This is a genomic window from Robiginitalea sp. (assembly GCF_982776155.1).
On record NZ_CEXZKX010000008.1, the window covers coordinates 1 to 94,818 of the forward strand.

Genomic DNA, 94,818 nt, shown 5'->3' on the forward strand with positions numbered 1-94,818 from the left:
GCCCTTTTGGACGTTCGGCCCTATTTGCAGGAGTGGGCACGGTCTGGATCACGAGGCGAATGCCGAGTAATCCAGCAGGAGTGGTTTCCCGGTCTGGATCACGAGCTTCAGCGAGTAATCCAGCCATCGAAGGCCAGCGCACCGGCTGGCTCCTCACTAAAAGCGCTCCACTGGAGCCCTTTTGGACGTTCGGCCCTATTTGCAGGAGTGGGCACGGTCTGGATCACGAGTGAAGCGAGTAATCCAGCCATCGAAGGCCAGCGCACCGGCTGGCCGGTTATGCCGAACCCGTCAGCACCTGATACGTCTGCCGCGCAATTTCGAGTTCCTCATCCGTAGGCACCACCCAGAGTTTCACCCGGGAATCCTCCGCGTGGATGGACTGTAACCCCGGCCCGGGAGCGGCATTGCAATCGGCATCCAGCCGGATGCCGAGAAATTCCATATCCCGGCAAACCAGCTCCCGCATACGGGAGGAATGCTCCCCGATCCCGGCAGTAAAGGCAACTCCGTCCAGGCCGTTCATTGCAGCTGCGTACGCGCCGATATATTTCCGGATCCGGTACGCCGCCATTTCCAGCGCCAACTGGCAATCCGGATCACCGGTTGCCGCCACCGCCTCGATATCCCGCAAGTCGCTTTTCCCGGTAAGCCCCTTCAACCCGCTTTCCCTGCTGAGGATGCGTTTCACTTCTTCGAGCGGATACCCCAGGCTTTCCACCATATAAAAAATAACGCCGTGGTCGATATCCCCGCTTCGCGAACCCATGACCAATCCATTGCTGGGGGTGAACCCCAGGCTGTGGTCCAGGCTGACGCCTCCCCGGATGGCTGTGGCGCTGCACCCGCTTCCCAGGTGCAGGCAAACGAGTTTTCCGTCTTCGGGCAGATGCGGCCTTAACTGCTCTGCAATGTACTTGTGGCTCGTGCCGTGAAATCCGTATACCTGCACCCCGTGTTCCCTGTACAGGGATTCCGGGATTGCATATCGCCGGGCCTTCATGGGGATGGTCTGGTGGAAGGCGGTATCGAATACGGCCACCTGGATGGCTTCATGAAAAAACGACTCGGCCTGCCGGATACCTTCCAGGTTGGCCGGGTTGTGCAAAGGGGCCAGTCGGGACAGGTCGGCAATGGCTTCCTTAACCGCTGCATCCACCCGGGTGGTTCCGGTAAACCGCGTCCCGCCATGGACCACACGGTGGCCGACGGCAGCAACATCCTTTGAATCCCGGAGCACCCCGGTGTCCGGGTCCAGTAATGCCGAAACAATATGCCTGAGGGCCTCCTTGTGATCGGTTACGGCCAGTTGTCGCTCGTATTTCGCTTTGCCCGAATCGAATTTTAAGCGGGCATCCCCTGCCCCGATTCGTTCTACCATCCCCTGGCAAATCCGGGTTTCCCCGGGCATCCGCAGGACCTGGAACTTCAGGGAGGAACTGCCGGAATTCAATACGAGGATCACGCGGTTCATGTCGGCTTGATTTTTCATTTTCGGATTTGCTGGGCCTGGATGGCGGTAATGACAACAGTATTGAAGATATCGTCCTCGGTACAGCCGCGGCTCAGGTCGTTTACCGGCTTGTTCAGGCCCTGCAGGACCGGGCCGATGGCCAACGCGCCCGTTTCCCGCTGCACAGCCTTGTAGGTATTGTTCCCGGTGTTCAGGTCCGGAAATATAAAAACCGTTGCCCGCCCGGCAACCTCGGAGTCGGGCAGTTTGCTGCGTCCCACTTTCAGGTCTACGGCGGCATCGTACTGGATCGGGCCCTCCACCTTCAGGTCGGGCCTGCGTTCCCGCACCAGGCGCGTGGCTTCCCGCACCCGGTCCACATCGGCGCCCTGGCCGGAACTCCCCGAGGAATAGGACAGCATGGCTACCCGGGGTTCAATCCCGAAGGAGGCTGTGGTATCCGCCGAGGAAATGGCGATTTCGGCGAGCTCCGCCGCGTCCGGGTTCGGGTTGATGGCGCAGTCGCCGAAAACAGTTACCCGGTCTGGGAGGCACATAAAAAATACGGAGGAAACCAGCTGCACCCCGGGTCGTGTCCTGATAAACTGCAGGGCGGGACGGATGGTGTGCTGGGTGGTATGGGCCGCCCCGGACACCATGCCGTCGGCGTGTCCCTTATGGACCATCATTGTACCGAAATAGGACACATCGGACATCAGGTCCTGTGCCATGGTCAGTTCCATGTTCTTGTGCTTTCGCAGCTCATACAGCGTGTTGGCATACTCCTCAAACTGCGGGGCATTCCGGGGGTCCAGAAGTTGGATCTCCCCGGGAAGTTCCAGCTGGAGCTGCCGGGCCTTCTCACGGATCTCTTCAGGCCGCCCCAGCAGGGTGAGGCGGACGGCCTGATACCTGGCCAGTTCCACGGCAGCCCGGAGGACCCGCTGGTCCGTACCCTCCGGTAACACGATGTGTTTTACGTCCGACTGGGCTTTTTTGAGCAAGTTGTACTGGAACATCCGCGGGGTGATGCCCTCAGCCCGGAAGGTGACCAACCGCTCCGCCAATGCGTCTTCTGGCACATAGGCCGAAAAGTCCTTGAGGGATTGTTCGATTTTCAGGGTATTCCCGGCGTAAATCCGGGGCTGGATGGACCCGATCCGATTGGTGACCGAAAAGGTGCCCCCCTGGACCGAAACGATGGGCACCACTTCCGACAACCCTTCGATCAGGCGGATAATCGTTTCCTCCGGTACAAGCCCGCCGGTGAGGATGATCCCCGAAATGGACGGGTAGTTCGTCGACAAGTTGGCCTGCAGGGCCCCGAGGATGATATCGGCGCGGTCCCCCGGGGTAATTACCAGGGTAGCTTCCACCAGGTGCGTCAGGTAATTCCTGAGTTGCATGGCCCCCACCCCAAAATGCGCTACCTGTTTGTCCAGGTGCCGCGCTCCGAACAGGACCTCTCCGCCCAGGGCGTCTGCTATTTCGCGCATACTCGGGTTGCCGAGTACCGGGTTCAGAGGTATGGCCGCCGTCAACACCCCCTCCGGCAGGTCGGCGTGCATCTGATCCAGGACGAGCTGCCGGTTCTCCGGCTGGATTTTATTGGCCGCAACCATGAGGACCTCAACTCCCTTATCGCGGAAGGAGTCGCAGGCCAGTGCCAGGGAATTGACAAATTCCTCCAGGGTTTTACCCACGCCCGTAGACAGGATGACCGTCGGGATCCCCAGGTTTTTGGCCAGGAGTACGTTGAAATCCCATTCGATGATGGCCCCCTCCCCCGTAAAATCCGTCCCCTCCACGAGGATAAAGTCAAAACGGCTTTCCAGGTCCTTGTATTTCTGAATGATCGTGTCGAGTACCTCGTCTTCCCGGTTCCTGCTGGTTTTTTGGACCACCTGGCTGCGCGTGCATGCATAGGCTTCCTCATAATTGAGGGGAATGTTGAAATGCGACAGGATGGTGGCTATATGGTTGTCCTGTTTGCCGTCGGGATAGTCATCGATAATCGGGCGGAAATACCCTACCCGTGCCATTTTCCCCAGCAAGAGCCGCATCAACCCCAGGGAGAGGATGGATTTTCCGCTGTTGGCCTCGATAGTGGCCACGTAAATGCCTTTGTTCATAATTTCAGGGCTGGAAGTGTCATTTGCAAATTTAGGGTTAAAGCCAGGGGCGTGAAAATGCCAGGGCCAATTCTTTTGGCCGGGAGGTTCCCCTCCGCAGGCGCCCCCCACCGGGAGGGCAAATCGGAATCACGCGGCCGGATCACTGGTGTCCGGGGCTACCAGGAAGGGAATTTTCACATGGAAACCAATCTGATCGATGTTCTAGCGGACGAGAAGTCGCTCCAAAAAGGAATGGCCCCGGTTCATCATCACCAGCAGATCGATAGGGTGCTCCGCTATGAACTGGAGGATTGCTTCGGGGAGCTTCCCGGCGGGTTCTTCGACAATTTCGTACTCGATTTCCTCCATGCAGCGTTCCAGGTGGCGCTTGTTATCTTTTTGCGTATCTGTGAGCCCGCCTTTTTCCAGGATATGCAAAATCAGCACCCGCGAGTCATGGGCCCGGATGAAGTCCAGGGCCGGTTTCAGGTCTTCCCTTTTGTAGTGGCTCAGGTAATCGCTCGGGAAGAGCGCCATCCGCGGGGGGCGGTAGGTTGTCTGGGAGGGAACGGCCAGCAGGGGCGTCCGGGTTTTGCGAATCACGTGGACCGTATTGGAACCTAAAAACACCTGCCTGGCCCCGGTGGCTCCCTGCGTCCCCATTACGATCAGGTCCATCTGCTTGCGCTGGGAAAGTTCCCGGATTTCGTCGGTAAGCGTATTGAAAGACGACACGAGTTCAAACCGGTATCTCGGGTTTTGGTACTCCTTTTTGATATCTTTCAGGGTTTGTTCCAGCCCGCGTATGGATATATCCACCCCTACATCCGGGATACCGCTCATTTCCGGTCCGCCAGTCATGTAATCCACGCGGTAGAATGCAGGCGAATAGACGTGCAAGAGGTAGAAGGTGCACGTTTCATCCTTGAAAAAAAGCAGCGCATATTCAATAGCCCGCCAGGCATTTGTCGAAAAGTCAGTGGGTATCAGGATATTTTTCATCGTACCGGATTTTACTTCCCGTAAAGATATTTCCGAGCCCGCCGGCAACCTATGATAAAGATCATTTCCCTTCCGGAATGTTATCCGGATCTTTATCTAATAACCCAATGATTATGAAACAGTTCGCAATGTTACTCGCAATCGCGGCGCTGCCCCTGTTAGCCGGCGCCCAATCCATTCAGGACATCAATCGTCCCACCCTCGGGGACCTCGACGAGGTAACCCGTTTCCACGAAGGCCTGGCAGCAGTCAGGAAGGGATCTGAGTGGGGCTTTATCGACCAAAATGGACTGCTCGTCATCCACTTTCGGGACGATTTGGCATGGCAGCGGGAACCGAATCCGGCGGCTTTGGGCGTCGGCAGCATCCCCTACCCCCGTTTCAGCAATGGTCGGTGTCCGGTAATGGTTTCCGGGGAGGACGGCATCCCGCTTTATGGTTTTATCGATACCGAGGGCCAAGTGGTGATACAGCCCGAATTCCTGAACGTCTCTGAGTTTCAGAATGGCCATGCCGTGGGAATCTACTACAAGAAAACCTTCCGCGGCAAGAATAATTTCCAGTTGAATATCTACGACCATACGTTCACCGAAGTTGTGCTGAATAAAGCCGGGCAAATGGTCTGGCCCCTTGAGGAACGCCAAAACATTCTGATGAACGCGCGCAGGTATCAAACCCCTGAAATTCAAGCTCGCATAATCGAAAACGGCCTGGTCGCCGTAAAGTCGGACCGCGCTCGTTGGGAGATTCGCAAAGTGGAGCTGGAAGACGGCTTCTGACGGCTACCAGATGGAATCCATGGGATAGACCGTCCCGTCAAAGAGTACTAGCGTGCCTCCCTCGGCCCAGATCGACAATTCGTCAAACGGGGATTCGGGAAAAAAGATATCGGTGAAATTCAGGATGCCGCGATCGGCAAAAATTTCGATGGACGCGGCATCCAGCAGGACCCGGATGTCCAGGCTCTCCTGGGAAAGGTCCACGGTCGCTTTATGGGGCCCTTTAAAAAACGCGTCGGAAAAGCCCTGGGGCCCCGAGGCCGTACGATCTACCGTAACGGTTTCTTCAGATCGGTCGAAGGTGACGGTTAGCCGGTCGCCGCCGGAGTTCTTCAGGACAACACCAAATGAACTCGCGGTGGTATTTTCCAGGTCCACCAGCAGGGAGATGTCGCATTGTGCCGGGCTGAAGTCTCCTTCGACCCGTATGCTGTCTCGCAATTCCATGGGCAACTGCACTTCGGCCCCGCGCAACCCGGTAACGGCAGGGACGGGCAATGCACTCAACACAAGCTCCCCCGAGTCCTCTGCCAGGCTCAGCATCCTGGGTACCGTCATTGCGGATCGCCACGCAACCGTCGGCACCTCCTGGGCGTACTGCCAGTTGGACATCCACCCGATCCCAAGCCGGCTGCCCCAACCAGTCGGGGCGTTGTCCCAGGTGACGAAGGCATAATTGTCGGCCCCGTGGTCCAGCCACTTCTGGCCCGCCGGGTCTGCAGTAAACACTGTCCCGTCAAAATCCCCAACGAAGTACGAGGTCCCCGTTCCGCCGGAAGGCCCCTCCTGCTGGATGCTTACGAGCAAAACCCATTTAGCCTCCCGGGTACCCGGCACCCTGAGCCGAAAGAGATCCGGGCATTCCCACAGGCGGGTATCCCCCTCTATCCCGAATTCCGACAGGTATTCCCATTCTTTCAAATTGGGGGAAGCGTACAACCTGACCCGGTCGTACACGGCCAGGACCATGATCCACTTTTCGCTTTCCCCGTGCCAGAACACCTTGGGGTCCCGGAAGTCGCGAACGCCGGTGTCATTGGCCAGTACGGGGTTCCCGGCATATTTTGTCCAGGTACGGCCCTTGTCCAGGCTATAGGCTATTCCCTGGTACTGAAAGTCGTCGCCTCCGGCCTCCTCCAGGATGGGGTTGTGGTAGGTATATACTGCAACGACCGGCGGTTCGGAGCCGTTCCCGAACCCCGAAGTATTCCCGTGGTCCACCACGGCGCTCCCGGAAAAAATATAGCCCAGGGAATCCGGAGCCAGCGCCACGGGAAGGTGCTTCCAGCGCACCAGGTCGGTAGAGACGGCATGCCCCCAGTGCATCGGCCCCCAAACCGTGCTATCCGGGTAAAACTGATAACTCAGGTGGTATTCCCCGTCCAGGTAGAACATCCCGTTCGGGTCGTTCATCCAGGCTTCCCGGGGGGTAAAATGGAATTGCGGCCGGTGAGGCTCGTTATAGGCATTGGCCAGGGAAGAGTTTCCAGGAAGTTTCCCATTTTGTTTTTCTCCGCAGGAGGCCAACAAAATGAAGGGCAATAGCAAGTAAACGAACCGTCCAATGGATGCCCTCTTGATACCATGTCCTCCTGGCAGGAGGCGTTGAATTCGACAGAAAAAATGTAGCATATCCGGTTAGATGTACCTAAAAATACACTATTTACCGAATTACTGTTTAATCACCCGGAATACCGAGGGCCCACCGGACTCCCGGTCCATTCGGACCAGTAACAGAGCGGCCTTCAGGGATGTCAGGTTAAGCTCCACACGCTGCATGCCGGCAGAAATTTTGAATTTACGCTGTAGGAGCTGGCGCCCCACTTCATCAAATACAGTTACCGTAAGCGGCCCGTCCATATCCCCAACGTATAGATTCAGAAATTCAGAAACCGGGTTGGGCGACACACGCCCAAGGGGTTCAGGAGAACCGGCAACCGGGTCCAAGTTGTCGAGATCCGCGGAAAAACCTGTGGCGCATGGGTTGGCATTGGAACCATTGGATGATTTGAAGGCACTCTTGCATCCGGGGGTTATGACCTCCCACTGAATGCTGCCGCCATCGGTGTACACCTCAAAGGTATGAATCCCGGGTTCGAACAGGGAAGGGGCCTCCCCGACAATATATGCATTGCCTTTGAAGCGATTCTCCCGGGTACCGAAAGGAATATAAATGGGTGTACTGGTTCGGTTTTCGAAAGTAACCTGCAACCGGGTAGTAACCTGTGGTTCCCCATCCAGAACCGATGGCGCCTTACACATATCGACAGCCTTGATCCTGTCGTTACACCCCACCAACGGATTAATATACAACACGCCATAGGTTTGGGTAATGCTATAATTATCATACCCTGTGAGCCCATCCAGGTTGGCACGGACTTCATACGTTCCCGCAAGGGGCAGTCCCGTAACCGGATTACCCCCGGAATCATAGAGGGAAAAACTGGTGATTGCCGGGGTGCTATCCCCACAGACCAGCCCGGTTGCCGCAATCCCGAAATCAGTGGGAATGGGATCACCCAATCCGATGAACGCGGTACCCAGGGACAGGTGCAGATCGGCTTTCTCCACCGTCAGGGCCCCGTCATTATACGTCATTAGGTAATTATCCGGCTGAAATGCCGGGTCTGCTGCAACGGTCACCCCCGCAGAGCAACCGTCGGAAGGGCTAAACGTCAGGCCGGCAAAGATTTCGGCCGGGTCCTCATCGTAGGGCAGCGCCTGGGCATCCAGTTGATAGGTAAATTCGAATGGGCCCGTATCCCCGTATGCAATCGTGGCATCGTCCATAGTCAGGGTAAGTTCGAACGGATTAACGGTAAACAACCCGGTATTCACAAAATCGATGGTATAGTTGCCGGATGCGCTTTCAGTACTTGCCAGGATCGTATAGGGGCTTCCCGGAACATCACAGGACTCGCAGGCGGTGAATTCAAGCCCATCCGGGAATATCTCCTCCAGGGTTTCCCCGTATTGCGCCCCCGTAATCTCCACGGAAAATTCGGGTTGTTCATCCCCATAGGCGGCCGCGGCATCCTGGGTAACCACCGTGAGCGGTGCGGGCAACACTTCAAAGGGAATGGGTTCTGTAAATATTTCAAAATTATTATTGACGACACCCTTGCTGGGAACAATCCAGTTTGTTCCCACGCCGAGTCCGGTGATCAGCGATTTTGGAAATATCTCCGGCGAAGGCGGGTCGGGTTCTGCCGGGTCTGCGGAAACATCATCCGTATTGAAAACCACCACCGACTGCTCCAGGGCACTGCGGATAGGTCCGGCCTCGCTATTGGCAAGGACGCTGCCATTGGCCAATACCGTGCCGTTAGCCAGCGTGGTAGTGCCATTGGCCAGGACCGTGCCATTGGCCAGGGTCACCCCGTTTACCAGGAATGTCCCATTGGCGAGCACTGTGCCGTTGGCCAGGGTAATCCCATTGGACAGCGGGGTGCCATTGGCCAGAAACGTCCCGTTGACCAGCATGGTCCCGTTTGCCAGCAGGGTGGCATTGGCCAGCATCACCCCATTGGAAACCGACGGGTCGGCATCCCCCAGGCTTCGCGTAAAAGCATCTGCCCCGATTCGAATGAGCGGCACGGTATCCGGGTCTCCGGATTCCAGGGCATACCCCGCATCCGAAACAGATCCCGCATTATTCACGGTAGACTCCGTAACATAGAAGGAACTGTTGGCCAGGGGTGTCCCGTTCAGAAAATACGGCTCTCCGTTGACCAGGGTTACCCCATTGGCCAAAAAAGTGCCATTGGCGAGGAACGTCCCATTGGGAAGCGTGATATCGTTGGCAAGGGTCACCCCATTGGCAAGCATAACGCCATTGGCCAGGAGGGTGGCATTCAGGTGGGAGTCCTCGAATGACCCGGCTACAAGCGGATCGATGTTTTCAGGCGTACCCCCGGGTTCCCCGTAGGAATAAGCATATACGATCTCCGGGATCGGGTCCCCGTAGGTGAGTGTTCCGGGGATCTCGGCGGAAACCGTAACAGGCATGGCCGTCACAAAAAGGCTGGCACCCTCCACGGTTATATTATAGAGTTCGGCAAACCCGGGGTCCGTGTTTTCCTGGTCTACCTCCAGGTTGATGGAATAGATACCTACATTGGAAGCAGCCGTTGCATTCGATGTCATCGATACCGGGAAAAGCGCCGGGTCCAGAAACAAATCCAATTCATCCTGCGGCAGGGGTTCGGACGATTCGGCATCGATTACGGTTATGGCAAATTCCGGGTTTTCCAAACCGTAATAACGAGAGACCTCAACGGGCTTGACAATGACATCCGTTTTCTCAACTTCGAAGAAAGTGAGCGGGTCGGATGTTCCCCCATCCGAACCATTGGTCCCTTCCTGGGAATTGGTGAGCACGTAAATCTCCCCGCCGGAACCGAAAAATTCCGGGATGGCCACCGTCAGGGTCCCCGGGTCTACAAAGGTGGTTTCAAGCGCTGCCCCACGCCAGTATACCTGCGAAGACCCATCCACAAAGAACTCCCCTTCTACGGAAAGTGTAAAGGGGGCATCCCCCGGCACAAATTCCGGATTCTGTGCGAGTAAATCGTCAATATTCAAGGCGATGAGATTCGGGCTGGGATTGGAAAATGCCCCAAGCGCCTTGTCGGCACGGACAAAACCGTAACCGTTGGTATAATCAAAGCCGGGCGCCCCCATATCCTCGGCAGTACTTGTAAGCAGGCTCCGGATTGTCAGGTTGGGATCCGGGCTGGTGTCCAGGCCCGTGTTCTTTTTTTCTTCCATGATCAATGCAGCTACAGCCGCTACGTGTGGTGCGGAGGCCGAAGTCCCGAAAAAATTCGGGAGGCCATTGCCCTCGATGTCCGGCGCCCCGAAATCGACCGAAGTATCTCCGCCGGTCGGGCCCAACAAGGTCGGTTGCATACGGACCTGCCCTTCGGTTTCCGTCCCCCCCCGCGATGAAGATTGCTGGGCAGTCAGCACCCCGCCAAAGTTCGGGGTATTGTCGTAGCGCACGGCCCCGACGGCCATATTACCTGCTGCATTGGCATGCCCCACCAGGGTGGATTTGTCCAGGGCTGGCACGGCATCGAATTCCCCGTCGTCCCCGGCCCGGAAAACCACATACTTGAAATTTATGGGGGTGGATGAGCTGCCGGGGGCACGTTCAATCAGGATATTGGTTGTGGTGGGCTGGAGGACGATAAAATACATGAGTTCTACGGGGTCGCCCCCCAGGTTGTTCCAGTTAGATCCGAACTGCAAAATACCCTGGTTGTTGGACAGGTAGATATCGAGGTCTGTCTGGGCCCCGCCTTCCCCGAGGGAATAATGGTTATCGTCGTACTGCAGGCTGATCACGTAGAATCCGGGGTTCAGCGTTAGCGACTGCAAGTAGTTGCCGCCAAAGTCGTGCCGGTTCTCATTGGGTGCCGGGGATGGGGTGAAAACGCCCTCATAGGAGCGACGGCCAAAATTCCCGGCTGATGAGAACACCTCGACGCCGGAAGCTGCAGCCGCGTCAACGGCCTGTGCCAAAACCCCGTCCCGGTAAAATGGCTCCTTGATATACTGCACATCATCCACAATAACCTGGCATCCGGCAGCGATCAGGTCGGCGTATTTAGACGCCATATTGTACTCGGATAAAAAGCCGGTGGTGAAAAACAAATTCGCCTCGGGTGCCACATCATGGATCAATTGCAACATGGCCCTCCCCTCGTCGCTGCCACCGCCCGGCAGATCGTCAAGTACGTTTACCGGAGTTGTGAATTGCGGATTCTGGGGTCCTGGGAGGTCCTGGTTCTGCTGATCGATGGCGTAGCGCCCCAGGTTGTTGAAACTATCCGAAATCACCCCGATTTTTATATCCTTACCAGTCACTTCCCAGCCCAGGCGTCCTGCAAAAGAGCCCTGGGCGACATCCCCCTGGGAGGTGATTTTACCCGGGATTCCCTGGGAACCCTCGTAAACGCGGTTTACATTGTCCGAAACATCCAGGGCCAGCAGGTTTGAAATGGGAACGTAGCAGACCACTGCCTTTTGTTCGTCCCCCGGATCGAAAAAATCCGGCAGGAAGTCCGAGGCCGTCACGCCGATGGACGCCAACTCCGCGAGCAGGCTGGCGTAACGCCCTTCCTGTACGACTATTTCCACCAGGACCTTATGGTTGACGATCCGGTAGACAAACTCGTTGTAGGTACCTGCGGGAGCGGTCGGGTCATAGTTGTTGGCAAGTGTTTTCAGGGCGTTGCTCAATTTCCCGAAAACCTTAAATTCAAAATCAAAGGCGTATTCTATATCGCAGTTGGTAGTGGCACATCGGCATACCTCATCGATTTCTTCAAGGGTACTGGGCATGCCGGGAAGGCCGGACCCATTGTTGGCGAAATAATATCTGATTGTCGGGTCCCAACTACCCGAATTATTCATGTTCCCACTCAACACCTTTATTCCGCCCGTTCCCGCAAGCATCCCAAAATTGTTAAAATTCCCGGATAACAGGCTAAAACAGGCGCCTGAAAGGGTAATGGAAGAATTGTTGACCACATTTCCGTCCTTGATCACGAGAGAATTGGTCAATGTCATTTCCCCATCCACATTCAGGACACCGGGGCCAATGGTAACTGTTGAAGCGGTAGCACGGAATTCTCCCCCCGCACGTATGTTGAGGTTGCTGTTATTGTTAAAAGTTGCCTGGTTTACCACCAGGACGCCTTTTCTTAAAACATTGATGGGAGGATTCCCGTAATAATTGATATCGTGGTTGAGGACTACGGTTCCCGAAATATTGGTGTCCGGGTACCCCGTAGAGCAGTTTCCATTACTGCAGGTCCAGGCTTCAGGGTCCTGCCAGTCATCCGACAGGCCCGTGGTGCTATAGTTCTGGGCAAATAGGGCCGGACCAGCCGCCAGAAACATTAAAAACAACAATTGACGGATTCCGGCAGTCGGGCAGAAGGTTTTCATAGGATCACAGAATGAAAGCACGAAACCCGTAAAAGGGTTGTAGGAATTTTCATTCGACTCGGGGAGAGTATCTTCCTAAATTAGCAGAAAACCCTGACATTAAAGAGCTTAACAGCCATTCAGCTAACCGAATATACGCGAAACAAACCAAATTGAGTTGAAAGCAACTGAATAAGTGTTGTTATTATACGCTTGGTCAGAAATAGCGGATGGATGGTCGGGATTTCCGGATAAATGACCCGTCGGCCCCGCCTAAGACAATTATTCCTAACTTTAGACAACAACCGACCACTGAATGTATGAAGACAGACCGCCTGCTACCGGAAGACAAACTCGAAGTCTACTGGGCAACCATCGGGTACATCAACGGGCTTAACCGAACATCCGAAGTGAAGGCCGGCCTGATAATTTCCTTTTACGGCCTGCTGCTGGGAGTTGTCCTGGAGGTAGCCACCTCCGTGGAAACCGGCTTTAAGGCCAGTGCCATACTCATTGCTATTCTGGCCTGCTTTACTTTTTTTGTCTGCCGTTCCATTTTTTACAGCTTTAAATGCTTCCTGCCCCAGATCGAGACAAAATTCGATAAGAATATGTTTTTCTTCCACGACATCATCACCCATTACGGGGATATTACGTCATTTTCCGACCGTTTTGCCGAATTGCTGAACGACGAAAAATCCCTCTATGGGCAATTGGGGGCGCAGATTTACGTGAATTCACTGATTGCCACCAAGAAATTCAGCGATGTCAATAAATCGGTAAGGAATTTGGTTTACAGCTTTATCCCGATGATATTGGGGGTTATAACCATCGTAGCCGAGGCGATACTGTATTGAATTATTTGGTAGGCGAAGTCGAAGGGGGGGATGCCTTTTTCCGCAACTTTTCCAGCACCTTGCGTTTGTTGGCCACGCGGTTTTGGATCGCCCAGTCCGTATGGTATTTGTGGTTTTCAAGGAAGCGTATTTGAACGTCGATCCATTCCGCTTCATTTTCAACAACCCCGAAATGCAGGAATTCCTTATAGAGCCCCGTGCTTAGGTCATCGTAATCTTCCCGGCCCAGATAATCCAGGTCCGCATCCGCCAAAATTTCTTCATACAGGTTGTTGGGGTCCTGGGGTACTTTGGTAGCGCGAATCATCCCCGCAATCACCTGGATCTCCTTTTCCGAGTATGCATCGCTCAGGAGGGGGGCCACCAGGCGGATACTTCGCTCTTCGTGCTCGGCCGGGCCCTGGATATAACCGTAATCGTGGGCTACTGCTGCCACCCGGATCAGTTCGGCAATTCGCGCATCCACCATGTAATAATCAATATAGTGATCGCATACATTGGCCACATCGATTGTATGTTCGAGGCTATGGTAGGTAAGGTAACCGGGAAGCTTTTTTCCAAGTTCGTCGAGGATCCGGTGACATATGTCGGGATAATCGCTACGATTGACCAGTTCCATATAAATAGGCTTCGGTGGGTTAAAGCTATAACTAAACCAACCTGATAATATTGCATTTTATCCGACCGGATCCGGATTCGCTGAAAAAATACACAACTTTGACCACCGACACAATTTGATCCGGCTAGTTTTTTATCGCTTCACTTACGGTCTTCTCGGCGGAATCGCGAGGGCCGGCTTCCTGGTCGGCGTAATACATGCGGAGAATCTGCCCGTTTTTGACCTCGATTTCTCCCCGGAACGTAAAGGGACACGTATCTTTAAGTATCTGATAGGTATTCTCAGAAACGTTTATCCGTCCTTCTTCGGAATTCGACTCCATGCGGGCGGCAATGTTTACCGTACTTCCCCAAATATCATATGCGAATTTTTTGGTGCCGACAACCCCGGCAACGACCGGGCCGGAATTCAAGCCGATCCGAACCTTGAAGGGATAAATGTTCTTCGGTGGATTCAATTCGGTTTCCTCCACGAAATCACGTATGGCGAATGCCGCATTCAGCGCATCCCCGGCATGGGTCGTATTCGCTGTGGGCAGCCCCCCGGCACACATGTAGGCGTCCCCGATAGTCTTAATTTTTTCCAGGTTGTACCGATCGATGATCGCATCGAAATTCTTAAAGTAGTAGTCGACGCTCCGCACCAACATCTCCGCCGAAATCCGTTCTGCAATGATGGAAAACATCTTAAAGTCCGTAAACAAAACCGTTATCTGTTTAAATTCCTTGGTTTTGATATACCCGTGCTCCTTCAATTCCTCCGCGGTCTCCTTTGGCAGAATATTCAATAAGATCATCTCGGACCGGTCCTGTTCAAATGCCAACCGGCGATTGGACTTACGCACGTAAAAGTAGAGGAAGATAAATACGGCGATAATGATCCCGAATAACCCGAGGGTGATAAAAAGCAACTGCTTGGCTTTGGCGTCCCGCTCTATCTGAACCTGGTTGAGATCGTTCTGGGCGTTCAGCATCTCAATCTGGTTTTCCTTTTCCTTCATGTCCAGGCGGAAATTCAGGTTGGTGAGCCTTTCCCGGTAATCGACATTCCTGAGCGAATCGTGAATTCCTGCATATAACTGCTGATACGTATAGGCATTGCGGTAATCCTCCAGCCTCGAATAAGTCCTTGCCAACCCGTCATAGGCGCGCTCCTGCATTTCAAGCACCCCGATGGACCTGGAGATATCCAAGGCATTTCTAAAATAACCGATCGCTTCGGCATCCTCCCGATTGGCAAGTAGTGTTTCCGCCAACCCCAGATTGGCGCTGGCCTCCTCCATTCGCGCGTCCGTAGACCGCGCGTACTCCAGCGCCTGTCCGTGAAATCTTTCGGCAGCATCATATTGGCCCAACTGCCTGTAGGCGTCGCCCAGAAAGTTCAGGGCAGCTGCCTCATTCCCATTGATTTCCCTGAGGACTTCCAGTGCCTCGGTCAAATGGGGGATGGCAGCCCGCGGATTGCCGCGCTTCAGGAACAATTCCCCGAAATTCAAATTGGCAACGGCCAGGCCTTCCGGGTAATCTATGGCCCGGAACATCAGTGCCGACCGGTGCAGGTTCTGTTGGGCCTGACCGAAAGTGGTTACGTTATCCCCGTACATCGCTCCAATATTCAGGTAAGCCGTACCCATTCGGAGGGTGTCTGAAACCGCCTCGGCATTCTGCAGGGATTTTATAAAATAGTCCAGGGCAGTTGGGGTATCTCCCAACTTGTAGTAAATGGTCCCCAGATTGCTCTGCAAGTTGCTAACCCCCCGTAAATCTCCGGCTGCCTGGTAAGTGGACAGGGCGAGCTTCCAGATATCCAGCGCTTCGTCAAAGAGGCCCTGGGCATTTTTAACCAGGCCAATGATCTTGAACCCTTCGGCTCTGCCGATTTCGAGGTCGATGGATTCGGCAAGTTGGATTGCCCGGCGGGAGGTGGCCAGGGAAGAATCCTGATCGGTAAACCGCAACTGGTTGGCAGCCCGCAACAATTCCCGTACCCGGATAGAATCGGCTTGCAGGCCGTCGGGGATGTTTTCCGAAATCCCCCCGGATGAATCCTGCCCCCGGAGAGAAATCGCCAAAAGGAAGGCGGCAACCCATAATATTCGAATCATAGAATTTGGTTTACCGGGGGAGGCAATGTCTTGAACTACTTAAATGTAAACATAAATACCAAGTACTGAGGATCATCCGGCCGGAATTTGGTCCGGACTGCCAATTTGCTGCCGGATTTACATTTAAATTGCATAATTTCTGGATCAAAAGCGCCTCAACTCACTCAAAAACAACAATTGAACCCATCGCCAACAGGTTATTCAGGCAACTGGAAGTGGGTAAAAGGGCGCCAAAACTACAATCGCAGGGTCCGGTCAAAATTAAGGCGTATCTTTTAGTCAGGAATTAACGCGAAACGAATCCCATGAAAAATCTGCGAAAAGAAGATATCAGCCAGGAGGTCTTTGACCTCTACGATGCCTATGCCCACAACCAGCTCAGCCGACGGCAGTTTATGGACAAACTCTCCACCTATGCTGTCGGGGGGATAACGGTCATGTCCCTGCTTAGTTTTATCATGCCGGATTACAAGAACAAGCTGCAGGTTGCCCAGGACGATGCCCGCCTGAAAACGGAATACATCACCTACGAGTCGCCCGAGGGAGGTGGCACCATCAGGGGGCTCCTCGCCCGGCCTGCAGATGCCACCAGCAAACTCCCGGGAATTGTTGTGGTCCATGAAAACCGGGGGCTGAACCCGCATATTGAAGACGTTTGCCGCCGGGCGGCGCTCGAGGGGTATATCGCCCTGGCTCCCGATGCCCTGACCCCTCTGGGTGGCTACCCGGGAAATGACGATGACGGCCGTGCCCTCCAACGGCAACGGGACCGGTATAAGATGCTGGAAGATTTTATCATGGGCTTCCGGTATCTGAAGTCGCACGAACAGAGCACCGGGAAGGTCGGAGTCGTGGGATTTTGTTTCGGGGGCTGGATCTCCAACATGATGGCCGTTCGCCTGCCCGATCTCGGGGCCGCCGTGCCCTTTTACGGCGGCCAGCCGGATGCGGAATTCGTCCCGGATATCCAGGCGCCCCTGATGTTGCAATACGCCGGGCTCGATGAGCGGGTCAACGCAGGATGGCCGGCCTACGAAGCGGCCTTGCAGGCCCATGATAAAGACTATGCCGTCCACTTCTATCCCGAAGTCAACCACGGTTTCCACAACGATACCACCCCGCGGTACGACGCGGAAGCCGCCAAACTGGCCTGGGAGCGGACAATCAATTTCTTTAATTCAAAATTGAAGTAACCCGGGGCCCGTACACCCAGCGGGTAACCGGGGATCCGCACCCCGGGGAACCGGGGCTTATCTCTATTTGGAACTCCGGTGGATTGCCTCTTCGGGAAAGGGGAACAGGATGGTCGAATTCTTTTCCGCCGCGATGTTCGAAAGCGTCTGGTAGAGCCGCAATTTAATGGCCGACGGGGATTGGTCGATCATCTTGCCGGCGGCCAGCAAGGTCCCGGCCGCCTGCTCCTCGGCCTGTGCCAGAATCACCCGGGCACGGCGCGAGCGTTCCGCCTCGGCCTGGTTGGCCATCATCCGCCGCATGTTTTCGGGTAACTGTATATCCTTAATCTTCACATCGAGGATATCGATCCCCCACCCGGCGGTTTCCTGCTCCACCGTAATCTTGATATTATTTCCCATTTCCTCCCGTTTTGAGAGGATCGTATCGAGTTCCACCTTCCCGCAAACATCCCGCAGGGCAGCCTGGGACAACTGGGTAATAGCAAAATTGTACTCTTCTACTTCCAGTACGGCCTTTTCAGGATCCCTGATCCGGAAGAATACCACCCCGTCGATGCTGCAGGGGACATTGTCTTCGGTCATGACTTCCTGGGAAACAATATTGATGGTAATTACCCGGATATCCACCTTCTGGATGGTTTCCACCAGGGGGATGATCCAGCGAAAGCCGGGCTGAAGCGTTTTTACATATTTCCCAAAGCGGAATTTCAGGGCCCGCTTGTACTCATAGACAATGCGAATCCCGGATAGGACGACAACCAATAACAAAACTGCAAAAAACAATAATGGGTTCATAACAATAGGTTTTAAGGGTTAACAGCAGGCTCCCGGCGCCGGCGCCAAGCTTCCATTTCGTTCACTCCCCGGGCTTTCATCCTGTTTATCTGTAATTTACGCACTTGTATCCGATTTACGGGAGTAACGGACGATTTCATTAGATTTGAGAACTACCAGAAAATGACCTGCCATGAAAAAAAACCGCAACCCCGGTTGCATACAGACAGCCATCCTCTCTTGTGTATTCCTGTTTTCAGGGTTTTCGTCCTATGCGCAGAGCGAGCCCTACACGGGTCCTATTATCGATATGCACGTCCACGCCTACCGCCAGGCGAGCCGGATGTTCGGGATTACCTATCAAAATCCGATCACCGGGAAAACCTACGCTACTACCCCGGACCTTGAGTCGCACAGGGAATGGACATTTAAAAAAATGCAGGAACACCGAATCGTCAAAGCCGTGGTCAATTACCACCCGGACTGGTACGTCCAGGACCCGGACCGTGTCCTGATCGGGTTGGGGACCGCCGAGCCGGATACCCTGCGGAGGATGTACGAGGCGGGTCGATTGCACGTGATGGGCGAAATGACTGCCTATTACGATGGGCTCCAGGCCGACGACCCGGAATTGGAACCGTATTTTGAACTGGCGGAATCCCTGGGGATCCCGGTGGGGTACCACATCTTCCCGGGAGGCCCTCCCGGGGGCATGTACATGGGCTTCCCCGGGATTCGAGCGGCGAATGCCGACCCGATGCAGATCGAACGGGTACTGGTTTCCCATCCGAAATTGAAAATCTACATCATGCATGCCGGCTGGCCGTATCTCGAGGATATGAAAGCCCTGATGTACGCCCATCCCCAGCTCTATGTCGATATCGGGGTGATCAGTTGGAACCTGCCCCGGGCCGAATTCCACGCGTATCTCAAAGCCCTGGTGGATGCGGGGTTCGGGAAGCGCATCCTGTACGGGACAGACCAGATGGCCTTCAAGGGCTCCTTTGACCAGGCCATCGAGAATGTCAATACGGCCGGGTTTCTGAGCCTGGAACAAAAAGCGGACATCTTTTACAACAATGCGGCCGAGTTCCTGGGTCTGAGCCCCGAGGAGGTCCGGGCGCATAAACAAGAAGGCGGAAATGGAAAGTAAAACCCGGGCGACCGGCAGGAGGCGGCCCCGGCAAAAACAATTCAGATCTTAAAGCTAAACCCGTCCTCGGCAACTTTCCGATCGTATTTTTCCTTGTCAAACGTGTACAGGTAAGCCCCTTTCCGGGCAACCGTCATATCCTTCTCGTCCAATTTAATCAGTATGTCCAGGGAATTGATTTTGTTGACAAAATTCCGTTTGTCGAGCTTTTTATCCAGGATGGACTCATAGAGCGTCTGCAACTGCCGCATGGTAAACTTCTCGGGCAGGAGTTCAAAGCCGATGGGCATGGTAAGCGCCCTGCGACGCAGGCGGGAAACGGCTTTTACCACCATTTGGTCGTGGTCGAAAATCAGTTTCGGCGCCTCCTCCAGGTCGAACCATTGGGCGGATTCCAGTTGCACGCCTTCAAACTGGTGCGATGCTACATCGATCAGCGCAAAGTAGGCCACCGAAATCGTCCGGTTTCCCGGGTCCCTGTCTATTTTGCTGTATGCGTATAGCTGCTCCATATAGATGTCGTGCAGGCCGGTAAGCGTTTCCAGCACCCGGGCAGCTGCCTCGTCCAGGTTTTCATCCTGCTTGAGGAAACCGCCAATCAAGGACCACTTTCCCTTTTCCGGTTCTATGTTCCGCTTAACCAGCAGAATTTTAAGGTGGTGTTTATCGAAGCCGAAAATGATGCAATCTACAGCCAAAAGCACCTTGTCCTCCGATGTATAGTAATTTAATTCCATACCCAATAGCTGGACCTGACCGGGAAATTACCCGGCAGGGTGTTGATGATTTTTAGGAAAAAGTAGCATTTTTTTCCTTATTTGTTAAAAATAGGCAATTCAAAATCTTTTTTTGATTAAATGCGCCGGATTTCTTACATTAGAAATGTAGATAGAACACTTCTGTGTGCTTCCGGGAATGAATTGTTGCCGGAACTGTTTGAATTAGTTTTTTGAGTTTTAGTTAAGGTAAAGGCCGTGTCTGTTTCACGGCCTTTATCATCACCAACCATCAAGTACCGACACCATGTTCCGATTCACGCTCGTATATCTCTTGACCCTCGGCTGCCTGAGCAGCTTCGGCCAACAGTCCGCCACCAACATCCGCGTCTTTGAACCCGATCAACCGGAGACCATCAGCCGGCATATCTACGGACATTTTGCCGAACACCTGGGACGCTGTATCTACGACGGGTTCTATGTTGGCGAAGGGAGCCCGGTTCCGAATACGGCGGGAATCCGCAATGATATCGTCGACGCCCTGCGCGCCCTGGAGATCCCCAACCTGCGCTGGCCCGGGGGGTGCTTTGCGGACACATACCACTGGAAGGACGGGATTGGCCCAAAGGCAGACCGGCCCACCATTGTAAATACCTGGTGGGGCGGGGTCACCGAGGATAACAGTTTCGGCACACACGATTTCCTGAACCTCTGCGAATTGCTGGAAACCGAGCCCTATATTTCAGGGAATGTCGGCAGCGGTACCGTTCAGGAGCTGGCCGACTGGGTGCAATACACGAATTTTGACGGGAAGAGCCCGATGTCCGACCTGAGGCGCGAGAACGGCAGGGACAAGCCGTGGAAGGTGAAATACTGGGGTATCGGGAATGAAGCCTGGGGTTGCGGCGGCCACATGCGGCCCGAGTACTACGCGGATATCTACCGGAAATACGCCACCTTCCTTTCAGACAGCGGTATAGAAGGCGGTTTGTACAAGATTGCCTCCGGGGCCAGCGACGACGACTACAACTGGACCGAGGTCCTGATGAAAAACATCCCACATGACATGCTGCAGGGCGTGGCCCTCCACCACTACTCGGTCATTGATTGGAGCGATAAGGGTTCATCTGTTGATTTTGACGAATCTGAATATTTCCAGACCATGCAGCGCTCCTGGCTCATGGAGGAACTGATCGAAAAACATACGGCCATCATGGACCGGTACGACCCACAGGGGCGCGTGGACCTGGTGGTGGACGAATGGGGCGGCTGGTACGACGTGGTTGATGGTACCAACCCGGGCTTTTTGTTCCAGCAAAACACCATGCGGGACGCGATGATTGCGGGCCTGGTGCTGAATATATTCAACAACCATGCAGACCGGGTAAAAATGGCCAACCTCGCCCAGACCGTCAACGTGCTGCAGGCGGTGATACTGACGGATGAAGAAAAAATGCTGTTGACCCCCACCTACCACGTCATGCATATGTATAAAGTGCACCAGGATGCCACATTGCTGGACACTGATTTTGAATCGCCCGTATACGCGCTGGACGGGGAGGATCTGCCGGCGATTTCCGTTTCAGCCTCCCGGGATGACCAGGGAAAAGTGCACATATCCCTCGTAAATATCGACGCTTCCAGGAGCCACCCGGTATCCCTCAACCTGAAGGGGCTCGTCTCCGGCGATATGGACGCGGCAATCCTGCGCTCCGGAAACTTACAGGACCACAATACATTTGACAATCCGGAAAAAATCAAGCCGGTTTCCTTTAGGGATTTCCGGTTTCGAAACGGGATGCTGACTGCCAGCCTGCCCCCGTTCTCCGTGTTGGTGTTCTCGGAAAACTAACACACCCGTGCAACCGGCTGGCAACCACCCGTTATGCAGCCACAAGTAAAAAAGTAGCCATGGAGCAATTTGTTATCGGATTGGACTTCGGAAGCGATTCGGTTCGCGCCCTGCTAGTGGACACGTCCGACGGGAATGAAAAGGCTGCTGCTGTATACGCATACCCGCGCTGGAAGGCCGGCAAATTCTGCGACCCGGCTGCCAACCGGTTCCGGCAGCACCCCCTGGACCATATTGAGGGGGTTGAGGCCACTATTTGCGAAGTCATTCGGAAAAGCGGTGCCCAACCGCAGACGGTAAAAGGCATCTGCATCGATACCACGGGCTCCTCCCCCGTCCCGGTGACCGAAAACGGGACCCCCCTGGCCCTGGTTCCGGGGTTTGAGGAAAACCCGAATGCCATGATGGTGCTCTGGAAGGACCATACGGCCCTGGCCGAAGCGGATGAGATCAACGAGCTTACCCGGGCCTGGGGTGGGCCGGATTACACCCGCTATGTCGGGGGGATCTATTCCTCTGAATGGTTTTGGGCCAAGATCCTGCATATTGTACGGGAAGATGCCGCCGTTCGGGAGGCCGCCTGGTCCTGGATGGAGCATTGCGACCTGATGACATTCCTCCTTGCAGGCGGTAAGGATCCGGCCGCCTTCAAAAGGAGCCGGTGCGCCGCAGGCCACAAGGCCATGTGGCACCCATCCTGGGGCGGGTTGCCCGATACGGCATTCCTCTCCCGACTGGACCCCTATCTGGGAACATTACGGGGCCGTCTGTACCGGGATACTTTCCCCTCCGACCAGCTGGCCGGGCACCTGAGTGCCGAATGGGCGAACAGACTCGGCCTGACAACCCAAACTGCACTCGCCGTTGGCACCTTTGATGCGCACGCCGGGGCGGTCGGGGCCAAAATCGAAGAAAACACGCTGGTACGCGTAATGGGTACTTCCACCTGCGATATCATGGTATCTCCGGACCCAGGGCTCCGGGAGCGGACGGTGCCGGGTATATGCGGCCAGGTAGACGGATCGGTAATCCCGGGAATGTCCGGGCTGGAGGCCGGACAATCGGCTTTCGGCGACCTTTTGGCCTGGTTCCGGGATCTCCTTTTATGGCCCATGGAAAAGGTGGTTTCCCATTCCCCGGCACTCACCGAAAAACAACGGGCAGACCTGTTGGCCGATGCAGCAGCCCGGCTGATCCCGGAACTCTCGGCCGCTGCGGAGCAAATCCCGATATCGGAAAGCCTGCCGGTTGCCCTGGACTGGATCAATGGCCGGCGTTCCCCGGACGCCGACCAACAATTGAAAAGCGCCATCGCCAACCTGACCCTGGGCAGTAGCGCCCCCCACCTGTTCAAAGCCCTGGTCCACGCCATCTGTTATGGCTCCAAAAAAATCGTCGACCGGTTTGAGGCGGAAGGGGTGTCCATCCATTCGGTTATCGGGGTTGGCGGGGTAGCCCGGAAATCGGGCTTTATCATGCAGACACTTGCCAACGTGCTCAACCGGCCCATCGCGGTAGCAGCCTCGGACCAGGCACCCGCCCTGGGGGCGGCTATCTATGCCGCTGTGGCTGCCGGCATCCATCCGGATATCCCCGCTGCGGCCCGCATCATGGGCAGCCCGGTAGAAGTGACATTCCAGCCGGAACCGGAGGCTGCAGCCGTTCTTGAGGAAGAATTTCGGGTATATGAAAAACTGGGGGCCTTTGCCGCCACCCTGGCCCGGGATGCCCAAATGCAAAAAACATAACTATGGCAGGTTCCCACGATGCACTTAAAAACGAATGCTACCAGGCAAATATGGAACTCAACGCCCTGGGGCTGGTTATCCACACCTTCGGGAACGTCAGTGCAGCCGATCGCGACCGGGGCATTTTCGCCATCAAGCCCAGCGGGGTTCCCTACGACCAGTTGCGACCGGAAGATATGGTAGTTGTGGATTACGACAGTAAGGTAGTGGAAGGGAAGCTCCGGCCCTCCTCGGATACGGCCACGCATGCCTTCCTGTACAAGAACTGGGAAGGGATCGGGGGCATTGCGCATACCCACTCCACCTATTCGGTTGCCTGGGCCCAGGCCCAGCGGGACATCCCCGTTTTCGGCACGACCCATGCGGACCACCTGACCCGGGACATCCCCTGCGCCCCGCCCATGGCCGACCACCTGATTGCAGGGGATTACGAGCACAACACGGGCATACAGATCCTGGAGTGCTTCCGGGAACGCAAACTTTCGCCGGAGGAGGTGGAAATGGTCCTGATCGGAAACCACGGGCCCTTCTGTTGGGGACGGGATGCCGCACGGGCCGTCTACAACAGCATGGTCCTTGAAACGGTGGCACAGATGGCCTACCTGACCCTGCAAATCAACCCGGGGGCCCCGAGGCTCAAAGAAGCTCTTATTAAAAAACACTACAACCGGAAGCACGGCGACGATGCCTATTACGGACAGTAACCAACCAAAAAAATGAAACCAAACGACAAAGAACTCTGGCTTGTCACCGGCAGCCAGCACCTCTATGGCCCGGAGGCCCTCCGTCAGGTAGGATCGGACGCCCGGGTTATCGCCAATGGCCTGAACCAGACGGATCGCCTCCCGATTCCCCTGGTCTTTAAACCCGTGGTGACTACTGCAGACGAAATTACGGCCCTCTGCAGGGAAGCCAATAACGATGATAATTGTATCGGGGTCATTGCCTGGATGCATACCTTTTCCCCGGCCAAAATGTGGATTCGCGGGCTCGGGGAGCTCCAGAAACCCCTCTGCCACCTGCATACCCAATTCAACGCCGGCATCCCGTGGGATGCCATCGATATGGACTATATGAACCTGCACCAGTCGGCACACGGCGACCGGGAATTCGGGTTCATGGCCGCACGCATGCGCCGGGCGCGCAAGGTGGTGGCCGGCCACTGGAAGTCCGGGAGCGTACAGGAGAAACTCGGAATCTGGGCCCGGGTGGTCCTGGGGGCCGATGCACTCCGGGGTATGCAGGTGGCCCGGATCGGCGACAATATGCGGGAGGTGGCGGTCACCGAAGGCGACAAAGTGGAGGCCCAAATGCGTTTCGGTTTCTCCGTTAACGGCTACGCTACTTCGGACATAACCCGCCGGATTGCCGACCTGAGCGAGACCCGGGTGGCCGAGCTCGTCAAGACCTACGAAGCGGATTACACCCTGTCTCCCGCCCTGCAGCAGGATGGGGGGCAACGCCAGGCCTTGCTGGAAGCCGCGCGTATTGAACTCGGGCTTCGCGACTTCCTGGAGGAAGGCGGGTTTTCCGCTTTTACCGATACATTTGAAAACCTTGGGGCCTTTCGGCAGCTGCCGGGTATTGCCGTACAGCGTTTGATGGCCGACGGCTTCGGTTTTGGCGCCGAGGGTGATTGGAAAACCGCCGCCCTGGTGGCCGCCATGAAGGTCATGTCTGCAGGTTTGGAAGGGGGGACTACTTTTATGGAGGACTACACCTATCACTTTGGCAGTGACAAAAGCCTGGTCCTGGGGTCGCATATGCTGGAGATCTGCCCGTCCATCGCTTCCGGGAAACCCTTGTGCGAAATCCACCCGCTCGGGATCGGCGGCAGGGAAGACCCCGTGCGCCTGGTTTTCAATTCCCCGGCCGGACCTGCAATCAACACCTGCCTGATCGATATGGGAAATCGCTTCCGACTCGTGGTCAATGAGGTGGAGGCCGTGGCCCCGTTGGCGGACCTGCCGAAATTACCGGTTGCCCGGGTACTTTGGGACCCGAAACCGGACCTGGAGACGGCTGCCACCGCCTGGATCCTGGCAGGGGGCGCCCACCACACCGTATATTCACAGGCCCTGACCACCGATTTTATGGAAGATTTTGCCGAAATTTTCGGTATTGAATTGCTCGTTATCGACCCGGCAACCCGGATTCGGGCATTTAAAGAGCAAATCCGGGCAAATGAAACGTATTTTCACCTGTTCCGACACGGGATGTAACAGGCGCTCCACACGGGTCAATTGCCCCGATGGAACGCCGGGAGCCGCCCGGGCCGGACGGCAAACGGATTCGACTAACCGATGAATACAAACAACAACCGATGACCTCAAAACCACGAAACTGCCTCACGGCCATTCTGATATGTGCCGCCCTGCTCCTTGCAACAGGCTGCCGGGAGGGAAAGAAAGAAGCCGCCCCGGAGGCTGCTCAGGGAAACGCCGGCAATAAAGCGAAAATTGAAATCCAGCCATTCGGCCAGCTCAAAGACGGTCGGGAGGTTACCCGCTATACCATGCGGAACCATGCCGGCATGGAGCTGCGTTTTATAAATTACGGCGGGATTATCACCTATTGGTCGGCCCCGGATGCGGAAGGGAACCTGGAGGATGTCGTCCTGGGCTTCGACAGTTTGGAACCGTACCTGGAGGGGCACCCGTTTTTCGGGGCGCTGGTGGGACGCTACGGCAACCGGATCGCCGGGGGGGAATTCACCCTGGATGGGGAAACCTTTTCGCTGGCCAAAAACAATGGGGATAATCACCTGCATGGAGGGGTTAAGGGATTCGACAAAGTCCTGTGGGAAGTTCGGTTGCCGGACGGGCCGGAAAGCAATACGGCCGTCCTCACCTACACGAGCCCGGACGGGGAAGAAGGGTACCCCGGGAACCTGGACGTTGCAATCACCTACACACTCACGGAAGCCGGGGAACTGGATATCCAATACGAGGCCAGGACGGATGCCCCGACTATTGTAAACCTCACGCAGCATGTATACTTTAACCTGTCGGCCGACTTCTCCCAATCCATCGGGGACCACGTACTTACCCTGCAGGCCGATGCCATCCTGCCTGTTGACGACGGACTCATCCCAACGGGCGAAATCCGGCCGGTTTCCGGGACGCCTTTTGATTTTACGGCGCCCAAACCTATCGGGGAGGATATCGATGCGGCAAATGAACAAATCGCTATGGGTGGAGGCTACGACCATTGCTGGGTACTCAACGACCCGGACGCCGGATTCCGTCAATTTGCCACGGTGGTACACCCGCCAACCGGCCGAAAGCTGGAGGTAGCCACCGATGAGCCCGGGGTGCAGTTCTACACGGGCAATTTCCTGGACGGGTCGCTCCCCGCCAAAGGGGGCGGGACCTACGGGAAACGCAGCGGTTTCTGCCTGGAGACCCAGCACTACCCGGACTCCCCCAACCAGGAGGCCTTCCCTTCGGTGCGGCTGGATCCCGGACAGACCTATCGCTCCCATACGCGCTTCAGACTTTCAACCAACACACCTCATACAACCAATTAAACCGATACCGCTATGCAAATGCTCGATTCCCTGGATTGGGTAACCATTTCGATATATTTTGCCATCCTGCTGGGGATTGCCGTATGGGTGATCCTCAAAAAAAAGGACAATACCGAAGACTACTTCCTGGCCGGCCGCAACGTCGGTTGGTTTGTTGTGGGCGCTTCCATCTTCGCCTCCAACATCGGTTCCGAACACGTGGTGGGCCTGGCGGGTACAGGGGCCAGTAACAAGCTCCCGATGCTCATCTACGAAATCCACGCCTGGATCGTCCTGTTGCTCGGGTGGGTGTTCCTCCCGTTTTACGCCCGGGCCGGGGTGTTTACCATGCCCGAATTCCTCGAGAAACGCTTTGATGCCCGCGCGCGCTGGATCCTGTCCGTATTTTCCATTGTGGCCTATGTGCTCACCAAGATCTCCGTGACCATCTATGCCGGGGGCGTGGTGGTCTCCGCCCTACTGGGCATCGATTTCTGGACCGGGGCGATTGCCACCGTGGTCCTCACAGGCATCTATACCGTCCTGGGCGGGATGCGGGCCGTAGTCTACACGGAAACCCTGCAGGCCATTATCCTGGTGCTCGGTGCGGCGGCCCTGACGGTCATCGGGTTGGACCGTGTGGGCGGCTGGGAAAGCATGCGGGAAACTGTTTCCCCGGAATACCTGAATATGTGGCGGTCCGCCACGGACCCGGACTTCCCCTGGCCCTGGCTAATCATCTCGAGCACGATCGTGGGGATTTGGTACTGGTGTACGGACCAGTACATCGTCCAGCGGGCCCTGACCGCAAAAAACATCAAGGAGGGGCGGCGCGGCACCATTTTCGGGGCCCTGCTCAAACTGATGCCGGTCTTCCTGTTCCTGATCCCGGGCGTAATTGCACTCACATTGAAAATGCGGGGAGAACTGCACTGGGACAACCCCGACGAGGCGTTCCCGGTGCTGATGAGCAACCTGCTACCCTCCGGGTTGCGCGGCCTGGTGGCGGCCGGGCTGCTCGCTGCCCTGATGAGCTCGCTGGCTTCCGTGTTCAACTCCTGTTCTACCTTGTTCACCGTGGACATCTACAAAAAGCTCCGCCCGGGTACCCCGGAGAAAAAACTGGTACGCACCGGACAAATCGCCACGGCCATCGTGGTGGTCATCGGGATTATCTGGATCCCGATCATGGCGAATATCTCCGGGGTACTCTACGAATACCTGCAGAGCGTGCAATCCTATATCGCACCGCCGATCGCAGCGGTATTCCTGCTGGGGATATTTATGAAGCGGGTGAACGCACAGGGGGCTTTTGTCACCCTGATTGTCGGATTCCTGGGGGGTGCCCTGCGTATCTCCCTGGAACTCGCCAAGGACCACCTGGAGCCGGGCAGCTGGCTGCATACCCTGGGGGCTGTGAATTACCTGATTTTCGCGGCCTGGTTCTTCTTGTTTTGCATCGTGGTGCTGGTTGGCGTGAGCCTGATGACCCCGGCCCCGGAGCCCGAAAAAATTGCCAACCTCACCTATGCGACCATTACCCGGGAGGAGAAAGAGCGCAATAAGGCGAGTTACAATTGGAAGGATATCGTCGTCTCGGTCGGCATCCTCGTTATCGTTATCGGCATCATGATCTGGTTTAACGGGAAATAAAAAGAGCCGGGGGCCTTTCCGGCCACCGGCTGTCTTTTAACCTGCGGGACAAAAATCCCGGTTCCCAGGTGATTCCCGGGTCAGGTAATCAGGTTGCCCTTATCGTCCCATTCGGCCTGGATGTTCCGCTTCTCCTGGTCGATGCATTTCGCCACCCACTCGGGATCGTAGGACACCCCGTGCTGGGCGAGCACCTCTTCCGGTACGCCATCCCAGACATTCGGGGAATTTCCTTTATAACCCAATTCCTCAATGCCGATTTTTGAGGTGTAAAACCCGGTGAGCGTCAGGTTGCGGACCAGCGAAAAGAAATTGACCGCCGGGTCGCGCTCCAACTCCGGAACGTCCGGGTCGTAATACGCAATCGGGTCGATGAGCTCTTTTTGTTCGGCTTCCGTAGCGTTTACAAAGGACTTGTCAAAGGCCTGGTAGCACTTGTGCTCCAGGTCCAGCAACCCGCCCCTGAGCGGAGTCTGCAATTCGGGAATGTCCTTGGCCATGAATTCAATAAACCCGGCCACATCGGCATCCGAGGCACCCTTGTAGGTATCGCCGGGAGGGAGGATCACGTCGCAGAGCACCGTGAGCAATTCCCGTTCGTGTTCCGTGAGGAGTTCCTCCTCCATCAATTCCTTGTCGCGCTCGAGTTCTTCCGGGGTGCGGCCGTAATAATCTCCGGCTTTCTGTTCAATGGCCTCGGCCAGTTCCTGCTCCTCGCCGGGTTTGCATCCGTTGAGTACGAGGCCCCCGGCCAGGGACCCGAGTACGATGGATTTCAGACTTTCTCTCCTGTCCATAGGGTCAGATATTTTGTTGTTTCAATTCATTTACGATGTACTCCGAAGCCCGCATGGAGAGAGCCAGGATGGTCCAGGTGCAATTCTTGTCCGCCTGGGAAACAAAAGGACCGGCATCCACCACAAATACGTTGTCCGCATCGTGGAGTTGCTGGTAGCGGTTGGTCACGGACGTTTTGGGATCGTCCCCCATCCGCGTGGTCCCCACTTCGTGGATGATTTTCCCGGGTGCGAGCAGCCCGTAATCGCTGTCTTTCCCGGGTTTGTCCCCGAGGGGTTCCCCGCCCATGTTGACGATGATCTCCTCGAAGGTATCCTGCATGTGCCTTGCCTGGTTGCGCTCCAGGTCCGACCATTTGTAGTGGAAACGCAAAACCGGAATCCCCCATTCGTCGCGGACGTTCGGGTCGATCTCGCAGTAATTGTCCTTCCGGGCAATGGACTCGCCCCGGCCGCTCAGGCCAACTACGGCCCCGTAATACTTTTTCACGTCGCTGCGGAGTACATCCCCGTAGCCGCCTACCTTTGTCCCGAAAAACTTGTTGAACTCATTGGCGTTGAAACCGAAGCCGTACGAGGGCATTCCCATCCCACCCCAGATTTCTATGTGGTAGCCCCTGGGGAAATCGAGTTTTGAATTGTCGCCCCACCAGGGAGAATACACATGCATGCCGCCTACCCCGTCCTCGTTGTAGGAAACGCTGCGGTTCATCAGGTCCGGGATAAACCCGGCCCGACTGGCACCTGTGGAATCGTGCAGGTATTTACCTACCAGGTCGCTGCTATTCCCCAGGCCGTTCGGGTGTTGCGGGCTTTTCGAGTTCAACAGAATCCGGGCACTGCTGCAGGCCGACGCCCCCAGGACGACTACCTTTCCTTTCAGCTTGTATTCCTTCCGGTCTTCCTTATTGATATAGGAGACCCCGGTTGCCCGGCCATTCTCATCGGTAGTTACCTCGCGGACCACGCAATTCACAAATAAATCTACCTGGCCCCGACTTTTCTGTGCCGGGAATATCAGGCAGGTACCCGCCGAAAAATCCGCGTATACCTGGCAGGCCCGGCTGCACTGTCCGCAGTAAAAGCAAACCCCTCGCTCCTGATTGATCCGTTTGGTGAGCATCGACATGCGCGACGGATACACGGGCACATTGGTCTTGCGTGCCCCGCGGATATAAAACAGCTCGTGGAGCCTGGGTTTTGGCGGCGGCAGGAAAAACCCGTCCGGATCGTTCGGGAGGCCTTCATTCGTCCCGAAGACGCCGATCAGTTTATCCACCCGGTCGTAATAGGGTTTTACATCTTCGTATCCGATGGGCCAGTTGTCGCCGTACCCGTCGATGTCCTTATGCTTAAAGTCCTGCGGGCCAAACCGGAGGGAAATGCGCCCCCAGTGGTTGGTTCGCCCGCCCAGCATATGGGAGCGGAACCAGTGGAATTCCGTATTGTCTTTGTGCGTGTAGGGTTCCCCTTCGATCTCCCAACCCCCATAGGCGGCGTCAAAATCCCCAAAGGCCCGGGTGGTGGAGGCACCGCGCCTCGGGCTTTCATAGGGCCATTTCATTTGGGTCCGCTGCTGTTCGTCGGCCGGATCAAAAAACGGGCCGGCTTCAACGACGGCCACATTCAGGCCGGCATCGGCCAGTACCTTGGTCGCCATGCCGCCCCCCGCTCCTGAGCCCACGACAATTGCGTCGTACACCTGGGAGTTCTCAATAATTTGCATAGTATTGGATTTAATTGGTAGTGAATCAACAGGTACGATGCCCCGGAGCTATCCTCTGGCGGATTCCCACGGGCATTGTGCCGCCTAAAGATAATCATTTAGCCCGATCGATTCCCTCTATCGCGCAAAGCCGGGCGAGGATTCATGAATTTTCGGCCGGCCCTCCTGCCCGTTTTTGTTCGTATGCGCGGACCTTATTAATTCTTCGAACATGTCGTTCCTCCCTGCCGTAAGGGGTCTCCAACCAGAGTTCCAGTACGGCGATGGCCTCCTCCTCGTCCAGGAACCGGGCGCCCAGGCTGAGAATATTAGCCTGGTTATGGGTCCGGGAGAGGGAGATAATATCCCTGGGTCCGCCGTAATACAGGGCAGCCCGAACGCCCTCTACTTTGTTGGCTGCCAATGCCTCGCCCTGTCCGGAACCGCCGAGAACCACCCCGAGGCTCCCGGGATTTGCCGCCACGGCTTCCGCCGCCGGCAGGATGAAATCCGGATAATCGTCCTCCGGGTCGTATGCATACGGGCCCAGGTCTTCCACATCCCGTCCCGAGGCAGCCAGGTGGCGGCACAGGGCATTCTTCAGTTCAAATCCCGCATGGTCGGATGCTATGTAAATCATCTGGTCGTTTGAAAAAATCAATGGTTTGTTTCAATGAATGGTTTGTTTCAATGATTGGTTCGTTTCAATTAAAGATACGAACCCTACGGGAACTGGCATCAGTTCGACCAGACCGCGTAGCCCTTCCGCCGGAGTTCCAGGGTCAGGTCTTTTTCGAGTTTCAGGGCTTCCCTGCGCGTCCGGAGGACCGGCAGGTGGTTGTACAGGCTCGGCCGCAGGTACATGCCGTATTTCTGAACAATTCCCGAGGCCAGGTTGTGGCCCTTGGCATTCCGGTAGCCTTTCCGATGCTGCTCGAAGCGGACCTGGGGCGACTTAGAAGTCATCCCCACGTATAGGCACTGCAGGACCCCGTTAAACTGGGGATTCGCCGCTCGGAACCGCCAGTTTTCCGTAAAGGCGTGACGGGACAATTCAATGACGTATACGCGGTATGCCATAGCTGTAAATACGGCAGAATGAAAGGTTACGCGGACCCGATAGTTTTTGTCGAATCCGCATTGATTTAAACTATCAAAAATCCATTTCCATAAGATAGGATTATCGTAAATTTAAGTTCTAAATCACAAAAAACACAATTTTAAAATGGGAAAAGATAACCAAGCCAAGTCAAAGGACATTCATGCGCACACCGCGCAGGACGGCCAAGCCTGGGACGTCAATGAATCCAGCGCCGCGAACTGCCCGTTCCTGAACGGGGAACTGCACCAGGCAGCCGGCGGGGGTACTACGAACCGCGACTGGTGGCCGAATTCGCTGAACCTGAACATCCTTCGCCAGCATTCCGAGCTGGCCGACCCGATGGATAAAGATTTTAATTATGCCGAAGCGTTTAAATCCCTGGACCTGGAGGCCGTGAAAAAAGACCTGCGGGAACTCATGACGGACAGCCAGGATTGGTGGCCGGCAGATTACGGGCACTATGGCCCGTTCTTTATCCGGATGGCGTGGCACGCAGCCGGAACCTACCGTATCTCGGATGGCCGGGGGGGCGGCGGCACCGGCGCCCAGCGCTTCGCTCCGCTGAACAGCTGGCCGGACAATGCCAACCTGGACAAAGCCCGGATGTTGCTGTGGCCGATTAAGCAGAAATACGGCAAGAAACTATCATGGGCCGACCTGTTGATCCTGACGGGGAACGTGGCCCACGAGTCCATGGGCCTCCCGATGTACGGTTTTGCCGGGGGTCGGGAAGACATCTGGCAGCCCGAGGAAGACATCTACTGGGGTTCGGAAACCGAGTGGCTCGGGAATAAGGAGCGCTACAATGAGGATGGCGAACTGGAACGCACCATGGGGGCCGCCCACATGGGGCTGATCTACGTGAATCCGGAAGGCCCCAACGGGAAACCGGATCCGGAGGCCGCTGCCCATGACATCCGCGTCACTTTTGGCCGGATGGCGATGAACGACTACGAAACAGTGGCACTGATTGCCGGCGGGCACACCTTTGGGAAAACGCACGGGGCCGCCCCCGATACCGAGTACCTGGAGGCCGAACCCGCAGGGGCAAACATCGAAATGCAAAGCCTGGGCTGGAAAAACAACTTCGGTTCCGGAATGGGGTCCGACACCATTACCAGCGGCCTGGAAGGCGCCTGGACGGATACCCCCATCCAATGGAGCCACAAATACCTGGAGAACCTCTTTAACTACGAATGGGAGTTGACCAAGAGCCCTGCCGGGGCCTGGCAGTTCAAGCCCAAAGACGGGGCCGGGGCCGGCACCGTTCCGGACGCCCACGATCCGGAGAAAAAGAACGACCCCTTTATGCTCGTTACGGACCTCGCCCTCCGGATGGACCCGGATTACGAGAAGATATCCCGCCACTTCCTCGAAAACCCCGAGGAATTCAAGGAAGCTTACCAGAAGGCCTGGTTTAAGCTGACCCACCGGGATATGGGCCCTAAATCCCGCTACCTCGGACCCGAGGTACCCAAAGAGGACCTGATCTGGCAGGACCCGATCCCTGCCGCGGACTACGACCTGATCGACCAGCAGGATATCGAATCCCTGAAGGCAGAGATCCTGGATTCCGGCCTGACGGTTTCCCAACTCGTCGGGGCCGCCTGGGCGTCGGCTTCCACTTTCCGCGGTTCGGACAAACGCGGGGGCGCCAATGGCGGCCGGGTGCGTCTGGAGCCTCAGGTACAATGGGAAGTAAACAACCCGGTACAATTGGGCAAAGTGCTGGACGGCCTGACAAAGATCCAGAAAGCATTCAACGACTCCCAGAGCGGTAATAAACAAGTTTCCATGGCGGACCTGATTGTTCTGGGTGGGTGTGCTGCGGTGGAGAAAGCGGCCAAAGATGCCGGACACGATATCCGCGTACCCTTTACCCCGGGACGGACAGATGCCACCCAGGAAATGACCGATGTGGAGGCATTTGACCACCTGCGGCCCGTAGCAGACGGGTTCCGGAACTACCAGCAGCAGAAATTCTCGGCACGCACCGAAGAGCTGCTCGTGGACAAGGCCCAGCTCCTGACGCTCACCGCGCCGGAAATGACCGTGCTGGTTGGTGGTATGCGGGCCCTGAATGCCAACTACAACGGCTCCAAGCACGGCGTATTTACCGAACGTCCTGAGGTGCTGACCAATGATTTCTTTGTCAACCTCCTGGATATGCGCACCACCTGGAAAGCGGTTTCAGAAGACGAGGAGTTTTTTGAAGGCAGGGACCGGAAATCCGGCAATGTCAAATGGACTGCAACCCGTGCCGACCTCATCTTTGGTTCCAACACGGAATTGCGGGCGATTGCCGAGGTGTACGCCTGCAGCGATTCCGGCGAGAAATTTGTCAGGGATTTCGTGAAGGCCTGGGACAAGGTGATGAACCTGGACCGGTTTGAACTGGCCTGAAAGCGAACGTACGGCTAAACCAATTTAGCGCCGTTTTGCATAAAAAAAGGTGGCCCCCGCGGGCCACCTTTTCTTTTTTTGCCTGTCCATCAGATTAATTCAGGATCTTACCCTATCTGTTGTCCTAATCTTCTCTCCGCGCTTCCAGGATCTCTTCCAGGCGCTCCTTATTGACCCCCCAGATGCCGTCTTCTTCTGCCGATTCCATAAAGGTGTCGATATACTGCCGGCTCAGGGTATCGCTGTCCCCGTACTTTTCCCGGATGGCTTCCAACTCACTGTGCAACCGGGCCTGCACTTCGGCATATTCCGGGTCGTCATAGTAATTGTGCAGCTCTTTGGGGTCCTTTTTCCGGTCGATGAGTTCCCAGTAATCCTGGTAGAAATAATAGTGGATCAATTTATAGTCCTTGGTAACGATGGCGTAATGCCGGTTCACCATGTGCTCGGCAGGGTATTCGTAATAATGGTAATAGACGGCCTCCCGGTCCCAGTCCTCCATGTTCCCGGTCAATACCGGGACGAGGCTTTCGCCTTGCATGTCGGAGGGCTGCTCCACCCCGGCTACGTCCAGGAAGGTCTGTGCAAAATCCAGGTTCTGCACCATTTCGTCCGAGACGCTCCCGGGCTCCACCTTCCCGGGCCAGGCCACCAGGAGCGGCGTCCTGAAGGATTCGTCATATACAAACCGCTTGTCGAACCACCCGTGCTCCCCCAGGTAGAAGCCTTGGTCGGAAGTATAGACGATGATCGTATTCTCCATCATGTCGTTCGCCTCCAGGTAGTCCAGGAGCCGGCCGACGTTTTCGTCAACGGCCCGGATGGTACCCAGGTAATCCTGCATATAGCGCTGGTACTTCCACTTCATCACCTCCTCTTCGGTCATGTCGGGGTACGCCTCTTTAAATGCCTCGTTCACGGGTCCGTAGTACTTCTCAAAAGTGGCGCGCTGGACGGAATCCATCCGACCCACACTGTAGTTGAACCGCAGGGTGTCGATCCCGATTTCATCCAGTCCCATCTCCCGCATGGTCTGCGGGAATATTTTGTTGTCGCCCGACCAGCCCATATGGTCGCGGACGCTCATTTCGGCTTCCGCAGCAGCCGGCCGCGTGGCATAATCGTCAAAGAGGGTTTCCGGTTCCGGGAAGGTCCGGGCGGTAAACTCTTCCATATGGCGCCCGGCCATCAACCAGGAGCGGTGGGGCGCCTTGTGCAGGTACATCAGCAGGTAGGGCGCATCGGGATCCCGCTCCTTATCGAGCCAGTCGAGGGTCATATCCGTGATGATATCCGTGGTATAACCCGGCACGGTAATCCGGCCGGAATCCTTGGTAATAAACTCCGGGTTGTAATAGGCGCCCTGGCCGGGAAGGATCGCAAACTGGTCAAATCCCTTGGGGTTGTTGCCGAAATGTAATTTTCCGAACATGGCCGTCTGGTAGCCCGATTTTTGCAGCAGCTGGGGAAATGTGACGTTGGTGGTATCAAACGGAAAGTGGTTGTCTACCTTCCCATTGATGTGGGAGTGCTTCCCTGTAAGGATGGTTGCACGGGATGGTGCACAGATGGAATTGGTAACACTTGCATTGGTGAACAACATCCCCATGCGGGCAATCCGGTCGATATTCGGCGTTTCGATCAACCGGTTGTCATAGGCCGATATCGCCTGGTAGGCATGGTCATCCGACATGATAAAAATAATATTCGGGGGGGTCTGGGGCGATTCTTCAGGAGATGCGCAACCGGTTAGGAGCAGCGTTGCTGCCAAAACCGCATAGGAAAATTGTTTGAGCATGGGTTTGTTTGTGTTTAGTTATCCAAGATAAGAAATTCAGAGGACCCTCGGAGCGAGCCAGAGCCAGCCCATGCCCAGCAGGAAAACGGCATAGAACCACAGTGGGGATACCGGGACGTACTCCGTTACGGTGGTGGATACCTGCTCCTCCCCCTGAAATGCGATTCGGTTGGCGACCAGTCTCCGGCTGGCCGCCACGGTATGCCAATCGCCCTCTTCGAACACATAATACCGAAAACCCGGGAGGCTGTCGGCAGGCAGGCGGAGGGGATTCCATCCGGTTTTCACCGGGTAGTCCGTCCCCTCCCATTTCGTCGGGATCAGGACGTTCTGACGCAACGGTACGCGGGCTCCCCCGGAATTAACCACCTGCGGCACCTCCCCTGCGGTGCGCAAGCGAAACCGAAAGGGTTCATCCACCCGTGGAATCGTTGTCTGGGCATCCCAGGCAGCGGTTTGCTGCCTGCCCTGCACCACTTCATTGAGAAGCGAGGCCCATAGGAGCCTGTACCGGTCTTCCTGCCCGCTCAGGACCAGGGGGTAGGTCTCCCGCAGCCAGGTGGTGGCAACCCGGCCCAGCCCATAAGGCCGGACCACCCCCACGGAGACGCCCGGGGACCACTCAATCCCCCGGGCGGTGAAAGGCCCGGTAAGCGTATAAGGGTATTTTTTAATCTCCGGCCCCGAGGCGGAACCCGGAAGCGAACCGGGGTCCGGGTTGCGATCAAAATCAAAAAGTGCGAGGCGCCGGGGCAACCGGAAGTACGCATCATCCGGTTGGATAAACAACCCAAGCCCGCCTTCGGAAATGCGGGTTTCCAGCGCACCCCGGGAGGCGGCACTCAAGCCGGTATAAGCGGCCCTGTCGGCGATCACCAGGTCAAACCCCGACAAAATATCGTCTGTAAGGGCGTAAATCGGATCGGGATCCCGGTTGATGAATTCGAACTTATACCGGTTGCGGGTAATCTGGCTCCTGACCAGCAGCTCATGGCCGCTGTCTGCCAGGAAATTCTTCAGGTAGCGGGTTTCAAATGTCGGGAAATCGTTCAGCACGAGAACCCGCATGGTGTTACGGGGCCGCACCCGGACCGGCAACGGGCCCTCCTGGAGTACCTGGCCGGCACTGTCCCTGGCTGCCAGGCTGTACCGGAAGTCGCCGACCGCCTTCGGTACCGTCCGGAGCTCATAGGTGCCCTCCGAGGCCCCGCCCAGGCGGATCGAATCTGCCGAATTGCCGCCCGGGTCGCGCAGCAGCAGGTGGTGGCCGCCACCCGAATTCCGGTAATGCACCCGTACATGCAACTCTTGATCCAACTGCACCTGCCCGGGGTATGCCAGTTCCGTGAAACCAACGGGAGGCTCCACACCGGGGAATACAATGCCCAGGCTGTCAAATTGCCATCGGTCGTAGGGTTCGGGCCCGTACCCGAGAACAAAAAGCTTTCTCAGGCTCCCCGGGACCGGCAGGGATTTCCCTTTTATGTACCGATATGTTCGGATTCCCGGATAGGCTTCCTTAAGGCTGTCGACCTGCCATTCCTGGAAGCCATCGGTGAGCAGGATCCCACTCCCCCCTTCCCGCTCCCTTTCAACAGCCGGTTCCAGGGCCAGCATCACCAGAGAGGCCACAGCGAGCAGGGCGGCTGCTATCCGGCTCGGCAGCGCCCCGATTTCCCGGTTGCCCCACTCCCGGTACAACAGCAAGACGAGCAGCGCCACGCCCACCCCCAATGCCGGCCATAACCATTCCGGATTTCCAATGACCAGGTTAATCGTCATAGGCCCGGAGTTCTTTTAGAAATTGTTCATTTACCGGGTCCGCGAACCGGGTGGAGCCGGAAGGGACCTTTTCGGGGTCCGGCAGCAAAGCGTACAAACCCTTGTGCAGCGAGCGGTAATTTGCCATGGATCTGCCCGAGGCTTTTTCCAGGGATTGCAACCCGCGCAGCAAATCCAGGTACCTGCCGGGTTCCTCCAGCGCCCTGGAAGCCAGTTGGTTGCCCGCGCTTTGGAAAAGGAGGCCGTCCCCTTCCCCGAACGGACTGCCGCCGATCATTTCCTCGAGCCTCCCTACCGCCCGGCGCACATCGCCCAGGGGGAGTTCATATGTCGTCGATTCCTGTTTGCGATAGTCGGATATCTCCGACACATCCCCTGACAATCGTTTGTCTTCCTTAATCGGGGGCGGGTCAAAACCGATGCGGTGTACGTAGACGCGGGCGCTGTTTTTGATCTCCTGGATGAGTTTCAGGGCTTCGTACTGGTAGGGCAGGGATGCTTCGGGTTTGTAGAGCCGCAGCTGCAGCTCCGCGTCCCACATAATGTTCAGGGCCTTCCGGAGTTTGACCTTCAGGGATTCCTCAAACAAGGTGGAGGCTTCCGGATCCGCGTGATTATGCAGGTAATCGTGGAGGGGATCTTCGGCCTCCTCCCCGTCCCCCCCGGGTGCTTCTCCATGGGAATCCCCATGCGAGTCCCCGTCTACCAGGTGGTGTTCGTTGTCCCCGTCGTGGTCATGGGTATAGGCCTCCAGGGGGTCATCCCCTTCCGATTCCGTCTCTTCCATAGCTTCCCCGTCACCGACCTCCCCGCTCCCGGCAGCCTGGCCCCCGGGGGCCGGCGCCATAGCCATCTCGGCTTCATCCCCCATAAACTGGCCGTATTTCAGGCGAAGGGCTTTCTGGTCAAAACCCAGTTCGTTGCTCCGGAATTTAAATTCCCGCTCCGGGATATCCGGTTTCTCGGCTATCAGCTTCTCCGTGTCGATAATCAACTGCCGCTGGGACCGGAAGTAATCCGGCATCTGGTCCACCCCCAGGCTGCCTTCTACCGCAAATCGGTCGGTTGTCGTATCCCGGATAACGGCAAAGAAGGTCTCGCTTCGGGCTACATTGGGCTGGGGCTCCTTGTTGTCGGATGCCTCCACATAAAAGTAAAGTTCATCCCCGGGGTCCATGCCGAGTTGGTCCAGGTCGATGGTTTTTGTCAACACGAGCCGCCGGGCCCCCGGCTGGACCGGTTGGTCAAAATCCAGCCGCTCCTCCCGGAACTTTACGGATTCGCCGGAACCCTTGCTCACAGTGGCCACAATACGGGCCTGCTGCAACCCGAAATCGTCGGTCAGGTTCCCTGTAAAACGGAGGGATTTTTCATCGGGGGCATCGAAATACGCATACTGGGGCACCCCGGCGATCTCCACCTCGGGCGCCCGGTCCGGGACGGCCTCCAGGGAATACAGGTCCGTCACGTACCCGCGGCCCAGGGAGTCGGTAAACCGGAAACTGTAGAAACCGGATTCTTCCAGGGGGAGTTCCAGCCGGAACAACCCGCCTTGTTGGCGCAACGGGTATTCCTCCCCCATCCGCTCGAGCCGGACCCGGTGGATGGGCCCTTCAAAATATAGCTCCCATCGGATGCGGGACCCCGCTACTGCCCGGATATTCGGATCTTCCGAAACCCGGGGGGCCTGGCCGGTATAGGCCGGGAAATTTACTGTGATACGCTGCCGGGTCAGGACGGGCGCCGACGTCTCCGCAGCCACGGAATCGGCAGGGGCAAACCGGATGCCCTGTGTGGCGGAATCCCCGGGCTCCGGAAAACCCGTCCACCCGCGGAGTAAACCCATCTGGTGCCCCAGCAGCCCGATACCCAGTGCGAATACCCCCCAGAGGATCGCCCCTCGGAAGCCCACCGGCGGGGACGGACGCTCCCGGGAGGCCTGGAGGCGGGCGGCAACCCGGTGTTTTTGCAACCGGGACAACCCGGGGAGTTCCGCATCGGGTTGCAGCAACAGGCCACTGCTGAAACCGGCATCCGCCACATGGGAGTCGACATAGGCGCAAACACGGTCCATGTTGCGAGTCCAGGGCCGGCTGGCGAGGAGGGAAACCAGTGCGATGGCCAGAAAGGCAAACGCCCCTGCCCAGAGTGAACGGGCCAGCAGGCCCGCACAAAGTCCGGCACCCAGTCCGTAAAGCAGGCTCCTGGCGTAAAGCATACGCTGCCAGCGGGTTGCGAAATTGAGCAAATAAGTTTTCCCGGCTTCGCTCATTGACTCCGGTATTTGGCGAACAGGCGTTCGGTTACGAGCAAAAGGAGCAACAGGGCCCAAAGCCAGGGTTCCGCACCGGCCCGGTGCACCCGCTCCCGGTCCTGGTCCATGGGGAGCCGGCGGGGCGCCAGTTCACCCGCTTCGAGTTGACGGTAATCGTATCGGTCCGGTAAATCGCCCCAGGCCTTGCCGGGATCCAGGAGGCTGAGGAGTTGTTCCCCGAAATAACCGGAAACCATATTCCCGGCGGTCAGCCGGGAGGTGAGGGTAAAACACGACGGGCAGTCTCCCTGTTCAATCAATTGGCCGGCCATCGGGCTGTCCCGGTAGGCGAGTGTCTTCCAGGCGCCTTCCGGTGCAGGGTCCGGTAGAAGCCATACCAGCAGGTCGGTACCGGAGGGAATGGAATCCGGCTCCCCGACCCCGCCCTGCACCCGGATGGGTTGCCCAATGTATCCCGAAAGGGCTGCCAGGGAGGCCCGCAGGTAAAGCTGCTCCGATTCCAGGCTGTCCGTGTGGTACATAGCCACCTCCAGCGTGTCGGCGTCAAAGAGCGGCAACTTCCCCTTAGAAGGACCCGAACCCAGCTGCAGGCTGTCCCTGCCCGGATACGCAATCCGCCGTACAGCTTCCGGGTCGGCCTCCCGCCAACGGAAGGCAGTATACGACGGGTCCCCCTGCGCGGTGAGTATGCTGTAGCCTTCATGGATTTTACGCGCCAATACCGGTGTATCCCTGGCCGGCTCGCCATCCAGGACCACCCAGTGGATCGGCCCGGACGATTCCGGACGCCTGGATCGGAGGCCCTGAACATAAGCAGCTGTAAATACCACGATGCTGTCTGCCCCCAGGGAATCCAGCTCCGGGACCAACTGCCAGTAGTTTGGGGGAGGGTTTCCGGAAGGAACCGTATGCGGCTCCCCCCATTCGGGGAGGCCTTTGCGAAGCAGGTACACCGGGTGATCGGAGGCCGCGCTGTCCAGAAACGCGTTCAGGGAGGCGCGGTTCAGCAGGGAAGGCTCCACCACGTAGGCCAGCGGCTGGTTCCGGGCGCGGGATTCCCATTGGGGGCCTGCAAGCAGGAGTGCCAGGGTCGCTATAAGCAGCATGCGCAGGGCGAGGAGCCTTTTTTCGCTCAGTCGCAGGCTCTGGGATTGACGGGAATCGCTCTCGCGCAATAATTCCACGCTTCCGATTTTGATGGTTTTCGCCTCCCGTTTACTCCACAGGTGGATGCCCAGCGGGATTAACGCGCCGAGCAGGGTCCACAGGAAGATGGGGGCGGTAAAACTCATATTTTCTTTGTTCCCGGCCTTTATTTGAGGCCGGGTTAATTCATCCGGTTGCGTTGCTTCAGGTAGTACTGCAGGGCTTCGCCCAACGGTTCGTCCATACGGAACAAGTGGTAAAAGATCCCCTGGGACAAGAGTTGCTGGCGGATGGCATCCAAACGTTCCTCCATCTGTTCAAGGTAGGCACTGCGGGCCTTCCGGGCATCCACTTTTACCTTGGCACCCGTTTCGAGATCCTCAAAGGTCACCTGCTTCCCATAGTCGAATTCGAGCTCCGAACGGCCGGCGATGTGCAAAACCACCACCTCGTTCCTGGGCGATTTGATTTCCCGGAGGAACCCGGACAGTTCCGCTTCCCGTTCATACATATCCGTCAGGAAAAACACGAGCTCCCGGGACCCCCTGTCCGGGATCATCCGCGAAGCCCGGGAAGGGTCGGGCCATTTCCCTGACCCGTCCACTTTCAGCAATTCCAGAAGCAATCGATTATAGTGTTTTTTGTCGGTCCCTGAAAACAGGCTCACAACATCCGATTCGTTCAGGGCGAAAAGCCCCACGGCATCCCCTTGCTTCCAGGCCAGGTACGCCAGGGCAGCCACCAGCAGGCGGGCGTACTCCAGTTTGGACAACCCATCTTCCCGGTGCAACATGGAAGCGCTCGCGTCTACAATAAATTTGACGCCGACCAGGCTTTCAATCTCGGATTGCTTGATATAATACCGGCCGGACCGGGCCAGCATTTTCCAATCGAGCAGGCGGAGGTCGTCTCCGGGTTCGTAGCCCCGGTACTGGCTGAATTCCAGCCCGTGACCAATGCTCAGGCTCCTGTTCAGCCCGGAGGTATAGCCCTCTACGGCAATCCGGGCAATGAGGGAAAGGCCCGCGACGGTGTTGACCACTTCCGGGCGCAACAGGTCGTTGTATTTTTGCCGTCCCCGGGGGCGAAGCCTGTCCGGCCCGCCCTGTTTTTCCGTCTTGCCGCGTTTGCCAAACCTGCTCATCTACGAATCCTTAACGCTCACTGAATCCAGAATTTGTTGCGTGACCCTGTCCGAAGTGATGCCCTCGGCCTCTGCACGGAAATTGACAAGTACCCGGTGCCGGAGGACCGGGAATATCACCGAACGGATATCTTCCGGGGTCACTGCGAGCCTTCCGGCCAGCAGGGCATGGGCCTTTGCCGTAAGGATCATGGCCTGGCCCGCCCGCGGGCCGGCACCCCAATCCACCCATTCCCGGACGTACTCCAGCGGGCTGGTGGCCGGCCGGGTGGCCCGGACCATTTCGCTGACATAGGCTATCAGGGCATCGCTGATGGACACTTCCCGGACCAACTCCTGCAGCCGCAGGATTTCGGCACCGGTGAGCACCTTGTCCACCCGGGGCTTCCGGTTTCCGGTGGTGGCCTTTAAAATATGGGTTTCCTCGGCATCCGTGGGATACCCGATCTTAATATAGAGCAGGAACCGGTCCTGCTGTGCCTCGGGCAATTCAAAGGTCCCGGATTGCTCAATCGGGTTCTGCGTGGCCAGGATAAAGAAGGGGCGGTCCAGTTGGTAGGTCTTGTCGCCGTAAGTCACCTCGAATTCCTGCATGGCCTCCAACAGGGCTGCCTGGGTTTTGGGCGGGGTCCGGTTGATCTCATCGGCCAGGATGATATTGGAAAAAATCGGCCCCTTGTTGAACTTAAAGAACTTCCGCCCCGTACTGTGATCCTCTTCCAGGATTTCCGTACCCAGGATATCCGAGGGCATCAGGTCCGGGGTAAACTGGATCCGTTTAAAAGACAGGTCGATCGCATCCGCCAGGGTGCGGATCATCAGGGTCTTGGCCAGTCCGGGTACCCCCTCGAGCAGCGCGTGTCCCCCCGAGAGGAAAGTGATGAGCAGCTGGGAGACAATCTCCTCCTGGCCGATAATCACCTTGCCGATCTCCGCCTTCAGCTCCCCGAGCTTGCCGGTCAGTCCTTCCACCTCATCGGCAACCCGTTGCAATTCTGTATCCATAGGCTTTATATTATGATGTTAAGGCATACATGACGATGTTCACCCCAAACCGGGTGTTGTCGATTTTATACCAGCGTTTGTTCCGGAAATCGTAATCCCATTCGCAGCCGTAGTCCTTGTTGCTATACAGCACCCCGATCCGGCCGTCGATGCGGATGGCCTTCAGGTAGTCGTGGACCAGGTCGTCCCCCCACCCATTCAGCTCCTGGGACGTAGTGGGCGGCCCGTCCTCAAACTCGAAAAAAATGGAGTAGAGTTCGTGGTCGTTCGGGATCTTAGCGAGTTCTCCGGGACCGAAGATCTCCTCCATCTGCCGCTCAAAGGATTTGGCAAAAAGTCCGTCGATATCGTGGTTGCAATCGTCGGCAAATACAAATCCGCCGTTGCGGACGTATTTCTCAAAATTCTCCCTTTCCTTACGGGTAAACTCCACGAGCTTGTGCCCCGACAGGTAACAGAAAGGGCTCCGGAAGAGCTCATCGCTTTCCAGGGAGATGATCCGCTCGCGGGTATCGACCCGTAGCGTCGTGTATTCAACCAGGGAATTCAGCAGGTTGGACGGCATGCGCTGGTCCACATCCCAATCGCCGGATTCGTATTGTAATCTCGTAAAGAAAAACTCGTTACTCAATGCGCTGCAGACTTCATTAAATCATTGCCTCTGAAGCGATAAAAAAAACGGGCTGCCCGAGTATGCCGGGCAACCAGTTTTCAGGTCGTTTTCGTTTAAACCGCGTCCGACAGGCTCGTAAAGGTAAAGTCCCGGATCTTCATATACGGGATCAGGTTTCCGTCAATACGCACCTGTTGCCCGATGGTCTCCAGGTTGTTCAGCATGATGATCGGGCTCTCGTTAAAGCGGAAATTCTTTACCGGATGCTTGATCTGCCCGTTCTCGATATAGAAAGTACCGTCACGCGTGAGGCCCGTGTAGAGCAAGGTCTGCGGGTCTACACTGCGGATATACCACAGGCGGGTTACCAGGATTCCCCGGTTCGTGCTGCGGATCAGGTCTTCCAGGCTGGCATCCCCCCCGGCCATTATCCCGTTGGAGGGGAAAGGCACGGGCTCTACGCCTTTCTGCTCGGCCCAGTACCTGTCGTAGGCGAGGTTTTTGACCACCCCGTTCTCGATCCACATCGTCTTTTTCAGGGGCTGCCCCGACCCGTTCCAGGTAGCCGAGGGCACGTCCGGGTGGAGCGGGTCCGACCAGATGGTCACCCGTTCGTCCACAATCTTCTGCCCCAGCTTGTTGCCCCCGTCCGGGGCGGACATAAAGTTCCGGCCTTCGTCCGCGGAGCGGGCGCTGAAGGAGGAGAACATATTTCCCAGCAAATCGTTGGAAGCGGCGGGCTCCAGGATCACCGTATACTTCCCGGGCTCAATTGCCCTGGCTTCCCGGGACATCACCGCCTTGTCGATGGCGATTTTGGATGCCTCGGCGGCATCGAACTTGTCGACGTCGTTGTAGTCCCGGCTCACCCATCCGGAACCCGTACCGTCATTGGTACGCATCGTCACGGTGAACTCCATATCCGTTGCCCGGTTGTAGGCGAACAGCCCGTTGGAATTGATCATCGCACTAAAGCCTTCCGAATCATTGAAAAAGCCGGCAGCTGTTACGTCCTGGGCCGCAGCCGGATCGATGCTGCTGCTGGCCACTTTGGCCCGGTATTCCGGGCTGATATTGGCCGTGGATTCTTTGTAGGTAAGCGAATCATCGTACTCCTGGGGGCCCAAGGGCTCCATGAATTCCGGGTTTTCCGGGGACAGCCTGGCGAGTTCCTCGGCCCGTCGGACCACTTTTTCCAGGGAGGCGTCGTCGAATTCGTCGATGGTGGCCGTCCCGGATTTCTTGCCGAAACTGGATTGGACCACCAGGGTCTGGTTGGAACTGTGCCCCGAGGTGGACACCGTATTCCGGGCGTAGCGGATATTGCCGCTGTTGCTCCCGCTCAGGTTGATTTCACAGGCATCGGCCTTGGAATAACTCAATGCCTTTTCGAGAATGGTTCTCGCTTCGTCTTTTGTGTATATAGCCATTGTATAATTTTTAAGGGAAAACCAGGATTAAATGGTCCTGCCTGTGTTGATCACATTTACATCGTTGAACCGGGCGGTGGAGCTGCCGTGAGAGACGGCGCTGATCTGGGAGGGCTGCCCTTTTCCGTCAAAGAAGGAGCCGAAGAGGCGGTAGTCGTTCTCGTCGCAAATCTTCACGCAGGAATTCCAGAACTCCTGGGTATTGGACTGATAGGCCACATCGTCCAGCATGCCGACGATTTTCCCATCCCTGATCTCGTAAAACACGGTGCCCCCGAACTGGAAGTTATACCGCTGCTGGTCGATGGAATACGACCCGCGCCCTGCGATATAGATCCCCTTCTCCACATCTGCAATCATCTGGTCGATGGAATAGGGCTCGCTGCCCGGTTCCAGGGAGACATTCGGCATCCGCTGGAATTGCACGTCGTCCCAGCTTTGCGCGTAGCAACAGCCGTGGGATTCGTTCTGGTCGATCATATGCACCTGGTCGCGGATCGCCTGGTAGTTGGTCAGGATCCCGTTGCGGACCAGATCCCATTTCTTGGTCTTTACGCCTTCGTCGTCGTACCCCACAGCGCCCAGGGAGCCCGGTTGCGTTTTGTCGGCAACGAGGTTTACGATATTGCTGCCGTACTGGAAATCTCCGGATTTCCATTTGTCCAGGGTTGCAAAACTGGTCCCGGCGTAATTTGCCTCGTACCCGAGGACGCGGTCGAGTTCCAGCGGGTGCCCCACGGATTCGTGGATGGTGAGCCCCAGGTGGTTCGGTTCCAGGACCAGGTCGTACTTGCCGGCCTCAACAGATTTGGCGTTGAGTTTTTCCAGTGCCTGCTTCGCGGCCAGGGCAGCGTCCTCCACCATATCGTAGCTGTTCCTGTAGAGTTTAATCCCCGAGGGGCCTTGCAGTTTTTCCGATTCCAGGCCGTCCATATACTCAAAGCCCATTCCCATCGGGGCGCTCATAGCCTGGCGTGTTTTGAATTTTCCCGCCTGGCGGTCAATGGCCGTGACCCCGAAGGTTGGCCAGATCCGGTGGACATCCTGGTCGATGTAGGAACCGTCCGTGGAGGCGAAGTATTTCTGTTCATTGACCATGAAAAGAGCGGAATTCACAAAGCTGGCGCCGTTTTCGATGGCAGCCGCATTGGCGGACAGCAAGAGGTCTACTTTATCGGAGACCGGCACTTCCTTAAAGTCCTTTTTGATGGGCGTTTTCCAGGATACTTCCCCATGGGACTGTACCGGCGCCAGGACCACCGGCTCCTTCTGGATTGTGGAATTCGCCTTGGCAATGGCCACAGCCTGCTCGGTGGCCTTCTTAATGCCGTCCTCCGAGACGTCGTTTGTGGAAGAGAAGCCCCAGGTGCCGTTGGCAATTACCCGGATACCGATTCCAAAGGATTCGGTATTCACCACATTCTGCACCTTGTCCTCCCGGGTAAATACATATTGATTCAGGTACCGGCCAATCCGCGCATCCGCATAGGTGGCCCCGAGCGATTTTGCCGTATTCAGGGCAACGTCGGCCATTCTCTTTTTAACTGCGTTGTCCATGCCGGGCGCCAGCAGGGCTTCCTGCGGAATCTCCCGGCCGATCAGCAGGGACGGCATCATAAGCGCACCGGTGCCCAATCCCGCGTACTGGACAAAATTTCTTCTTTTCATAAAATGTGGTTTAATGAGTTTGTGGCCTGCGGAGAAACTCAGGCAGCCAGGGGGGCCACTCGGAACGCGCAGGATGTAAGCTGCCATATCCGGCAGTGCTTAAAAATAAAAAGCCCGGTAGAAGAATTATGTTAATCTTAACTTAATATGTTAAAAACCCGCGTTTTTTTAACAGTATGCCCCGCCGGTTCCTATTGCCTGACGACAATCCCGAAGCGGCATCAATAACAATCCATGAGCAGCTGGCCGCTTTCGATATAGCCATCCAGGGTCATGCCCTCTTCGGCTTCCAACAACGACTCGAGGTTGTCCAAAACGCCGCGCTGCATATTGAGGGAGCCGCAAAGCATCAGAACCCCGCCTTCCCGGAGGGTATGCAGGACGGTTTCCCGGTCTTCCAGGACCAGGTCCTGGACGTAGCGTTTAGCGCCCTCACGGGAATAGCAGGTCCGGATATTGGGGCCGCCCTGGGAGAAATTCGGGGTGCCGGCAGCGGGGGGCCCTTCCGGGTCCTGGAGCTGTTTGAGCCAGGGACTGTAGAGCTTTCCGGATTCGCGTGTCCTCCCGCCCCAGAACAGGTGTACATCTGTACCGTTTGTCTGTTGCATCATGCCCAGGAAGGGAGCTATCCCCGTCCCGTTGGCAATCATCACGGCAGACCGGACATGCCCCGGGAAATGGAACCCGGGGTTCTCCTGGATGGCGGCAGCGATCCGGTCCCCGGCCTGCAGGCTATACAGGTAGGAAGAGCAGCGTCCCCCGGGGTGCCTTCGGATACTCAGTACGATGTCCCCGTCCATGTAGGCGATGGAATACTGCCGATATCCGCTGGCCTTGTCGGGACGGACAGCCAGCAGGTCGCCGGAGGTAAAGGGTTGGTCCGTTTCTGGCCGGAGGGTTAGCAGAAAGGTGTCATCCGCGTTTACCGGGCTCCGGCTGACTACGGTAAACCCGATTTCGTCAAGGGGCTCCGGCTCTGCAGGCGCTTCAAACCCCACCCGTATTCCGGTACGGTCGCCCCAGGCGTTCAGCCAGGTCCGGAAATCCGCCTCGGACTGGTCGTCCACGCGGTAGAGGGGTAAACCTGCCCGGAAACCGGGGTGCGCTTCCAGTTTCTCCTGAACATCGGCTGCGTAGCGACAGAAATCGGGGTACTGGGTGGAGCCGAATCCCACCACGGAAAACTGCAGGGCCGCAGGCTGTTCCACCCGATCGACCTTCGAAAGAAATTTCCGGGCATTGGTCGGGGCTTCCCCATCCCCGTAAGTAGCGGTCAGCACCACCAGTTGCCGGGCTTTCGGATAGGTCCTGTAGGCATTCATCTCCGCCAGGTGCACAGTGCGGCCTGTGGCCCGTATCCCTTCGCAGAGCGACCGGGCAAAGCCAAAGGTGGTCCCGGTTTCCGACCCGACAAGGACCGCCACCTCGCAGGAGTCGGCATCCGACATGGCCGCCCCATGCGAACCGCCCTTGCGGACCCGGGTATTCTTGCGGCGCCTGAGGGTCATCGCAAAACCGGAATACATAAAGAACAGGATGGAGGCGGATGCCAGCAGGAGCACAATCGACCAGAAAACATTTCCCTGCCCTGTATGCGCCGCAAAGCTGAAGCGGGAGAGCAGGGTGACCATCGGGAAGTCCGCCTCGCTGAGGATGGCGCCCGTCATGGGGGAAACGCGGACCTCCCGATCCTTTAATTCAATGAGGTAGTACTCCCCGGGTTCATCCGAGAAGGGAAATTCCACCCGGCGCACTTCGGACAGCGCCCATTCGCCCAATACCCCCGCCTGCCAGGGTGCGCCTGTGGCCGTACCTTGGCCGGAGCCCTCCCCGGTTGGCGGGGCGGCAACTTCCCGATGTTGCGGCAGCGCTTCAGGCAATAACCGGAATTTTTCGGCCGACAGGTAGACGCCCGTGAGTGCAACCACCAGGATGGGCACCAGCATCCAGCGGCTCAGGAGCACGTGGTAGCGCATGGCAAAGTAGTCTTTCCGTACCGGGGACAGGATTCGGCGGAAGCCGCCCTGCCGCTGGGCGAGCAATACGATACCGCTGACGGCGATGATACAGAGGAGCAGGGATACCAGGCCTACAAAAAAGCGACCGGCACCCTTGAGGAACAGGGAGCGGTGCAGGTTTGTGGAAAAGCTGTAGATAGCCGGCCGCTCCTCCACGGGTCCGAGGGTTTCCCCGGTTCGGGGGTTCACATACACCTCCAGGCTCTCCAGGTCGGCCGTCAGCACGCCGGCCCGGACAAAGCCGGAGCGTTCCACCTCCAGGGTAAATACCTCTTCGTAGTTGGCGGTCAACGCCTCCAGGGCGGTGGACAACGGAACCTCATCCAGGTCGGCCACGGCATATCCGCGGGCCTGGTGGGTAATCGGCTCCAGGGCCAGGATCACGCCCGTAACCGATGCAATCAGCAGGAAGGCCGACGTGGCGACGGCCAGGGCCAGGTGGCTATATCTCCACAGGGACAAGGTCATCCGTCCGGATTATTGGGGCAGCATCCGGATATACCGGATAAAGCCCCTTCCCTCCTTTTTGCTTTTGAGGTTCTCGCTGGTCAGCTCAAATTGCAGGTCGTCGGCATAGTATTCCTGATCCTCCACCGAGGTTTCAAACCGCAGCTGGTACCCTGCATCAATTTTATCCGACGGAATCTGCAGGACGCTCACCGAGCGTTCGCCCCCGCTCAGGGTAGCCCCGGATATCCCGTCGATGTCGGGCCGGTACTTGCCATAGAACTGCCACCATTCCGGGATTTCACTGTACCATTCGCTGTCGGTCCCCAGCACCTGCAGGGTTTGCTGGTACTCCCCTTCCTCATCGAGGAGGGAGACCACGATATACGCGCCTTCCCCCGTGTAATTCGTCATCTGGATCAGACACTTTACAGCCGTATTGGCCGGTTGGGCAAATCCCGCCAGCGCCAGGCCAGCGGCGGCGGCCATACCGGCGATGAATAACCTGAATTTCATCATCAGTTCAGAAAATTTAAGGTCACCCCGTTCTGGTCCAGGCGCTCATTCTCGCGGGCCAGGTCCAGGGCGGTTTCTTCAAAATCGGTTTGGATAGCCGTATTCGCGCCCAGGCCTACCAGGTAGCGAAGCAACGCATCGTCGGATGCTTTCATGGCCGCAATATGCAGGGCCGTCATCCCCTCTTCGTTCCGGGCATTCACATCCAGGCTTTCGTGGGCCACTTTTTCAAGCAGGGGCAGGCTGTTGGCGTCGGCCGCCAGATGGTACAGCGTATTGCCGCCCGCCTGGGTTTCGTACAGGTTGAAACCGGCCTGTTGCAGGGCTGCCAGTTTCTGGTCATAAACCTCCGGGTGGGAGGCGTCAAAGGACGCGAGCAGGTAAAAGGATATCGAGTTGCCTTTTTCATCCCGGGCCGCAACGTCGGCGCCCGCTTCGATCAGCAGGGAAACCACGGCGGGGTTGTTGCCGTGGACGGCCCGCATCAGGGCTGTCTGCCCAGCGGCATTGGCCGCATCCACGTCGGAGACTTCCCCGGCAAGGATTCCGACCACCTCCGGGGTGTTCCCGGCGGCCGCATTCCCGAAAGGCGTATTGCCCTCGGCATCAGGCTGGTTGGCTATAGCCCCGTGCTCGAGAAAAAACCGGATAATTTCCGGGTCTTTGTCGGAATAGGCCACCCGGTGGAAAGCGCTTTCCCCGGATTTCGACACGGTTGCAGGGTCCAGGCCCAATCCGGCCAGGTATTCGTACAGTTCCAGGCCGTTGCGGTGCCCCCGGGTACCCTGGGCGGCAAAGAAGAAAGCATTGCCCCCGTCGGCATTCGGGGTCTGGTAGTCTACCCCGGCTGCCACCAATTCCTTTAACAGGTCGATATTCCCCGCCCGGGTGGCATAGTTGAACACCCCGTTCCCGTTGTCGTCGGTTTCAGCCAGATCAATCCCTTTTTCCCGGAAGTATGCGAACTCTTCCATGCCGTCCATATAAGGGACGTTCAATAGCAACAAATTAGCCCCGGACTCACTTTTCTGGTTTGCCAGGTTTACCCCGTGGGAAGCAAACAGGTTGTAAATTTCCGTGTTGCGTTGCCCGGTGGAAGCTGCAAATGCCGCCGGGGTGTAGCCGTGGCTGTCGCGCACGTCCGTCCGCGCCCCCTGATCCAGCAGCCAGGATACCAGTTCGGCATTTCCGGCGTAGGCAGCCCAGTGGATGTAAGTCCGGCTGTCGTGCGTTTTCTTCTCAATGTCGTTCCCTTCCTGCGCGAGCAGGAAGCGGGTTACCTCCGGATCCGCTTTCTCAAGCATGCTGTAGATTACCCCGTCAAAGGCGCTCGATGTCATTTCGGCCGGGTTGTGGCCGTTGGCGATTTCCCGCCTGACATCCTCTACGGTTGGGTCTGCTTTCCAGAAATCCCGGCTCAGGAAAGGATTCTGCTGTTGGGCGGCAACCGGCAGGGCAACCAGCACGAACAGCAGTGCCCAAACGCGGTTGCGGATAGCCTGCTTCTTTTCGATAACTGTCTTCATCGTGTCTTTTTTACAAATGATTCAATAACGCCGTCAATGGCAGCGGCTTCTTCGTAGCCTTCGGCAAACAAATGCTTGTAGAGCGCCTTGTTGTCTACCTTCTCTTCCAGGACCAGGTTGGCCTTCCGCCCGTAAACCTCATCCCATTTGGCGCGCACCAGCGCCCATTTCTCCTGGTTTTCCTCCCACCAGGCCGCCGCAGCGGCACAGCGGCTGTCCGGGACGCGCACATAGGTATTGTATCCCTTTTCCCGGGCCAGTACCACGTCTTCTTCCCCGGGCTTGCGGATCACCTTGGCGTTGTCCTGGTCGTGGACCCAGCCAAAATCGGTGATCTCATGCCGGTTGCCGCGGACCGTCAGGTTGTAGTCGCTGCGCGTGGTATACTCCCGCCGCGGCAGGGGGGCGTCGGCCGTGTTTTCCCAGAAGCTTTTACCGTCTACATGTACCCAGGTGGCACTGCCTTCGTATCGCGGGCTATCATCCACCTGATAGACTTTTTGGGTCCACTGGCCGGAGACGTCTGCAGCCGGTTTCTCCTCAAACACCCAGACATTGTCGCCGTTGTAGCTGTAGAAATCGGTGTTTTCGAAAAGCCAGTCCTGCCGCCAGTGCTTGACGATATGCGGATCCGACGGGTTGCCCACCTGCAACAGGTGTTGGATGGAAATTTTATCGTCCGCATCGGTGACCAGCTGGGCCCATTCAAGCCCCTTGTCCACCTTGGTCTTGGAGGGCTTATATAAGGAGTCGTTGCTGTAGTTAAACGTCTCGGCAAAATTGAAGGTGACTTCAAAACAGCCGCACATGTTCTTGATGGCTTCCCGGTCTTGTTGTTTTTTTTCGGCCTGACCGCTGACAAAGGCCGTTAACGCCAGGGCAGTGATTAGCAGGAGGTTGGATCGCATGTTCTCAATTCTATTATGGGTTGGACAAAAATCTCGGGGACGAAAATAACTATTTTTATTTATTCTAAATAAGATTAATCAATATATTTGGCTCGCTATTAAGAATTATTCTAAATAAATATCATGAGCCAAAATCGGCCTCCGGTTGCATTCTACTTTTATCTGACCTGCCTGTTTTTCGGATTGAATAGCCTGGGTTCGTGGCATGCCGGGGCACAGGAATCCCCCGGAGAAAACCGGGTTGCAGAGGATTCGATATTGCCTACCTACCTGCAGGAAGTTGTCCTGACTGCCACGCGTACGGAGCGGCAGGTCTCCTCCCTCCCCCTGCCGGTTACCCTGGTATCCGCCGACCGGATTGAAAAGGCGGGGGCTGTGCGGCTCGGGGAAATCCTCAGCGAACAAACCGGGATCATCACCGTCGCCGACGAAAGCGGTTTTGAAGGCGTACAGATCCAGGGCGTTGCTTCGGACTATATCCTGATTTTGATGGACGGGGTCCCGCTGGTGGGACGGAGCGCCGGGAACTTCGACCTCCAACGACTCGCAGTGGGGAATATCAAACAAGTAGAGGTGGTGAAGGGCCCTTCCAGCAGCCTCTACGGCTCGGAAGCGCTTGGCGGGGTCATTAATATCATTACGGAGAAACCGAATACTGAATCCCTGGAAGGTTCGGTAGACTACCGAATAGGACGGTTTGCCCAGCAGGACATGAACCTGAACCTGAAGCAGCGGCGGGGCGCTTTCCGCTACGGGTTGTTCGCCAACCGGTTCTCGAGCGAAGGATACGACCTGACTCCGGAAACCGCCGGCCAGACGGTGAACCCGTTTGAGAATTACACGCTCCAGGGCCGGTTTTACTACGACTTCTCGGATCGGTTTTCCCTGTTTACCTTCTCGCGTTTCTACGACCAGGTGCAGGATGCCGGCCTGTCGGTTGGGGAGACGGACTACGAGGGCGACAGCCACCAGCGGGAGTGGAACTTCCACACCCGGGGGGACCACGCCTGGAGCGACGCCCTGGAAATGGAATACGAATTCTATTACACCAACTTTCAGGCAGACGAGCGCCTGGCCGACCCGCTGACGGATACGGTCCTGAGCGACAGCGATTTTGACCAGCGCCTGCTGCGGCCGGAAATCCGGGGCACCTATACCCTCAATGGGGGTGGAAAACTCACCGCGGGGACCGGGCTGCAATTCGAACAGCTGGACCGGACGTATTTCGACAGGGCCGTCAGCTTCGGCTCCCAATACGTCTATGCCCAGTACGATTTCAACCCGGTGGATCGGCTGAATGTCATTGCCGGCGCCCGGTACGACAACCATTCGGAGTACAACGACCAACTGAGCCCCAAACTGGCAGTCCGCTACCGGCTGTCCGACGTCACGGCCCTGAAGGCTTCCGTGGGCTATGGGTTCAAAGCCCCGGATTTCCGCCAGCTCTATTTTGACTATACGAATTCCACGGTGGGCTATACGGTGCTCGGATACAATGTGGCCGGCCGCAAACTCACCGAACTCGACGAGCAGGGCCAGATCAGCCAGATCGTCGTCCCGATTTCCGACCTGGATGCGCCCCTGCAAGCCGAAAGCTCCGTGGGGTACAACGCGGGCATCGCATTTCGCCTGAAACGCTGGAATGCCGAACTAAACCTGTTCCGCAACGATTTCAGCAACCTGATCGACACCCGGATCATCGCTCGGAAAACCAATGGCCAAAACGTGTTCAGCTATGTGAATTTTGACGAGATATTCACCGCGGGGGCAGAGGTGAATGCCACCTACAATCTATCGGAAAATATCAGCCTGAACGCCGGGTACCAGTTGCTCTATGCTTACGACAAAACCCAGCGCGAAGCAGTGGCGGATGGCTCGGTTTTTGCCCGGGATGCCACCAACCAGACCGTGGCACTCAGTCGGTCGGATTACTTCGGGCTGCCAAACCGATCCCGCCACAATGCAAACCTGAAACTGTATTACGACATCCCCGATTGGGGCCTGGATTTCAACTTCCGCCTGCTTTACCGGAGCCGGTACGCCCAATTCGACACAAACGGCAATGGGCTGATCGATTCGTACGACACGAGTTTTGTGGACGGGTATGCCCTGGCGCACGCAGCGGTGAGCAAAACATTCCTGAAAGACTTTACCCTGCAGGTTGGGGCCAACAACCTGTTTGGCTATACGGACCCGGATATTCCCACCCAACCGGGAAGGGTCCTCTTTACGAAAATCAATTATCAATTCTAATTATTCAAATTTAATTCCTGATCCATGAAGAAGTTTTCCCTTTACTTAACCATCCTGACCGTTTCCCTGGCATCCTGCAGCAAAGACGACGATAACGGGCCCGGGGCCCTCCCCGCCGAGTCCGAAACGGTTTCCAACCTCCATGCCCCCCAGACCGGCGGGCAGGGTGAACCGGTTGGCGGGCCGTTTACCAAATTCGATTTTGAATCGGGTGCCACCACTACGAGCGACACCGAATGGGACATCGCCTTCCGCGGTACCACCATCGCGGTCAATGGGGGCACGGAGACAGGCACGAATGACGAGCCGGAACGCAACGGGGACGCCGCGGCAGCCATTGTGGACGGCACCTTTGCCAGCGTCACCACGGCTGCCGGCCTGACGTTTGCCCAGGACGGCGCAAACGGCTTTGCCATCCCCACAGGCAGTGACAACGGTTGGTACAACTACAACCCGCAACAGTTTACCATCACCCCGATACCGGGTAAGATTCTGGTCTTCCGCACCCGCAACGGGAACTACGCGAAGGTGGAAATCCTGAGCTACTACCGGGACAACCCGTCCCAGCCGGATATGGAGAGCGAATCCCGCTATTATACCTTCAACTACCTGTACAACCCGAACGACGGGGAGGACAGCCTGGAGTAATTCGCCAAAAATGTTGCTGTCACAATCCCAGCCCACCGGAAACGGTGGGTTTTTTTGTGACCGGGAATTATGGGCGGCCTAGTGAAAAAAGCTGCCCAGGGAGAGGACTGCACCCACAGCCAGCATCAGGATGCCGGCCAGCACTTCCCTTTCACGAAACTTCCGATACCGGAATATCCCGGCAATTAGGACGATGACCTGTGCCAGCAGGACGGGGATCAGCAGGAGTTCCTGTACAAATTGCAATCCGGGAAACCGGATGCCGAAATAATGAAAGAAGAAGGTGAGCAACAGGAAGCCCGCAATAAACAGGCAGATCAGGAGATATTTGTGTTTGAAGGGCATCGTTGGGCTGACAGGGTTAGTGCAACGCTTCCAATTTTTCTAAAAGTATTCAAAATTTCCATAGGCTATGTGACAGGGTACTACCCCCTAACTGACAAATATCAGCTGCCGGAACGTATTTGGTATGTATTTTTAACCGAAAGACCCGTGAGGCAGAAGATTATCAAATTGCTGGCTGTATGCCTTATTTGCATCCTGCTGATCCTGGCGGTCGTCCGGCTCGCGGAGTCTCTAACGTAAAACCATTTAAGTATGAAAAAGAATATGGGGTCTGCAGACCGTGTCATCCGACTATTGATAGCCGCAGTCATCGGCGTATTGTATTACACCGGGACCGTCAGCGGTACACTGGGTATTGTTTTGCTCATCCTGGCCGGCGTCTTTATACTGACCAGTTTTATCAGTTTCTGCCCGTTGTACGCGCCGTTTGGATTGAGTACCTGTAAGATGCGGGAGTGATCCGGGCTGGAAAAACGCTCATGCACAAGCACGATGAAAGCCATTCCGGTCAGGCCGAATAGAATGAATGGCTGGGATTTCCACACTAAAAAGTCACAACAACCCCAAAAGGGGATCTTGTCAAAATTTCATAAATTATATCCTCGATGGCCTAAACACCCACCAACGCAAAACCGGCGTGTTCTGAACCCAGAGGAATGGACAATAGCGAAACCTGGACGGAAACCTACAACCGGCTGAAATCCTCATCCCGGGATTCGATGTCAGCCGATACCCTTGCGACCTATGCCACAGCCGCATACCTGACCGGGAGGGACGAGGAGAGTTTTGACCTGATGGACCGGGCCCACCGGGCGTATCTCGACAAGCAGGATCGGAGCCGGGCCCTGCGCTGTATTTTTTGGCTGGGTCTTATGCTGATGAACAATGGCGAAATGGCTCGCAGCAGCGGATGGCTTTCCCGGGGGATGAAATTGCTGGAATCCGCACCCCGAGAAGCGCCTTCGGAAAAGGGCCTGTTTCTGATTCCCAAAGCCCTTGAAACCCTTTCCCGGGGTCAACCAAAAAAGGCCAGGGACCTCTTTTCCCAGGCCGCAGGAATAGGAGAAAAGTGCAAGGACAACGATCTGTTGGCACTGGGCCAATTGGGAAAGGGGCAGGCGCTCATCCACTCCGGGGCAATAAAAAGCGGAGGAAAACTCTTTGACGAACTCCTGGTTGTTGTGGATGCCGGAGAGGTATACCCGATTGTCAGTGGAATCGTGTATTGCGCAGTCATTGAAACATGCAGGAAAGTTTGGGATATCCGCCGGGCTCAAGTTTGGACGGCCGCACTGACCAAATGGTGTTCGGCGCAACCGGACATCGTTCCCTTCAAAGGTCAATGCATGGCACGCCGGGGTGAGATCCTGCAATTGCAAGGCGACTGGCACAGGGCCCTCCGCGAAGTTGACAGCGCTTGCAATTTGTTGGCGCGGTACCGGAGTGGCGCAGCGGGGGAAGCCTATTATCGCAAAGGAGAATTGTACCGGTTGTTGGGATCTTATAAAGAGGCGGAGTCCTGTTTTGGCCAATCCGCCAATTGGGGCAGGAAACCGCAACCCGGCCTCGCATTGCTCCGTTTGGCGCAGGGGAAGACAGAAACTGCCACAACGTCCATTCAAACTGCCCTGAGGGAAACCCATGATTCGTATACGCGCATGGAACTATTGCCGGCAGCCATCGACATCTGGGTTGCCGGAGAATCCCTGCAGGAAGCAAACGAAGGATTAAAAGAATTGCGTGACGGGATCGGGCGGGTCGATGCGCCCTTGCTTAAAGCGCAAGCCGCATATGCTTCGGGCCTTGTCCGATTCGCGGAAGGCAACCTACAGGATGCCCTTGAGCACCTCAACGAAGCCTTGAACCACATCCACGTAGGGTCCCTCCCCTATCTATATGCGCGGGTAAGGGAATTAAAAGGACGCGCCTACCTGGAGGTGGAGGATCGAGAAAATTGCACCCTGGAATTATCCGGGGCGCGATGGGTTTATGAACAACTCCGTGCCAAACCCGATCTGGAGCGCATACAACCCGTGCTGCACAAAACTCGTGAGCATCCCACGCGGCGCCTGACTCTCCGGGAACTGCAGGTGCTTCGCCTGATCGCCTCTGGAATGACAAATAAATCCGCTGCCCGGGAGCTATTCATTAGTGAACGTACCGTAGACCGCCACGTGAGTAACATTTTCGACAAATTGGGGGTATCATCGCGGGTTGCTGCCACGGTGGTGGCCATCAAGCACAAGTTGATCGACGCTCCAGGCTGAACACCGCTTGTCTGAGCAGCGATAACCCAAAGGGCCCTGTAGTCTTCCGGGGTTGCCCTTCGCTTTTTAATGAGTGGGTAGAATTACCCATGCCATTGCTGATAATTTGGGTAATCCTACCGATGCGCGCCACCCGAATCCGGAAGAAATTTACCTCCACACCTTCAAAGGAATCCACTTATGAAAAAGTTTGTCATCATTCTCACGATCATCTGGACGGTCCTTCCCGGATATTCTCAGGATAGCCGCGGTTCCCGACAGCGTCTGCCCATCATCGACATGCATCTCCACACAGGTTTCCCCCATGAATTGCCAGCGGGGGCCCCGGCCCTCTGCCGGCCAGAGCCCTGCGCAGATAGCCTGGCCGCCACTACGGATCCTGTGCTCCTGATGGAAAAGACACGGGAAGCCATGGACCGGTACAACGTCGTTAAGGCTTTTCTGAGCGGTGTGGACATCTCCGACGTTCATGCCTGGTCCGAAGCCATGCCAGACCGCTTTATTGCCGCACCGTTTATTCTGGACCCCCGGGATATTCAGCCGGAACAACTCCGCAAAGCATACGAATCGGGTGAATTACAGGGGCTCGGTGAAATCGGCGCCCAACTGGTGGGCCTGCCTCCTACCGACCCTTCGCTGGAACCGCTGTTTCAACTCGCGGAGGAATTGAATGTCCCCGTTTTGATCCATACCCTCGGCATTGGACCGTACCTGCCGCATTTCAGTTCCGCCTCGGGCAACCCGCTGCTACTCGAAGAAATACTTACCCGGCACCCCAAACTCCGATTGTTTGTCGAAAATGCAGGATATCCCTTCCGGGATGAGATGATTGCGGTGATGTACCAGTATCCGCAGCTTTATGTGGATGTCTCCACAATTACCTGGGTTATCCCGCGAACCGCATTTTATGACTATCTGGAAGCCCTTGTACGCGCCGGTCTCGGCAAACGCATCCTGTTTGGCTCCGACCAGATGGTCTGGCCGGAAAAGATCGGGGAAGCCATTGAAGCAATAGAGGAAGCGCCCTTTTTAACCGAGGCACAGAAGCGGGATATCTTCTACAACAACGCGGTCCGGTTTCTCAGCACGGACGCAGCCACCGAAGGCAATGCGGCCACTACGCACCGGTGAGAACACAGGCCTTGGCAAGGAATGTATCGATGTTAAAAAAAATAGCCGCCCCTTTCGGAGCGGCTATATATTTTGAGGCACAGAAAATCTATGGTTTGGTTCTTGAATTTTTCCAAATTATTAAACTCATGACGATTATAGTCAATCCAATTGCGATTAGCGCCAAATTGCTGCCGCCATCAGCCAGGAGCCATTCCAAAGGAAAAGGTAAACCTTTGGTTAGCTCACCTTCTTGAGTTAGGGCCATTCTTAAAATTTAGTCGAATACAAACCCGGTGACTATCCGATATATAAATGCGTATAGAACAATGAAAAATAAAGTGAAGCTGATCCAGGCGAAAACTTTAAAGTAGTTTCTGACCAGAAAATGGCCTAAATCTTTAAAGCCTTCATAATAGATTTCACGCAAGAGTAGTATTGTCTTCATAATTGGGGGTTTTTGGACGGCAAACATAGGACTGACCATGACCCCTTGCAATCCCTTTGGACAAATGGGAAATTTTATCGGCAGAATGAAGTCGGATCTCCTTTCGTCCAAAATTTTGGCGTTTCAAAGAATTCTTAATCCGGAAGCATACCAGAAAGACAATTGATAAAAATGCAGCCATACCGGGAGTAGCAGGCATTGAGATGAAGGCTTCCCGGCAGGTGGAGTTCCGGATGGTCCACTAAAAAAGCCCTTTAGGGAGGGGCCTATTTGATGAAATTTCAGTTCTGGGGAGGGCTTGTGCAACGGTTACCATTGTTAGCTGCAGTTTTTCTAATCAAACTCCCATCTTACAAAAGGACCAAAATTGCTATTAAAGACTTTGTTCGGTCCAGCCCAGTCCATATTTGCACCTAGTCCGAATATAAACTGTCTTCTTTGCATTCCTGCTCTTAAATAAATATAACTTATGTTATGTTCATTGTAGTTAATACTAAAATTATGAATGAATTGTAGCCTACTATAAAATTTCCAATCATTGTTAATTGTTGGGTGGTATTCATATAATCCAAATAATTTGGTATCCAAACCATCATTAAGAAAAATGGACAAATTGGTTACAGCTAGAAAATTCTTATTGGCAAAACTATGTTTAGGACCTACAATGGGGGAAAAACCTGCAAATGAATTAAAGTCCAGGCCAGCCATAATCCCGAACCCCTTTTTAAAATTATATCCAAATTGAGAAATAATTATTGCCCTATTTTCTTCTACATCATTTGTATAATTTGCGGTGTAAGTAGCTAAACCGAAAAAATCAAAATTGCTGGTCGGACCAAAAAATTTTTTAATTACAAATTGGGAATATACTTCTTTATGTCCTGCCATTATCTCAACGGGAACCGGTGGCTTGGGATTTTGAGCAAACGCAATGAATATGCTACATGAGAAAATAAGCAAATAAGTGGCGCAAATTTTAATTGTATTCATAACAAAAGTTTTTAATTCGAGGCGAAACTAAAAACCTTCATACGAAGAAAAATTGCTCTAGAGCAACAATTAAAGTTTTGATTTTAAGCGGCTCAATGTGTAAGGGGTGATTCCTAGGTATGTAGCAATCATTTTATTGGATAACCTGGATAAGATTCTGGGTTGGTAGTTCATCAACCATTTCAGTCTTTCCAATGTTTCCTCTCCCTGAAAATTGTATATTCTCTTAACCGAGGTTACATAAGCCATCTCTAAGATATCTCGATAAATCAAATTTATGGAAGGCTCTGTTTTAACCAACTCATAAAAATCCGTTTTAATTATATATAGTATTTCAGACTGTTCGATTGATTGTATATTTTCTTTGGATGGTTCATTTGTGATTAAACTGGTAAGGTCCGTTCCGAATTTGCCTTCAAAGGCAAAGTATCTTGTCAATTCCTTGCCTTCCTCATTAAGGTGGAAAAATCTCAAACATCCATTATTTACGAAATAAACCCCTTTGCATATTTCACCTTCTCTTAATACCGTTTCATTTTTCTTTAAACTTTTACTTTTAAAGTAATGTGAGAATCGATTAAATTCTCCCTGGTCAATACCTGCTTTTTCCTTTAAATAATTAAATAAGGTAGAATACATAATTTAAAAGATAAAGCATTTTTGAAAAATTACAGCTAACAGTTTCTGTCCGCTGTATGCGGCGTTTGGATTGAGTACGTGTAGGTCCAGGGGATAATTGTGGCCGAACGGCCAAAAGGGCTCCGGTGGAGCGCTTTTAGTGAGGAGCCAGGTGGTGCGGCGGCCTTAGATGGCTGGATTACTCACTTCGCTCGTGATCCAGACCGTGCCCTCTCCTGCTGGATTACTCGGCATACGCCTCGTGATCCAGACCGGGAGACCACTCCTGCTGGATTACTCGGCATACGCCTCGTGATCCGGGCCGAACGGCCAAAATGCATCCGGTGGATGCATTTTAGTGAGGAGCCAGCCGGTGCGTTGGCCTTAGATGGCTGGATTACTCGGCATTCGCCTCGTGATCCAGACCGGGAAACCACTCCTGCTGGATTACTCGGCATTCGCCTCGTGATCCAGACCGGGAAACCACTCCTGCTGGATTACTCGGCATACGCCTCGTGATCCAGACCGGGAGACCACTCCTGCAAATAGAAAACCCCAATCCGCTTTCGCGGATTCCGGGATATTTTTTCTCACTTTCTTATAAAAGCAAGCTTTTGACGAAAGTTCAAAAAAATACCCCGCAACTTGCGTTGCGGGGTTTTCTGCTTGATGTGGGCCCTGCTGGATTCGAACCAGCGACCCCCTGCTTGTAAGGAATTTCTAAAGGGGTTCAATGAGGCGGTCAATTTAACTTATAATATTGATTATCTGTATATTACATATTATTTGATGTCAATTCGAATCATATGAAACCAAGGAAATGTTTGCAAATTGTTTGCAAATGAATTTACTACCTTGAAGAATATGAACACGTATTTGACCCCAAAATTGGACACACGAAGGGCAAAATCGGATGGCACTTTTCCGATCATAATCCGGATTACGCACTTGCGAAAAACTACCTCTATTGCCACCGGGTTTTATGTCCAAAAAGCTGATTGGGATGATCGGAGAGGGCAGGTCAAATTCAGTTACCAGGGTGCCTATTCCGTTCCGCATTTGAATACAATCCTTTTAAAGGAGCTAACCCGGGCTAATTCCATCCTGAACAAATTGATTGATAGCGGGGAGCTGAATTATCTGAGTATCCGGGAAATCAAGGAACGGATTGTCCAGAACAACAAATTCGAATCCTTTTTTGCATTTGGGGAGAAGCTTGTGGAGGAATTTAGACAGCAGAATCGATTGGGTACAGCCCGCTCGTATGATTTTCTACTAAAACGTCTTCGAAAATTTAATAAGGGGCGGGATCTTAAATTCAATCAACTGAATTACGACTTTCTGAAGCGCTTAGAGCACCAACACCTCAGCCGGGGCTATTCCTGGAATGGTCTTTCCAACTATATGCGGACGATACGGGCCATTTTTAACAAGGCCATCCGGGCGGGGCTTATCCAAAGGGAAGCCTCTCCGTTTTTGAGATATCAGATCAAACAGGTGCCAACAGCCAAACGGGCCTTACCAGTCCGGTACATTAAATCCATCATGGAGTTGGAACTGGAGCCGGACTCCAACCTCTTTAATTATCGGAACTACTTCCTCCTGTCCTTTATGCTGTATGGCATGAACTTTACGGATATGGCTCATATGAAGATGGAGAACATCATTGATGATCGATTGCTGTACAATCGCAAGAAGAACGGGCGTGCTTATGACATCAAACTGGCAGAGCCAACCTTAGAGCTTTTAAGGCCTTATATGGAGGATAAGAATAAGGACGAATACATTCTACCTATCATCAACCGGAAGCGCCCGGAGGGTATCTTCAAAGACATAGAATGGGCGCGTGGCAGGTATAATAAGGGACTCAAAGAGATTGGAGAGCTCTGCGGGATTGAACAACGCCTTACCAGTTATGTTTCACGCCACAGTTTTGCCACCCAGGCGATGCTCAATAATATTCCATTAGAAGCCATATCAGCAATGATGGGCCACTCAAGGATCAATACGACTCAGATTTATTTGAAGGGGTTGCCGGCTTCGGTTTTGGATGAATATAATGAGAGATTGATCGAGGCGATATGAATCTAGCAACGGTCCTGGCTATAGTCTGGTGCTCGGAAGCATGAACAATACCTGGGCTGATTTATATAACTCTAAGTTAGAAAATATCCCCATGCGATAGCAAGCAATGGGCTATAGGCGTTGATAACTGCTGGCTTCTATCCTTAATTGTCCCAGTAAAGTTGTACAAAACCATTCTTACATATAAGTCTGAGAGTTAAAGTTTCAAAATTCCACCTACGTCCAGACCAATCTTCCGAATCAAATTCGTTTTGCTTTAATTCTCCCTCTAAATTGGTATCTGAGCCGAAATAACCTAAGAGTCTTTTTACAAGTAGTTCTACTTCTTTTGTAAGTAAGAACCAATTGGTTGGTTTGTCCTGACTTAAAAAAGTTGAATTCTCCTTAGCGTCTTCATTTGAATAGTAACAGATCATTTTATTAAAGAAGCCAAATAAAAAGTATGGAAAATAGAAAGTGCGGTAGACACCATTTTCATTCTCATAGTCATAAAAATTTTCAGATTCCATAATATGTTGCATGAGTTTTAAGTCAAGAATCGGATTATCGTTTTTGAGATATTTCCCATGGAAATCTAGGAATTCTTGGGGCAAAAATACCCATGTATTAATATTTAAATTTTCATAGACTTGCTTTGTTTTTTTATATGCACGCTTATCATTTATGACATAAATATTACATGTTGAAGCGAAAGCTGCATGAAACGCATCATCAGTTGTATTTCTAAAAGTTTCCTTCCTATTTCTCTTAACAGATACCTTGTCTTCTTGGTAACCATGCAAATCTAACTGCAGATATTGCTCAGTAATATCATTGAACCATTTAGGTGCGTAGCTCGAATCCAATTTTGCAAAATTGCTTGTAACGCCCAATTTATCATAAAAGGTCTTGATATATTCGAATGGATTTTGAGTATTGAAAATTTGATCTCTATTGATTCCCATCCCAGACTGGACAGTTTTTCTTAACTGTTTGTAACCTTCTTCATGATTAAGTTCACGGTTTATATTGTTGAAACTTTGAAAAAAGCCCTCCATAGTTGGATTTTCTTTCAATCCTGGGAACATTTGCTCCATAATTTGTGCGCTCTCTGGATTATCAAACGCTTGCTTAAATGATTCTTCTAGAGGAATTGACATTAATGAGTTAAATAAAGGCTCCACTAATCCTTTAATTTCATCGTCTTCTTCAAAATTTCTCAATAAGCCCTCAATACTAAAATCCTTGAATTGATCTTTGCTGTCCAAGTTTTGATTATACAATTCACGGGGTGGAAAAATGTCTAAAACAATACCCTTACCATTATTAAACAGACAATACTCTTTAGTGATCTTTGAGATAAATTCTAAGTCAGTATTAATTAACTGTTGTTGCCTTGACGAGTCGTCAATGTTTGAGGTGATGTCATTTATATGAGATGTGGAAAATGGTATAAGATATTTATCATTGTTTTGAATTATTTCTTTGATATAAGGATGATTCCCATTTTTCATCTGAGACAAAACATTCCAATCAAAGTAAATCTTTATCATTAATAATATTCAAGATGTTGGCAATTAGGGCTCCTAAGTAACGCCCCTTGCCCTACCAGCTGGCAGGCAGTAATAAACCGGTGCTTCATCGCACAGGTCACATACTAGTAAATTATTTAGAAACTAAGATAGGGATTATGGGTAAGCCACAGCTAACAATGGCATATAGGCGTTGTTAGCTGCTGGATTCGACAGACATAATTGGAGGCTCCATGTCAGCAATGATATCTGTGGCATTTTCCATTGCTAGTACATGCTTACCATTTTCAATTGAGTTAAATATGTAAGCTGCTAAATCTTCTCCAAGTGTTTCTCTAATGATTTGTTCTGAATTCAGATTTACAAAGTCAAATATGTATAACTCGTTTTGAGTTAGGACATTTTTTATTAGAAATAGAAATTGATCTTTGGCAAGAGCTATTCCAAGAGAATTTTCGAGTTCAGAAAACTTATCTAATTCCATTTTTTTACTTTCATGAAATGACTTTAGTCCCTCAACAAATTCCTCAAATTTTTCACTATTCTGGTCTATGTGCAATCTATTGCTGCTATTAGAATTTTTAAGGGCTTCGATGCCTTCCGATATTTTCCTTTCAAATTCTTCGTCTAATTCAAGATCGAAACCGCTAATTGCATGAATCTCAAAACCTTCACTGATAATATAGTCTTTGTCGATAGGTCTAAGATTATTGAGAAATGAAACTACGAGATTATGAATCAGATAACTTTGAATAATTAGGAAGTCCTGATGCTCAACAATAACAATAGGAAATTGATTTTGCCCCTTTGTTAAATGCAAATCGAATTTGCCAGATTTTACACCAAAAGGAAAGGTAAGATGATATCCCTTTGGTAAAAATGCACCCCCAAATATTAGTTTATCTGGTTGAACATTAAACCAAAAATCATCATTTATCTTAATTCTGTTTGGAGGGTTGTCCATTCTGACATTTTTTCAGCTTGCAAATAACGGTCTTGCACATGAAAAGTAGCGGATTTATACTCTCAAACCTTTCAGTTTTGCACTGACCTTTGTTTTATTTACATAATTTCGTTTTATCACTTGAACCGCTATTAATTATAAACAATGTTTTGCTTTCGTGCTTTATTTAATAAATCTCCATATAGTTACCCCCAGAACATATACCTACCACTCTTCTTTTCCCCAAGTAATTTTTCATCTTCAAAGCCCATACCCTTATTATATTGTTCGTCAAAAATGCTTGGTAAATCAGGTGTTGTTACAAGTTTGTCAATGTTTTCTATTTTCTTTTCTGTAACTACTCCACTTAAATAACCACCGCAAACTTCTAGTTCATCTGAACAGATTAATTTGCCATGTAACTCTTCCCTTAAAATGAGGTAATCAATAAAATATTCTGGTTTTTTTTTAGTGGCAATCATAGTAAGCAAGAAAGTTTCTAAATCATCAAGTTTTATGACCCAAGGAAAAACATCATCTTCTCCTATTTCAAGCAAAGTCGATAAATCATTCTGAATTTGACCAAATGAATTAATATTTACAATAATTGAAAAATCACTGTTTTGATATTTAGTAGTGTCAATTTCTTCAATTAAGTTTCCATGTTTGTCTTCAATTCTAAGTGGTATTTGGTCAATAAATTTTTGTTCCACCCTTTTTGTTTGAGTATAACCATAGCCAATACATGACTTAAAATCGTCTTTGATTTTAACAAAGGCTTTGTTTGGATCTCTCATTGGCTCACGAAGATTATAACCTTTGGCTTCTATTATGAACGCGTGATTTTTCCATAAAAATAAAATGTCCTGTTCACAGCCGTCAACGTAATAACCTTCAAAGCATTGATAATCTTTTTTGAAGAATTTTTTAAATATGTCTACTATTTTCCTTTCAAGTAGTTTCCCTTTTCGGTCAACAAGTTTGTCCTTTGCTTTAGCTTCTTTAGAACAAACTCGTTCAAGTAAATCATCAATTGCATGGATAACTTGCTTTACTTCAAACACTTGATATAATCCATCTCCAATGTCTATAATCGGAAATTCATATAATGGATTGCTAGGTCTTGTTGAAGTGTAATAGAGAAAATCTTTAGTTTCCCTTATGCATGAAAGAAGTTGTAAAATGGTATTTACTTTTTCAAGTGGAAGTTCAACAGAAACTAAATCTTCTGGTTTGAATCGGTTAATAATTCCATGGTCAGCCATAAATGTCATCAGTGGTTTTCTTTCTTCAAACATATCCATCATAACTGCGGGCATATTGTCTGCAGGCACAACTGGCATTTTCGTGTAGTTTTCCCAATCAGGGCGAATAACACCATTAGGCGAAGAAAAACCTTGAAAATTTGATTGAACTAGAGAATCTAGACTATTGTAAAAATTTATAAAATCAACCGTAACTACACCTGTTTCACGTTCTATTGTTTCATCAATTTCTGAATATAAATTTTTAACCCAACTAATCGTTTGTTCCTCATAGTTAAGAGGTCCTTGATTAAAATATGATAAGAATGAAGGCATTGCTACTTTTCTAATATTTTTCCATTCTTCGTCAATTTCTTCATCTGGTTTTGGGAAGAATAGTTTGTAATATTCGCGTTCAATTTCGTTTAAGAGTGTAACAATCTGTCCCCATTTTTCAGGTGTATATTGTATATCATCTCCATTGTTACTATCTGTTGAAACTAGTAAACCACCTAAAAAATATAGTTGTCTTAAAGGTGAAGAAAGTTGACCTAGTTGGTCTTGAGCAGTACCATTAGCTATAGCTTTCATTAATCCTGAAAGGTCTCCTAATAACCACTGAGTGTCATATGTTGACACAAGGTCTTTAAGTTCTTGTGATTTGGTTTCAAGGCTCATTTATCGGTTTCTTTAGCATGAAGCACAACGGCCCGGGGTATGCCTTCGTTGCCTTCAAGAGCAAGTCTTGACGAGTGAATCAGACACCGTCTGTAGCAACGGGGTTAGCGAGGCAAGACGCCGGAATTTTCATTTTAAACATAATTATTTTAACAGGATGGGGTTTGAGCCATGTAAATATGGGATATGGGGCATAAACGGTGTTAGATAACGTAGTTTAAATCCCCTTTAATGCTGATAAAAGACTCATTTGATGAAACTTGTCAAAGTTATTTTTATGCTCTAAGGTTGGGTTCAAACTATATCCATTTTGATTTTTTAAATAAACAGCCAAAGCTCCTTGGACACCGTATTTGTCATCTAAAAAACATTGTGGAAATCCATCAAATGAGAATAGAAGATCTATCTGAAGCCCATTTGACATTAACGATTTGTCAAATTGCATATCATGTAAATGAGGATATGGTCCTATACGATCGATCACATCTTGAGGAAGTCCTTTTTCTTTTAATTGATACATTTTTTTTACTAATTCAACGGTTTCCCTGGAAAAAGCAGCGATTAGTCCACTTTCACGAATGCCCATTAATTTCACGTTGAATTTGGAACTGTCTAACCCCTTCACTGCTTTGTAGTCTTTCACAAATTCATTTAGCACAGTTATTGTTAATTTGCCTGAACTTAGAAAACCGCCTTTCTCGTATTCATAAAAGCCTATTGGTTTAAAGAATGTTCCACTATCGTCTCTACAAAGAAGTTCTAGGTTAATGTTTCCGTATTTTGCTTTAAAAAGACGAAAATTCATATCATGACTGTCAACAGGTGTTATTTCCCTACCTGATATAAATTGCGCTTTAGACTTTTTTATTGTGGCTTCTTCAAAAAGAACAAGTATCATTTCTTGAGTTGGTGTCATGAGTTTTGTTTAATTTAATATTGCCTAACGTAGGTGTAAAGCAGCAATACACTTTATCTTACATATACAGCAATATAGAAATACCATTAACAGAATTAAAGAATTTTCCTTCTAAAACCTTTTTATCTGATTAAGGGACAGAGGTCAATATAGGTGTTGAGGATTCCCATAGAAGTTAGATCAAAACCCAAATCTTACCACTAACTAATCCTATTGAGCATGGTAAAAATGGTCGGACTCCGAAGGCAAAAAAGTACTCTGATTTTAAAGTAAAGTTGAAAAGCAAGAGGGTAACCTGCCGCCGCAGGTTACAATCGCATAATCGTTACATTTACAGCACTTTACAGGATGTTGTAGTTTTCATTTTTATATCAATTTTATCCAAAAAGCTCCTAATGCCTTGATAATCAGCCTAGAATTTACCCAAAAACGCATAAAAACAACTTCTCTGCCTCGCAAGCAGGTAAGTTTTAGTAAGGCTTTGGGGCTTGCAGCGCGAAAGACCTTTCGCTCGCTTCTTACTCGAACCGGATTCGGCTTGTCATTTTCAATTTTGCGACCTTCGGGAGCAAAACAAGATCGTTTTTGTGGTAACAAAGACACATCTTGAAATTCAATTAATCACCTCATTTGCAAATTCTAGGCAAATTGATAATCATGAATCAAAGGGAATAGTCCGATGCCCCATGACTAGACTGCTTGGGGCAGATAAACCAGAAGAGAACCCGTCTGCTGAAGAATCAGCCTATACCTTCAGGGTAAATAGCTTGTATTTCAGTATTTCCTCCTCATTAAACTTAAAGAGTTTAATTTCTGGATTTACCTTTTCTTTTCCCCAATTCCGATAAATAGATACCTTCAGTACGATTGTTTCACTCTGGCTTTCTTCCAAGTCCAGATTAAATTGCCACTCTCCTTTCAGGGTGCTATCCAGGTAAAGCTCCTCAATGGAAGTTTTCCATTCACTCGAGGAAATTGCCGTTCGTGACACCTGACCTCTGGGATTAACTGCTTCAATCGTGAATGCATGGTCTGGATTGGCCCATTCCAATACTACTCGGGTTATAGGCTCCTTCATTCCCTCAAACGCATTTGAATCATCAATTGCATTCGGGAAAATGGTTCTCAAATTCTCTGTTTTGTACAAATTGATCATCTCCTGGAATTCGATTCCAGATAGGGCCTCACTGAACTGCCCCAGGTTGTTATCCGCTCTTCCCAAATAAGTACTCCACGCCATTTCCGGTCTGCCTGAAATGGCCAGCGCGTGGGCTAAATCTCGGATGGCTAGGGTATCCTCGGGGAGAAGAGCAAGAATCTGTCGATAAACTTGAATGGCGCGTTCGTGTTCTTCTGCGGCTTGGCAAGCGTAGGCCAGATATCTCAGTTCCGTAATATCGTCGTCTAGATTTTTGACAAAATTTGTGAACCCTGGCTTACTTAACCGAGCTGCCTTTTCGTATTCAATATATTTTAAAGAGTACGGAATAGCATCCTTTTGAAAAATCTCTTTATTCAATAATGATTCGCCTTCGGAGCTTTTGGAAATGCGATTCGGATCCCTATTCGTCTTGATAATAACAACTCCTCCCTTTCCCATTTCTCCGTAACGAACGGTTGCTGCAAGACTCCTCAAGACAAAGACTTCCTCGATATCAGCGATATTTATCATTGGAGGAGATTGTGTATAGAGAACTCCGTCGATTTCTATTAGGGCATTACTGCTAATGTTCAACGAATTCGTAGATCTACCTAACCCGCTTTTAATTCCTCCAGGAAGCTTGGCGGCAATTGCCTTTAGCCAACCCTTTCCCTTTGGGTCGTATGCCTCGTTTAAATTATTACCGTCGATGTAATAAACACTATAACCACGACTTCTCAAGTCCTCCGTGCCAAAATTGGTTTGGATGGTCTCTGGTTTATTGGGCATTCCCTGTATTTCCACTTTTTTGGCTCGCCCACGTACAGTTACCTCATCCAGTTTGTTGGTATTGCGAACCATCGTAATCGATATCCTATCGGACTTTAAGGGAACTTTAAAATCGACAGTTTCCATTCCGATAAATGAAAAAATGAGAACATCGTTCGGCCTCGCCTGAATTGAAAACTCTCCATTATCATCGGTCTGGGTACCCCAATCGGAATCTTTTACTCGAATATTGACTCCTGCAAGAGGACCGTCCATTGAAAGTACAATACCACTGATATCAACCGCACTATCTTGACCCATCGACGAGTCAATTGAAAGCAAAGACACCAAAATACCTAATAGAAAGATTCTGCTTTTCATAGCATTACCGATATTCCTAAAGATAGTAATTGAGAGAAATAGTACATGGCTTGTAAGGTTAAGGAAATATCACCTCGCAAGCAGGTAAGTTTTGGGAAAAGGATATCTTTAAAATAGCAAGCCCCTATTTCTGAATCATGAAGAAAATCTCCGCACTCTTCAGGTTTATCATCCTGAGTTCTATTATAACTTCATTAATGAGTTGTTCAAAAGACCTGGATGACAATATTATTCCCGGCTGTTTTCAAGAGGATGGGAGAAGGGTCATAGCGATTGTTAACGGAGCCGATGGAACCATTCGGGCACCTAGAGTATTTTGTCCTTCCGAATTTACAATCGAACCGGATGAGAAATCAGCCAGCAGACCCTTAGGAGCTTTCTATCCTTGTAACTTGGAAAGTGAATTTCAGGTTGCTGATCGGAGAGTGACATTTAGTGGCTATATCTATGAATCTTTTGACACAGAAAATATTTGTGCCGACTTCTTTCAGATTACGGAAATCCGTGTTTCGGAATAATTCTGTGAAAATCCCGGAAAAGCCGACAATACAGGGTCCTAAATGTTAAATTTTGGGCTTGTTTGCAAATTGTTTGCAAATGAAAAAAGCCTCAGAAGATGAAAATCTCCTGAGGCCTTGTATTTATTGATGTGGGCCCTACTGGATTCGAACCAGTGACCCCCTGCTTGTAAGCGCGAATATTTGCCTTTTCATACATTTTCATTTTTCTTCAATCTCTGGAAACCCTTGATTTTATTGGGTTTTTGTTTTTACTTGTTTTCATGCGTTTTCAAAAAAGGTGGGTATTTGTTTCACCTATGTTTCACCCCTTAAGAAAAAAGCATGGTTAGTATTAAGTTAAAATTAAAAGCAAAAGCAAATTCTCAAGGCAAACATTCTATCGTTTTGCAAGTGCTAAAAGACCGACAGAAAAAAATTATCGGTACAGGTCTTTTGGTCAAAAAAGAACTGTGGGATGACAAAGAACATTGTTTTAAAACCAGACATCCTAACGCGATGCAGAACAATTGCCTGTTAGATACCATTAAAATCAAGGCTCGGAATATTATATCAGAATTTGAAATAGACGATATTGATTTTACTTTAAATGAATTTGAAAATCGTTTCCGTTTTGGTTCTAAACGAAACAAAATTGATTTATTTACTTTTTGGACATCCGTTGTTAAGGACCTGGAGCTCTCGGGACGGATGGGTTATGCCCGTACAAACAAAGACACCCTAAACTCACTAAAAGAATTCCATAAGAAACCAATCTTATACATGCGAGAAATCAATGTTACGTTTCTCGACAAGTACGAGGTATTTCTTAGAAGTCGTGGGGGGACTAATGGCGGTATCTCTGTACGTATGCGAAGTATTCGAACTATTTTTAACCTGGCTATCCGTAGGGACCTGATAAAGCAGAATATTTATCCATTTTATAAATACAAAATATCGAAACTCCGAGGTAAACGTATCAAACATGCCTTGACTTTGGCTGAAATTGAAACTTTTAAAAAAGTAGATTGTGAAGGTGATATTCAACTGATCAATGCAAAGAATTATTTTCTATTTAGCTTTTATACAAGAGGTATGAACTTTGCCGATATGATGCGTTTAAAATGGTCTGATGTCACCAAAAATCGCATCATATATGCCAGGGCCAAAACCCAAGGGAATTTTTCTTTGAAACTAGTTCCTCCGGTACAGGAAATCTTAGATTATTACAACAAGAACAGGACAGATACCAATTATGTCTTCCCGATTTTGTTATACGATTGTATGACACCTACCCAAATTGAGAATCGGAAACATAAAACATTGGGACAATACAATAAAAGTCTAAAAACCCTTGCGGCGAAAGCGGAAATTCCCAAAAATATAACCAGCTACGTTGCAAGACATAGTTTTGCCATGTGTCTCAGGGAGAAAGGGGTCAGTATTGACATAATTGGAGAAACACTAGGTCATCAAAGCGTATTAACTACCAAGGCCTATGTACGTGAGTTTGGGGTAGAAGTATTAGATGAGGCTGTGGACGTTCTACTTAAGTAAAGGAATTGGAAAAATATTGTGCATTTTTTTATAAGTGACAAAGCTATCTTAGGATTAGGCGTGGACAACAAAGGGTTGTGGTTTTATTCTACCGATCATTGTTAGGCTAGAGGCCCAACAATCACAACCGGTAATGCGCGTTACCGGAAGCTCTTATTTTTGAATTCATGTAGCCAGCGGAATGAAGGAAAAATATGTGTTGAAGGTGTTGGCAAGAGCCTTTCAAAGTATCAAAAGCATACATTACCTGGTTCCATAAAAGGTCAAATATCGAAACTCCTTAAAGAGACCTGGATTAGGACACAAGGTATAGATAAATTCATTTGTTGTTCGATTATTTCATAAAACGGCCATTATACAAAACCATACTAGATTTTATTTCTTAAAGAGCTGTTTATAAGAAATTACAAAATCAACGTAAAAGTTAATCTACCTTCTTTCAAAAGGCCATTTTTCTAGTCGTGATGAATGCCGTTAAGGAATTTTTGCTTCAGGTCAAACGGAAACTAGGGAAGGCAACCATTGTTATAATCAAATTCAGCGGCGATGGTCCATTGTGCCAATCCCCCAGGAACTTAAACTTTACCACAATTAAGGTGCGATTCACAACAAAAAGAACAAACAGCACAACAACATGGTAGGGAATTCGTTAATCTAGTTGTTTAAAAAGAGTAAAAACAACAATAACTTTTAAGATTAAAAATAAGGTAATTATGAAAAACACAAATCTATTCAAGTCACTAGTTGTAGGAATAATGGTACTTACCGTAATTGCCTGCAGCAAAGACGACGACCCCACCGCGAGTGTAATGGTCAATGGAACTACTTTAAAAACAAGCCCTTCGGACTTTACGGTTGGTGACCGATCCGATTTCAATGGTGATGTTGATGCAAGTTTTACCGGTAACGGCGGTTCCACAACTCGTATGTTCAGCTGGAACAACAATCTTAGTACGGCGGATTACAATGCCGATATCACAGCTACCTCAGAAGGTACCTTCAATATGATTGTAACAGATGCAGATGCAAATATCGTGTTGAACAGATCTTTGAACGGAGCGGTTGAGCCTGATTCTTTCTCCGGGGTAACCGAAGCAGGAACTTCTGGGATATGGACGGTGACGATTACCGTAGAGTCTTTCAGCGGTGATGGTAGCTTTTCTTTAAGCGAGGGGAACTAGTCTCATAGTTTGTAAATATAAATATATAGAAGCCCCTTTTCTGGGGCTTTTATTGTTTCAATCAGGAACTATACTAAAAACTAAAACCAACTTTTTTAAAACCAAAATAGCCCCAGATCTTACCAAAAATTTTTGCACATGGTTCCTATCCGGTTTTTGTAGCGTTCGGGAAGATAAGCGTAACGTAAAAATCGGATAGGGTGCAACCTGCTTGCTTTTCCTGATTTCTTGTCTTTTGAGATTTACTAACCGATCTCCATCCCTGTGTCTCTGGCCTGTCCAATTCCCTTCTTTATTGCATTTACTATTTTCATGGCCATTTGTACCTTGTTTGTAGGGATGGTGGGCACTTTGATGCCGGTGCTCTGTAACAATTTGAGCGCTATGTCCTTTTCCTTTGTCTGTAGCCCCAGGACCTTGGCAATGAACCGATGAGGCTCTTTCAGATAGGTATTTCTCGCTCTATAGGACTCCACATAGTTCCTCTGGAAGCCCGATACGCGATCGAACGTCTTCTCCGCTGCCTCGAAGAAATTGTCCCTGTCGAACCCACGTTTGACTAACTTTCCGTTCAACTGTACCTCAGAGGCCTTGTGCTTGGCCATCGGTGATAAGGTATAGGTGTTCGTTTGGTCCCTCCTGCTAACAATGATGTGCACATGGGTCTGGTGGCCCTCCTTCTTCATCCCGGCTGCTATCATTTTTCCATTCCGTTTGTGGGGAGCCATCGCCACCTGCTTATCAATTTTCTTTTGCAGCTTGCTGATAAACCCTTTTGCCTCGCCCCGCTCAACTTTTCGTATCTCGTTTCTTAATCGAGCTATTTCCTTACGGTAGGGGGCGTTCTCCTGGACCTGTTTCTCGTATCCCCGGTAGGTGCGCTCGTGCTCTATTTTCGCGAAGTATTTGAGATCTTCTACCCTCACCTCCTGGTTCCTGTTAAAACTCCGGGCATAGTCGTCCATCATCTCCCTGATATAACCCCTCAAGAGGGAAGGGTCGTTGCCAATGGCCTTCAGTTCTCGTTGGTTGGGGCTAACCACCAGGGAGTAGAATTTGGGGTCGTGCTGCCTTAGCTTGGCCGTGTTTCCATCGATCTCCATTATGACCCTTTCCGGACTCACCCTATCATTCTCCTGATCAAAAAAGTGTTCCTTAAGTTCGAGGTGCTTGTCCTGGTCTTCCTTTTCCAAATAACTGACATAGCTGCCGACACTGCTGGTGTAGGTGCTGCCCATTTTCTGTGATGATATATTGATGTACATGCTTCTCTATTGTAATGAGGCCTTTAGATTGTCGAACTTCATGATATCCATGTTGACCCGTAGATAGGGCTTTCCCAATAGGGGCTCCACCTTCTCTACCTTCTCTAAGAGTTTATGACACCTTTTTCTATAGTCTTCATAGTCGCCTTTGAGCATATCGTGCTCGTATTTGGGCACTGTTTCAGGCTTGGGAATGGCAAATGATTCCTCATTCCGTTTTCTGGAGATACCTCGTGGCTTCTTTTTCTCCTCAGCGTTGACATGGGCCATATAGAGGGCCAGGGTCATTTCATAAATGGGTTTGATGCTCGTCCGCTCCATGTTCTTGATAATGGCAATCAATTGGTCTGTTTTCTTTGACACCATTTTATTGACAGACTTGATTTCCCGTACGATCTTCTCCACACTATCCCCGAACGGATCCAGGTCGTTCCTTTTCAGAAAGACCATCATCCGTAGCAGTACCTCACTGTGGGGCTGATCAAAGCGTTTGGAGTAGTCCCTGAAAAGTACGGCCACTTCCGACTTGACGCTGATGGCTGAATAGGTGGTCACACCGGTCTCTTTTTTCTTGATAGGATCTCTTTTGTCGATGCCTGTTTTTTGGTGTTTTTTCGTCATGATAGTTGATTTTTTGCGCCATTGATTATCAGTATCTACGGGGTCTCCCACAGGCATTACTGTAAATTCTCAACCCTTTACTGTACAACTGGTTTTCATACTGTAAGAGAAAACCCGGCTTTGCCTGTTCAATAAACTGATTTTCAACTGGTTGAAAATCCGCAAACAAATGTGATGTCGCAGGATGCGCATCACCCTCTTGCTCTATTCCTTTTTTCCCGCCTGCGGGAAAACTGAAATACCACTCGATAGGGTGGTAAATTTCTTTATTGTTGCTTGCAGAAAATTAGATGCCAGGCTATTATTTTTTCTTTTACCGATCACTTCCTTCTACTGGGGCCATCCAATTTGAGCAGGTTGAACATTTTAATAAATCGGTCGGATAGTTGCCTACCGTAGCGCTGTTCTAGTTGGTCCAGGTTTAAATTGGTGGTGATATGCGTTTTAGTGCCCTGGCTTCCAAAGTTCCGATAACGGTTCAGCAGGATGCGGATGAATATGTCCTCCTTCCCATACTGGTAGATATTGTTTCCAACTGTTTCCGCACCTAAATCGTCAAACAAAAAGGTCCCTTTGGAATAGTATTGAATAACCTGCTCTTTATTGCTTTCCACATTGAACTTTTCCACTACCTCCTGGGTCGAAATGGATGGAAACCACAATTCCCTAAGTTGATACTGTTTGGCCATGTTTTGAATGATTTGAAAACTGGAGGTTTTACCGGTACCGTAAGAGCCAAAAACCAAAAGTCCTTTGTGCAGGGAGATGTTTTCCAATATCTCAAAAGCTGCATCCCGGTTCCAATACCGGCAGAAATGTCCCAGGAAATTTTTGTTCTGAGCATCCACCTCAAAATCCTGCGCTCCATGGGCATAGAATTCTTGAGCGGTCTTGTAAAACACTCTTTTAAATACCTCTGGAGGACATAAGAGCTTTTCAATGTTTCTTTTTTCTTTCAATTGCTGTAACCATCCATTTTTCATCAGCCTTATTCTAAAATTTGAGTGCTATTTTGACTTTTTTCTTTTAAAGAAGTAATTGATTTTATAGTTTGTTTTGTTACTGGTTTATTATGGTAGACACTTTTGACGTGTCTGGTTGGAAGAAAGTGTCCATGCTGCCTGGACACTTTTGTCAGGTCTGCCTCGCCTTCTCGGAAACTGAATTGGAGAAGGCTTCTCAGATACCTTTTCCTCCCGTCAAAGGATACTTCTTCAATCCATCCTATGGTCTTTAGCTCACAGATGTATCGGGAAACCTGCCGCTCAGAGATTCGTAGAAAGGACGAAATGTATTGGTTGGACATATAACAGGCTTTCCCGTGCTCGGTAAAGCTGTGGATCTCCAAAAAAAGAATTTTGGCATACCAGTTCACCTCGGTATTCAAGTAAATCGACTTGGGGATCCATATGCCCTGAAAATTTCTATCGGAGGCTTTCATGGCACAAATCAGGAATTGTTGCGGTAATGCTTTCTTAAATGGGAATTGACCTTTTCTTCCAGTTCCTTTTCTATATAAGAGGGATTTTGCAAGAGCCACTCTTCGATCTTTTCCCGCTCAAAGAACAGGGATCCGTTGGTAGGCTTTGAAAAGGGAATTAACCTGGCGGAGGTCAGCTTATAGATCTTAGAAAGGCTCCATCCAGTATACCGCTGCAGGTTGGCCACATTAAACACCTTTTTGTTCACCAGGGCGGCTTCGTCCAGGTGCTCCATCTTCTCAAGGAGTAATTGTAACAGGGAAGAATTGTGCATATTCATAACGCCATTAAATTATGTTTTCATAAGGTTTCCATGATTAGCCCATGGAACTATATGAAAGCAATTTGCAGGCGTCAGGGCAGTAAATCAAGTAAAGGAACCCCTTCTTCCACTTTCCTTTGGTTTGCCTTTGGATTTATCGATGGCCCATTGGTAGAAGGTGGTTGTCGATATCGATTCTGAGATCCAGCCGACGTTTTGGATGGCAGTTTTTCCAACCTGAATGGGCCTTTTGAAGTTGTTTAATGGTCCACTCCCCATTCTTTGATTTAAAATTCAAGGTAATATACCGGCAAAGGTGCAACAGATTCTCCCCGTAGTACCCTTCTAAGTTCTCTTCGGACAGATGATTGAGCAACTCAAAAAAAAGTCGGAAGTTGGGTAGTTTTCGATCGGTCAACGGCGACCAGGTCAACTTCTCAGATACCTTCTTTCCCGAGAGCAGTTTCTGGTAGTCTTCCCGGCTGGTCTTTAGGTAATCTTTAAAAAGAGTGGCCTTTTTATAATCCAATCCATGGGCTATCCTGGAGAATCGAAAGGGTGTCCCAAAGCTCTTGTTATGATTACATTCACCAGCTTTCTCTATTGGAATGGAATAGGGACTTTTATAATTAAGGAGCTGGGACACGTAGATTTTGGCCAAAACCAAAAGCAGAATCGTAGATGCCACAACCAGGAAAAGACCAAAATATTTAAAGGCTGGTGTTTCAGAAGCAGATAACAGTGGCCAAAGTTGCCAGATCAAAAAAACATACAACCCGAGTGTCAAAACCAGAACGATCCAATGAGGGACTTTCTTTGTTTTCCATGCGGTACTCATTTGATGCGCATCGAAAACCGCTTTGTCGATTCGCTGAAAAAGTAAAATTAGTGTATTTTTAAAAGAAGATTTCATAACCGCATGAGAGCCGTTTATGAAGATAAGAAGATATATGAAAAGAATTTTTGTTTCACCCTTGTTTCACCCCTGCCAAAAAAGAAAGGCCCCCGATTTCTCGGAGGCCACGTCTTTATTGTTGTGGGCCCTACTGGATTCGAACCAGTGACCCCCTGCTTGTAAGGCAGGTGCTCTGAACCAACTGAGCTAAGAGCCCGAAAGGGTGTGCAAATATAGAATCGTTTTTTCTTTCCGAAAAGAAAAATAGGCAAAAAATCAGACGACCTCCGCCACGGTAAACGTGCTGCCGCCTATAAAGATCAGGTCTTCGGGTTCGGCGGCTGCCAGGGCGGCCTGGTAGGCTTCTGAAATGTGGTCGTAGCGGTTGAATGGAAGGCCGTGGCGGGAAGCTGCTGCCACGAGCGTATCAATGGCCATGCCCCGGGGGATATTGGGACGGGAGAGGTAGTATCGCGCCTCTTCCGGGAAGAGCGGCAGGATGCCGTCCAGGTCCTTTTCCTTCACGAATCCCAACACAAAATGGAGCTGCCGGTAGGATTGCCCCTGGAGTTGCTCCAGAACGAGTTCGAGGCCCTCCCGGTTGTGGGCCGTATCGCAGAGCACCCGGGGGTGTTCCCGCAGGATCTGCCAGCGCCCCATGAGCCCGGTGTTTTCAGCAACCAGGGCCAGGCCCTTGCGCACGGCTTCCTCATCTATCCGAAAGTCGCTGGCAGATTTCAGCACGTCCAGGGTGGCCAGCACGCCTTTTACATTCCGGGACTGGTAACTGCCCAACAGGGATACCGGGTAGTCGGGCCAGGTTTCCCGGTCAGCAAACCGGATCAGGGCCTTGTTGGATTCTGCAACCTCCAGGAAAACGGGGGCTACCTCTTCCTGGGTTTCGCTGATCACCACGGGGATGCCGGGTTTGATAATCCCGGCCTTTTCCCGGGCAATTTGCCGGGGCTCTTTGCCTAAAAATTCCGTGTGGTCCAGCCCGATATTTGTGATCAGGCTCACCTCGGGCACAAGGATGTTGGTGGCGTCCAGACGCCCGCCCAGGCCAACTTCGATAACGGCCACATCCACCTCCTGGCCGGCAAAATAATCAAAGGCCATGCCGACGGTGAGTTCAAAAAACGAGAGGCCCGCCTTTTCCAGGAAAGGCTGGTGGTCCGCGATAAATTGCACCACGTACTCCTCGGGCACGGGCTGCCCGTTTACCCGGATCCGCTCGCGAAAGTCTTTTAGATGGGGGGAAGTGTAAAGCCCTACCCGGTAGCCCGCTTCCTGGAGGACGGAGGCGAGCATGTGGCTGCTGGAGCCTTTGCCGTTGGTGCCAGCTATGTGGAGGCTCCGGAATTTTTTGTGGGGGTCCCCCAGGTGGGTGGAAAAAAGGCGGATGGGCTCCAGTTTGCCCTGGTAGGCGTCGCCGCCCTGGTGCTGGTACATGGGCAGACGCGCAAACATCCAGTCCAGCGTCTGGCGGTAGTCCATCTACTGGCCCAGTTTGAAGTTCACCACTACAAAACCAATCTGTTGGCTGGGTGCATTGGAATCCGGGTTCCAACGGTGCAAATACGCAGTTTTCCGCGCGGGTTCCAGCAAACAGGGATCGTTGTTGGTGGTTCCCCGGACCCCGGGCTGCGCATCGATTACCTTTCCGCTGCGGTCCACAGTGATTTTCACCACCACGCGTCCGGACTGGTTGCACTCCTGCTGCACCTGCCCCCTGCTGGCAAGGGAACGGCCACTGAGGCCGTAGCCCCCGGTACCCGTGCCGCTGCCGGGTGCCCCGTAATACGTAGTGGCATAGGGGTCGCCCCCGGGCTGGCCCTTGTCGCCGGCGCGGTCGTCGTCGCCTTCGCTTCCTTCGGCCGTACCGTCGGAGTTGTTCAGGCCACCCATCATCGCGTCGAGTTCCCGTTTTTTAGCTTCTTCTTCCTGTCGTTGCCGCTCGGCCGCCGCCTGTTTTTCCCGTTCGATGCGTTCGGCTTCTTCCTGCGCTCTGCGCGCGGCTTCCTCGGCTTTTTTGCGGGCTTCCTCCTGCTGGCGGATACGGACGGATTCCTCGTTTTCCTGGGTCAGGACTTTTTCAGTGGGAGCATCGGTCTGGGTAGATTCCTCGGGCACTTCGGGCTCGGAGACCGGTTCGGCCGTTTCCTCCACTACTTCCTCCTCAACCACTTCCTCAGGTTCGGGTTGCTGCCTGCGGACGGGTTCCAGGGGCTGCTCATTGCCCATCCCGTACTCCATGGTCCCGAAATTAACGGTAATGCCGCTTTCCTCGGGCGGGTCCATATAGGTCAGGCCGATATAAAACAGCAAAAGGACCAGCAGGCTCAACAGCAGTGTGGTGAGCGTGAAGGATTTTTTCTTGTGTCTCGTATCCAGTAATGACATTAATTCGGACGCACGGCGAGGATGACCTTATAGTTGTTCCTGTTGGCGATATCCATCACGTTGACGGCTTCCTTGATCGCAACGCTCTCTTCGGCCCGCAGGATAATCGTCGGGTTTTCCTGGCCCTCCAGTGCTTTTTTTAGTTCAATTTCAATATAGGCTCCGTTGATCTGCTGGTTGTTCACAAAATAGTCCAGGTCCCTGTTGATGGTCACCGAGACATTCTGCGTATTGGTGGACTTCCCCCGGGCCTTGGGCAGCAACAGGTCCAGGGCATTCGGGGAATTGGCCGTCAGCATAAAAAAGATGAGCAGCAAAAAGACGATGTCCGTCATGGAGGACATGCTGAACTCCGGGCTCACTTTGTTCCTTCCTTTGAGTTTCATACGCGCTGCTTAAATGGGTTCGCTCAGCAGGTCCAGGAACTCCACGGCATTCGCCTCCATCTTGTGGACCACCTTGTCGGTGCGGTTCACCAGGTGGTTGTAGCCCACATAGGCGATAATACCCACTACCAGACCCGCTACGGTGGTGGTCATGGCGGTGTAGATGCCGGAGGCCAGGGCCCCCATTTCGGCCTGTCCGCCGCTGGTAGCCATCTGGTGGAAGGCCAGGATCATCCCGATTACGGTCCCGAGGAACCCAATCATCGGGGCAGCCCCGGCAACGGTTGCCAGGACGCTCACATTCTTTTCGAGTTTGTATACCTCCAGGGTACCTGCGTTCTCGATAGCCGTGTTGATGTCGTCCAGGGGTTTGCCGATCCGCGATATCCCCTTTTCGGTGAGTCGCGCCACGGGGCTGTCGGTCTGGGCACACAGGATCTTGGCGGCCTCCAGCTTTCCGGACATCACGTGGTCCCGGATCTGGTTCATGAAATTCTTGTCGATTTTGGACGCGGCCTTGATGGCCAGCAAGCGTTCAAAATAGATATACATGGCCACGGCCAGCATGACGAAAAGCACCGTGATGATCACGATGCTCCCCGTGCCCCCGTTAAAGATCAGGTCGATAACGGAGAGGGTTTTTTCTTCGGATGCGATCTCACCCAACTGGGTTTCATCGACGGCGTCCTGAAACAATATCATAATAGCTCTCTTATTAGGTTGCTTCTAATAACGGAGTTTTACCGTTTTAAGTATTCCGGCTAAAAAAATACGCAGGCGCCCGGGATGCCTACATCGGGTTGAGGACCAGGTCGCGCAGGAGGATAAACGCTACGGCCCCTGCCAGGAAGCCCACCAGGGCCAGCCAGGCAATCTTGCGCAGGTACCAGAAGAAGTCGATTTTCTCCATGCCCATAGCTACTACCCCGGCAGCGGAGCCGATGATCAGCATGCTGCCGCCCGTACCCGCCGAATAGGCGATAAAATGCCAGAGCGGGTCGTCCATGCCAGGGGAGAACATCCCCATACTGGCAGCGACCAACGGTACGTTGTCGATTATAGCCGATCCGACCCCCAGCAGCATCACCACGATATCCGTGTTCGGGATGGCCTCGTTCAGGGCCTCCGCGTAGGTAAAGAGGTACCCCAGCGACTCCAGGGCCGCCACGGCGAGCAGGATACCGAGGAAGAAGAGGATACTCGGCAACTCGATCTTTGACAGGGAGGAGTGGACCGGGCTGTGCGATGCATGTGCATCGTGCTCGTCGCTTTCCGATTTATCCACCGAACTGATGCTGAACTTGGTCTGGCTGTAAATCTCCGCAAAGGTTGCGACGATCGCCAATGAAAGCATCATACCCACATAGGGGGGCAGGTGTGTGATGGTTTTAAAGAACGGTACAAAGACGATGGATCCGAGGCCCAGGTAGAGCATGGTCGGACCGAACTTCGATTTCGGCTCCTCCAGATCCTCCGGCTCTGCGGCAATCTGCCCGCGGAATACCCTGAACCGGCTGGCGATAAAGGTCGGTACCACCGTACAGACAATGGACGGGAGCAGGACGTGTTCGATCAGCTGGAGTGCAGATACCTTGTCGGCGATCCAGAGCATCGTGGTGGTCACATCCCCGATGGGCGACCAGGCCCCGCCCGCGTTGGCGTTGATAATGATCATCCCCGCAAACCACAGTCGCGTATTGCGGTCCTTGATCACCTTTTGCAGGATGGTCACCAATACGATCGTGGCAGTCAGGTTGTCGATGATGGCCGAAAGGACGAATGCCAGCAGGGAGAATAACCAGAGTAGCTTGGTTTTGCTGCGCGTGCGGATATACCCCTTGATGGTCGCAAACCCGTTGAAGTAGTCGATGATTTCCACAATCGTCATCGCCCCCAGGAGGAAGACCAGGATCTCAGCGGTTTTCCCTAGGTGGTGTAGCAGGATTTCGTCTATATGTGTGGGTTCCAGCTCCTTGAGTTCCGCATTTACCTCAAATACCGGCATATGGGCCAGGGCGATGATTGCCCATAGGAGGGCCATCATGGCCAGGGCAGGTATCAGCTTGTCGATCTTGAGGTTGTGTTCCAGGGTGATGGCGAGGTAGCCGACCAGGAATACGATGATGATAATGGTTTCCATAATGATTAGTTTGTATTACACGAGTTGTTTCAGGGCGATCTCAAAGGCCGTCCGGCTGAAATTCCTTCGGGTTGGATTTTGGTTAAATATATTCAAAATTGCATTTCTAATGGTCCCGGACGTGTCATTAAAAATATCGGCGTCCTCCATGGAGACCCGCCCTTCCATAAAATAGGCAAAGACCCGGGCCATCCCGCAATTCGATACAAAATCGGGTATCAGGCTGACGCGCTGGTCTGTATACTCCATGATCGGGCCGAAGAAAATCTCCCGGTCCGCAAAGGGCACGTTCGCCCCGCAGGAGATGACTTCCAGGCCTGTTTCGATCAACGTGCCGATCTGTTCCCGGGTCACCAGGCGGGAGGCGGCGCAGGGTGCAAAAATTTCGCAGGGCAGGCTCCAGATTCGCGAATCCAGCTCCGCCGACGGGATCAGGTCCTCCGCCACCAGGGCGTTCCCTTTTTTCTTGCCGAACAATTCGCGGATCTCCTCGAAGCTGAATCCCTCTTCTTTGATGACCCCCCCTGCCCGGTCGATAATCCCGACAACCCGGGCCCCCATCTTGGACAGGTAAAAGGCCGCCGCGCCCCCGACATTGCCGAACCCCTGAACCACGGCCCGTTTCCCAACCACACTTTCGCCGTGGATGTCGTAAAAATGCCGGACGGCTTCAGCGACGCCAAAGCCGGTAATCATGTCCGCCACGGTGTATTTCCGGGAGGTGTCGGGCGAATAGGTATCCGTCTCAAGGACCTTGATGACCCCCATGCGCAACTGGCCTATCCGGTTGATCTTATCGGCTTCAGTAGGCCGGAAATGCCCATTGAAAACGCCTTCCTGGGGATGCCATACCCCGGCGTCCTCCGTTATGGGGATCACTTCGTGGATCTCGTCGACATTCAGGTCGCCCCCTGTGCCGTAGTAGCTTTTCAGCAGGGGCGAAACCGCGTGGTACCAACGTTCCAGGACCCCTTTCTTGCGGGGGTCGTCCGGGTTGAAATTGATGCCGGACTTGGCCCCGCCAATCGGCGGGCCTGAGACGGTGAATTTTACCTCCATCGTCTTGGCCAGGGAGAGCACCTCGTTCTGGTCCAGCCCCTCCCGCATGCGCGTGCCGCCCCCGGCGGCTCCCCCGCGCAGGGAATTAATCACAGCCCATCCTTCGGCCTCTGTTTCCGGGTCCTTCCACTGAAATACGATTTCAGGGGGTTTGTTCTCGTAGCGCTCAAGGAGCTCCTTCATCAACATAATGCGGCTTTTGGAATGGTGTGCATTTGGCGCCGGATTCCCGGGATTTCCGGAATCCCCGGCAAGGTAACCAGCCAATCCCGCGACGGGAGGCGGCCCGGACAAATATAAAAATATTGCCCTGCTTTCCGTACGAATCGGGCAAGCTTCAACAAAAAGGGTTTTCAGCCCGGCGTTTTCACATTCGCATTAAACACCTTCGCCTGTTGAATATCGTTTAGCGAGCGCGTATATTTGCACAGTTTCATTGAGAAAAATACAAACCACATGGATTTCAGTTTAACCGAAGAACAACAGATGGTTCGCCAGGCCGCCCGGGACTTTGCACAGGCCGAATTGCTGCCCGGGGTCATTGAGCGGGACGAAAAGCAGGAATTTCCGGCCCGCCAGGTAAAGGCCATGGGGGAGCTCGGGTTTATGGGCATGATGGTTTCCCCGGAATACGGGGGCAGTGGCCTGGACACCTTATCCTACGTCCTGGTGATGGAGGAACTCTCCAAGGTGGACGCCTCGGCATCCGTTGTTGTTTCGGTGAACAACTCCCTGGTGTGCTGGGGCCTTGAGGCCTACGGCACCGAGGAGCAAAAAAAGAAATACCTGCCAGCCCTGGCGTCCGGGCAAAAAATCGGCGCCTTCTGCCTGTCCGAACCGGAAGCCGGCAGCGATGCCACTTCCCAGAAAACCACTGCCAAAGACGCCGGTGACCACTACGTGCTCAATGGCACCAAAAACTGGATCACCAATGGCAATACAGCCGATATCTACCTGGTCATTGCGCAAACCTACCCCGAAAAAGGCCATAAGGGCATCAATGCACTGATTGTCGAGAAAGGGATGGAGGGTTTTGAAATCGGGCCCAAGGAACAAAAAATGGGTATCCGGGGAAGCGATACGCACTCCCTGAACTTTAACGACGTCCAGGTGCCCAAGGAAAACCGGATCGGCTCTGACGGTTTCGGCTTCAAGTTCGCCATGAAAACCCTGTCCGGGGGACGTATCGGTATCGCGGCCCAGGCACTGGGGATTGCGGCCGGCGCCTACGAATTGTCCCTGAAATACTCCAAAGAGCGGAAGGCCTTCGGAACGGAGATCGCCAACCACCAGGCAATCGCTTTCAAACTGGCCGACATGCACACCCAAATTGAGGCAGCCCGGATGCTCGTGTACCGGGCCGCCACCGACAAGGACCGGGGGGAAAACTACGACCTCTCGGGTGCGATGGCCAAATTATATGCTTCCCAGGTGGCTATGGATACCGCCGTGGAAGCCGTACAGATCCACGGTGGGAACGGCTACGTAAAGGATTACCACGTGGAGCGGATGATGCGGGATGCCAAAATCACCCAAATTTACGAGGGTACCTCGGAAATCCAGAAAATCGTTATTTCCAGGAGCATCCTCCAGGATTAAACCGATATTTTATCGGTATCCAGGACGGCGGGGGCCAGTCCCACGGATACCACCCCTGTTTTTTTTCAGGGCTTTCCAGCCAAAAGTTTGATTGAAGGGGCAAGCCCCTTTATTTTCCAAGGGGTGAGGCAATTCAATTCTCCCATTTGAACGCTCATACCCCCCTGCAACTGCTTGAAGGGAATAATTTTCGGCCGGAATTGACGATTCCATAATGCGGCTCGCCTACAATTCCCAAATTGGGAATTTTTCAAGGGATTATTACCAACGTTGAATTTATTTCGGATTATCACAAAATTCGATGAATTAATGACAGAGTTATCCCTAATTTTGAGATAATCACGTATCCGGGAAATGCCGGTACGTCCCCACCCGCAAGCCAATTCGAGCGATTTTGGCTTCGTGGAATTATAAAGCGAGACCCCTATGGAAAAACAAGGATTGTACCTCCCCGAATTTGAGCATGACAACTGCGGCGCCGGATTTATTTGCAGCCTGAAGGGCAAAAAATCGAACGACATCATCCACAAGGCCCTGGAGATCCTCGAGAAGCTCGAACACCGCGGGGCCGTAAGCGCCGATGGCAAAACCGGCGACGGGGCGGGGATCCTGATCGATATCCCCCACGAATTCTTTACCGAGGTATGCTCCTTTGAGTTGCCGCAGCCCGGCACCTATGCGGTGGGCAATGTATTCCTGCCCCAAAAGGAAAACCAACGGGATTATTGCACCACCCTGTTCGGGGAAAACCTGGAAGCGCAGGGCCTCAGGCTCCTGGGCTGGAGGGATGTCCCGGTAAACCGCCGGGTGCCCGGCCGCATCGCTGCGGAAACCGAACCTTTCGTCAAACAGGTATTTGTAGGCAAGGCCTCGGAAGACCAGGACGATTTTGAATTTGAGCGGAAGCTCTTTGTTGCCCGCAAAAAAACCGAACACGCCATTATCGCCTCCAAGTTGTCCGAACGCGGCTTCTTCTACCTGCCGAGCCTCTCTACCCGGATCATCATCTTCAAGGGATTGCTGATGCCGATTGATATTAAATTGTACTACAAGGACCTCATGGACCCGCGGGTGGTGACCCGCCTGGCCCTGGTGCACCAGCGGTTTTCGACCAATACGTTCCCAACCTGGGATTTGGCCCAGCCCTTCCGGTATATGTGCCACAACGGGGAAATCAATACGCTCCGCGGAAACGTTTCGCGTATGCATTCCCGGGAAAGCCTATTCCAGAGCGACCTGTTCGGGGAGGAAATCAAGGAAATCCTGCCCGTCATCCTGCCGGGCAAATCGGATTCGGCTACCATGGACATGGTGGTGGAACTCCTGCTGATGACAGGACGGTCCCTGCCCGAGGTCATGATGATGCTCGTCCCGGAAGCCTGGGAGAAAAACCCGGACATGTCCGAAGCCAAACGCGCCTTCTACGAATTCAATTCCTGCCTGATGGAACCCTGGGACGGCCCGGCGTCCATCCCGTTCACGGACGGCAACTACATCGGGGCGGTCCTGGACAGGAACGGGCTCCGGCCCTCCCGCTACTCGGTGACCCGGGACGGCTACGTAGTCATGTCCTCAGAAACGGGCGTATTGGAGCTGGAGCCTGAAAATATCGCCTTCCACGGCCGGCTGGAACCCGGGAAGATGTTCCTGGTGAACATGGAGGAAGGCCGAATCGTGAACGACGAGGAGATCAAGGAGGCCATCGCCGGGAAACACCCCTATGCCAAATGGCTCAAAAAGAACCTGGTGCACCTTCGGGATATCCCGTACAACGACTGCCCGCTGTTCCTGGACGAAGAGACGCTCGAGAAACGGAAAGCCGCCTTCGGGTACACCCTGGAAGACATCAATACCATTATCCTGCCCATGGCCAAGGCCGCCAAGGAGCCTATCGGGTCCATGGGATCCGATACCCCTATTGCGGTGCTTTCCGAACGCCCCCAGCTTATCTACAATTACTTTAAGCAACTCTTTGCACAGGTAACCAACCCGCCCCTGGACGGGATCCGGGAGGAATTGATCTGCGACATCAGCCTGACACTCGGGACCGACCACAACCTGTTCGACATCTCGCCCCTGCAGTGCCGGAAGCTGAAAATCCAGAACCCGGTCATCTCCAAGGAAGACCTCGATAAAATAAAGAATTACGACAGCAGCCCGGACTACAAGGTGGTATCCATACCGATTCTCTACGAGATCGACAAAGGCCTGAACGGCCTTGAAAACGCCCTGGAAGCCGTGCTCACCAAAGCCTCCCGGTCCATTGACGAAGGGGCCAACATCATCATCCTCTCCGACCGGAATGTCAGCAAAGACCTGGCGCCCATCCCGGCCCTGCTGGCCTGTTCCTTTGTCAACAGCGGCCTGCGAAAGGTAGGCCGGCGCTCCAACCTGAGCATTATCATCGAATCGGCAGAACCCCGGGAAGTGCACCACTTTGCGCTCCTCTTTGGCTTCGGCGCCAGCGCGATCAACCCGTACCTGGTGAACGAGATCATCGCGGAACAGATCGAGGAGCACGATATCCAGGATGTCAGCCTGGAGGAGGCGATCCGCAACTACAACAAGGCCATCGGCAAGGGGATCCTCAAGGTGATGAACAAAATCGGGATCTCCACGCTCAACTCCTACCGGGGCTCCCAACTCTTTGAATGCATCGGGCTGAACACCCAGATGGTTGAGAAGTATTTCCCGAATACGCCCACCCGGATCCAGGGGATCGGGTTGTACGAAATGGAAAAGGAGATTGCCCTGAGGCACCACAAGGCGTTTGACCGCAAGGATCTGGCCGCCAACCTGGACCTCGAGATCGGGGGCGAATACCGCTGGAGGCGGGACGGGGAAAAGCACATGTTCAACCCGTTGTCCATCGCCAAGCTGCAGAAAGCGGTCCGGCTCAACGAGCCTTCGACCTATAAGGAATACGCCGAACTGGTCAACGAGCAAACCAAGAACCTGATGACCATCCGCGGCCTGTTCGAATTTTCAAACTACGACCCGATCCCGATTGAGGAGGTGGAACCCTGGACGGAAATCGTCAAGCGTTTCAAGACCGGGGCCATGTCCTACGGGTCCATCAGCAAAGAGGCCCACGAAAACCTGGCCATAGCCATGAACCGGATCGGGGGCAAAAGCAACTCAGGCGAAGGGGGCGAGGATGCCGAACGCTTCTATCGCAGCCAGACCGGGGATTGGCGGAACAGCGCCATCAAACAGGTGGCATCCGGCCGTTTCGGGGTCACTTCAAACTACCTGACCAATGCCCGGGAAATCCAGATCAAGATGGCCCAGGGGGCCAAGCCGGGCGAAGGCGGCCAGTTGCCAGGGCCCAAAGTGAATCCCGCCATTGCGAAGACGCGGAATTCCACCCCGTACGTCGGGTTGATTTCGCCCCCGCCCCACCACGATATCTACTCCATCGAAGACCTCTCCCAGTTGATTTACGACCTGAAATCGGCCAACCGGGAGGCCCGCATCAACGTAAAGCTCGTATCGGAAGTTGGCGTGGGGACCGTAGCCGCCGGCGTTTCTAAGGCAAAAGCCGACGTGATCCTGATCTCCGGCCACGACGGGGGTACCGGGGCCTCCCCCCTGACCTCCCTGAAGCACGCCGGCCTCCCCTGGGAACTCGGGATTTCCGAAGCCCAGCAAACCCTGGTGATGAACGACCTGCGGAACCGGGTGGTCCTGGAATGCGACGGTCAGCTCAAAACCGGCCGGGATGTTGCGGTTGCCTGCCTGCTCGGGGCCGAGGAATTTGGCTTTGCCACCGCCCCCCTGGTAGCCTCCGGCTGCATCATGATGCGGGTGTGCCACCTGAATACCTGCCCGGTAGGCATCGCCACCCAGAACCCGGAGTTGCGCAAAAAATTCGAAGGCAAGCCGGAGCACGTGGTCAACTACATGTACTTTGTAGCGGAAGAATTGCGGGAGATCATGGCGAAACTCGGTTTCCGGACCATGGACGAGATGGTGGGCCAGGTACAGAAACTGGACCGCCGCAAGGCGATTGACCATTACAAGGCCCGGGGCATCGACCTGAGCCCGATCCTGTACCAGGTGCCTGTACCGATTGGCACGAAATTCTACAATACGGTAAAGCAGGACCACAACATCGAAAAGTCCATTGAATTCGAGATCATCGAAAAGGCCCACCTGGCGCTTTTCCGGAAGGAGAAGACCAGCCTGGACTTTCCGATACACAATACGGACCGGGCGGTAGGCGCCATCATCAGCAACGAAATTTCCAAGATTTACGGGGCGGAAGGCCTGCCGGAGCACACGCTGCGCCTGAATTTCACCGGCTCGGCCGGCCAGAGCTTCGGGGCGTTCGCAACCCGGGGGCTCACGATGATCGTCAACGGCAATACCAACGATTACCTCGGTAAGGGACTCTCAGGCGCCCGGCTGATCATCAAAGTCCCTGGCGGTTCCACCATCCGGCCCGAGGAGAATATCATTACCGGGAATGTCTGCCTTTACGGCGCCACCTCAGGGGAAGCCTATATCAACGGGAAAGCCGGGGAGCGGTTCTGCGTACGGAATTCCGGCGCCCGCGCCGTCGTTGAGGGCATCGGCGACCACGGTTGCGAATACATGACCGGGGGCGTAGCGGTCATCCTCGGGGAAGTCGGCAGGAACTTCGGGGCCGGCATGAGTGGGGGTATCGCCTATGTGCTGGACCGGAATAAGACTTTTGAACGCAATTGCAACAAAGAAGCCCTGAACCTGCTTAAGGTAGAGGAAGACCAGGACATCGCGGAGTTGCGGGGCATGATAGAAAACCACTACAACGCCACCTTCAGCCCGCTGGCCCAGGAGGTCCTCGAAAAATGGGAGACCTACCTGCCCCAGTTTATTAAGGTATTCCCCGAGGAATACCGCCAGGCGCTGATCCGTCTGGAAAACGAAAAGCTAGAGACGATATAAAATGGGAAAGATTACAGGATTTATGGAATACGAGCGCAAGGTGGACCCCTATGCGCCCGTGGAGGAACGTCTTAAGAATTACAAGGAATTCACCAAGCCGCTGTCCGAGAAGGCGATGAAGGAACAGGGTGCCCGCTGCATGGACTGCGGGATCCCCTTCTGCCACAGCGGATGCCCGCTTGGGAACCTGATCCCAGATTTCAACGACGCCGTGTACCGGGGGAAATGGGATAAGGCTGCAGAAATATTGCACGCCACCAACAATTTCCCGGAATTCACCGGGCGGTTGTGCCCGGCACCCTGTGAAGAGGCTTGTGTCCTGGGGATCAACGAAGATCCTGTCAGTATAGAGAATATCGAAAAACACATTGCGGAAACGGCATTTGACAAGGGATGGGTGGTTGCCACACCACCAGAAACGCGGACCGGCAGGAAGGTTGCCGTAGTAGGTAGCGGACCGGCCGGGCTGGCCGCTGCGCAGCAACTCAACCGGGCAGGTCACCTGGTGACGGTTTTTGAAAGGGATGAAAAACCCGGGGGGCTCCTCCGGTACGGCATCCCGGATTTTAAGATGGAAAAACACGTCATCGACCGGCGGCTGGAAATCCTCGAAGAGGAAGGTATCGAATTCCGCTGTGGGGTACATGTCGGGAAGGACGTGGCTGCAACAGACCTGCAGAGTGAATTTGACGCCATCCTGCTTTGCGGGGGAGCCACGGTCCGCAGGCCGCTCCCGATACCGGGCGCCGACCTGGACGGGGTGGTACAGGCCATGGATTTCCTGGGGCAAAACAACAGGCGGGTGGACGGCATCCCCTTTGAGGGCGATGAGATAACCGCCAAAGGCAAAAACGTCGTCGTAATCGGCGGCGGGGATACGGGGTCTGACTGCATCGGGACATCTTTCCGCCAGGGAGCGAAGACCGTTTCCAATTTTGAAATCCTCGGGAAGCCACCAGCCGGCCGGCCGGAAGACCAGCCCTGGCCTTTCTGGCCCATGAGGCTCCGCACGAGCTCTTCCCACAAGGAAGGGGCGGAACGCTTTTTCAGTATTTCGACCAAGGAATTCAAAGGCGATGCGGATGGGAAATTGACCGGCCTGGTCACTGTGGAGGTAGAATGGGAAAAGGTCCCCGGCCAACGGCCCAGACTCGTGGAGCTCAAAGGCACGGAGAAAGAATGGCCCTGCGACCTGGCGCTGCTGGCGCTGGGCTTCACCGGCTCTGAAATGGGCATTGCCGACCAACTGGGCCTCGAACTCGACCCGCGTACAAATATCAAAGCCTCTGTTTCCGATTATAAAACCAACGTGCCTGGCGTATTTGCCGCCGGCGACCAGCGTCGCGGACAATCCCTGATCGTCTGGGCTATTTCCGAAGGCAGACAGGCTGCGCATCATGTGGATTCCTATTTGATGGGGAGTTCCGAATTGCCCCTCAAGGGCGAAGGGGACCTGCCCAGGGTTTGAGAATTAGCTATAGGTTTCTGACAGAAAGCCGCGGGGATCCCCGCGGCTTTTTTATTGGCATGGACCGTACCCCGGGGCAAACAACACAGATTATATCCTGGGGCAAACAGGTGGATTTTAGGACCAATGATACATATGTATAATCATTTGATACATCTGTGGGATCACCTGGGGCCCTTTCCTCATAGTTTTGGCATGGCTGTAAATAACGGCAGGGAGGGGATCCCACAGCCGATGGCCTTTCAGCCTGCGGCCATCGGGGCAAGCCACGCAGGTTATGGTTTTTAAATAAAAACTTTTATTTTAATAGCAATTCAACCTAAAATTCCAATCACATGAAAAAATTAGTATTACTTATCGGAGCTATTCTTGTAGCCAATCTGGGACAGGCCCAGGAGGACACCCGGATCGGGGGGTTCCTGGCCTACGGGACGGAAGTTGAAAGCCTGGGTATCGGCGCCAATGCGGAGTTTCCGATTGCCACCAACCTGGTCATTTCCCCGTCACTGATCTATTACTTCCCCAGGGAGGAAGAAGGTATCGACATCAATTGGTTTGAAGCCAATGGAAACGTCAATTACTACTTCCTCGACAGCGACGGTATCGGTTTCTATGGCCTGGCCGGACTGAATTACACCTCGGTCAAAGTATCGGGCGATTCCGGTTTTGGCGGTGATATTTCGGTTTCAGATGGCCGCCTGGGCCTGAATCTCGGGGCCGGCGCCAACTTTATCATCGGCGGTTCCGTCATCCCGTTTGCGGAACTGAAATATGTGATCATCGACGAGGGACAGCTCGTCCTGATGGGCGGCGTCAAGTTTAATATATAACGGACGCCTGTATGAACCATAAAAAATACGGAAGCTCCATGCCTTTATTCCTATTGTGCATGGGGCTTCTATTCTGGAATTGTAAATCGGATCCCAAGAAAGCGGAAGTTTCAAGTGACCCGGAACCGGAACCGGAGCCCACCATCGAGGTAGTGACCAACTCCATGGAATTCATTTCTCCGGATACCATCCCGTCGGGCTGGAACACTTTTGTGTATAAGAACAAGTCCACGGAGCCGCATTTTATCCTGCTTGATAAATACCCCGAAGGCGTCACTATTGAAAATACCATTTCGGAGGTGGCCCCGATATTCGAGGAAGGGATGCAACTGATCATGGAGGGCAAAAATGAGGCAGCCATGGGGGCCTTCGGGAAATTGCCCGAATGGTTTTCAGAGGTCGTATTCAGCGGGGGCAACGGGCTGATATCGCCTGGCCTCACAGCTACGACCACAGTAAACCTCTCCCCGGGATATTACGTCATGGAATGCTATGTCCGGATGCCGGATGGCCGGTTCCACACTTCCATGGGAATGGCCAAGGAATTGATTGTGACAGATAGCGTCAGTACCGTGAGCCCGCCATCGGACTACATGGATGTGCAGATCAGCCGACAGGCCGGTATCAGCTGGAACGGCCAGCCAAAGGTGGGGAGTAACACGTTTCGCGTAACCTTTGCTGACCAGTCGCCCCACGAACATTTTATCGGTCACGACGTAAATCTCGTATCCGTTGCGCCGGACGCTGACCTGGAGGCACTCGAGGCATGGATGAACTGGGCTACGCCCACGGGGCTTATGAGCTCTACCCTGCCGGAAGGCTTTACCTTCCTGGGGGGCGCCAATGATTCCCCGGGGGGCACCGTACAGTATTTTGAAGCGGAACTGGCCCCGGGTCAGTATGCCTTTATCTCGGAGGTCCCGGGCAGCCAGGCCAAGGGAATGTTGAAGACTTTCCTGGTTTCCGAATAACCCGGGCCTTGGATTTGCCCGCGCTTCCGATTTACCCGGGCCTGTAACCGCCTGGTAAACGAATGCCGGGGAAAGAAGTTTCGGGAATAAAAAAGCCCCTCACATTGCTGTGAGGGGCTTCTGGTATAAAGGAGGCGGCGACCTACTCTCCCACCTTGTGAGGCAGTACCATCGGCGCTGA

At 52.9% G+C, this 94,818-nt stretch carries 72 protein-coding genes and 1 tRNA gene; 25 read left to right on the plus strand and 48 right to left on the minus strand.

Annotated features, from left to right (window positions below; all coding sequences use genetic code 11):
* Positions 1 to 277 precede the first annotated feature (277 nt).
* The 3 genes from AC3DKS_RS12845 to AC3DKS_RS12855 all read right to left on the minus strand — a co-directional run bounded on the left by AC3DKS_RS12845 (position 278) and on the right by AC3DKS_RS12855 (position 4,569).
* On the minus strand, positions 278 to 1,492 hold the full coding sequence (locus AC3DKS_RS12845; protein WP_272608550.1) for an acetate/propionate family kinase: 1,215 nt from the start codon (positions 1,490 to 1,492) through the stop codon (positions 278 to 280).
* Positions 1,489 to 3,585, minus strand: a complete 2,097-nt coding sequence (gene pta, locus AC3DKS_RS12850) for a phosphate acetyltransferase (RefSeq protein WP_272608547.1) — start codon at positions 3,583 to 3,585, stop codon at positions 1,489 to 1,491. The genes AC3DKS_RS12845 and pta overlap by 4 nt, the downstream gene beginning before the upstream one ends.
* A gap of 204 nt (positions 3,586 to 3,789) precedes the next feature.
* Positions 3,790 to 4,569, minus strand: a complete 780-nt coding sequence (locus AC3DKS_RS12855; protein WP_272608546.1) for a universal stress protein — start codon at positions 4,567 to 4,569, stop codon at positions 3,790 to 3,792.
* Positions 4,570 to 4,682: 113 nt separating this feature from the next.
* On the opposite strand from AC3DKS_RS12855, the gene AC3DKS_RS12860 reads away from it, so the two are divergent.
* Positions 4,683 to 5,348, plus strand: a complete 666-nt coding sequence (locus AC3DKS_RS12860; protein ID WP_272608544.1) for a WG repeat-containing protein — start codon at positions 4,683 to 4,685, stop codon at positions 5,346 to 5,348.
* 3 nt (positions 5,349 to 5,351) lie between these two features.
* Here the strand turns inward: AC3DKS_RS12860 and AC3DKS_RS12865 are convergent, their stop codons facing one another.
* Both AC3DKS_RS12865 and AC3DKS_RS12870 read right to left on the minus strand, forming a co-directional pair.
* Positions 5,352 to 6,878 (minus strand): glycoside hydrolase family 32 protein, encoded by a 1,527-nt coding sequence (locus AC3DKS_RS12865; protein ID WP_272608543.1) that lies wholly within the window; start codon positions 6,876 to 6,878, stop codon positions 5,352 to 5,354.
* Between the two features lie 141 nt (positions 6,879 to 7,019).
* A complete protein-coding gene (locus tag AC3DKS_RS12870; protein ID WP_272608541.1) occupies positions 7,020 to 12,305 on the minus strand; it encodes an MBG domain-containing protein in 5,286 nt (1,761 codons plus the stop codon).
* A 299-nt stretch (positions 12,306 to 12,604) separates the two neighbouring features.
* Between AC3DKS_RS12870 and AC3DKS_RS12875 the strand changes: the two genes are divergently transcribed.
* On the plus strand, positions 12,605 to 13,141 hold the full coding sequence (locus AC3DKS_RS12875) for a Pycsar system effector family protein (RefSeq protein ID WP_272608538.1): 537 nt from the start codon (positions 12,605 to 12,607) through the stop codon (positions 13,139 to 13,141).
* 1 nt (position 13,142) lies between these two features.
* On the opposite strand, the gene AC3DKS_RS12880 is transcribed toward AC3DKS_RS12875, so the two are convergent.
* Positions 13,143 to 13,760 carry an HD domain-containing protein gene (locus AC3DKS_RS12880; RefSeq protein ID WP_272608536.1) on the minus strand — a complete coding sequence of 206 codons (618 nt, stop codon included), beginning with the start codon at positions 13,758 to 13,760 and terminating at the stop codon, positions 13,143 to 13,145.
* 124 nt (positions 13,761 to 13,884) lie between these two features.
* Positions 13,885 to 15,864, minus strand: a complete 1,980-nt coding sequence (locus tag AC3DKS_RS12885) for an adenylate/guanylate cyclase domain-containing protein (RefSeq protein WP_272608535.1) — start codon at positions 15,862 to 15,864, stop codon at positions 13,885 to 13,887.
* A 305-nt stretch (positions 15,865 to 16,169) separates the two neighbouring features.
* On the opposite strand from AC3DKS_RS12885, the gene AC3DKS_RS12890 reads away from it, so the two are divergent.
* The gene (locus tag AC3DKS_RS12890) at positions 16,170 to 17,057 is read left to right on the plus strand and encodes a dienelactone hydrolase family protein (protein WP_272608533.1); all 888 of its coding nucleotides are present in this window, start codon (positions 16,170 to 16,172) and stop codon (positions 17,055 to 17,057) included.
* 63 nt (positions 17,058 to 17,120) lie between these two features.
* Here AC3DKS_RS12890 and AC3DKS_RS12895 read toward each other — a convergent pair whose 3' ends face one another.
* A complete protein-coding gene (locus AC3DKS_RS12895; RefSeq protein WP_041327029.1) occupies positions 17,121 to 17,855 on the minus strand; it encodes a slipin family protein in 735 nt (244 codons plus the stop codon).
* Positions 17,856 to 18,027: 172 nt separating this feature from the next.
* On the opposite strand from AC3DKS_RS12895, the gene AC3DKS_RS12900 reads away from it, so the two are divergent.
* Positions 18,028 to 18,987, plus strand: a complete 960-nt coding sequence (locus tag AC3DKS_RS12900) for an amidohydrolase family protein (protein WP_272608531.1) — start codon at positions 18,028 to 18,030, stop codon at positions 18,985 to 18,987.
* Between the two features lie 41 nt (positions 18,988 to 19,028).
* Here AC3DKS_RS12900 and AC3DKS_RS12905 read toward each other — a convergent pair whose 3' ends face one another.
* Positions 19,029 to 19,724 (minus strand): NUDIX hydrolase, encoded by a 696-nt coding sequence (locus tag AC3DKS_RS12905; RefSeq protein ID WP_015753895.1) that lies wholly within the window; start codon positions 19,722 to 19,724, stop codon positions 19,029 to 19,031.
* Between the two features lie 286 nt (positions 19,725 to 20,010).
* Here AC3DKS_RS12905 and AC3DKS_RS12910 point away from each other — a divergent pair, with 286 nt between their 5' ends.
* From AC3DKS_RS12910 to AC3DKS_RS12935, 6 genes are all read left to right on the plus strand, one after another.
* Positions 20,011 to 21,555: an alpha-N-arabinofuranosidase gene (locus AC3DKS_RS12910; RefSeq protein ID WP_272608529.1), complete on the plus strand. Its 1,545-nt coding sequence runs from the start codon at positions 20,011 to 20,013 to the stop codon at positions 21,553 to 21,555.
* A 59-nt stretch (positions 21,556 to 21,614) separates the two neighbouring features.
* Positions 21,615 to 23,303 (plus strand): ribulokinase, encoded by a 1,689-nt coding sequence (locus AC3DKS_RS12915; RefSeq protein ID WP_272608527.1) that lies wholly within the window; start codon positions 21,615 to 21,617, stop codon positions 23,301 to 23,303.
* 2 nt (positions 23,304 to 23,305) lie between these two features.
* Positions 23,306 to 24,007, plus strand: coding sequence for an L-ribulose-5-phosphate 4-epimerase (locus tag AC3DKS_RS12920; RefSeq protein ID WP_272608525.1), 702 nt, complete (start codon positions 23,306 to 23,308; stop codon positions 24,005 to 24,007).
* A 12-nt stretch (positions 24,008 to 24,019) separates the two neighbouring features.
* Positions 24,020 to 25,525: an L-arabinose isomerase gene (gene araA / locus AC3DKS_RS12925; protein WP_272608522.1), complete on the plus strand. Its 1,506-nt coding sequence runs from the start codon at positions 24,020 to 24,022 to the stop codon at positions 25,523 to 25,525.
* Positions 25,526 to 25,626: 101 nt separating this feature from the next.
* Entirely contained in the window at positions 25,627 to 26,832 is a 1,206-nt protein-coding gene (locus AC3DKS_RS12930; protein WP_474732157.1) for an aldose epimerase family protein, read from the plus strand.
* Between the two features lie 12 nt (positions 26,833 to 26,844).
* A complete protein-coding gene (locus tag AC3DKS_RS12935) occupies positions 26,845 to 28,464 on the plus strand; it encodes a sodium:solute symporter (protein ID WP_272608518.1) in 1,620 nt (539 codons plus the stop codon).
* Between the two features lie 80 nt (positions 28,465 to 28,544).
* On the opposite strand, the gene AC3DKS_RS12940 is transcribed toward AC3DKS_RS12935, so the two are convergent.
* From AC3DKS_RS12940 to AC3DKS_RS12955, 4 genes are all read right to left on the minus strand, one after another.
* Positions 28,545 to 29,261 (minus strand): gluconate 2-dehydrogenase subunit 3 family protein, encoded by a 717-nt coding sequence (locus AC3DKS_RS12940; protein ID WP_272608516.1) that lies wholly within the window; start codon positions 29,259 to 29,261, stop codon positions 28,545 to 28,547.
* A 4-nt stretch (positions 29,262 to 29,265) separates the two neighbouring features.
* Positions 29,266 to 30,987 (minus strand): GMC family oxidoreductase, encoded by a 1,722-nt coding sequence (locus tag AC3DKS_RS12945; RefSeq protein WP_015753887.1) that lies wholly within the window; start codon positions 30,985 to 30,987, stop codon positions 29,266 to 29,268.
* Between the two features lie 142 nt (positions 30,988 to 31,129).
* Positions 31,130 to 31,606, minus strand: coding sequence for an RpiB/LacA/LacB family sugar-phosphate isomerase (locus tag AC3DKS_RS12950; RefSeq protein ID WP_272608514.1), 477 nt, complete (start codon positions 31,604 to 31,606; stop codon positions 31,130 to 31,132).
* Positions 31,607 to 31,704: 98 nt separating this feature from the next.
* Entirely contained in the window at positions 31,705 to 32,046 is a 342-nt protein-coding gene (locus tag AC3DKS_RS12955; protein ID WP_272608512.1) for a ribose-5-phosphate isomerase, read from the minus strand.
* Between the two features lie 145 nt (positions 32,047 to 32,191).
* Between AC3DKS_RS12955 and katG the strand changes: the two genes are divergently transcribed.
* On the plus strand, positions 32,192 to 34,471 hold the full coding sequence (katG, locus tag AC3DKS_RS12960) for a catalase/peroxidase HPI (RefSeq protein ID WP_272608510.1): 2,280 nt from the start codon (positions 32,192 to 32,194) through the stop codon (positions 34,469 to 34,471).
* A gap of 124 nt (positions 34,472 to 34,595) precedes the next feature.
* Here the strand turns inward: katG and AC3DKS_RS12965 are convergent, their stop codons facing one another.
* The 13 genes from AC3DKS_RS12965 to AC3DKS_RS13025 form a co-directional block, all read right to left on the minus strand.
* Positions 34,596 to 36,269, minus strand: coding sequence for a sulfatase family protein (locus AC3DKS_RS12965; protein ID WP_272608508.1), 1,674 nt, complete (start codon positions 36,267 to 36,269; stop codon positions 34,596 to 34,598).
* A 36-nt stretch (positions 36,270 to 36,305) separates the two neighbouring features.
* On the minus strand, positions 36,306 to 38,051 hold the full coding sequence (locus AC3DKS_RS12970; protein WP_272608506.1) for a hypothetical protein: 1,746 nt from the start codon (positions 38,049 to 38,051) through the stop codon (positions 36,306 to 36,308).
* A complete protein-coding gene (locus tag AC3DKS_RS12975; RefSeq protein ID WP_272608504.1) occupies positions 38,041 to 40,323 on the minus strand; it encodes a DUF4175 family protein in 2,283 nt (760 codons plus the stop codon). The genes AC3DKS_RS12970 and AC3DKS_RS12975 overlap by 11 nt, the downstream gene beginning before the upstream one ends.
* Entirely contained in the window at positions 40,320 to 41,618 is a 1,299-nt protein-coding gene (locus AC3DKS_RS12980; RefSeq protein WP_272608502.1) for a BatA domain-containing protein, read from the minus strand. The genes AC3DKS_RS12975 and AC3DKS_RS12980 overlap by 4 nt, the downstream gene beginning before the upstream one ends.
* A 35-nt stretch (positions 41,619 to 41,653) precedes the next feature.
* The gene (locus tag AC3DKS_RS12985) at positions 41,654 to 42,616 is read right to left on the minus strand and encodes a DUF58 domain-containing protein (protein ID WP_272608500.1); all 963 of its coding nucleotides are present in this window, start codon (positions 42,614 to 42,616) and stop codon (positions 41,654 to 41,656) included.
* Positions 42,617 to 43,621 (minus strand): AAA family ATPase, encoded by a 1,005-nt coding sequence (locus AC3DKS_RS12990; protein ID WP_272608498.1) that lies wholly within the window; start codon positions 43,619 to 43,621, stop codon positions 42,617 to 42,619.
* Positions 43,622 to 43,631: 10 nt separating this feature from the next.
* On the minus strand, positions 43,632 to 44,252 hold the full coding sequence (locus AC3DKS_RS12995; protein ID WP_015753877.1) for a DUF4159 domain-containing protein: 621 nt from the start codon (positions 44,250 to 44,252) through the stop codon (positions 43,632 to 43,634).
* Positions 44,253 to 44,347: 95 nt separating this feature from the next.
* The gene (locus AC3DKS_RS13000; protein WP_272608494.1) at positions 44,348 to 45,664 is read right to left on the minus strand and encodes a TldD/PmbA family protein; all 1,317 of its coding nucleotides are present in this window, start codon (positions 45,662 to 45,664) and stop codon (positions 44,348 to 44,350) included.
* Between the two features lie 27 nt (positions 45,665 to 45,691).
* Positions 45,692 to 47,332, minus strand: coding sequence for a TldD/PmbA family protein (locus tag AC3DKS_RS13005; RefSeq protein ID WP_272608493.1), 1,641 nt, complete (start codon positions 47,330 to 47,332; stop codon positions 45,692 to 45,694).
* Between the two features lie 221 nt (positions 47,333 to 47,553).
* Complete coding sequence (locus AC3DKS_RS13010; RefSeq protein ID WP_272608492.1) at positions 47,554 to 49,818, minus strand: PepSY domain-containing protein; 2,265 nt, start codon at positions 49,816 to 49,818, stop codon at positions 47,554 to 47,556.
* A gap of 9 nt (positions 49,819 to 49,827) precedes the next feature.
* Complete coding sequence (locus AC3DKS_RS13015) at positions 49,828 to 50,316, minus strand: DUF2271 domain-containing protein (protein WP_272608491.1); 489 nt, start codon at positions 50,314 to 50,316, stop codon at positions 49,828 to 49,830.
* Positions 50,316 to 51,839, minus strand: a complete 1,524-nt coding sequence (locus tag AC3DKS_RS13020) for an ankyrin repeat domain-containing protein (RefSeq protein WP_272608488.1) — start codon at positions 51,837 to 51,839, stop codon at positions 50,316 to 50,318. Before AC3DKS_RS13020 ends, AC3DKS_RS13015 begins: the two co-directional genes overlap by 1 nt.
* Complete coding sequence (locus AC3DKS_RS13025; protein ID WP_272608486.1) at positions 51,836 to 52,747, minus strand: DUF6607 family protein; 912 nt, start codon at positions 52,745 to 52,747, stop codon at positions 51,836 to 51,838. The genes AC3DKS_RS13020 and AC3DKS_RS13025 overlap by 4 nt, the downstream gene beginning before the upstream one ends.
* 123 nt (positions 52,748 to 52,870) lie before the next feature.
* Here AC3DKS_RS13025 and AC3DKS_RS13030 point away from each other — a divergent pair, with 123 nt between their 5' ends.
* On the plus strand, positions 52,871 to 55,000 hold the full coding sequence (locus AC3DKS_RS13030; RefSeq protein ID WP_488072910.1) for a TonB-dependent receptor plug domain-containing protein: 2,130 nt from the start codon (positions 52,871 to 52,873) through the stop codon (positions 54,998 to 55,000).
* Positions 55,001 to 55,024: 24 nt separating this feature from the next.
* Positions 55,025 to 55,648: an HmuY family protein gene (locus tag AC3DKS_RS13035; RefSeq protein WP_015753869.1), complete on the plus strand. Its 624-nt coding sequence runs from the start codon at positions 55,025 to 55,027 to the stop codon at positions 55,646 to 55,648.
* A 78-nt stretch (positions 55,649 to 55,726) separates the two neighbouring features.
* Here the strand turns inward: AC3DKS_RS13035 and AC3DKS_RS13040 are convergent, their stop codons facing one another.
* Positions 55,727 to 55,993, minus strand: coding sequence for a hypothetical protein (locus tag AC3DKS_RS13040; protein WP_015753868.1), 267 nt, complete (start codon positions 55,991 to 55,993; stop codon positions 55,727 to 55,729).
* 252 nt (positions 55,994 to 56,245) lie between these two features.
* Here AC3DKS_RS13040 and AC3DKS_RS13045 point away from each other — a divergent pair, with 252 nt between their 5' ends.
* The 3 genes from AC3DKS_RS13045 (at position 56,246) to AC3DKS_RS13055 (ending at position 59,391) form a co-directional block, all read left to right on the plus strand.
* Positions 56,246 to 56,452, plus strand: a complete 207-nt coding sequence (locus AC3DKS_RS13045) for a YgaP family membrane protein (protein WP_474732349.1) — start codon at positions 56,246 to 56,248, stop codon at positions 56,450 to 56,452.
* A gap of 197 nt (positions 56,453 to 56,649) precedes the next feature.
* Positions 56,650 to 58,260 (plus strand): LuxR C-terminal-related transcriptional regulator, encoded by a 1,611-nt coding sequence (locus AC3DKS_RS13050; RefSeq protein ID WP_474732346.1) that lies wholly within the window; start codon positions 56,650 to 56,652, stop codon positions 58,258 to 58,260.
* Between the two features lie 180 nt (positions 58,261 to 58,440).
* Complete coding sequence (locus AC3DKS_RS13055; protein WP_474732344.1) at positions 58,441 to 59,391, plus strand: amidohydrolase family protein; 951 nt, start codon at positions 58,441 to 58,443, stop codon at positions 59,389 to 59,391.
* A 256-nt stretch (positions 59,392 to 59,647) separates the two neighbouring features.
* Here AC3DKS_RS13055 and AC3DKS_RS13060 read toward each other — a convergent pair whose 3' ends face one another.
* The 3 genes from AC3DKS_RS13060 to AC3DKS_RS13070 form a co-directional block, all read right to left on the minus strand.
* Complete coding sequence (locus AC3DKS_RS13060) at positions 59,648 to 59,818, minus strand: DUF6747 family protein (RefSeq protein ID WP_474732341.1); 171 nt, start codon at positions 59,816 to 59,818, stop codon at positions 59,648 to 59,650.
* 333 nt (positions 59,819 to 60,151) lie between these two features.
* Positions 60,152 to 60,808, minus strand: coding sequence for a hypothetical protein (locus AC3DKS_RS13065; RefSeq protein WP_474732338.1), 657 nt, complete (start codon positions 60,806 to 60,808; stop codon positions 60,152 to 60,154).
* 69 nt (positions 60,809 to 60,877) lie between these two features.
* Positions 60,878 to 61,447, minus strand: a complete 570-nt coding sequence (locus AC3DKS_RS13070; protein ID WP_474732336.1) for a Crp/Fnr family transcriptional regulator — start codon at positions 61,445 to 61,447, stop codon at positions 60,878 to 60,880.
* Positions 61,448 to 62,290: 843 nt separating this feature from the next.
* On the opposite strand from AC3DKS_RS13070, the gene AC3DKS_RS13075 reads away from it, so the two are divergent.
* Positions 62,291 to 63,511 (plus strand): site-specific integrase, encoded by a 1,221-nt coding sequence (locus AC3DKS_RS13075; protein WP_474732355.1) that lies wholly within the window; start codon positions 62,291 to 62,293, stop codon positions 63,509 to 63,511.
* A 143-nt stretch (positions 63,512 to 63,654) separates the two neighbouring features.
* Here the strand turns inward: AC3DKS_RS13075 and AC3DKS_RS13080 are convergent, their stop codons facing one another.
* The 5 genes from AC3DKS_RS13080 to AC3DKS_RS13100 all read right to left on the minus strand — a co-directional run bounded on the left by AC3DKS_RS13080 (position 63,655) and on the right by AC3DKS_RS13100 (position 71,093).
* Complete coding sequence (locus AC3DKS_RS13080) at positions 63,655 to 65,043, minus strand: hypothetical protein (RefSeq protein ID WP_474732333.1); 1,389 nt, start codon at positions 65,041 to 65,043, stop codon at positions 63,655 to 63,657.
* A 175-nt stretch (positions 65,044 to 65,218) separates the two neighbouring features.
* Positions 65,219 to 65,986 (minus strand): hypothetical protein, encoded by a 768-nt coding sequence (locus AC3DKS_RS13085; RefSeq protein ID WP_474732329.1) that lies wholly within the window; start codon positions 65,984 to 65,986, stop codon positions 65,219 to 65,221.
* A 185-nt stretch (positions 65,987 to 66,171) separates the two neighbouring features.
* Positions 66,172 to 67,887, minus strand: a complete 1,716-nt coding sequence (locus AC3DKS_RS13090; protein ID WP_474732327.1) for a hypothetical protein — start codon at positions 67,885 to 67,887, stop codon at positions 66,172 to 66,174.
* A 217-nt stretch (positions 67,888 to 68,104) separates the two neighbouring features.
* Complete coding sequence (locus AC3DKS_RS13095; protein ID WP_474732322.1) at positions 68,105 to 68,803, minus strand: hypothetical protein; 699 nt, start codon at positions 68,801 to 68,803, stop codon at positions 68,105 to 68,107.
* 745 nt (positions 68,804 to 69,548) lie between these two features.
* The gene (locus AC3DKS_RS13100; RefSeq protein WP_474732320.1) at positions 69,549 to 71,093 is read right to left on the minus strand and encodes a carboxypeptidase-like regulatory domain-containing protein; all 1,545 of its coding nucleotides are present in this window, start codon (positions 71,091 to 71,093) and stop codon (positions 69,549 to 69,551) included.
* Between the two features lie 137 nt (positions 71,094 to 71,230).
* On the opposite strand from AC3DKS_RS13100, the gene AC3DKS_RS13105 reads away from it, so the two are divergent.
* The 3 genes from AC3DKS_RS13105 (at position 71,231) to AC3DKS_RS13115 (ending at position 74,328) form a co-directional block, all read left to right on the plus strand.
* On the plus strand, positions 71,231 to 71,611 hold the full coding sequence (locus AC3DKS_RS13105; RefSeq protein ID WP_474732316.1) for a hypothetical protein: 381 nt from the start codon (positions 71,231 to 71,233) through the stop codon (positions 71,609 to 71,611).
* A 324-nt stretch (positions 71,612 to 71,935) separates the two neighbouring features.
* Entirely contained in the window at positions 71,936 to 73,147 is a 1,212-nt protein-coding gene (locus AC3DKS_RS13110) for a phage integrase SAM-like domain-containing protein (RefSeq protein ID WP_474732314.1), read from the plus strand.
* 713 nt (positions 73,148 to 73,860) lie between these two features.
* Positions 73,861 to 74,328, plus strand: a complete 468-nt coding sequence (locus tag AC3DKS_RS13115) for a hypothetical protein (RefSeq protein ID WP_474732312.1) — start codon at positions 73,861 to 73,863, stop codon at positions 74,326 to 74,328.
* 245 nt (positions 74,329 to 74,573) lie between these two features.
* On the opposite strand, the gene mobB is transcribed toward AC3DKS_RS13115, so the two are convergent.
* The 13 genes from mobB to AC3DKS_RS13180 form a co-directional block, all read right to left on the minus strand.
* Positions 74,574 to 75,593: a MobB family relaxase gene (gene mobB, locus AC3DKS_RS13120; protein WP_474732309.1), complete on the minus strand. Its 1,020-nt coding sequence runs from the start codon at positions 75,591 to 75,593 to the stop codon at positions 74,574 to 74,576.
* A 6-nt stretch (positions 75,594 to 75,599) separates the two neighbouring features.
* Positions 75,600 to 76,214 carry a BfmA/BtgA family mobilization protein gene (locus tag AC3DKS_RS13125; RefSeq protein ID WP_474732307.1) on the minus strand — a complete coding sequence of 205 codons (615 nt, stop codon included), beginning with the start codon at positions 76,212 to 76,214 and terminating at the stop codon, positions 75,600 to 75,602.
* A gap of 320 nt (positions 76,215 to 76,534) precedes the next feature.
* Positions 76,535 to 77,197 carry a P-loop NTPase family protein gene (locus tag AC3DKS_RS13130; RefSeq protein WP_474732304.1) on the minus strand — a complete coding sequence of 221 codons (663 nt, stop codon included), beginning with the start codon at positions 77,195 to 77,197 and terminating at the stop codon, positions 76,535 to 76,537.
* A gap of 5 nt (positions 77,198 to 77,202) precedes the next feature.
* On the minus strand, positions 77,203 to 77,655 hold the full coding sequence (locus AC3DKS_RS13135) for a helix-turn-helix domain-containing protein (RefSeq protein ID WP_474732301.1): 453 nt from the start codon (positions 77,653 to 77,655) through the stop codon (positions 77,203 to 77,205).
* Between the two features lie 8 nt (positions 77,656 to 77,663).
* A complete protein-coding gene (locus tag AC3DKS_RS13140) occupies positions 77,664 to 77,975 on the minus strand; it encodes a DNA-binding protein (protein WP_474732299.1) in 312 nt (103 codons plus the stop codon).
* 136 nt (positions 77,976 to 78,111) lie between these two features.
* Positions 78,112 to 78,870, minus strand: coding sequence for a hypothetical protein (locus AC3DKS_RS13145; RefSeq protein ID WP_474732296.1), 759 nt, complete (start codon positions 78,868 to 78,870; stop codon positions 78,112 to 78,114).
* A 124-nt stretch (positions 78,871 to 78,994) separates the two neighbouring features.
* Positions 78,995 to 79,069 (minus strand) — tRNA-Val (locus AC3DKS_RS13150).
* Positions 79,070 to 79,128: 59 nt separating this feature from the next.
* Positions 79,129 to 80,349, minus strand: coding sequence for a bifunctional folylpolyglutamate synthase/dihydrofolate synthase (locus tag AC3DKS_RS13155; protein WP_474732294.1), 1,221 nt, complete (start codon positions 80,347 to 80,349; stop codon positions 79,129 to 79,131).
* Complete coding sequence (locus AC3DKS_RS13160; protein WP_474732291.1) at positions 80,350 to 81,255, minus strand: energy transducer TonB; 906 nt, start codon at positions 81,253 to 81,255, stop codon at positions 80,350 to 80,352.
* Positions 81,255 to 81,641: an ExbD/TolR family protein gene (locus tag AC3DKS_RS13165; RefSeq protein ID WP_474732288.1), complete on the minus strand. Its 387-nt coding sequence runs from the start codon at positions 81,639 to 81,641 to the stop codon at positions 81,255 to 81,257. The genes AC3DKS_RS13160 and AC3DKS_RS13165 overlap by 1 nt, the downstream gene beginning before the upstream one ends.
* A 9-nt stretch (positions 81,642 to 81,650) precedes the next feature.
* Entirely contained in the window at positions 81,651 to 82,343 is a 693-nt protein-coding gene (locus AC3DKS_RS13170) for a MotA/TolQ/ExbB proton channel family protein (protein ID WP_474732286.1), read from the minus strand.
* Positions 82,344 to 82,431: 88 nt separating this feature from the next.
* The gene (nhaD, locus tag AC3DKS_RS13175; RefSeq protein WP_474732284.1) at positions 82,432 to 83,781 is read right to left on the minus strand and encodes a sodium:proton antiporter NhaD; all 1,350 of its coding nucleotides are present in this window, start codon (positions 83,779 to 83,781) and stop codon (positions 82,432 to 82,434) included.
* Positions 83,782 to 83,796: 15 nt separating this feature from the next.
* The gene (locus AC3DKS_RS13180; protein WP_474732281.1) at positions 83,797 to 85,023 is read right to left on the minus strand and encodes a Glu/Leu/Phe/Val dehydrogenase dimerization domain-containing protein; all 1,227 of its coding nucleotides are present in this window, start codon (positions 85,021 to 85,023) and stop codon (positions 83,797 to 83,799) included.
* 273 nt (positions 85,024 to 85,296) lie between these two features.
* Between AC3DKS_RS13180 and AC3DKS_RS13185 the strand changes: the two genes are divergently transcribed.
* The 5 genes from AC3DKS_RS13185 (at position 85,297) to AC3DKS_RS13205 (ending at position 94,637) form a co-directional block, all read left to right on the plus strand.
* Complete coding sequence (locus AC3DKS_RS13185) at positions 85,297 to 86,439, plus strand: acyl-CoA dehydrogenase family protein (protein WP_474732279.1); 1,143 nt, start codon at positions 85,297 to 85,299, stop codon at positions 86,437 to 86,439.
* Positions 86,440 to 86,865: 426 nt separating this feature from the next.
* On the plus strand, positions 86,866 to 91,368 hold the full coding sequence (gene gltB, locus AC3DKS_RS13190; RefSeq protein ID WP_474732276.1) for a glutamate synthase large subunit: 4,503 nt from the start codon (positions 86,866 to 86,868) through the stop codon (positions 91,366 to 91,368).
* 1 nt (position 91,369) lies between these two features.
* The gene (locus tag AC3DKS_RS13195; RefSeq protein ID WP_474732273.1) at positions 91,370 to 92,836 is read left to right on the plus strand and encodes a glutamate synthase subunit beta; all 1,467 of its coding nucleotides are present in this window, start codon (positions 91,370 to 91,372) and stop codon (positions 92,834 to 92,836) included.
* 335 nt (positions 92,837 to 93,171) lie between these two features.
* The gene (locus AC3DKS_RS13200; protein WP_474732271.1) at positions 93,172 to 93,666 is read left to right on the plus strand and encodes an outer membrane protein; all 495 of its coding nucleotides are present in this window, start codon (positions 93,172 to 93,174) and stop codon (positions 93,664 to 93,666) included.
* A gap of 38 nt (positions 93,667 to 93,704) precedes the next feature.
* Entirely contained in the window at positions 93,705 to 94,637 is a 933-nt protein-coding gene (locus AC3DKS_RS13205; RefSeq protein WP_474732269.1) for a hypothetical protein, read from the plus strand.
* The last annotated feature ends 181 nt before the right edge of the window (positions 94,638 to 94,818 follow it).

Excerpts from the sequence above, each read along its gene's own strand:
- AC3DKS_RS12845 (WP_272608550.1), bottom strand. The coding sequence starts at position 1,492 with ATGAAAAATCAAGCCGACATGAACCGCGTGATCCTCGTATTGAATTCC.
- pta (WP_272608547.1), bottom strand. The coding sequence starts at position 3,585 with ATGAACAAAGGCATTTACGTGGCCACTATCGAGGCCAACAGCGGAAAA.
- AC3DKS_RS12855 (WP_272608546.1), bottom strand. The coding sequence starts at position 4,569 with ATGAAAAATATCCTGATACCCACTGACTTTTCGACAAATGCCTGGCGG.
- AC3DKS_RS12860 (WP_272608544.1), top strand. The coding sequence starts at position 4,683 with ATGAAACAGTTCGCAATGTTACTCGCAATCGCGGCGCTGCCCCTGTTA.
- AC3DKS_RS12870 (WP_272608541.1), bottom strand. The coding sequence starts at position 12,305 with ATGAAAACCTTCTGCCCGACTGCCGGAATCCGTCAATTGTTGTTTTTA.
- AC3DKS_RS12875 (WP_272608538.1), top strand. The coding sequence starts at position 12,605 with ATGAAGACAGACCGCCTGCTACCGGAAGACAAACTCGAAGTCTACTGG.
- AC3DKS_RS12880 (WP_272608536.1), bottom strand. The coding sequence starts at position 13,760 with ATGGAACTGGTCAATCGTAGCGATTATCCCGACATATGTCACCGGATC.
- AC3DKS_RS12885 (WP_272608535.1), bottom strand. The coding sequence starts at position 15,864 with ATGATTCGAATATTATGGGTTGCCGCCTTCCTTTTGGCGATTTCTCTC.
- AC3DKS_RS12890 (WP_272608533.1), top strand. The coding sequence starts at position 16,170 with ATGAAAAATCTGCGAAAAGAAGATATCAGCCAGGAGGTCTTTGACCTC.
- AC3DKS_RS12895 (WP_041327029.1), bottom strand. The coding sequence starts at position 17,855 with ATGAACCCATTATTGTTTTTTGCAGTTTTGTTATTGGTTGTCGTCCTA.
- AC3DKS_RS12900 (WP_272608531.1), top strand. The coding sequence starts at position 18,028 with ATGAAAAAAAACCGCAACCCCGGTTGCATACAGACAGCCATCCTCTCT.
- AC3DKS_RS12905 (WP_015753895.1), bottom strand. The coding sequence starts at position 19,724 with ATGGAATTAAATTACTATACATCGGAGGACAAGGTGCTTTTGGCTGTA.
- AC3DKS_RS12910 (WP_272608529.1), top strand. The coding sequence starts at position 20,011 with ATGTTCCGATTCACGCTCGTATATCTCTTGACCCTCGGCTGCCTGAGC.
- AC3DKS_RS12915 (WP_272608527.1), top strand. The coding sequence starts at position 21,615 with ATGGAGCAATTTGTTATCGGATTGGACTTCGGAAGCGATTCGGTTCGC.
- AC3DKS_RS12920 (WP_272608525.1), top strand. The coding sequence starts at position 23,306 with ATGGCAGGTTCCCACGATGCACTTAAAAACGAATGCTACCAGGCAAAT.
- araA (WP_272608522.1), top strand. The coding sequence starts at position 24,020 with ATGAAACCAAACGACAAAGAACTCTGGCTTGTCACCGGCAGCCAGCAC.
- AC3DKS_RS12930 (WP_474732157.1), top strand. The coding sequence starts at position 25,627 with ATGACCTCAAAACCACGAAACTGCCTCACGGCCATTCTGATATGTGCC.
- AC3DKS_RS12935 (WP_272608518.1), top strand. The coding sequence starts at position 26,845 with ATGCAAATGCTCGATTCCCTGGATTGGGTAACCATTTCGATATATTTT.
- AC3DKS_RS12940 (WP_272608516.1), bottom strand. The coding sequence starts at position 29,261 with ATGGACAGGAGAGAAAGTCTGAAATCCATCGTACTCGGGTCCCTGGCC.
- AC3DKS_RS12945 (WP_015753887.1), bottom strand. The coding sequence starts at position 30,987 with ATGCAAATTATTGAGAACTCCCAGGTGTACGACGCAATTGTCGTGGGC.
- AC3DKS_RS12950 (WP_272608514.1), bottom strand. The coding sequence starts at position 31,606 with ATGATTTACATAGCATCCGACCATGCGGGATTTGAACTGAAGAATGCC.
- AC3DKS_RS12955 (WP_272608512.1), bottom strand. The coding sequence starts at position 32,046 with ATGGCATACCGCGTATACGTCATTGAATTGTCCCGTCACGCCTTTACG.
- katG (WP_272608510.1), top strand. The coding sequence starts at position 32,192 with ATGGGAAAAGATAACCAAGCCAAGTCAAAGGACATTCATGCGCACACC.
- AC3DKS_RS12965 (WP_272608508.1), bottom strand. The coding sequence starts at position 36,269 with ATGCTCAAACAATTTTCCTATGCGGTTTTGGCAGCAACGCTGCTCCTA.
- AC3DKS_RS12970 (WP_272608506.1), bottom strand. The coding sequence starts at position 38,051 with ATGACGATTAACCTGGTCATTGGAAATCCGGAATGGTTATGGCCGGCA.
- AC3DKS_RS12975 (WP_272608504.1), bottom strand. The coding sequence starts at position 40,323 with ATGAGCGAAGCCGGGAAAACTTATTTGCTCAATTTCGCAACCCGCTGG.
- AC3DKS_RS12980 (WP_272608502.1), bottom strand. The coding sequence starts at position 41,618 with ATGAGTTTTACCGCCCCCATCTTCCTGTGGACCCTGCTCGGCGCGTTA.
- AC3DKS_RS12985 (WP_272608500.1), bottom strand. The coding sequence starts at position 42,616 with ATGAGCAGGTTTGGCAAACGCGGCAAGACGGAAAAACAGGGCGGGCCG.
- AC3DKS_RS12990 (WP_272608498.1), bottom strand. The coding sequence starts at position 43,621 with ATGGATACAGAATTGCAACGGGTTGCCGATGAGGTGGAAGGACTGACC.
- AC3DKS_RS13000 (WP_272608494.1), bottom strand. The coding sequence starts at position 45,664 with ATGGCTATATACACAAAAGACGAAGCGAGAACCATTCTCGAAAAGGCA.
- AC3DKS_RS13005 (WP_272608493.1), bottom strand. The coding sequence starts at position 47,332 with ATGAAAAGAAGAAATTTTGTCCAGTACGCGGGATTGGGCACCGGTGCG.
- AC3DKS_RS13010 (WP_272608492.1), bottom strand. The coding sequence starts at position 49,818 with ATGACCTTGTCCCTGTGGAGATATAGCCACCTGGCCCTGGCCGTCGCC.
- AC3DKS_RS13015 (WP_272608491.1), bottom strand. The coding sequence starts at position 50,316 with ATGATGAAATTCAGGTTATTCATCGCCGGTATGGCCGCCGCCGCTGGC.
- AC3DKS_RS13020 (WP_272608488.1), bottom strand. The coding sequence starts at position 51,839 with ATGAAGACAGTTATCGAAAAGAAGCAGGCTATCCGCAACCGCGTTTGG.
- AC3DKS_RS13025 (WP_272608486.1), bottom strand. The coding sequence starts at position 52,747 with ATGCGATCCAACCTCCTGCTAATCACTGCCCTGGCGTTAACGGCCTTT.
- AC3DKS_RS13030 (WP_488072910.1), top strand. The coding sequence starts at position 52,871 with ATGAGCCAAAATCGGCCTCCGGTTGCATTCTACTTTTATCTGACCTGC.
- AC3DKS_RS13035 (WP_015753869.1), top strand. The coding sequence starts at position 55,025 with ATGAAGAAGTTTTCCCTTTACTTAACCATCCTGACCGTTTCCCTGGCA.
- AC3DKS_RS13040 (WP_015753868.1), bottom strand. The coding sequence starts at position 55,993 with ATGCCCTTCAAACACAAATATCTCCTGATCTGCCTGTTTATTGCGGGC.
- AC3DKS_RS13045 (WP_474732349.1), top strand. The coding sequence starts at position 56,246 with ATGAAAAAGAATATGGGGTCTGCAGACCGTGTCATCCGACTATTGATA.
- AC3DKS_RS13050 (WP_474732346.1), top strand. The coding sequence starts at position 56,650 with ATGGACAATAGCGAAACCTGGACGGAAACCTACAACCGGCTGAAATCC.
- AC3DKS_RS13055 (WP_474732344.1), top strand. The coding sequence starts at position 58,441 with ATGAAAAAGTTTGTCATCATTCTCACGATCATCTGGACGGTCCTTCCC.
- AC3DKS_RS13060 (WP_474732341.1), bottom strand. The coding sequence starts at position 59,818 with ATGAAGACAATACTACTCTTGCGTGAAATCTATTATGAAGGCTTTAAA.
- AC3DKS_RS13065 (WP_474732338.1), bottom strand. The coding sequence starts at position 60,808 with ATGAATACAATTAAAATTTGCGCCACTTATTTGCTTATTTTCTCATGT.
- AC3DKS_RS13070 (WP_474732336.1), bottom strand. The coding sequence starts at position 61,447 with ATGTATTCTACCTTATTTAATTATTTAAAGGAAAAAGCAGGTATTGAC.
- AC3DKS_RS13075 (WP_474732355.1), top strand. The coding sequence starts at position 62,291 with ATGAACACGTATTTGACCCCAAAATTGGACACACGAAGGGCAAAATCG.
- AC3DKS_RS13080 (WP_474732333.1), bottom strand. The coding sequence starts at position 65,043 with ATGATAAAGATTTACTTTGATTGGAATGTTTTGTCTCAGATGAAAAAT.
- AC3DKS_RS13085 (WP_474732329.1), bottom strand. The coding sequence starts at position 65,986 with ATGGACAACCCTCCAAACAGAATTAAGATAAATGATGATTTTTGGTTT.
- AC3DKS_RS13090 (WP_474732327.1), bottom strand. The coding sequence starts at position 67,887 with ATGAGCCTTGAAACCAAATCACAAGAACTTAAAGACCTTGTGTCAACA.
- AC3DKS_RS13095 (WP_474732322.1), bottom strand. The coding sequence starts at position 68,803 with ATGACACCAACTCAAGAAATGATACTTGTTCTTTTTGAAGAAGCCACA.
- AC3DKS_RS13100 (WP_474732320.1), bottom strand. The coding sequence starts at position 71,093 with ATGAAAAGCAGAATCTTTCTATTAGGTATTTTGGTGTCTTTGCTTTCA.
- AC3DKS_RS13105 (WP_474732316.1), top strand. The coding sequence starts at position 71,231 with ATGAAGAAAATCTCCGCACTCTTCAGGTTTATCATCCTGAGTTCTATT.
- AC3DKS_RS13110 (WP_474732314.1), top strand. The coding sequence starts at position 71,936 with ATGGTTAGTATTAAGTTAAAATTAAAAGCAAAAGCAAATTCTCAAGGC.
- AC3DKS_RS13115 (WP_474732312.1), top strand. The coding sequence starts at position 73,861 with ATGAAAAACACAAATCTATTCAAGTCACTAGTTGTAGGAATAATGGTA.
- mobB (WP_474732309.1), bottom strand. The coding sequence starts at position 75,593 with ATGTACATCAATATATCATCACAGAAAATGGGCAGCACCTACACCAGC.
- AC3DKS_RS13125 (WP_474732307.1), bottom strand. The coding sequence starts at position 76,214 with ATGACGAAAAAACACCAAAAAACAGGCATCGACAAAAGAGATCCTATC.
- AC3DKS_RS13130 (WP_474732304.1), bottom strand. The coding sequence starts at position 77,197 with ATGAAAAATGGATGGTTACAGCAATTGAAAGAAAAAAGAAACATTGAA.
- AC3DKS_RS13135 (WP_474732301.1), bottom strand. The coding sequence starts at position 77,655 with ATGAAAGCCTCCGATAGAAATTTTCAGGGCATATGGATCCCCAAGTCG.
- AC3DKS_RS13140 (WP_474732299.1), bottom strand. The coding sequence starts at position 77,975 with ATGAATATGCACAATTCTTCCCTGTTACAATTACTCCTTGAGAAGATG.
- AC3DKS_RS13145 (WP_474732296.1), bottom strand. The coding sequence starts at position 78,870 with ATGAAATCTTCTTTTAAAAATACACTAATTTTACTTTTTCAGCGAATC.
- AC3DKS_RS13155 (WP_474732294.1), bottom strand. The coding sequence starts at position 80,349 with ATGGACTACCGCCAGACGCTGGACTGGATGTTTGCGCGTCTGCCCATG.
- AC3DKS_RS13160 (WP_474732291.1), bottom strand. The coding sequence starts at position 81,255 with ATGTCATTACTGGATACGAGACACAAGAAAAAATCCTTCACGCTCACC.
- AC3DKS_RS13165 (WP_474732288.1), bottom strand. The coding sequence starts at position 81,641 with ATGAAACTCAAAGGAAGGAACAAAGTGAGCCCGGAGTTCAGCATGTCC.
- AC3DKS_RS13170 (WP_474732286.1), bottom strand. The coding sequence starts at position 82,343 with ATGATATTGTTTCAGGACGCCGTCGATGAAACCCAGTTGGGTGAGATC.
- nhaD (WP_474732284.1), bottom strand. The coding sequence starts at position 83,781 with ATGGAAACCATTATCATCATCGTATTCCTGGTCGGCTACCTCGCCATC.
- AC3DKS_RS13180 (WP_474732281.1), bottom strand. The coding sequence starts at position 85,023 with ATGAAGGAGCTCCTTGAGCGCTACGAGAACAAACCCCCTGAAATCGTA.
- AC3DKS_RS13185 (WP_474732279.1), top strand. The coding sequence starts at position 85,297 with ATGGATTTCAGTTTAACCGAAGAACAACAGATGGTTCGCCAGGCCGCC.
- gltB (WP_474732276.1), top strand. The coding sequence starts at position 86,866 with ATGGAAAAACAAGGATTGTACCTCCCCGAATTTGAGCATGACAACTGC.
- AC3DKS_RS13195 (WP_474732273.1), top strand. The coding sequence starts at position 91,370 with ATGGGAAAGATTACAGGATTTATGGAATACGAGCGCAAGGTGGACCCC.
- AC3DKS_RS13200 (WP_474732271.1), top strand. The coding sequence starts at position 93,172 with ATGAAAAAATTAGTATTACTTATCGGAGCTATTCTTGTAGCCAATCTG.
- AC3DKS_RS13205 (WP_474732269.1), top strand. The coding sequence starts at position 93,705 with ATGCCTTTATTCCTATTGTGCATGGGGCTTCTATTCTGGAATTGTAAA.